This is a genomic window from Kitasatospora sp. NPDC092948, from assembly GCF_044754805.1.
Lineage (GTDB): Bacteria > Actinomycetota > Actinomycetes > Streptomycetales > Streptomycetaceae > Kitasatospora.
In genome coordinates this window covers 336,039-447,127 of record NZ_JBIVPU010000006.1, presented here as the reverse complement: position 1 = coordinate 447,127, position 111,089 = coordinate 336,039, and the positions used below count along the sequence as shown (strand labels likewise).

General features: G+C 73.4%; 106 protein-coding genes, 1 pseudogene and 1 riboswitch (2 of these 108 cut by a window edge). Of the genes and pseudogenes, 55 read left to right on the top strand and 52 right to left on the bottom strand.

Going from position 1 to position 111,089, the window contains the following annotated elements; all coding sequences use genetic code 11:
- The 5 genes from ACIQF6_RS21390 to ACIQF6_RS21370 form a co-directional block, all read left to right on the top strand.
- Positions 1 to 812, top strand: the 3' portion of a protein-coding gene (locus ACIQF6_RS21390) for a cytochrome P450 (RefSeq protein WP_400897242.1). Its footprint begins 379 nt before the window's first position; the window shows 812 of its 1,191 coding nt (coding positions 380-1,191); its start codon lies off the left edge, out of view; it ends in the stop codon at positions 810 to 812.
- The gene (locus ACIQF6_RS21385) at positions 809 to 1,027 is read left to right on the top strand and encodes a ferredoxin (RefSeq protein ID WP_400897240.1); all 219 of its coding nucleotides are present in this window, start codon (positions 809 to 811) and stop codon (positions 1,025 to 1,027) included. Before ACIQF6_RS21390 ends, ACIQF6_RS21385 begins: the two co-directional genes overlap by 4 nt.
- A 118-nt stretch (positions 1,028 to 1,145) precedes the next feature.
- Entirely contained in the window at positions 1,146 to 2,303 is a 1,158-nt protein-coding gene (locus ACIQF6_RS21380; protein WP_400897238.1) for an acyltransferase family protein, read from the top strand.
- Positions 2,284 to 3,519, top strand: coding sequence for a cytochrome P450 (locus ACIQF6_RS21375; RefSeq protein WP_400897236.1), 1,236 nt, complete (start codon positions 2,284 to 2,286; stop codon positions 3,517 to 3,519). The genes ACIQF6_RS21380 and ACIQF6_RS21375 overlap by 20 nt, the downstream gene beginning before the upstream one ends.
- 8 nt (positions 3,520 to 3,527) lie before the next feature.
- The gene (locus tag ACIQF6_RS21370) at positions 3,528 to 3,722 is read left to right on the top strand and encodes a ferredoxin (RefSeq protein ID WP_400897234.1); all 195 of its coding nucleotides are present in this window, start codon (positions 3,528 to 3,530) and stop codon (positions 3,720 to 3,722) included.
- Between the two features lie 36 nt (positions 3,723 to 3,758).
- On the opposite strand, the gene ACIQF6_RS21365 is transcribed toward ACIQF6_RS21370, so the two are convergent.
- The 3 genes from ACIQF6_RS21365 to ACIQF6_RS21355 form a co-directional block, all read right to left on the bottom strand.
- Complete coding sequence (locus ACIQF6_RS21365; protein WP_400897232.1) at positions 3,759 to 4,781, bottom strand: aldo/keto reductase; 1,023 nt, start codon at positions 4,779 to 4,781, stop codon at positions 3,759 to 3,761.
- Positions 4,778 to 5,314 (bottom strand): hypothetical protein, encoded by a 537-nt coding sequence (locus ACIQF6_RS21360; protein WP_400897230.1) that lies wholly within the window; start codon positions 5,312 to 5,314, stop codon positions 4,778 to 4,780. The genes ACIQF6_RS21365 and ACIQF6_RS21360 overlap by 4 nt, the downstream gene beginning before the upstream one ends.
- Positions 5,315 to 5,399: 85 nt before the next feature.
- Positions 5,400 to 5,966: a TetR/AcrR family transcriptional regulator gene (locus ACIQF6_RS21355; RefSeq protein ID WP_400897279.1), complete on the bottom strand. Its 567-nt coding sequence runs from the start codon at positions 5,964 to 5,966 to the stop codon at positions 5,400 to 5,402.
- A gap of 189 nt (positions 5,967 to 6,155) precedes the next feature.
- On the opposite strand from ACIQF6_RS21355, the gene ACIQF6_RS21350 reads away from it, so the two are divergent.
- Both ACIQF6_RS21350 and ACIQF6_RS21345 read left to right on the top strand, forming a co-directional pair.
- Positions 6,156 to 7,583, top strand: coding sequence for an MFS transporter (locus ACIQF6_RS21350; RefSeq protein WP_400897228.1), 1,428 nt, complete (start codon positions 6,156 to 6,158; stop codon positions 7,581 to 7,583).
- 156 nt (positions 7,584 to 7,739) lie between these two features.
- The gene (locus ACIQF6_RS21345; RefSeq protein WP_400897226.1) at positions 7,740 to 10,454 is read left to right on the top strand and encodes an AAA family ATPase; all 2,715 of its coding nucleotides are present in this window, start codon (positions 7,740 to 7,742) and stop codon (positions 10,452 to 10,454) included.
- Here the strand turns inward: ACIQF6_RS21345 and ACIQF6_RS21340 are convergent.
- Together ACIQF6_RS21340 and ACIQF6_RS21335 are read right to left on the bottom strand one after the other, a co-directional pair.
- Entirely contained in the window at positions 10,447 to 11,226 is a 780-nt protein-coding gene (locus ACIQF6_RS21340) for a BTAD domain-containing putative transcriptional regulator (protein ID WP_400897224.1), read from the bottom strand. The genes ACIQF6_RS21345 and ACIQF6_RS21340 overlap by 8 nt on opposite strands.
- A gap of 1,327 nt (positions 11,227 to 12,553) precedes the next feature.
- Complete coding sequence (locus ACIQF6_RS21335; RefSeq protein WP_400897222.1) at positions 12,554 to 13,549, bottom strand: aldo/keto reductase; 996 nt, start codon at positions 13,547 to 13,549, stop codon at positions 12,554 to 12,556.
- Between the two features lie 91 nt (positions 13,550 to 13,640).
- Here ACIQF6_RS21335 and ACIQF6_RS21330 point away from each other — a divergent pair, with 91 nt between their 5' ends.
- A complete protein-coding gene (locus tag ACIQF6_RS21330; RefSeq protein WP_400897220.1) occupies positions 13,641 to 14,336 on the top strand; it encodes a TetR/AcrR family transcriptional regulator in 696 nt (231 codons plus the stop codon).
- Here the strand turns inward: ACIQF6_RS21330 and ACIQF6_RS21325 are convergent.
- The 12 genes from ACIQF6_RS21325 to ACIQF6_RS21270 form a co-directional block, all read right to left on the bottom strand.
- Entirely contained in the window at positions 14,333 to 15,433 is a 1,101-nt protein-coding gene (locus ACIQF6_RS21325) for a LuxR C-terminal-related transcriptional regulator (RefSeq protein ID WP_400897218.1), read from the bottom strand. The genes ACIQF6_RS21330 and ACIQF6_RS21325 overlap by 4 nt on opposite strands.
- A gap of 54 nt (positions 15,434 to 15,487) precedes the next feature.
- Complete coding sequence (locus tag ACIQF6_RS21320; protein ID WP_400897216.1) at positions 15,488 to 16,762, bottom strand: MFS transporter; 1,275 nt, start codon at positions 16,760 to 16,762, stop codon at positions 15,488 to 15,490.
- Positions 16,763 to 16,766: 4 nt separating this feature from the next.
- A complete protein-coding gene (lanKC, locus tag ACIQF6_RS21315) occupies positions 16,767 to 19,358 on the bottom strand; it encodes a class III lanthionine synthetase LanKC (RefSeq protein ID WP_400897214.1) in 2,592 nt (863 codons plus the stop codon).
- Between the two features lie 170 nt (positions 19,359 to 19,528).
- Positions 19,529 to 19,693: a hypothetical protein gene (locus tag ACIQF6_RS21310; RefSeq protein ID WP_400897212.1), complete on the bottom strand. Its 165-nt coding sequence runs from the start codon at positions 19,691 to 19,693 to the stop codon at positions 19,529 to 19,531.
- Between the two features lie 118 nt (positions 19,694 to 19,811).
- Entirely contained in the window at positions 19,812 to 20,666 is an 855-nt protein-coding gene (locus ACIQF6_RS21305; RefSeq protein WP_400897210.1) for a S8 family peptidase, read from the bottom strand.
- A complete protein-coding gene (locus ACIQF6_RS21300) occupies positions 20,663 to 23,173 on the bottom strand; it encodes an AAA family ATPase (protein ID WP_400897208.1) in 2,511 nt (836 codons plus the stop codon). The genes ACIQF6_RS21305 and ACIQF6_RS21300 overlap by 4 nt, the downstream gene beginning before the upstream one ends.
- A gap of 99 nt (positions 23,174 to 23,272) precedes the next feature.
- Complete coding sequence (locus tag ACIQF6_RS21295; RefSeq protein ID WP_400897206.1) at positions 23,273 to 23,941, bottom strand: iron-containing redox enzyme family protein; 669 nt, start codon at positions 23,939 to 23,941, stop codon at positions 23,273 to 23,275.
- Positions 23,938 to 24,231, bottom strand: coding sequence for a hypothetical protein (locus ACIQF6_RS21290; protein ID WP_400897204.1), 294 nt, complete (start codon positions 24,229 to 24,231; stop codon positions 23,938 to 23,940). Before ACIQF6_RS21290 ends, ACIQF6_RS21295 begins: the two co-directional genes overlap by 4 nt.
- Before the next feature lie 357 nt (positions 24,232 to 24,588).
- On the bottom strand, positions 24,589 to 26,388 hold the full coding sequence (locus tag ACIQF6_RS21285) for a BTAD domain-containing putative transcriptional regulator (RefSeq protein ID WP_400897202.1): 1,800 nt from the start codon (positions 26,386 to 26,388) through the stop codon (positions 24,589 to 24,591).
- 61 nt (positions 26,389 to 26,449) lie between these two features.
- A complete protein-coding gene (locus tag ACIQF6_RS21280; RefSeq protein WP_400897200.1) occupies positions 26,450 to 27,607 on the bottom strand; it encodes a PP2C family protein-serine/threonine phosphatase in 1,158 nt (385 codons plus the stop codon).
- A gap of 179 nt (positions 27,608 to 27,786) precedes the next feature.
- Entirely contained in the window at positions 27,787 to 28,785 is a 999-nt protein-coding gene (locus tag ACIQF6_RS21275; protein WP_400897198.1) for a sensor histidine kinase, read from the bottom strand.
- Positions 28,775 to 29,440, bottom strand: coding sequence for a response regulator transcription factor (locus tag ACIQF6_RS21270; protein WP_400897196.1), 666 nt, complete (start codon positions 29,438 to 29,440; stop codon positions 28,775 to 28,777). The genes ACIQF6_RS21275 and ACIQF6_RS21270 overlap by 11 nt, the downstream gene beginning before the upstream one ends.
- Before the next feature lie 301 nt (positions 29,441 to 29,741).
- Here ACIQF6_RS21270 and ACIQF6_RS21265 point away from each other — a divergent pair, with 301 nt between their 5' ends.
- Positions 29,742 to 34,451, top strand: coding sequence for a multicopper oxidase domain-containing protein (locus tag ACIQF6_RS21265; protein WP_400897194.1), 4,710 nt, complete (start codon positions 29,742 to 29,744; stop codon positions 34,449 to 34,451).
- Positions 34,452 to 34,663: 212 nt separating this feature from the next.
- A complete protein-coding gene (locus tag ACIQF6_RS21260; protein WP_400897192.1) occupies positions 34,664 to 34,969 on the top strand; it encodes a hypothetical protein in 306 nt (101 codons plus the stop codon).
- A gap of 36 nt (positions 34,970 to 35,005) precedes the next feature.
- Here the strand turns inward: ACIQF6_RS21260 and ACIQF6_RS21255 are convergent, their stop codons facing one another.
- Positions 35,006 to 35,275, bottom strand: a complete 270-nt coding sequence (locus ACIQF6_RS21255) for a GlsB/YeaQ/YmgE family stress response membrane protein (RefSeq protein WP_400897190.1) — start codon at positions 35,273 to 35,275, stop codon at positions 35,006 to 35,008.
- A 272-nt stretch (positions 35,276 to 35,547) separates the two neighbouring features.
- On the opposite strand from ACIQF6_RS21255, the gene ACIQF6_RS21250 reads away from it, so the two are divergent.
- The 5 genes from ACIQF6_RS21250 to ACIQF6_RS21230 all read left to right on the top strand — a co-directional run bounded on the left by ACIQF6_RS21250 (position 35,548) and on the right by ACIQF6_RS21230 (position 39,743).
- Positions 35,548 to 36,570, top strand: coding sequence for a transglycosylase SLT domain-containing protein (locus tag ACIQF6_RS21250; protein ID WP_400897188.1), 1,023 nt, complete (start codon positions 35,548 to 35,550; stop codon positions 36,568 to 36,570).
- A gap of 103 nt (positions 36,571 to 36,673) precedes the next feature.
- Positions 36,674 to 37,489, top strand: a complete 816-nt coding sequence (locus ACIQF6_RS21245; protein ID WP_400897186.1) for a hypothetical protein — start codon at positions 36,674 to 36,676, stop codon at positions 37,487 to 37,489.
- 124 nt (positions 37,490 to 37,613) lie between these two features.
- Positions 37,614 to 38,054, top strand: coding sequence for a MarR family winged helix-turn-helix transcriptional regulator (locus ACIQF6_RS21240; RefSeq protein WP_400897184.1), 441 nt, complete (start codon positions 37,614 to 37,616; stop codon positions 38,052 to 38,054).
- The gene (locus tag ACIQF6_RS21235) at positions 38,051 to 38,899 is read left to right on the top strand and encodes an ABC transporter ATP-binding protein (RefSeq protein ID WP_400897182.1); all 849 of its coding nucleotides are present in this window, start codon (positions 38,051 to 38,053) and stop codon (positions 38,897 to 38,899) included. The genes ACIQF6_RS21240 and ACIQF6_RS21235 overlap by 4 nt, the downstream gene beginning before the upstream one ends.
- Positions 38,859 to 39,743, top strand: coding sequence for an ABC transporter permease (locus ACIQF6_RS21230; protein WP_400897180.1), 885 nt, complete (start codon positions 38,859 to 38,861; stop codon positions 39,741 to 39,743). The genes ACIQF6_RS21235 and ACIQF6_RS21230 overlap by 41 nt, the downstream gene beginning before the upstream one ends.
- 74 nt (positions 39,744 to 39,817) lie before the next feature.
- Here the strand turns inward: ACIQF6_RS21230 and ACIQF6_RS21225 are convergent, their stop codons facing one another.
- From ACIQF6_RS21225 to ACIQF6_RS21215, 3 genes are all read right to left on the bottom strand, one after another.
- Positions 39,818 to 40,426 (bottom strand): hypothetical protein, encoded by a 609-nt coding sequence (locus tag ACIQF6_RS21225; protein ID WP_400897178.1) that lies wholly within the window; start codon positions 40,424 to 40,426, stop codon positions 39,818 to 39,820.
- A gap of 31 nt (positions 40,427 to 40,457) precedes the next feature.
- Positions 40,458 to 41,729: an RICIN domain-containing protein gene (locus ACIQF6_RS21220; RefSeq protein WP_400897176.1), complete on the bottom strand. Its 1,272-nt coding sequence runs from the start codon at positions 41,727 to 41,729 to the stop codon at positions 40,458 to 40,460.
- 239 nt (positions 41,730 to 41,968) lie between these two features.
- Positions 41,969 to 42,475: a hypothetical protein gene (locus ACIQF6_RS21215; protein WP_400897174.1), complete on the bottom strand. Its 507-nt coding sequence runs from the start codon at positions 42,473 to 42,475 to the stop codon at positions 41,969 to 41,971.
- 235 nt (positions 42,476 to 42,710) lie between these two features.
- Here ACIQF6_RS21215 and ACIQF6_RS21210 point away from each other — a divergent pair, with 235 nt between their 5' ends.
- Complete coding sequence (locus tag ACIQF6_RS21210; protein ID WP_400897172.1) at positions 42,711 to 43,505, top strand: helical backbone metal receptor; 795 nt, start codon at positions 42,711 to 42,713, stop codon at positions 43,503 to 43,505.
- Positions 43,506 to 43,944: 439 nt separating this feature from the next.
- Here the strand turns inward: ACIQF6_RS21210 and ACIQF6_RS21205 are convergent, their stop codons facing one another.
- Positions 43,945 to 44,628, bottom strand: a complete 684-nt coding sequence (locus tag ACIQF6_RS21205) for a (2Fe-2S)-binding protein (protein ID WP_400897170.1) — start codon at positions 44,626 to 44,628, stop codon at positions 43,945 to 43,947.
- Positions 44,629 to 44,741: 113 nt separating this feature from the next.
- Between ACIQF6_RS21205 and ACIQF6_RS21200 the strand changes: the two genes are divergently transcribed.
- Positions 44,742 to 45,713, top strand: coding sequence for an aldo/keto reductase (locus tag ACIQF6_RS21200; RefSeq protein WP_400897168.1), 972 nt, complete (start codon positions 44,742 to 44,744; stop codon positions 45,711 to 45,713).
- A 60-nt stretch (positions 45,714 to 45,773) separates the two neighbouring features.
- Positions 45,774 to 46,520 carry an SOS response-associated peptidase gene (locus tag ACIQF6_RS21195; protein WP_400897166.1) on the top strand — a complete coding sequence of 249 codons (747 nt, stop codon included), beginning with the start codon at positions 45,774 to 45,776 and terminating at the stop codon, positions 46,518 to 46,520.
- Positions 46,521 to 46,524: 4 nt separating this feature from the next.
- Here the strand turns inward: ACIQF6_RS21195 and ACIQF6_RS21190 are convergent, their stop codons facing one another.
- Together ACIQF6_RS21190 and ACIQF6_RS21185 are read right to left on the bottom strand one after the other, a co-directional pair.
- A complete protein-coding gene (locus ACIQF6_RS21190) occupies positions 46,525 to 46,731 on the bottom strand; it encodes a hypothetical protein (protein ID WP_400897164.1) in 207 nt (68 codons plus the stop codon).
- Between the two features lie 117 nt (positions 46,732 to 46,848).
- Entirely contained in the window at positions 46,849 to 47,640 is a 792-nt protein-coding gene (locus ACIQF6_RS21185; RefSeq protein ID WP_400897162.1) for a phytanoyl-CoA dioxygenase family protein, read from the bottom strand.
- 759 nt (positions 47,641 to 48,399) lie between these two features.
- On the opposite strand from ACIQF6_RS21185, the pseudogene ACIQF6_RS21180 reads away from it, so the two are divergent.
- From ACIQF6_RS21180 to ACIQF6_RS21170, 3 genes and pseudogenes are all read left to right on the top strand, one after another.
- Positions 48,400 to 49,305: pseudogene (locus ACIQF6_RS21180) on the top strand (ADP-ribosylglycohydrolase family protein); the annotation flags it as partial.
- Between the two features lie 430 nt (positions 49,306 to 49,735).
- The gene (locus ACIQF6_RS21175) at positions 49,736 to 50,428 is read left to right on the top strand and encodes an HAD family hydrolase (RefSeq protein ID WP_400897160.1); all 693 of its coding nucleotides are present in this window, start codon (positions 49,736 to 49,738) and stop codon (positions 50,426 to 50,428) included.
- A gap of 175 nt (positions 50,429 to 50,603) precedes the next feature.
- Positions 50,604 to 51,272: an endonuclease gene (locus tag ACIQF6_RS21170; protein WP_400897158.1), complete on the top strand. Its 669-nt coding sequence runs from the start codon at positions 50,604 to 50,606 to the stop codon at positions 51,270 to 51,272.
- A 786-nt stretch (positions 51,273 to 52,058) separates the two neighbouring features.
- Here the strand turns inward: ACIQF6_RS21170 and ACIQF6_RS21165 are convergent.
- From ACIQF6_RS21165 to ACIQF6_RS21150, 4 genes are all read right to left on the bottom strand, one after another.
- Entirely contained in the window at positions 52,059 to 52,226 is a 168-nt protein-coding gene (locus tag ACIQF6_RS21165; protein ID WP_198953479.1) for a hypothetical protein, read from the bottom strand.
- Between the two features lie 29 nt (positions 52,227 to 52,255).
- Complete coding sequence (locus tag ACIQF6_RS21160; RefSeq protein ID WP_400897155.1) at positions 52,256 to 54,424, bottom strand: MMPL family transporter; 2,169 nt, start codon at positions 54,422 to 54,424, stop codon at positions 52,256 to 52,258.
- Positions 54,425 to 54,564: 140 nt separating this feature from the next.
- Complete coding sequence (locus ACIQF6_RS21155; RefSeq protein WP_400897153.1) at positions 54,565 to 54,957, bottom strand: DUF302 domain-containing protein; 393 nt, start codon at positions 54,955 to 54,957, stop codon at positions 54,565 to 54,567.
- A gap of 263 nt (positions 54,958 to 55,220) precedes the next feature.
- Positions 55,221 to 56,195 (bottom strand): cytochrome c oxidase assembly protein, encoded by a 975-nt coding sequence (locus tag ACIQF6_RS21150; protein ID WP_400897151.1) that lies wholly within the window; start codon positions 56,193 to 56,195, stop codon positions 55,221 to 55,223.
- A 219-nt stretch (positions 56,196 to 56,414) separates the two neighbouring features.
- Here ACIQF6_RS21150 and ACIQF6_RS21145 point away from each other — a divergent pair, with 219 nt between their 5' ends.
- Positions 56,415 to 57,776 carry an FtsW/RodA/SpoVE family cell cycle protein gene (locus tag ACIQF6_RS21145; protein ID WP_400897149.1) on the top strand — a complete coding sequence of 454 codons (1,362 nt, stop codon included), beginning with the start codon at positions 56,415 to 56,417 and terminating at the stop codon, positions 57,774 to 57,776.
- A 7-nt stretch (positions 57,777 to 57,783) separates the two neighbouring features.
- Here ACIQF6_RS21145 and ACIQF6_RS21140 read toward each other — a convergent pair whose 3' ends face one another.
- Entirely contained in the window at positions 57,784 to 60,192 is a 2,409-nt protein-coding gene (locus ACIQF6_RS21140) for a hypothetical protein (RefSeq protein WP_400897147.1), read from the bottom strand.
- A gap of 279 nt (positions 60,193 to 60,471) precedes the next feature.
- Entirely contained in the window at positions 60,472 to 61,065 is a 594-nt protein-coding gene (locus tag ACIQF6_RS21135) for a TetR/AcrR family transcriptional regulator (protein ID WP_400897145.1), read from the bottom strand.
- A 96-nt stretch (positions 61,066 to 61,161) separates the two neighbouring features.
- On the opposite strand from ACIQF6_RS21135, the gene ACIQF6_RS21130 reads away from it, so the two are divergent.
- Both ACIQF6_RS21130 and ACIQF6_RS21125 read left to right on the top strand, forming a co-directional pair.
- On the top strand, positions 61,162 to 62,271 hold the full coding sequence (locus ACIQF6_RS21130) for an ABC transporter permease (RefSeq protein ID WP_400897143.1): 1,110 nt from the start codon (positions 61,162 to 61,164) through the stop codon (positions 62,269 to 62,271).
- Entirely contained in the window at positions 62,268 to 62,918 is a 651-nt protein-coding gene (locus tag ACIQF6_RS21125) for an ABC transporter ATP-binding protein (RefSeq protein ID WP_400897141.1), read from the top strand. The genes ACIQF6_RS21130 and ACIQF6_RS21125 overlap by 4 nt, the downstream gene beginning before the upstream one ends.
- A gap of 173 nt (positions 62,919 to 63,091) precedes the next feature.
- Here the strand turns inward: ACIQF6_RS21125 and ACIQF6_RS21120 are convergent, their stop codons facing one another.
- On the bottom strand, positions 63,092 to 64,480 hold the full coding sequence (locus tag ACIQF6_RS21120) for an FAD-dependent oxidoreductase (protein WP_400897139.1): 1,389 nt from the start codon (positions 64,478 to 64,480) through the stop codon (positions 63,092 to 63,094).
- Between the two features lie 199 nt (positions 64,481 to 64,679).
- A complete protein-coding gene (locus tag ACIQF6_RS21115; protein WP_400897137.1) occupies positions 64,680 to 65,330 on the bottom strand; it encodes an MSMEG_1061 family FMN-dependent PPOX-type flavoprotein in 651 nt (216 codons plus the stop codon).
- 171 nt (positions 65,331 to 65,501) lie between these two features.
- A riboswitch (FMN riboswitch) is annotated at positions 65,502 to 65,629 on the top strand.
- 187 nt (positions 65,630 to 65,816) lie between these two features.
- On the opposite strand from ACIQF6_RS21115, the gene ACIQF6_RS21110 reads away from it, so the two are divergent.
- The 9 genes from ACIQF6_RS21110 to ACIQF6_RS21070 all read left to right on the top strand — a co-directional run bounded on the left by ACIQF6_RS21110 (position 65,817) and on the right by ACIQF6_RS21070 (position 73,272).
- The gene (locus ACIQF6_RS21110; RefSeq protein WP_400897135.1) at positions 65,817 to 66,476 is read left to right on the top strand and encodes a riboflavin synthase; all 660 of its coding nucleotides are present in this window, start codon (positions 65,817 to 65,819) and stop codon (positions 66,474 to 66,476) included.
- Positions 66,473 to 67,114, top strand: a complete 642-nt coding sequence (locus ACIQF6_RS21105; protein WP_400897133.1) for a nicotinamide riboside transporter PnuC — start codon at positions 66,473 to 66,475, stop codon at positions 67,112 to 67,114. The genes ACIQF6_RS21110 and ACIQF6_RS21105 overlap by 4 nt, the downstream gene beginning before the upstream one ends.
- Positions 67,111 to 68,406: a bifunctional 3,4-dihydroxy-2-butanone-4-phosphate synthase/GTP cyclohydrolase II gene (locus ACIQF6_RS21100; protein WP_400897131.1), complete on the top strand. Its 1,296-nt coding sequence runs from the start codon at positions 67,111 to 67,113 to the stop codon at positions 68,404 to 68,406. The genes ACIQF6_RS21105 and ACIQF6_RS21100 overlap by 4 nt, the downstream gene beginning before the upstream one ends.
- A 45-nt stretch (positions 68,407 to 68,451) precedes the next feature.
- Positions 68,452 to 68,937, top strand: coding sequence for a 6,7-dimethyl-8-ribityllumazine synthase (gene ribH, locus ACIQF6_RS21095; protein ID WP_400897129.1), 486 nt, complete (start codon positions 68,452 to 68,454; stop codon positions 68,935 to 68,937).
- 105 nt (positions 68,938 to 69,042) lie between these two features.
- On the top strand, positions 69,043 to 69,315 hold the full coding sequence (locus ACIQF6_RS21090) for a phosphoribosyl-ATP diphosphatase (RefSeq protein WP_073816433.1): 273 nt from the start codon (positions 69,043 to 69,045) through the stop codon (positions 69,313 to 69,315).
- 43 nt (positions 69,316 to 69,358) lie between these two features.
- Positions 69,359 to 70,207 (top strand): ATP phosphoribosyltransferase, encoded by an 849-nt coding sequence (gene hisG, locus ACIQF6_RS21085; protein WP_400897126.1) that lies wholly within the window; start codon positions 69,359 to 69,361, stop codon positions 70,205 to 70,207.
- Positions 70,208 to 70,266: 59 nt separating this feature from the next.
- Positions 70,267 to 70,710 carry a PH domain-containing protein gene (locus tag ACIQF6_RS21080; RefSeq protein WP_400897124.1) on the top strand — a complete coding sequence of 148 codons (444 nt, stop codon included), beginning with the start codon at positions 70,267 to 70,269 and terminating at the stop codon, positions 70,708 to 70,710.
- Positions 70,711 to 70,903: 193 nt separating this feature from the next.
- Positions 70,904 to 72,244, top strand: coding sequence for a hemolysin family protein (locus ACIQF6_RS21075; RefSeq protein WP_400897122.1), 1,341 nt, complete (start codon positions 70,904 to 70,906; stop codon positions 72,242 to 72,244).
- Positions 72,241 to 73,272 (top strand): hemolysin family protein, encoded by a 1,032-nt coding sequence (locus ACIQF6_RS21070; RefSeq protein ID WP_400897120.1) that lies wholly within the window; start codon positions 72,241 to 72,243, stop codon positions 73,270 to 73,272. The genes ACIQF6_RS21075 and ACIQF6_RS21070 overlap by 4 nt, the downstream gene beginning before the upstream one ends.
- A gap of 49 nt (positions 73,273 to 73,321) precedes the next feature.
- On the opposite strand, the gene ACIQF6_RS21065 is transcribed toward ACIQF6_RS21070, so the two are convergent.
- Positions 73,322 to 74,209: an SDR family NAD(P)-dependent oxidoreductase gene (locus tag ACIQF6_RS21065; RefSeq protein ID WP_400897118.1), complete on the bottom strand. Its 888-nt coding sequence runs from the start codon at positions 74,207 to 74,209 to the stop codon at positions 73,322 to 73,324.
- A 68-nt stretch (positions 74,210 to 74,277) separates the two neighbouring features.
- Between ACIQF6_RS21065 and ACIQF6_RS21060 the strand changes: the two genes are divergently transcribed.
- The gene (locus ACIQF6_RS21060; RefSeq protein ID WP_400897116.1) at positions 74,278 to 74,952 is read left to right on the top strand and encodes a TetR family transcriptional regulator; all 675 of its coding nucleotides are present in this window, start codon (positions 74,278 to 74,280) and stop codon (positions 74,950 to 74,952) included.
- 43 nt (positions 74,953 to 74,995) lie between these two features.
- Positions 74,996 to 75,406: a hypothetical protein gene (locus tag ACIQF6_RS21055; protein ID WP_400897114.1), complete on the top strand. Its 411-nt coding sequence runs from the start codon at positions 74,996 to 74,998 to the stop codon at positions 75,404 to 75,406.
- A gap of 3 nt (positions 75,407 to 75,409) precedes the next feature.
- On the opposite strand, the gene ACIQF6_RS21050 is transcribed toward ACIQF6_RS21055, so the two are convergent.
- The 3 genes from ACIQF6_RS21050 to ACIQF6_RS21040 form a co-directional block, all read right to left on the bottom strand.
- Positions 75,410 to 77,209 carry an AAA family ATPase gene (locus tag ACIQF6_RS21050; protein ID WP_400897112.1) on the bottom strand — a complete coding sequence of 600 codons (1,800 nt, stop codon included), beginning with the start codon at positions 77,207 to 77,209 and terminating at the stop codon, positions 75,410 to 75,412.
- A 316-nt stretch (positions 77,210 to 77,525) separates the two neighbouring features.
- Positions 77,526 to 78,149, bottom strand: coding sequence for a uridine kinase (locus tag ACIQF6_RS21045; RefSeq protein WP_400897110.1), 624 nt, complete (start codon positions 78,147 to 78,149; stop codon positions 77,526 to 77,528).
- 75 nt (positions 78,150 to 78,224) lie between these two features.
- The gene (locus ACIQF6_RS21040) at positions 78,225 to 78,626 is read right to left on the bottom strand and encodes a hypothetical protein (protein WP_400897108.1); all 402 of its coding nucleotides are present in this window, start codon (positions 78,624 to 78,626) and stop codon (positions 78,225 to 78,227) included.
- Positions 78,627 to 78,833: 207 nt separating this feature from the next.
- Here ACIQF6_RS21040 and ACIQF6_RS21035 point away from each other — a divergent pair, with 207 nt between their 5' ends.
- The 4 genes from ACIQF6_RS21035 (at position 78,834) to fxsA (ending at position 83,331) form a co-directional block, all read left to right on the top strand.
- The gene (locus ACIQF6_RS21035) at positions 78,834 to 79,274 is read left to right on the top strand and encodes an Lrp/AsnC family transcriptional regulator (protein ID WP_400897106.1); all 441 of its coding nucleotides are present in this window, start codon (positions 78,834 to 78,836) and stop codon (positions 79,272 to 79,274) included.
- A gap of 42 nt (positions 79,275 to 79,316) precedes the next feature.
- Positions 79,317 to 80,930 carry an amidohydrolase gene (locus ACIQF6_RS21030; RefSeq protein ID WP_400897104.1) on the top strand — a complete coding sequence of 538 codons (1,614 nt, stop codon included), beginning with the start codon at positions 79,317 to 79,319 and terminating at the stop codon, positions 80,928 to 80,930.
- 63 nt (positions 80,931 to 80,993) lie between these two features.
- Entirely contained in the window at positions 80,994 to 82,598 is a 1,605-nt protein-coding gene (gene lnt / locus ACIQF6_RS21025; RefSeq protein WP_400897102.1) for an apolipoprotein N-acyltransferase, read from the top strand.
- A 148-nt stretch (positions 82,599 to 82,746) separates the two neighbouring features.
- Entirely contained in the window at positions 82,747 to 83,331 is a 585-nt protein-coding gene (gene fxsA / locus ACIQF6_RS21020; protein ID WP_400897100.1) for an FxsA family membrane protein, read from the top strand.
- A 219-nt stretch (positions 83,332 to 83,550) separates the two neighbouring features.
- Here the strand turns inward: fxsA and ACIQF6_RS21015 are convergent, their stop codons facing one another.
- From ACIQF6_RS21015 to ACIQF6_RS21005, 3 genes are all read right to left on the bottom strand, one after another.
- The gene (locus ACIQF6_RS21015; RefSeq protein WP_073816413.1) at positions 83,551 to 83,925 is read right to left on the bottom strand and encodes an RNA polymerase-binding protein RbpA; all 375 of its coding nucleotides are present in this window, start codon (positions 83,923 to 83,925) and stop codon (positions 83,551 to 83,553) included.
- A gap of 248 nt (positions 83,926 to 84,173) precedes the next feature.
- Positions 84,174 to 85,727, bottom strand: coding sequence for a hypothetical protein (locus ACIQF6_RS21010; RefSeq protein WP_400897098.1), 1,554 nt, complete (start codon positions 85,725 to 85,727; stop codon positions 84,174 to 84,176).
- A gap of 127 nt (positions 85,728 to 85,854) precedes the next feature.
- Positions 85,855 to 86,049 (bottom strand): hypothetical protein, encoded by a 195-nt coding sequence (locus ACIQF6_RS21005; protein ID WP_014134294.1) that lies wholly within the window; start codon positions 86,047 to 86,049, stop codon positions 85,855 to 85,857.
- Positions 86,050 to 86,243: 194 nt separating this feature from the next.
- Here ACIQF6_RS21005 and ACIQF6_RS21000 point away from each other — a divergent pair, with 194 nt between their 5' ends.
- From ACIQF6_RS21000 to ACIQF6_RS20980, 5 genes are all read left to right on the top strand, one after another.
- Positions 86,244 to 86,645, top strand: a complete 402-nt coding sequence (locus ACIQF6_RS21000) for an ankyrin repeat domain-containing protein (protein ID WP_400897095.1) — start codon at positions 86,244 to 86,246, stop codon at positions 86,643 to 86,645.
- Between the two features lie 21 nt (positions 86,646 to 86,666).
- Complete coding sequence (locus ACIQF6_RS20995; RefSeq protein WP_400897093.1) at positions 86,667 to 87,146, top strand: GNAT family N-acetyltransferase; 480 nt, start codon at positions 86,667 to 86,669, stop codon at positions 87,144 to 87,146.
- A gap of 237 nt (positions 87,147 to 87,383) precedes the next feature.
- Entirely contained in the window at positions 87,384 to 88,838 is a 1,455-nt protein-coding gene (locus ACIQF6_RS20990; RefSeq protein WP_400897091.1) for an endo-1,4-beta-xylanase, read from the top strand.
- A 94-nt stretch (positions 88,839 to 88,932) separates the two neighbouring features.
- A complete protein-coding gene (locus tag ACIQF6_RS20985; protein WP_400897089.1) occupies positions 88,933 to 89,793 on the top strand; it encodes a DNA polymerase subunit beta in 861 nt (286 codons plus the stop codon).
- The gene (locus ACIQF6_RS20980; protein ID WP_400897087.1) at positions 89,786 to 90,334 is read left to right on the top strand and encodes a GNAT family N-acetyltransferase; all 549 of its coding nucleotides are present in this window, start codon (positions 89,786 to 89,788) and stop codon (positions 90,332 to 90,334) included. Before ACIQF6_RS20985 ends, ACIQF6_RS20980 begins: the two co-directional genes overlap by 8 nt.
- Positions 90,335 to 90,426: 92 nt before the next feature.
- On the opposite strand, the gene ACIQF6_RS20975 is transcribed toward ACIQF6_RS20980, so the two are convergent.
- From ACIQF6_RS20975 to ACIQF6_RS20960, 4 genes are all read right to left on the bottom strand, one after another.
- A complete protein-coding gene (locus ACIQF6_RS20975) occupies positions 90,427 to 91,491 on the bottom strand; it encodes a 2,3-butanediol dehydrogenase (RefSeq protein WP_400897085.1) in 1,065 nt (354 codons plus the stop codon).
- 180 nt (positions 91,492 to 91,671) lie between these two features.
- On the bottom strand, positions 91,672 to 92,322 hold the full coding sequence (locus ACIQF6_RS20970; RefSeq protein WP_400897083.1) for a transcriptional regulator: 651 nt from the start codon (positions 92,320 to 92,322) through the stop codon (positions 91,672 to 91,674).
- A gap of 132 nt (positions 92,323 to 92,454) precedes the next feature.
- Positions 92,455 to 93,081 carry a YbhB/YbcL family Raf kinase inhibitor-like protein gene (locus ACIQF6_RS20965; RefSeq protein WP_400897081.1) on the bottom strand — a complete coding sequence of 209 codons (627 nt, stop codon included), beginning with the start codon at positions 93,079 to 93,081 and terminating at the stop codon, positions 92,455 to 92,457.
- Positions 93,082 to 93,200: 119 nt separating this feature from the next.
- Positions 93,201 to 93,701: an SRPBCC family protein gene (locus tag ACIQF6_RS20960; RefSeq protein ID WP_400897079.1), complete on the bottom strand. Its 501-nt coding sequence runs from the start codon at positions 93,699 to 93,701 to the stop codon at positions 93,201 to 93,203.
- A 238-nt stretch (positions 93,702 to 93,939) separates the two neighbouring features.
- On the opposite strand from ACIQF6_RS20960, the gene ACIQF6_RS20955 reads away from it, so the two are divergent.
- On the top strand, positions 93,940 to 94,791 hold the full coding sequence (locus ACIQF6_RS20955) for an alpha/beta fold hydrolase (RefSeq protein ID WP_400897077.1): 852 nt from the start codon (positions 93,940 to 93,942) through the stop codon (positions 94,789 to 94,791).
- Between the two features lie 3 nt (positions 94,792 to 94,794).
- A complete protein-coding gene (locus ACIQF6_RS20950; protein WP_400897075.1) occupies positions 94,795 to 95,406 on the top strand; it encodes a TetR/AcrR family transcriptional regulator in 612 nt (203 codons plus the stop codon).
- A 130-nt stretch (positions 95,407 to 95,536) separates the two neighbouring features.
- Here the strand turns inward: ACIQF6_RS20950 and ACIQF6_RS20945 are convergent, their stop codons facing one another.
- The 4 genes from ACIQF6_RS20945 to thrS form a co-directional block, all read right to left on the bottom strand.
- A complete protein-coding gene (locus ACIQF6_RS20945) occupies positions 95,537 to 96,142 on the bottom strand; it encodes a vitamin K epoxide reductase family protein (protein WP_400897073.1) in 606 nt (201 codons plus the stop codon).
- Positions 96,143 to 96,146: 4 nt separating this feature from the next.
- Positions 96,147 to 96,941: a DsbA family protein gene (locus ACIQF6_RS20940; protein WP_400897071.1), complete on the bottom strand. Its 795-nt coding sequence runs from the start codon at positions 96,939 to 96,941 to the stop codon at positions 96,147 to 96,149.
- 193 nt (positions 96,942 to 97,134) lie between these two features.
- Complete coding sequence (locus tag ACIQF6_RS20935; protein WP_400897069.1) at positions 97,135 to 97,773, bottom strand: hypothetical protein; 639 nt, start codon at positions 97,771 to 97,773, stop codon at positions 97,135 to 97,137.
- A gap of 368 nt (positions 97,774 to 98,141) precedes the next feature.
- Positions 98,142 to 99,356, bottom strand: coding sequence for a threonine--tRNA ligase (thrS, locus tag ACIQF6_RS20930; RefSeq protein ID WP_400897067.1), 1,215 nt, complete (start codon positions 99,354 to 99,356; stop codon positions 98,142 to 98,144).
- A 220-nt stretch (positions 99,357 to 99,576) separates the two neighbouring features.
- Between thrS and ACIQF6_RS20925 the strand changes: the two genes are divergently transcribed.
- The 3 genes from ACIQF6_RS20925 to ACIQF6_RS20915 all read left to right on the top strand — a co-directional run bounded on the left by ACIQF6_RS20925 (position 99,577) and on the right by ACIQF6_RS20915 (position 103,290).
- Positions 99,577 to 101,067, top strand: coding sequence for a hypothetical protein (locus ACIQF6_RS20925; RefSeq protein ID WP_400897065.1), 1,491 nt, complete (start codon positions 99,577 to 99,579; stop codon positions 101,065 to 101,067).
- A 169-nt stretch (positions 101,068 to 101,236) separates the two neighbouring features.
- Entirely contained in the window at positions 101,237 to 102,520 is a 1,284-nt protein-coding gene (locus ACIQF6_RS20920) for a cytochrome P450 (RefSeq protein ID WP_400897063.1), read from the top strand.
- The gene (locus ACIQF6_RS20915; protein ID WP_400897061.1) at positions 102,517 to 103,290 is read left to right on the top strand and encodes an SDR family oxidoreductase; all 774 of its coding nucleotides are present in this window, start codon (positions 102,517 to 102,519) and stop codon (positions 103,288 to 103,290) included. The genes ACIQF6_RS20920 and ACIQF6_RS20915 overlap by 4 nt, the downstream gene beginning before the upstream one ends.
- Before the next feature lie 85 nt (positions 103,291 to 103,375).
- On the opposite strand, the gene ACIQF6_RS20910 is transcribed toward ACIQF6_RS20915, so the two are convergent.
- From ACIQF6_RS20910 to ACIQF6_RS20895, 4 genes are all read right to left on the bottom strand, one after another.
- Positions 103,376 to 104,068 (bottom strand): hypothetical protein, encoded by a 693-nt coding sequence (locus ACIQF6_RS20910; protein WP_400897059.1) that lies wholly within the window; start codon positions 104,066 to 104,068, stop codon positions 103,376 to 103,378.
- Positions 104,069 to 104,163: 95 nt separating this feature from the next.
- Entirely contained in the window at positions 104,164 to 104,322 is a 159-nt protein-coding gene (locus tag ACIQF6_RS20905) for a hypothetical protein (protein ID WP_400897057.1), read from the bottom strand.
- A complete protein-coding gene (locus ACIQF6_RS20900; protein ID WP_400897055.1) occupies positions 104,319 to 104,789 on the bottom strand; it encodes a GNAT family N-acetyltransferase in 471 nt (156 codons plus the stop codon). Before ACIQF6_RS20900 ends, ACIQF6_RS20905 begins: the two co-directional genes overlap by 4 nt.
- A gap of 99 nt (positions 104,790 to 104,888) precedes the next feature.
- Positions 104,889 to 105,287: a DUF1992 domain-containing protein gene (locus tag ACIQF6_RS20895; RefSeq protein ID WP_400897053.1), complete on the bottom strand. Its 399-nt coding sequence runs from the start codon at positions 105,285 to 105,287 to the stop codon at positions 104,889 to 104,891.
- 139 nt (positions 105,288 to 105,426) lie between these two features.
- Between ACIQF6_RS20895 and ACIQF6_RS20890 the strand changes: the two genes are divergently transcribed.
- From ACIQF6_RS20890 to ACIQF6_RS20870, 5 genes are all read left to right on the top strand, one after another.
- Positions 105,427 to 106,167, top strand: a complete 741-nt coding sequence (locus tag ACIQF6_RS20890; protein ID WP_400897051.1) for a hypothetical protein — start codon at positions 105,427 to 105,429, stop codon at positions 106,165 to 106,167.
- Positions 106,164 to 106,493, top strand: a complete 330-nt coding sequence (locus ACIQF6_RS20885) for a winged helix-turn-helix domain-containing protein (protein ID WP_400897049.1) — start codon at positions 106,164 to 106,166, stop codon at positions 106,491 to 106,493. Before ACIQF6_RS20890 ends, ACIQF6_RS20885 begins: the two co-directional genes overlap by 4 nt.
- Positions 106,494 to 106,649: 156 nt before the next feature.
- Positions 106,650 to 107,180: a GNAT family N-acetyltransferase gene (locus ACIQF6_RS20880; RefSeq protein WP_400897047.1), complete on the top strand. Its 531-nt coding sequence runs from the start codon at positions 106,650 to 106,652 to the stop codon at positions 107,178 to 107,180.
- A 108-nt stretch (positions 107,181 to 107,288) separates the two neighbouring features.
- Positions 107,289 to 108,155 carry a methyltransferase domain-containing protein gene (locus ACIQF6_RS20875; protein ID WP_400897045.1) on the top strand — a complete coding sequence of 289 codons (867 nt, stop codon included), beginning with the start codon at positions 107,289 to 107,291 and terminating at the stop codon, positions 108,153 to 108,155.
- A gap of 96 nt (positions 108,156 to 108,251) precedes the next feature.
- Complete coding sequence (locus tag ACIQF6_RS20870) at positions 108,252 to 108,914, top strand: SDR family oxidoreductase (protein ID WP_400897043.1); 663 nt, start codon at positions 108,252 to 108,254, stop codon at positions 108,912 to 108,914.
- A 391-nt stretch (positions 108,915 to 109,305) separates the two neighbouring features.
- On the opposite strand, the gene ACIQF6_RS20865 is transcribed toward ACIQF6_RS20870, so the two are convergent.
- Positions 109,306 to 110,286, bottom strand: coding sequence for an ROK family protein (locus tag ACIQF6_RS20865; protein WP_400897041.1), 981 nt, complete (start codon positions 110,284 to 110,286; stop codon positions 109,306 to 109,308).
- A gap of 179 nt (positions 110,287 to 110,465) precedes the next feature.
- Here ACIQF6_RS20865 and ACIQF6_RS20860 point away from each other — a divergent pair, with 179 nt between their 5' ends.
- Positions 110,466 to 111,089 carry the 5' portion of a LacI family DNA-binding transcriptional regulator gene (locus ACIQF6_RS20860; protein WP_400897039.1) on the top strand. Its footprint extends 408 nt past the window's final position, so the window shows 624 of its 1,032 coding nt (coding positions 1-624); the start codon lies at positions 110,466 to 110,468; its stop codon lies off the right edge, out of view.

Here is a 111,089-nt window from a genome sequence, read left to right as displayed (position 1 = left end):
GGATCATCGACAACGGTCCGCCTGCCGACCTCATCCCGTTGCTCGCCGTGCCACTGCCCTCGCTGGTGATCTGCCGCCACCTAGGTGTGCCGTACGAGGATCACGAATTCTTCCAGGACGCCAGCGGCAAGGTGATGCTCGGCACCGAGGAGGAATCCGGCGGCGCGGCCAACGACCTGGTGGACTACATCGACCAGTTGGTCACCGCGCAGATCAAGCAGCCCACAGACGGCCTGCTCGGGCAGCTGGTCAGGGAGCGGGTGCTGACCGGTGACATCGGCCACGCCGAACTGGTTTCGATAGCGCTGGTGCTGCTGATCGCGGCCCATGAGACCACGTCCTCGTCGCTCGCCCTCGGTGTCATCACCCTGCTCGAACATCCTGATCAGCTGGCCCTGTTGCACGAGGACCCGACTCGTTTCGGCAGCGCTGTGGAGGAACTGCTGCGCTACATCGCCACCACCGATCTGGTCGCCACCCGGATTGCCAAGGGCGACATCGAACTGGCCGGCCGGACCATCCGGGAGGGCGAGGGCGTGCTGGTCTCCGGCACCCTGGCCAACCGGGACCCGCGCACCCATCGGCGGCCCGATGAGCTCGACCTGCTGCGCTCCGACAGCCACCACGTGACCTTCGGATTCGGCATCCACCAGTGCCTCGGCCAGAACCTCGCCCGGCTCGAACTGGAGGTCGCGTTCCGCGAGCTGTTCACCCGGCTCCCCGGCCTGCGACTGGCGGCCGAGGTCAGCGAGCTGCCGATTCTCGGGGCCGGTACGGTCCAGCGGGTGCTCTCCCTGCCGGTGACGTGGTGAGCGCCGCCCGGGTGGAGGCCGACCGCGGGCGCTGCATCAGTGGCGGGCGCTGCATGGCGAGTGCTGAGGAGGTATTCGACCAGGACGAGGACGGCATCGTTGTCGTCCGCATCCCTGAGCCCGGCCTTGAACTGCTGGAGGCGGTTCGCCGCGCCGAGTTCCTCTGCCCCGCCCAGGCGATCCGGCTCACCGAACCCGCAGAGACGGTCAGATGACCCGCCGTCCCATTCGGCCTGAGGAGCGATCGCCATGCCGGCGCCCGAACTGAAGAGCACTGCGAGAACCGGCTGCAGACCCACCCCGGGGCTGGATCGCCTGCCCTCGCTGACCGGCATGCGCTTTGGTGCGGCCTTCCTGGTGTTTCTCTGCCACTCCTTCGTGCTCGGCTACTTCGATGCCCGTACGCAAGCCCGGCTGGCGCCCACCGCCTTCGCGATCGGCTGGCTCGGCGTGGAGTTCTTCTTCATCCTCAGCGGCTTCGTGCTCACCTGGTCGATGTGCCGGGGACAGCCGGTGCGGCGGTTCTGGCGCCGGCGCCTGACCAAGATCTACCCGAACCACGTAGTCATGTGGGGCGCGGCCGTCCTGCTCGCGTTCTGGGCCGGCCGACCGGTCCACCTGGGTGACCTGCTGCCCGACCTGTTCCTGGTGCACACCTGGTTGCCGAAGGACCGGTTCATCCTCACCATCAACGTGGTCACCTGGTCGCTGTCCTGCGAGTTGCTCTTCTACCTGGCGTTCCCGCTGCTGTACGCAGTGGTCAGGCGGATCCCGGCGGCGCGGCTGTGGTGGGCCGTCGCCGCGGTGTCCGCGGTGATCCTGCTGCTGCCCGCCCTGGGCCGGGCCGCGTTGCCCGACACGCCCCGGCTGCCCGGGTTGCACATGTCACTCACCCAGAACTGGTTCCTGGTGTCCTTCCCGCCGATCCGGGCCTTGGACTTCACGCTCGGCATCCTGATGGCCCGGATCGTCCGGGAGGGCCGCTGGCCCCGGATAGGCCCGCTGCTGCCGGCCGGCCTGTTGGTTGTGGGGTTCGCCGCACAACTGGCCTCCTACCCCGGTGTGTACAGCTTGAGCGCACCGGTCGCGGTGCCGCTGGCGCTGCTGGTGCCGGCCGTTGCCGCGGTGGACCTGCGCGCCGGAGGCTCGGTCTTCCGCAGTCGGCTACTGGTCTGGCTGGGAACCGTCTCCTACGCCTTCTACCTGGCCCACTTCCTGGTGCTGGAGTTCGGGCATGACGCGCTCGGTGCCACTCGCAGCTGGAGCGCGCCGACCGCTGCCGCCCTGCTGGCAGGGGCGTTCGCGGTTGCCACCTTGGTGGCCTGGGCCCTGCACTCCTTGGTGGAGAGCCCCGCGATCCGGCTGCTGGCAGTACCGCGAGCAGCGCGTGCGCGCAAGCAGCCACCGCAGGCCGAGGCTCCTGCCGTGACGGCCGATGACCAGGGGCAGAGCCCCGGACAGAGCCGGCCCGATGCCCTTGTCACCCGTTGAAACCCGCCCGAGCGAGGACATGATGACTCCTTTCGCTTATCCGCAGGACCGTACCTGCCCGTACCAACCGTCACCGGGATACCAGGAGCTGGGACGCCGAGGAGCGATGCACCGCGTATCGCTGTGGAACGGCAGTAGCATCTGGATGGTGACGGGCCACGCCCAAGGCCGTGCCCTGCTGGCCGACTCGCGGCTCTCGGCCGACCGGTCGCGCAGCGACTTCCCGGTGGTGCTGCCCAGGTTCGAGGCACCGATCTTCAAGCCGATCGCGATCATCGGTTTCGACCCGCCCGTTCACGACATCCACCGACGGCTGCTGGCACCCGACTTCAGTCTCAAGCGGGTGCGCGAGATGCGTGGCCGTGTCGAGCAGTTGACGAACCGTCTGGTGGACCAGATGGCGGAGATCGGTCCGCCCGCCGACCTGTTGGCGGACTACGCGCTGCCGATTCCGTCCACTGTCACCTCGGAACTGCTCGGTGTTCCCTATGCGGACCACGAGTTCTTCGAGGCGAAGACGATTGGGCTGCTCCAGGCCAAGGACGCCGCGGATGCCGAGGCCGCAGGACAGGAACTCTGGGACTATCTGGATGAGTTGATCACTGCCAAGGAGCGCCGGCCAGGCGGTCCGGGGCTGTTGGACCGGCTGACCGGGGAGCTCCACAGTCCGGACCTCAGCCGTGAGGACCTCCTGCGGATCGCTCTCGCGCTGTTGATCGGAGGCCATGACACGACCTCGCAGATGATCGCGCTCGGCGTGGTCACCCTGCTGGAGCACCCCGACCAGTTGGCCGCCTTCATGGCCGATCCGGCCGGGCGCGGAGCAGCCGTCGACGAGCTACTGCGGATGGTGTCGGTGACAGATGTGTCCGGTGTCCGGGTGGCCACCGAGGACCTGGAGATCGACGGGCAGCTGATACGCGCCGGCGAGGGAGTGCTGGTCTCCTCCTCGATGGCCAACCGGGATCCGGCGGTCTACCCGGATCCGTACACCTTCGACGTGCGTCGCTCCGGCCCGGGCCGTCAGCACCTGGCCTTCGGGTTCGGCATCCACCAGTGCCTGGGCCAGAACCTGGCCAGGATGGAACTCGAGGTCGCCTTCGCCACGCTCTTCGAGCGGTTGCCCGGGTTGCGGCTCACCACCGCGGTGGATCAGCTGTCGGCCCGTCGCGGTGGCACCATGCAGGGCGTGCAGGAATTGCGGGTGGAATGGTGAGTGCGACCATGCCGAAGGTGACAGTGGACCGGAGCCGCTGCATGGCGGCGGGGCACTGCGTGGTCAGTGTGCCGGAGGTGTTCGACCAGGGTGACGACGGACTGGTGGTGTTGCTGGACGGTGCCCCGGTGGAGGAGCGGTGGCAGGCGGTGCGCCTGGCCGTCTCGCTCTGTCCCTCCCGAGCGCTGTCGTTGAACGAGTGATCGATGGTGGGGTGGGCCCGGAGGCCCACCCCACCATCAGCCGTTCAGGTAGGCGGTGCTCGCCGGATTCCACCGATCGCCGTGCACCTGGTCAGCGGGGACCGCGGCGGCGATCGCCTCGAGCTCGGCCGGCCCGAGCAGCAGCCGCGCGGCAACAGCGTTCTCGGTCAGGTGGCCGAGTCGGCCCGTGCCCGGGATCGGGATGACGTCCGGGCCCTGATGGTGCAGCCAGGCCAGCGACAACTGGGCGCTGGTGAAGCCGAGTCTGCGAGCCAGAACGATCAGGCGGTCGGCCAGCGGGAGGTTGCCGGCCAGGTTTTCCGGCTCGAACCTGGGCAGTCCGATCCGCCGGAAGTCCTCGGTGCCCAGCTGCTCGACGCTGCGCACCGTGCCGGTGAGGAAGCCACGGCCGAGCGGGGCGTACGCGATCACTGTTATCCCCAGCTCGCGGCAGACTGCCAGGGCCCCCCGCTCCACATCGCGCGACCAGAGGGACCATTCACTCTGCAGCGCGGCGACCGGTGCCACGGCGTGGGCCCGCCGCAGCGTTTCCGGGGACACCTCGCACAGCCCGTAGGCCCGGATCTTGCCGGCCTCGATCAAGTCGGCCAAGGCACCGGCGGTTTCCTCGATGGGTATGGTGCGGTCGGCGCGGGTGAGCTGGAAGAGGTCGATGTGGTCCACACCCAGCCGGCGCAGCGAGGCGTCGCAACTCTCCCGTACGTACGCGGGATCGGCCCGGATGCCGGTGCCGACGCCGGGACCCGGGCGGACCACGCCGAACTTGGTGGCGATCACCGCCCGGTCCCGGTATCCGGCGACTGCGCGCCCGACCAACCGCTCGTTGTCGCCGTGGCCGTACACGTCGGCAGTGTCGAGCAGAGTCACGCCGAGGTCGAGCGCCCGCCGGATCACGGTCACCGCGTCATGTTCGGTCACCGGCCCGTAGAACTCGGACAGGCCCAGACAACCGAGACCCTGGAGGCCGACCGTCAGCGGTCCGATCCTTCGCTCGGGAAGGCCGAGGTGATTGGCTGTCGTCATCTGATGAGCCGTCATTTCAGGAAGAGGACCAGGGCGGACTCGTACTCGCTGTGCGAGTCCTTGACCAGAGGCCGGAAGGTGCGGTACCCGATCGCGCCGCGCAGCGGTCCGGCCACCACGACGGCGGGGAAGCTCGCGAACTCGCCCGCAGTCAGCCTGGCGTCGTCCACCAGGCCGCCCGCGCGGATGACATGGCCGTCGTCAAGGGTGATTTGCTCACCGAAGTACGCGACGAAGTGTCCGTCCGTCGGGTCGCGGTAGAGCATCTGGCCGGCACCCTGAGTGTGGCCGATCTGCTTGCCGTCCGGCCCGAAGATTTCCAGGCGAACGGTGGCGAAGTCGTTCTCGGTGGGCGTGCGGCCCGTCGGATCGGAGTTGGTGGAGGAGTACGCCACGACTTTCTCGCGCAGGTCGCGCAGGATCAGTGAGCGGCCGGGTCGGGCAAGCCGGCCGACCGAATCGGAGATGGTCGGCGGTGGCGCGGCCAGCCGGGCACGCAGCCGGGACACGGCCTGGTCGAGTAGGAGGGGCAAGGGGCGGGAAGCCATCGGAGTCCTCCGCGAGAGGGGGTGCGCCAAGTCGCCCGAAGCTACTCGTGCCGACTGAATCCGCCCTTAACCGCCTGGGTCGCAGTCAGTGGGGGAGGACGACCCCGGTCAGGAAGTGGTCCAGCAACTGGGCGCTGCCATCCCGGTCGGCGGTGGCGTTCTCACGGACCCAGGCGACGGCGCTGAGCAGATCGAAGAGCTCGTCAGGCGTCAGCTCGGGGCGTACCAGGCCTGCTTCTTGGGCCCGGGCCAGCAACTGTGCGCCGCTGTCGTGCATGGCGGAGCAGGCGGCGTGCGACGGGGTGCCCTCGTCGTACATGCTCTGGGCAAGGATGCCGACCAGTCCGCGGAACGTGCTGAAGTGGCGCACCGCGCGGTGCATCCATTCGGTCAGTGCCCCCAGCGTGTCCGCCGAGGTGTCCGTCTGTTCGGCGTGCTCCACCAGTTCGGCCAAGCCGTCCCGGGTGGCGGCCTCGACCAGGGCGGCTCGGGTCGGGAAGTGGCGATAGAGCGTGCCGATGGCCACGCCGGCCTGGCTGGCGACATCCTCCAGGGCGGCTTCCGCTCCGTGGCTCTCGAAGGCCCGGCGGGCGGCGGCGAGGATCGCGTCGTAGTTCCGGGCGCCGTCGGCCCGCTTCGGGCGCTGCGCGATGTACGGCGCCGGGGCGGTGGGCTCGGCGCGGTCGGTACCGACCTGGTCGGAACGGCCGGTGACGGTCTTCGGGGTGGGCACGATGCTCCTTTGCTTGACTACCGGAGGGTCCCTCAGGTTAACTGCTCGGCATAACCTGAGGCTGTCTCAGTATGCCACTTGCCCATGTGACGCACCGTGGAGGAATCCTTGACCGCCGAAACCGTCTCCGATCAGGGCTCCGCGCCCACGGCCTCCAGGGAGCCATGGGCACTCGCGCTCGTGGCCATTGTGGGCGCCGAGTTCATGCTGCAGCTTGACGGAACCGTGGTGAACGTGGCACTGCCCACGCTCCAGCACGACCTCGGCATCTCGGTCAGCAGCGGCACCTGGGTGCCGAACGCCTTCTTCCTGGCGTTCGGCGGCTTACTGCTGCTTGCCGGACGGCTCGGCGACGTGCTCGGCCACCGCCGGGTGTTCGTCAGCGGCATCGCCTTGGTGGTGGCCGCCTCCCTGGTGGCCGGGCTGGCGCCCGACGTGCCGATGCTGCTGGTCGGTCGAGCACTCCAAGGTGCCGGCGCCGCCATTGCCGGACCCACCGGACTCGCCTTGCTGGCCATCGTCTTCGAAGGCGAGCGGCAGCAGCGCGCCTTCGGTCTCTACTCCACGGTCACCGGCCTCGGGGCCTCGGCCGGCATGCTGCTCGGCGGCCTGCTCACCTGGGCGGGGGACTGGCGTTGGAGCCTGCTGGTCAATGTGCCGGTCGGATTGGCGATCATCGCTGTGGCGTTGCGCGCGCTCGGCACCGAGCGGGGCACTACCCGGGCCCGCTCGCTGGCCCTGCCCAGTGCCATCCTGGTCACCCTCGCGGTGGGCGCCGCCGTCTACGGCGTCGTGCACGCCGCCGAGAAGGGCTGGGGTGCCACCGAGACCTGGCTGCCGCTGGTGGTTTCAGCCATTCTGTGGGTCGTGCTCGCCGGTGTGGACTCCCGTGCGGCCGACCCGCTGCTGCCCCGGCAGATCTTCGCCAGCCGGGAGCGGGCCGGCGCTTTCGTCAATCTGCTGCTGCTGGCGGCCGTACTCACCAGCTTCCTGATCTACCTGGTGCAGTACCTCCAGACCGTCCTCGGCTTCACCGCCCTGCAGGCCGGTCTGGCGATCCTGCCGTTCGGCGGTGCGCTGCTGGTCACCACTCAGCTGCTCACCAAGCACCTGTCCCGGTTCGGCCTGGTCACCCGGGCGGTGGCCGGACTGGTGCTGATCCTGGCCGCCGTGGCCTGGTTGAGTCGACTGGACGGCTCCAGTTCCTACGCGAGTGGTGTGCTGCCGCAGATCGTGCTGATCGGCGTCGGTGTCGGGGTGGCCATCATCCCGATCAATATGATCATCTTTACTACGGCGCCGCCGGAGTACGCGGGTGTCACCGCCGGTGTCCTGCAGACCGCTTTGACCGTCGGCGGCTCGTTCGGACTTGCCGTGCTGCTGATCCCGGCCACCTCGGGGCGCCGCGGCCTGGCGGCCAACGTTTCCGACGTCTTCGGCTGGGCGACTGCCATCACCGCGTTGGCGGTGCTCGTGTCGTTCGCCTTCTGGGTGCGGCCCAAGCGGACATCTGCCGCCGGTGGCGAGAGCCGCTGACGACGGGGCCGTCGGCGGCGTCGTTGGCCGAAGATAAACCTTCTGTTACAGGACAGGAGCTCGATGCGATCGGGCTCCTATCCTGTAGGGGCCGTCCGCATACGAGATGTTCTTTGGGGGAAGCGGTGCGGCTCATCCGGAGGGAGGCGTCGAAAGATGGTCGTCAGTGTCACCACGGCAGGGGCAGCCGTTGAGGTCCGCCAGAGCGAACTCGCTGCGCTGGCAAGGGCGATAACGGCAGCCCGCGAGGGGCGGTCCGCGACGGTCTGGCTCAGCGGAGAACCCGGTGCGGGCAAGACCAGGCTGCTCGGTCTGCTGGCCGGTCAGGCCCGACGGCACGGGGTGATCGTCGGGCGCGGCCTCGGAGTCGAACGCAAGCCGGCTCCTTACCATGCGTTCTGCCAAGCCCTTACCGCCGCGCACGAACTGCTGGCCGGGGCGACCGGAGGTGTCCTGCCCGACCTGCGTGCTGAACTGCAACGGCTGGGCAGTGAACCGGAGTTGATCAGCCCGGTGGCTGCCCGACGGTTGCTGGCCGGTTTTGCGAGCGCCGCCCCGGGCGGCCTGTTGCTGCTCCTCGACGACTTCCACGGCGCTGACCGGGCTTCGGTCGATCTGATGAACCTGATGGCGCATCAACCCGTGGTGGGCGGACTTGTCCTGGTGATCTCCTATCGTCCGCGGCAGGCCCGAGCAGCCCTGCGCGCCGCCGCGCGGCTCGGCCTCGAGCTCGGAACGGCCGATGAACTCCCGCTCGCCCCCATGACGCTGGAGCAGAGCTCTGCCCTGCTCGGTGAGTCGGCCACCGACTCCCGCGCCATCCGGCTCCATGAACTCGCCCATGGCAACCCGCTCTACCTCGCCGCACTGGCAAACAGGCCCGCCACCGATTCCTACGGCGCAGCGGCGCCCGCCCCGTACGAAGGTCTGCGGAACTGCGTGCTCGCCGAGATCGCGCCGCTGAGCCGGCAGGCACAGCGGGCCGCTTGGGCCGCCTCGGTGTTGGGCGAGGTCTTCGACGTCGACTCGGTGGCGGCTGTCGCCGAGCTGCCGCGGTCCGAGGCCTGCCGGGCGCTGGGCGAGTTACGCCGTTGTGACCTGGTCCGCCCCGCGGTACAAACCGGGCAGCTGGTCTTTCGGCATCCTCTACTGCGCGACTACCTCTATGTCGACGCCGACGGCTGCTCACGCACCGACGCGCACCGCCGGGCGCTGGTCCACCTCGGCGCGGTGGGTGCCGGCCCGATGGAGTTGGCCGCGCACGTCATGGGCTCCGGGCCGCTGATGACGCCTGCCGACCGGCCGGTCCTGGTGGCCGGGATCCGCGCTGCGCTCGCCGCCGGAAGGTCCGCACAAGCCGGTTGGTGGACCGTTGCCGCCCTCCGGCTGGGTCGGGCGGCGGCCGGCAGCGCGGACCACGAGCGCTGTGCCCTGTGGCAACCCGTGGTCCAGGCCCTGGCAGCGGACGGTCGGGTGGCCCAACTGACCGACATGACCGCTGAGATCCTGTCCGCGCTGGCGGCCGCCCCGGTCGCCGACCGGGTTTCCGCGACAGTCTGGTTGGCCACCGTGCAGGCAGCGCTCGGCCGGATCGAGGACGGCCGCGTCCTGCTCGCCGGAGCGCTGGCGGAGACAGCGGGCCATCCCGAGCTGCGTGCGTTGATCCAGGTTCAGATCCAGCTCTGCCGGGTGCTCGGCGGCCAGCTGCCGTCCAGCACCGAGGTTGAAGCGCTGGTCCGTGAGACAGCCGGAGCCGACCTGGTGACGGTCGGCGGCTGCCTCTGCCTGCGAGGGCTGTGTAGCGTGTTCGCAGGTGACCTGCAGGCGGCTGCTGAGGCCCTGGAAGCGGGCAGGCGGCTGCTCGACACGGCCGAGCCGCACGGGCTGACAGGGGTTGGCTACGCCTCTTTCCTCACCGTGCTGGCCAGCGCCGAGTCCGCACTCGGCCGGTACACCGCTGCTGCCGCTCACGCCGGCCGAGCGCTGGCCGAGGTCCAACTCCGCGGTGACCGACACCTGTTGCCGGTGCTGCTCAACGTGCAGGCCTACGTGGCATACCAGCAGGGCCGGATGGTCGAGGCACTGGCTGCGGCCAAGGCGGCCGGCGACGGCGCCGGGACAGTGGCCCGCACCGACCAGGTTCTGCTGGCCAATGCTTTGACCGCTGCCGCCTGGGGCTGGCTCAACACCTCGTCGGACACGATGGAATCCCAGCTGGCCGACGAGGCCTTGGCCTATCGATCGGACGTCGCGACGCCGCGTGCCACCGTGGCGGCCATGCTCTTCGCCGAGGCCGCGCTGGCCGCGGGCGATGGAGCCACGGCCCTCACCCTGCTGCTGCCCACCCCCGGGCGGCGGGTGCAGAAACCCAATGCCGTGCTTGCCGCGCGGGTCTACGAACTGCTCACGTCCGCCGCACTGGCGGTGGGGGAACCGGCCGAGGGATGGGTGCGGCGCGCCGAGGCGGCTGCAGAAGTGGTAGGCCTGGCCGAGCAGACCGGCTACGCCTTACTGGCCCGCGGCCATCTCCAGGCTGCCCGCGGCCGGTCGGACGACGCCGCCCGCAGCTACGGCGAGGCGCAGCGCCTGCTCGGTGGCAGCGCCGCCGGAGTCCGTGCCGAGGAACTGGCACTCGCTGCCGACGGCGCCGGTCGGTACGGGCAGCCCGCCGAGCTGCGCAGCCTGACCTGCCGAGAACGAGAGGTCGCCGAACTGGCCGGAGAGGGCCTGAGGACCCGTGACATCGCCCACATGCTTGATCTCAGTCCACGCACCGTCGACGTGCACCTCGCTCGGATCTACCGCAAGATCGGCGTCAGCTCCAGGGCCGGACTGGTCCGGCTGATGGCAGTGCTACGAGCCGTCAGCTAGCCAACGGGTGCAGATCGAGTATTCCGTCTGCGCGGAGGATCGCCTGGTGCAGTTGCCGCAGCGAGCGGTGCGGCTCCAAGCCCAACTCCGCCCGAAGCACCCGCCGTGCCGAGCGGTAGACCTCCAGGGCCTCGGCCCGCCGCTCGGCGCGGTAGAGCACCAGCATCAGCTGGCGGTAGAACGCCTCACGCAACGGGTACTCCGCGGACAGGCCGTTCAGCAGCCCGATGACCTCGCGGTGCTGCCCCAACACGGTGCGCGCCTCGATGGCCAGCTCCAGGCAGGTGAGGCGCTCCTCCTCGACCCAGCTGCTGAACGCGGAGACCACCGGGCCGTCACCATGGCCGTCCAGCACTGGGCCGCGCACCAGCGTCAGCGCCGTTTCCAGCGCCTCCAACGCCGCCTCCGGGCGCCCGGCCGCCAGCCTGGCACGGCCGACTCTCGCCGCAGCCGTGAACTCCTCGGCGTCGTAGCCGGCCGACCGGCGCTGGAACCGGTAGCCGGAGGCGGCCGTGATGATGGCCTTGCCGTCCGATTCGCCGGCCCGGGCCAGGAACTTGCGCAACTGAGATATGTAGACGTGGATCGCGGCCGGGGAGCTACGGGGTGGATGATCGCCCCACAACTCAGTGGTGAGCTGCTCCTTGGTCACCACACGCCCCTCGGAGAGCATCAGTAGCGCCAGGGTGGCCTCGGCTTTCGGGGCTGACAGCGTGAACGCCTCACCGTTCGGCGCGCAGACGCGAAGGGGGCCCAGCAGTTCGTAGCGCATTTGCACCTCTGACTTGAGGAGTTGCGGGAACATGTGCCTGACAGGTCCCAATCCTTGGCCCATTGGGGCAGCGCGCACATCGTGGAAAGTACGTACGTAGCGTTAGATTGGCTGAAAACTATCTCCTTCCTCGGTGGCTGTCCGGCCGCTTCGGGCCCGTCGGCTCCGACAGCCGCAACCGCGGTTCCCTGCACGCCGACATCTGGAGCGGCACCGTCGTCGCCGAGCTTGCCGACTGCGGAGCCTTGGCGGCCTACCCGGCCGGGGGCTGGTGGAGATTCCAGGCAGGTCCGACCGCGTTGGCCGGCCGGTCGCCTACGCTCTGCTCGGGTCCCTCACGACACCCGAGGTCGAGACCGACCTCTACACGCCCACCGCGGTACGGCTTGGTGTACTTATCTCCGCCAGTCTTGTCGCGCAAGTCGAGACGACCTCCGGAATCCCTGTGCAGTTGCCCCTGACGCGGTGGATCGCGGGTAGGAGTCCGGGGCTTCGGGAGGGCGGCCAACCATGCAGCCTGAACGTTGCCTACTCAGGCCAGCCGGGTCAGGTGCAACTTTGCCCGGGCGGGCGAGGGGCTTCGGGCCCGAGTACTTCTCGTCGCAGAAGACGAGGTCGGAGGGCCCCACCGGGCGACCTCCAGCAGCCCGGTGGGGTCCTCCAGCCACTCGGGGCGGTGCGGGGATGGTTCCGACCCGCACAGGGACGGTGACGCCGTCGCGCTCTGCGCGGGAATGGTCCCACGCTGGTGGAGGCCAGATTCGGGCTGACGAATTGCTCCCTGCGCCCGCAGGTTCGCAATGTCGTCGCACCTGACCCGATCTGTGTCAAGTGCCTGGTCATCATAAGCCCCGGGGCTCGCAATTGATCGGGGGCCGCATTGGGAGCCTCGTTCGCCGACGTCTACTTCACCGACAGCCTTCTCGACCCTGCCCGCGCCACCGCCCTCGCGTGGCCGTGGAATCGCGCGGCCGGCCGCGAACGGGCCGCGACGCCGTCGGTCGGTAAGGCGGGCGACGGGTGTGCGGCGTTCGTCGCCCACACCGGACTCGCCAGCCCCTGCCGGAGCGTCATGGGCTCCGCAGGGGGAGCGCCCCGGGGCTCCCGCCGAGGCCTTTCCGCCGTTGCGCGGAGGGCGTTTCCCGGGGCGGAGGGTTCCTTCGCGGGTGAGCCGGCGGTGGTGGTCGCGGTGAGCATCGGGGCGTTGACCGCAGGGGTTTCGGCCGGCGGGCAATGGAAGCCGCGGACGGTGCAGCCGTGTTCGCGGGGCGTCGACGGCGAGGCCGAGGCAGGCCGGGGCCGGCTGTGAGCCGGTCCCGGGTGGCGGTCAGTGTTCGCTGTCGAGGTGGGTCATCTGGGCGGCGGCGTAGCGGGTGCCGGCGGCGGAGTCGGCGGGGACGGCCCGTTCGATGGCGGCGAGGTCGGCGGGAGAGAGGGCGAGGGTCTCGGCGGCGAGGGCCTCGGTGAGGCGGTCGCGGCGGCGGGCGCCGACGAGGGGGACGATGTCCTTTCCCTGGGCGGCGACCCAGGCGATGGCGACCTGGGCGACGGTGGCGCCCCTGGCGTCGGCGACGGTGCGCAGGGCGTCGACGAGGGCCAGGTTGTGGTCGAGGTTCTCGCCCTGGAAGCGGGGGCTGTGGCGGCGGAAGTCCCGGCCGCCGAGCTCCCGTTCGCGGCTCCAGTGGCCGGAGAGCAGGCCGCGGGAGAGCACGCCGTAGGCGGTGATGCCGATGCCCAACTCGCGGGCGGTGGGCAGGATTTCGGCTTCGAGGCTGCGGGAGAGCAGGGAGTACTCGATCTGCAGGTCGACGATCGGGTGGACGGCGTGGGCGCGGCGCAGCGTCTGCGCGCCGACCTCGGACAGGCCGATGCGGCGGACCAGGCCGGCCTGCACCATCTCGGCGATCGCGCCGACGGTCTCCTCGATCGGGACGGCCGGGTCGAGGCGGGCCGGCCGGTAGATGTCGATGTGGTCGGTGCCGAGGCGGCGCAGCGAGTAGGCGAGCGAGGTCTTGACGGCGGAGGGGCGGGCGTCGACGCCGAGCATGGCGCCGAAGGCGTCGCGCTGGGCGCCGAACTTGACGCTGATCACGGCCTTGTCGCGGTCGCGGCCGCGCAGGGCGTCGCGCAGCAGCATCTCGTTGTGGCCCATGCCGTAGAAGTCGCCGGTGTCCAGCAGGGTGATGCCAGCGTCGAGTGCGGCGTGCACGGTGGCGATCGATTCGGTGTCGTCGGCCGTGCCGTACGCGTCCGACATGCCCATCAGGCCGAGGCCGAGGGCGGAGACGGCAGGTCCGTCGGTGCCGAGGATGCGGGTGTCCATCAGGGTGCCCCGTTCGCTGTTAGCGGCGTTATTGGTGAAACCGTAGCACCGATAATCCACTGCTAGCAAGGATCCGGTAACGTTGCTCCGCATGAATGCAGACGCCGTCTCCGACGCCCGCGAGCGCATCCTCGCCGCCGCCGCCGAACTCCTCGCCCAGGGCGGCAGCGAGGCCATGTCGACCCGCGCCGTCGGAGCCGCCGCCGGCGTCCAGGCCCCCACCCTCTACCGGCTGTTCGGCGACAAGCAGGGCCTGATCGACGCCGTGGTCGACTACGGCTACCGGCGCTACCTCGCCGAGAAGACCTCCCGCGCGCCCGGCCCGGATCCGGTCGACGACCTGCGCCGCGGCTGGGACCTGCACGTCGAGTTCGGCCTGACCCACCCTTCCTTCTACACGTTGATGTACAGCGCCGCCCGCCCCGGCGAGGCGGTCGAGGCCGCCGAGCAGGCCGGCCGGATACTCACCGCGATGCTGGAGCGCACCGCCCGGGAGGGCCGACTGCGCCTGCCGGTGGCGCTGGCCGCGCAGATGATCCGCGCCGCCGCCCTCGGCGTCACCCTGACCCTGATCGCCGAACCGCCCGCGACCCGCGACCTCACCCTGTCCGGCTGCCTCCGCGAGACCGTCCTCGCCGCGATCACCGGCACCGCCCCCGCCCCCGAGGCCCTCACTCCGGCCGCCCTCGCCATCTCCCTGGACGCCGCCCTGCCCGAGCGGCCGGACGGCTTCACCGCCGCCGAGACGGCGCTGCTGCGGGAGTGGCTGAACCGGTTGGCGGGCTAGCCGGGCGGGGCGGGGCTGAGGGCGAGCATGATCAGGGCGGTGAGTTCCTGGCGGCGGCTGACGCCCGTCTTGGTGAAGACGGACTTGAGGTGGTCCTGGACGGTGTAGGGGGTGAGGGCCAGCCGCTGGGCGACCTCGCGGGTGTCGGCGCCGCGGATCAGCAGCAGGGCGACCTCCTGTTCGCGGGCGGTGAGGCCGTACGCGGCCAGGTGCAGGGGGATGACGTGCGCGGGGGAGGCGGGGGTGGCGACCACGGTGACCTCGTCGGCGGCCGGGTCGGCGGGGAGGGTGTCGCGCAGCGTCGCCGCGTGCAGCAGGTACCAGTGGCCGTCGTGGGTGCGGATCCGGACCGGTACGTGCGGGGTGGGCAGTCCGTGGGCGGCGCGGCGGGCGTGTTCGGCGGCCATCGCGATCGCGGTCGGGACGCCCAGCGAGGTCGGTGACGGGTCGGCGAGCCGGGAGAGCAACTCCTCGGCCGGGCCGGACAGCGCCCGCGGCCGGTTGTGCCGGTCGAGCAGGACGACCGCCGGGGTGGGGTCGGGCGCGGTCGACGCGGTCGGCGGAATGTGGCTGGCGCGCAGCGCCTGGCCGAGCAACCGGGCTGCGGTGTCCGCGAGTTCACGCTGCTGCGCCGGAAAGGGCCCCCGGTCGGTGGCCCGCATGAACGCCGCGCAGCCCCACATGCCGCCGGCCGCGTCGAACACCGCGCGCAGCTCGTCGCCGAACCCGTACCGGGAGATCTGCTCGCGGAACCGGATGCTGGTGTGCGGCGCGCCCCGGCTGGCCCGGCTGAGGGTCTCCGCCTGCACCCCGCTGTGCCGGATCTTCGGGAAGGTCGCGAGGTCGTCCGCCCACACCTCCAGGTGCACCGCGTCCTGGAACTGGCCGAGGTTGAGGTCGTCGCTCTGCACCGAGTTGACCAGCCCGGTGGCCGGGTCGCTGGTGTGCCAGCAGACCGCGTCGAACTCCAGCGCGGGGCGCAGGAGTTCGTCGGCGTGGCGGAAGATCTGACTACTCGTCAGTCGGCGGGTGGAGAGCTCCCGCAGGCCGTCGATCGCTGCCCGTGCGGCGGTGCGCTGCGGTCCGCGTAGTCCCATGGGGGGACGCTAGCACCTGTGTTCGGGATGTGGCGACGGTGCGTGCACGGGTGATCACTGGGCGCCGACGGCGGCCGGTTCGGCGGGGCCGGCGTCCGGCTCGGGGCGGAACGGCGCGTCGCGGATCGCGCGCAGGGCGAGCGGCGCGGTCAGCAGGACGGCAAGCACGTCGGCCGCGGACAGGGTCCAGATGGCGGGGCGGATGCCGAGCAGGTCACCGAGCAGGCCGCCGGCGAGCGCGCCGAGCAGGCCGAGTCCGCCGGAGTACACGTGCAGGGTCGCGCTGACCCGGCCGAGGGCCTCCTCGCTGGTCTCGGCGACCAGGACCGGGCTGAGCGCGATGTTGGCGACGGCGCCGAACAGCGACGGGATGCCCATGCCCAGGCCGGCCACCACCATGGCGAGCGGGAGCGGGCCGCCGGCGGCGGGGTACAGCAGCGCGAAGCACGAAGTCGCCACGTAGCACAGGACGATGATGCGCCGGGCGTCGCGGTGCGGGGCGAGGATCCGGCCGGCCAGCGTCGAGCCGAGCAGGCCGAGCAGTCCGGTCGCCATGCCGACCAGGCCGTACACGCCGGTCGGGACGTGCAGGGTGTGCAGCAGGTAGATGCCGCCGAGCGCGCCGGTGCCCGCGCCGGCGACGACCGGGACGGCCAGCAGGATCAGCAGGGCGCGGTAGAAGCGGTTGTCGAAGAGGATCCGGCCGCCGGCCAGCGCGTCCCGCAGGAAGCTCGACGGCCCGCCCGCCGGGGTGCGGTCCAGCGGCGGGACGGGCCGCATGGCGAGCAGCGCGGCGGCGCTGAGCAGGTAGCTGACGGCGTCGATCGCCAGCGCGGTCGCGGTGCCGAAGGCGACGATCGCGGGGCCGGCCACCAGCCGGCCGACCAGGCCCGCGCCGAGCTGACCGCTCTGCAACCGGGCCCGGGCCCTGGTGAGTTCGCCGCTCTCCACGACCTGGTTGAGGTGCAGGAAGTACACCACCTCGGTGACCACCGACACCGAGCCGGACACCAGGGCGAGGGCGATCAGCCAGGGGATCGACACCAGGCCGGCCGCCACCCCGGCGGCCACCACGGCGATCGCCAGCGCGGAGAGGGCGTCGAGCAGGACCAGGGCGCGGCGGGGCCGGGCGATCCGGTCGGCCAGCACGCCGGCGGGCAGCCCGAACAGCAGGGCCGGCAGCGTGGACGCCGCGCTGATCAGCGAGATCTGGCCGGGGGAGGCGTCGAGGTGGACGACGGCGACCACGGGCAGCGCGATGGCGGTGAACAGGGAGCCGACGGTGGAGGCGGTCTGCCCCCACCAGTACAGCCGCAGATCGCGGGCCATGGGCTCACTCCGCCGGTGCGTCGAGCGTGAACAGCAGGTCGGCGCGGGGCGCGAGGACCTGGTCGAGCGCGAGCAGGACGCCGGCCGAGCCGCTCCACAGCTCGGTGCTGAACCGCATCAGGCCGGCGCCGAGGAAACGCACCGTGTCGCCGTTCGGCACCGCGTGCTTGTACAGCGCGCGGGCGGCCCGGACGGCGGCCGTGCGCGAGGCCTCGTCCCCGGCGAGGAGGCCGTGCTCGGCGAGCGCGAACGCGTACCCGGCGGTGCCGGCGAACAGCGAGGGCATCGCCGTGAACGTGCCGTGCAGCGGCGCCAGCAGCCGCGGCATCGCCTCGCTCAGCCGCTCGTCGTCGACGGTGCGCAGGTAGCGGGCGGCGACGTGGACCAGGCCCGCCGAACCGCAGAACAGGTAGGGCATGGCGCGCCGGTCCTTGGTGGAGACCGGGAACAGCAGGCCGGCGGCGTCGGGGTCGGTGGCCCGGTCGAGTTCGGCGTGCAGCAGCCGCACGCCCCGGGCGAGCAGCGAGGTGTCGCCGGTGGCCAGCGCGAACTGCTGCTGGGCGAGGGCCAGTCCGGCGCGCCCGCGCAGCAGGCCGGTGGCGTCGTCGCTGCCGAGGCGGGGCACCAGGTCGTCGCCGTGGGGCTGGGCGGTCAGCAGCGCGTGGGCGCGTTCGGCGTGGTGCGCGTCGCCGGTGCGGCGGTGCAGCGCGAGGTGGCCCATGGCGAGGCCGGCGGCGCCGCCCTGCAGGGTGGCGCTCTGTTCGACCAGCGGGTGCCGGTCGGCGGCGTCCAGCAGGGTGCGGGCCTCCTCCGTCAGGCCGTGGTCGGCCAGCACCCAGGCGATCCCGGCCAGGCCGACGTGCAGGCCCGGGGCGAGCGTTCCGGCGGACGCGGCGGCGAGGGCGTCCCGGCGCAGCCGCTCCAGCGCGCCCTCCGGCGCGGGGACGCCGCAGCGGTTCAGCACGTGCAGCACGCCGGCCGCGCCGAAGGCCACGCACAGCGTGTTGGTGGCGTGTCCCTCCGGGACGGTCGGGAAGGTCCGCAGCGGGTTCTCGGGGTCGGCCGCGGCCAGGATCCCGGCGGCGACGGCCTCCCGCAGGTCGGCGAGGTGCCGCAGCGGGTCGGCGGCGACCTCCTCGGGCGAGGGCAGGACCGGGCTGTCGCTCGGCGGGTGGTACCGGGTGCCGCGCTTCCACAGGGCGTCGGGGACGGGAGCCAGCTCGGTCAGGTCGTGGCGGAAGTGGGTGAGCGCGTCGGCGGTGTGGCCGACGGTGTGGACGACGGAGCCCAGCAGGCTCTGGACCAGCGCGCTGAGGGCGTAGTCGTCGTACGCCGCCGCGCCGTCCCGCTCCACGATCTCCGGCGGCGGGAAGTAGCCCGGCGTGCCCATCAGGACCGGGTCCTCGTCCGGGCCGGAGGCGGTCTCGAAGTCGATCAGCCGGATGCCGTCGCCGGGCGTGATGATCACGTTCGCCGGGCTGACGTCCATGAACGTCCAGCCGAGCGCGTGCAGGCGGTCCAGGGCTTCCTCGACGGCGGCGACCACGCGCTCGCAGCGGGCGTAGTACGCCGCGTACTGCTCCGGGCCGCTGCCCGCCAGCAGCACGGGGTGGCTGGTCGGGGCGAGCCGGCTCAGCGCCTCGCCCTCGATGAACTCGGTCACCATGAACTCGTGTCCGCCCGCGCGGAACCGGGCGATCGGCTCCGGGGCCAGCCCCGGGTCGAGCTCGTGGAGGGTGGTGAGCGTCTTCCACTCGGTGTTCAGGCGGTCGACCGCATCCGTGTCGCGGCTGCCCAGCCCGTGGTGCGGGCGGGCCTCCTTGATGAAGACGCGGCGCCCCGTGGCGGTCTCCAGCGCCTGGTAGGTGCCGCCGCCGCTGGAGTGGACGATGGCCGTCTCGATGGCGAAGCCGTGCAGGACGACCGGGCCCGCGGGGGCCCCGGCGGGGGCGACGGGCCGGGGCGCCGCCTCGACGAACGGGTCGGTGATGCCCTCCGGGAGCCGGAAGGACACGCCCCGCCGGTCGGGGGCCGGCGCACCGTTGCCGTCCCGGGTCAGCATCGTGTACGTGCCTTCGGCCTCCACCCGGTCGAGACCGTGGTACGCCCCGTACCGGTAGTGGACGGTCTCGCTGTCCCGGTACCGGCGGTCGGAGAGGATCAGCGGGCCCTGCTCGCCGTCGAGCGCCTCCCGGAGCGCCTCCATCAGCCGGCGCGCGGCCTCGACGTCGGTCGGGTACGCGGCGATGAACTTGCCGCTCTGCGGCCGGGAGGCGTGCTTGCGGTGCAGCGACCAGTACAGCTGGTCGGTGGCGGTGTGCTTGAACGCCACGTCCTGGGCGAAGCAGATGTCCGCGACGGTGTCGAGCACCGCGCCGAGGCGGGGCAGGCGTGCCGAGACGTGCACCTTCCACCCGTCGTCGGGAAGGGCCGGCATGCCCTCCCGGCGCCACATGGTCCAGATCCCGCCGGCGGTTCCCCGCCAGCCGTCGGCGGGACGACTCGGAGCGAGCACGGCACCGTCCCTGGCCGCGCTCTCCAGCGGGGCGTAGTAGTCCGGGTCCGCGGCGGTGAAATTCGCCAGCACGTCGGCCATGAACATCTCCTGTCGGGTGGAGGCGGCACGGCGCCCCGATGGTGGAGTGCCCGCACCGCGGAGCGGTGCGGGCACACGCGGTGCGGTACCCGGAGCGGCCCGGGCCCGGGCCGCTCGGGCAGCGGCCGGTCGGGCCCGCACAGGGATCGGCGGGCCCGACCGGCCGTGGGTCAGGCCGCCTGGGTCTTGGTGGGGGTGACGGTCTTGTTGGTGCAGTTGGCGATGCTCAGGGTGCTGATGGCAGCCATCGTGTCGTCCGGGCCATCGGCGGTGGGCACCTCCTGGAGGGAGAGCACGGCCTCGAACTCGGTGATCTCAAGGGAGTTGATACGCACGACGATCTCCTGTCTGTTGATTTCCGCGGCCTCGACTGCCGCTGAGAAAAAGCTAGTTGGCGACGCTTCAGGAGCGGTATGAAGCCGGTTCAGCGCCGGTACAGAGCCGCGCCGGCCCTCACCGGTCGCCGCCCAGGTGGACGTTCCCGGCGGACAGGTACAGGGCGTGCTTCAGCTGGAACGGCGTCAGCCGCGGCCGCTCCGACAGGATCCGCGCGCACAGGCCGGTGACGAACGGCGTCGCGAAGCTGTTGCCGCTGTTGCGCCGGGTGGCGCCGTCGAGCCAGGCCATCTCGACGTCGACGCCCGGGCCGAAGAACTCCACCGGCGGCTCCGGGTTGTACAGGTGCAGATCGGGGTCGGCCACCGGGTGGCTGCCCACCGAGACCACCGAGGAGAACCGCCACGGGAAGCTCTCCACCTGGGCGTTGTGCGCGGACGCGACGATCGTGCTGCGCCCGAAGTACGCCTCGTCGACCAGTTCGTGCAGGTCGTCGAGGTACCGGGCGCGGGTGGTGGACAGACTGAGGTTGATCACCTCGAAGCCCTGCCGGACCGCCCACCGCAGCCCGGCCAGCAGCACGTCGCCGCGGCCGGTGAACCGTTCGCCGAGCACCCGGACGCTGTGGATCTCGCAGTCCGGCGCGACCCGGCGGACGATGCTCGCGCAGGCCGTGCCGTGGCCCGACAGGTCGCCCGGGTCGTCGTCGTCCAGCTCCTCGATCCGGATCGTCCCGTTCTCGCCCCGGCGCGCCACCCGCGCGCTCACCACCCCGCCCACCAGCGGATGCGTCGCCTCCACCCCGGAATCGACCAGACAGACCCGGATCCCCCGCCCGGAGCCCCCGACGAGCGTGCCCGGCGCGGGCCGCTCCGGCAGCGCGTCCGCCTCCGTCCAGACGTCCTCGGGGGTCCTGTCGATCAGGCGCCAGGTCAGGCCGCGCCGGGGCGTGGCGTCGGGCACGGTCGTCATCGGGAGATCGCCTCTCTACGGGGACGGTGGCCGGCCAGGGACTCGGCGAGCCGCACGCCCGGACCGTGTCCCTTGGCCGTGAAACGGACGCCGGCCGCGGCGGCCGCCAGGGAGCGCTCCCGGTCCAGGCCGAGCAGCGCGGCGGTGCGGGCCAGGTCGGCGGCGGCCAGGCCCTGAAGGACCGGGGAGTCCGTCCGTCCGGCCGCCGCGACCGCGCCGCGGGCCAGCGCCAGCGCGGCCTCCCGGCCCCGACCCCGGCCACCGGCCGCCAGCCGGGCCAGCAGGCTGTCGCGTTCCACCAGCGCCGCGAGCGACAGCCGGCCGCCGGCCCGGGTCCGCTCCGCCTCCAGCGCGGCCAGCGCGGACCGGGCCGCGGCCCGCTCGCCCAGGTCCAGGCGCAGCCGCGCACTGTCGAGCAGCGCCGCGCCCAGCACGGTGCGGTCGCCCGACTCCCGCGCCGCGAGGCCGGCCCGGGCCAGCAGCCGGAGCGCGTCCCGGGGGCGGCCGTCGAGCGCCGCCACCGTCGCCCCGAACAGCGGCAGGAGCGCCGCCGCCTCCGCCCGGCCCGGCCGCTCGGCCCGGTGTCCCGCCTCGTCCAGGCAGGCCGCCGCCCCGGCGTGGTCGTCGCCGAGCGCCAGCAGCACCGCCAGCGGACCGTTCAACGCCGCCCGGGCGGCCGGACGACCGCGGCCGTGCGCGGCCAGCAGCTCCCGGCAGCGCTCCACCGCGGTCGCCGCCGGAACCGGTCCGCGCCACAGCGACACGCCGAGCGCGCCCAGCGTCGCCACCCGCTCCGGCTCGCCCTTGGAGCGCGCGGCGTGCCGCAGCGCCCGGGCCAGCAGCCGGGCGGCCGCGGCGTGCCGCCCGTCGGCCTGCTCCTGCCGGGCGAGGTACAGGCAGGCCCGGGCCTGGCCCAGCTGGTCGCCCGCCCGCTGGAACACCGGCAGGGTCTCGCGGGCCACCGGCGCGGGCGCCTGCTGCCGGCCGGCGCCCGCCAGGCCGAGCCGGGCGTGCGCCGCCTCCACCGGGTCGTCGGCGCTCGCCCCGACCTCGGCGAGCAGCTCCCGGCCGGGCCCGGTCCGGCCCAGCGCCAGCAGCGCCTCGCCGAGCCGCCGGGCCGCCGGAAGCCGGCCGTCCTCGCCCGGGCGCAGCAGACCGGTGGCCCGGGTCAGCAGGTCGACCGCCCAGCCGGCGTCGGCCCGGGCCGCCGCCCGGGCGCCCGCCTCGGCCAGCGCCGCGGCGGCGGCCAGTCGCAACTCGTCGGCGGGCAGGCCCAGTTCGGACCGGCAGCGGTGGGCGCGCTCCAGGTGGCCGCCGATCGCGGCCGGGCCGGCGGCGCGCACCGAGCGCAGCGCCGCGGCCCGCTCGTGCCGCTCGGCCCGGCCCTGCGGGGACAGCCGCTCGTACGCCACCTCCTGCACCAGGCCGTCGGCGAACCGGAACCCGGTGTCGTCCGGCACCACCAGCCGCCGCCGGACGAGGCGCCGCAGCGCCGCCGACAGGTCCGGCCCGGCGCCGTCCAGCGCGGACAGCTCCTCGGCGGCGAACTCCCGGCCCAGCACGCACGCCAGGTCGACGGCCCGCCGCTCGGCCGGGTCCAGGGTGTCCAGCCGGGCCCCGACCAGCGCCCGCAGGGTCGGCGGCACCCCGTCGCCGGGCGCGCCGGCGAGCAGCTGCGCCAGGTGCAGCGGGTTGCCGCCGGCGCGTTCCAGCAGGCGGGCGGGCGGCGCGTCGGACAGCGACCGGGCCAGGCGCAGCGCCTGCGCGTCGGTCAGCCCGCCGAGGGTCAGGACGCGGTGCGCGCCGGCCGGGCGGGCGTTCAGCAGCTCGGGGCGGCCCAGCACGGCGACCAGCACGGGCGCGTCGACGAGGGCGGCGGTCACCCGGTCCAGCAGGTCGAGCAGCACCGGGGCCGCCCAGTGCGCGTCGTCGACCACCAGCACCACCGGCGACCCGTCGGCCTGCGCGCCCAGCACCTCGGCCAGGGCCGCGCCGGTGTCCTGCAACGACGGCGCGGGCGTGCCGTCGGCCAGCAGGCCCTGCGCCAGCACCTCCAGGCCGGGCGGGTGCGGACGGTCGGGCGGGTGCGGACGGTCGGGCGGCCCGGCGAGCAGCGCGGCGACGGCGTCGGCCAGCGGCTGAAGCCCGGCCTGCTCGCCGGGCGGGCGGCAGCGGCCCGCGCCGAACCGCTTCGCACCGGAGCGCCCCAGCCAGTGCCGCAGCAGCCGGCTCTTGCCCTGCCCCGGCTCGCCCCCCAGCACCAGCAGCCGGGCCGAGCGGCGCTCCCTGACCTTCGCGAACTCCCGTTCCAGCACGGCGAGTTCGGCCTCCCGCCCGACGAACGGCAGGTCGTGGCGGCCGTCCTCGCCGGTGCCGCGGGCCGGGCCGGGCAACCCGGGCGCGGCGGCGGCCTGCGCCCTGCCCCTGCGGCGCGGCGGACCGGCCTCGCCGGCCCGTGCGCGCGGGCCGGCGGTCGCGCCCGGGCCGAACGCGTCAGAGGAGCGCACCGCCCGCCACCTCCGCATGCCCCCGGACCTCGGTGGGACCGCCCGGGCCGGACCCGGCGGCGGCCGGGGCCTCCGGGGCGGGGTGGGCATCGGGGCCGGTCATCGCTGTCCTCCGGAGTCCGCGGCGAGCTGATGGAAGAGCCGGGCGAGGATGCCCGCGGTGTGCAGGGCGCTGTCGGCGACCTCGGCCTGCTGGGCCGCCGTCAACGACAGCCGGTCGAGCTGCCGTTCGACCTCGGCCAGGTGCTCGGCGTCCAGATCCGCGTGCTCGCGCACGGTCCGGAACGCGGCCGTCGGCAGCCCCGTCCGCGCGGCCAGCGCCCCCGCCAGCACGGGCGACGGCGCCTGGCCCTCCAGCACGGCCAGATACCCCAGCAGCGCGGCCGGATGGCGGTGCTCGATCCGGTAGTACTGCGCCCCCGCCAGCTCCACCACCAACGGCGGCGGCAACGGCCGCCCGGCCGGCTCCCCGGCGGTTGCCAGATCCTCCAACAGTCTTGCGTCGTGGCCCCGTTCCTCCGCCGCGTGCCCCGCGAAGTACGCGGCCAGCGCCGGCGCCCAGTCGTCGTCCAGCCGGGCGCACGCCGCCGCGGCCCGCTCCAGCAGCGGAACGGACGCGGTGGTCAGCGCGTGCATCGCCCGCAGATACCGCCGGTAGCGCCCCGCCAGATCACCGTCCGGCCGCCACAGCCGGGCACTCGCCCGGTGCAGGGCGGGGGCGGCCGGAGCGAGGCTGGCGTTCAACGCCCGGGAGAACGGGATGCTCACGGCGCGCTCCCGGGGCGGGTCAGGGGCGGGGCGGGCGGGTGCGGGGCGTGTTCGGGCCGGGCGCCGGGCCGGGCGCGCAGCTGAATCGGGCGCACGTTCGGGGCGCGGCCGTGGCGGCGCGGCGGGGCGGCCGGGCGCCCGACGTCCGGGCGGTCGGCGGAGTCCGTCGGCGAGTCCAGCGGCGAGTCCGTCGGGCCGTGCGCGCACGCGGGCGGCCGCCGCCGGGGCGACGCCACCGACGGCCCCCCGGCCGGTCGGGGCCACGGGCCGAGGATCTGCGACAGTTCCACGTCCGTCCCTCCCGTCCGCGCGGCTGCCGTCAGCACTGTGGGGGGCGGTGGTTGCGGGCCGGTACAGGGGCGCATAAGGGATGCATAAGGGGCGGTACAACGGGCGGTACAACGGGCGACGGGGGCCCGGTCGGGCGTTCGCGGCGCCCGGGCGGGTCGGCCGACGGCCAGGATCAGGACTGCGCGCATCAAGGGGTCGTCCTCGGCGTCGAAACGGGTGTGCAGGGCGGACCGCGATCCGGCTGCGGGCGCGGGCCGCCCCGGTGGTGCGGCGCGGCGGCGGGGTCGAGCATCCCCGGGCGGGCGCGCTGTTGCTCCTGACTCCGTGGCCGCCCGGCCGGTGCCGGCGCCGCGTCGTCAGGCGGGTTGTTGGAGGCGGGCGTGGAGGTGGGTGAGGCGCGGGAGGGCGTAGTGCGCGGCGTGGGCGGAGACCTCCTCGGTGGGGCAGAGGAGGACGCCGGCCAGGATGAGGCGTTCGAGGGCGGCGAGGGCGGGCGCGGGGTCGAGGTCGAGGGCCCGGCCGGCGTGGGTGAGGTCGAAGGCGGGGGTCCAGGGCAGGCGGGCGAGGTGGGTGAGGGTGGCGCGCTGGTCGGGGGCGAGGGTGTGCCACTGGGTGTCGAGGTGGTCGCGGAGGCGGGTCTCGCCGACGGCGAGTTCGTCCAGGGCGCGGTGCGGGTCGGCGAGGCGGTCGGCGAACTCGTCGAGGGGCAGGTGGCGCAGGGCGGCCAGTTTGCCGCCGGCCAGGCGGACCGCGGAGGGCAGCAGGCCGCAGTCGGTGACGATGCGTTCGGCGGCGGCGGGGGCGGCGTCGACCCGGTGGGCGCCGATCAGCAGCGACAGCAGGGCGAGCGCCTCGGGGACGGTGAACGGGGCGAGGTCGAGGCGGTGGGCGGCGCCGAGGCCGACGAGCGGGGTGCGGCCGGTGACCAGGACGGTCGCGGGGCCGTCGGGCGGGAGCAGGGCGTGCGCGGTGCGTTCGTCGGCGACGCCGTCCAGGACCACCAGCGCCCGGTGTTCGGCCAGCCACTCGCGCCAGCGGGCCGCCAGCTGGGTCGGATCGGCGGTGTCGACGGCCAGCAGGCGGGCCAGGTCGGCGGCGACGGCCTGCCGGCCGCGCGGGCGGCCGGCCGCGTCGCCGAGGCGGATCAGCAGTCGGCCGTCGGGGAAGGCGTCGCGCAGCGTGTGGGCGGCGCGGACCGCCAGTGCGGTCTTTCCGACGCCGACCGGTCCGATCAACGCGACCGGCCGTTCGGCGTGCCGCAGGGCGTGGACCAGTTCGGCGGTCTCCGCCTCCCGGCCGGTGAACGCGGTGGTGTCCGGGGGCAGTTCGGTGCGCGCGGGGCGGCGGGCGGCTCGCGGCGTCGGGCGGTCGGCGAGCAACTCCCGGTGACAGGCCTCCAGTTCGGGGCCGGGCGGCAGGCCCAGCTCCCGGGAGAGCTGCTGGCGCAGCTGGGCGAACGCGGCCAGCGCCTCGGCGCGCCGCCCGGCCCGGTGCAGGGCCAGCAGGTGGACGGCCTGGAGGCGTTCGCGCAGCGGGTGGCGGTCCGCCAGGTCGGCGAGGGCGCCCGCGACCCGGCCGGCGTGGCCGAGCCGCAGCTCCACCTCCCCCCAGTCCTCGACCGCGCCGAGGTAGCGGCCCGTCAGCCGCTCGGCGACCGCCCGCAGCGGGGACGAGTGGCGCAGTTCGGGCAGCGGCGGGCCGTCCCACAGCCGCAGGGCCTCGCCGAGCAGCAGGGCGGCCCGGCCGTCGTCCTGCCGGGTCGCGGCGTCCCGGCCGGCCCGCACCAGGGCGTCGAACCGGAGGGTGTCCAACTCCTGTTCGGTGACGTGCAGTTCGTAGCCGCCGGGCCGGTGCACCAGGCGGGCCGCGCCGATCGCCGCGCGCAGGCCGGAGACGTACACCTGGAGGTTCTTGTGGGCGGAGCGCGGCGGTTCGTCCTCCCAGACCGCCTCGGTCAGCAGATCGGTGGAGAGCAGGGTGTTGGGGTGGCCGAGCAGCGCGGCCAGGACGGCGCGCTGTTTGACCGAGCCGAGGTTGAGCGGGCCGTGGTCGGTTTCGGCGGAGAGCTGCCCGAGGAGTCTGAGCCGCAGCCCGGGACGGGTGCCGTCCGCGGGGGTGGGGACAGTGACGGAGCGGCCGTTCAGCCCGGCGACCACGAAGCCTCCTGATACGCACGGCGCACCGATTCAGCGTGCGCGTCCATGACAGATCACCCTGTCAGAGGCGTCGGGGCCCGGGGTATCCCAGGTTTCTGGGATGCGCGGGGTCGGCCGGTGCGGGCGGCCAGGCCAGGGCGAGCAGGGCGGCGTCGTCGTCGGCGGCGCCGGTTGCGAAGGCCCGGGAGTCGCGGTGCAGCCAGTCCAGCAGCGGGGCGGGTTCGGACCAGCCGGGGTGCGACTTCAGGCGGGCGGTCAGGCGGGGGAGCAGCGGGTAGAAGGAGCCGTCGGCGGCGCGGGCCTCGGTGAGGCCGTCGGTGTACAGCAGCAGGGTGTCCCCGGGGCGCAGCCGGACGCGCGGCGCGGGCTCGTCGGCGGGCGGGTCGGGGGCCAGGCCGTTCAGCCCGAGCGGCGGCCGCGGCGAGACCGGGAGTTCGGTGGCGCCGGTGCCGCGCAGGAGCAGCGGCGGCGGGTGCCCGCAGGACAGGCCGTGGGCCGTCCCGTCGGCGGAGATCTCGACCAGGAAGGCGGTGCCGAACGCCTCGGCGTCGTTCAGGTGGCGGCGCAGGCTGATGTCCATCCGGTCCGCGAGGTCGTCGAGGCGGGCGTGGTCCTGCGCGGCCTCGTGGAACGAGCCGAGGATCACCGCGGCCGTGGCGACGGCGTCCAGGCCCTTGCCGCGGACGTCGCCGATCAGGGCGCGGACGCCGAACGCGGTGTCGGCCACCGCGTACAGGTCTCCGCCGACGCGGGCGTACTGGGCGGCGGCGCGGTAGGCCGCGGCGGTGCGGAACGGTCCGACGACGGGCGGGGGCGGCCGCAGGATCGCGCGCTGGGCGGCCTCGGCGACCGTGCTGATCTCCACCAGGTGCGCGGCGGCCTGCTCGCGGCGGTGCACCAGGTAGACGCCGAGTGCGGCGATGACGGCGATCACCGCGGTGGTGCCGATCGCGGCGCCGATCCGCCCGGGCTCGTCCGGCACGAACGCCCAGCGGGTGCCGATCGCGAGCACCGCCGACGCCACGATCAGCGGCGCCCGGAACGCCATCGAGATCAGGGCCGGCACCGCGACCACCACCGACGGGGTCTGCCAGCCGTCCGGCGCGAACTGCAGCCCCACCATGACGCCGTACATCAGGGCGGCGGTCCCCAGCGACACCAGCCGCCCCGCCCGGCCGACGCCGTACCCCGCGCCGTCCGCACCGCGGTCGCTCCGCACCCCGCACTCCTCCCGCCCCGCCCGCGCACCGCTGCGCGCGGCCGGCCAATCCTCCCGCGCCGGGGGCCCGGTGGGGTGCGCGCCACACCGCTGCGCGGCCCGCGGCCTCGCCGGCCCGGCCCGCACTCGCGGACCGCCCTCGCCGGCCCGGCCCGGCCCGGGCGCGGGGCGCCGCGCCGTCAGCCGGGGTGCGGGGCCGGGAAGCGCAGGCGGAGCAGGGAACCGCCGTGCGGGGCCGGGGAGATGGTGAGGTCGCCGGCGTGGGCGTCGAGGACGGCGCGGACGATGGCCAGGCCGAGACCGGTGCCGGACAGGCCGGTGGCGGGGGAGTGGGCGAAGCCGACGCCGGTGTCCTCGACGTCGAGTTCGGCGCCGTGGCGGCCGGTGCGGCAGCGCAGCGTGATGGCGTCGCCGGGGGAGGTGTACTTGACGGCGTTCTCCACCAGCGCGTCCAGGGCGGCCTCCAGCCGGGACTCGTCGCCCTCGATGCGGACGGCGGGCGCGTCCAGGTGCCAGCGGCGGTCGGTGGCGGGCCGCCAGCGCTGGACGGTGCGGTGCATCAGCGCGTCGAGGTCGACCGGGCCGAGTTCGGGCGCGGCGGGGTGGTAGGCGTCGGCCAGCACCAGCAGCCGGCCGGACAGGCGGGCGAGCCGGTCGAGTTCGTCGAGGACCACGTCGAGGTCCTCCCGCCCGGCGCCGGCCGGCAGGTCGCCCCGGACCAGCTCCGCGTAGCAGCGGGCGACGGTGATCGGGGTGCGCATCTCGTGGGAGCAGGTGCGGACGAACAGCTCCTTGTCCTGCTGGGCGCGGCGCTCCCGCTCGGCGGCGGCCCGGACCTCGGCGAGGGCGGCGGCCCGGCGGCGCACGTGCCAGGCCATGGCGAGGAACACCAGGGCCATCAGCGGCACTTCGGCGAGCTCGTCCCAGCCGAGGCGGCCGCGCGCGGCGTACGCGGCCATGGTGCCGCCGGTGACGAGGGTGACGGCGGTGAGCACCACGGCCGTCCGGCGGGTGGACCAGGCGTCGAAGCCGTAGGCGATGGACATGCTGATCCACACCAGGTGGAACGCCACCGTCTCCAGCGCGGGCGCGACGAACCGCACCAGCTGGGTGCAGGCGACGAACAGCACCCAGCCCGCGAACAGGGCGCGCTCGGGTGCGGAGCGGTCAGCGGGCACTGAAGGCGTACCCGACGTTGCGGACCGTCTCGATGATCGGCCGCGGGGCCTTGCCGCGGATCCGACGGACCGTCACGTCGACCACGTTGCTGGCCAGGTCGTCGCTGTAGCCCCAGACGCCGGCCAGCAGTTCGTGCCGGCTGCACACCTGCCCGGCCTGTCGCATCAGGTGGCCGAGCAGCATGAACTCCCGGTGGGAGAGCGGGATCTGCTGTCCGTCCATGCCGAGCGACTGCCGTTCGAGGTCGAGCGCGACGTCCCCGACGCGCAGCCACCGCTGCGGCGCGCCGACGGGGGCGGTGCGCAGCCGGGAGCGGACGCGTTCGACCAGTTCGGCGGTGGCGAACGGCTTGCCGAGGAAGTCGACGGCGCCGGTCCGCAGACAGCGCACCCGGGTGGCGACGTCCACCACGGCGGACAGCACCAGGACCCGCTGTTCGGGGCGGAGTTCGAAGGCCTGGCGCATCACCTCGAAGCCGTCGAAGCCGGGCAGCATCAGGTCGAGCACGACCAGGTCGTACGGGTCTTCGCGCAGGCGCTGGACGGCCTCGGGGCCGGTGCCGGCGCCCTGGACGAGGTGGCCGTCCGCGCCCAGGGTGCGGACCAGGTAGGCCCGCAGGCGTGCCTCGTCCTCGACGACCAGCAGTCGCGCCATGCTCGGTGCTGCCTCCCCGCGCCCCGGAGGTGCCGGCGGGGCCATCGCCTCAACGTGCGGATGATTATCGCACTTTGTGTGCGCCCTGCGGAGCTGATGTGCCGTCATGACGGCCTCATGACAAGACTGTCATCTTTCCCTGCCCGCCGCCCCGCCGTCCGCACACTGGGGCCGCATCCGCCGCAGCTCGTCACCGGTCGACGGCACGGCCCCGCCCACCCTGTTGCGGGGCGTACCCGCAGCGCCGGAAGGGACGGACCCGCGCGACGGCGGCCGGGTGCCGACAGGGAGGAGGGACGGCGTGTTCACGCGCCACACCACGAGCAGGCGACGGCCCCTCGTCGCCATGGCCGGCGTCTGGGCGGTGGTGGCGGCGGCCCTGCTCGGGCTGCCGCCGACGCAGCCCCAGCAGGCGGCCGCCGCCGCACCGGCCGGGCCGACCGACCAGAGCAAGGTCCCGCACTACTTCGGCCCCTGGCCGAACTGGGCGAACAGCCCGCTGACGGTCTCCCGGGCCAAGGTGTCGATCAGCAGCAGCGCCACCACCGTCCAGGTCGGCAACCCGCTGACCGGCCGGGCCTTCGCCACCGACTACGCCACCCCGAAGGGGCAACTCGGGCCGGTGTTCGTCATTCTGACGAGCACTCCGCTGCCCGCCGGCACCCTCAAGGGCTTCCGCACCTGGAACCAGACCACCCCCGGCGGCAGCCCCAGCACCTCCGAGGGCGGCCGGTTCCACGGCTACGTGCTGCGCCCGACCGGCGCCCCCGACCAGTACACGGTCGTCGCCGACAGCGGACTGCGCACCGTGCCCGCCCCGGGCGCCGCCGGCGGCGAAGTCACCGCCTACGACATGCCGGACACGCCCGTCCGGGCCGGCGACCTGCTCGCCTTCTACGGCCAGGGCGTCCCCGTCGACACCGGCGTGGTCCACCCGACCGACACCCTGGTCCATCCGGCCGGGGCGGACGACAGCACCAGTCCGCCCACCGGGGTCGCGCCCGCCGAGGACGCCACCGTCACCGTCGGCGCCCCCGGCTGGGAGCGGTTCGCCACCCAGGACCGGACGTACTCCTTCGCCGCCCAGGTCGCCCTGGCCGGCGGCGGCAGCGGCGCGGAGGCCACCGCCACCGTCGACCCGCGCACCGGCGGCATCGCGAGCATCGAGGTGACCACGCCCGGCCACGGCTACGCCGAGGGCGCGACCACCGTCACCGTCGACGGCGGCACCACGGCGGCCACCGCCACCGCCGCCGTCCAGCAGACCCGCAGCGTGGTCGACTACCGGATCGGCGCGGGCGGCAGCGGCTACGGCGGCTTCGCGGTCGCCGTCACCGGCGGCGGCGGGAGCGGCGCCACGGCCACCGCCTCCGGCGGGGTGGCGGCCGTGCACCTCACCGACCCCGGCGCGGGCTACACCATGCCGACCGTCGACTTCGACCTGCCCGCGCAGCCGGACGGCACGGTCGCCAAGGGCCACGTCGAGCCGGCCGACCTCACTCCGGGCGGCGGCATCGCCAAGGTGACGGTCGACGACCCCGGCAGCGGGTACACCGCCGCGCCCGGCGTCACCGTCCGCAACGGCACGCTCGCCGACCCGATCCCCGGCGCCACCCCGGCCGCCGCCGCCAGCGGCCTGAAGCTCCTGGCGCTCACCGTCGACACGCCCGGCTCCGGCTACGCCTCGACACCCGACGTCACCGTCACCGACCCCACCGGCAACGGCGGTTCGGGCGCCGAGGCGAGCGCCGTGACCAACCTCGGCGCGATCAGCTCGATCACCGTCACCAGCCCCGGCGCCGGCTACCTGACGCCCGGCCTCAAGAAGTTCCAGGACAACCTGCCGACCACCTGCAACCCCGGCGCGAACGGCGCCGGCTGCCCGGACGTCCGGCAGCTCGCCGACCCGACCACCGACCCGGCGGCGAAGTTCGTCCCCGAGGCCGTGCCGGAGACCGTCACCACCGGCGGCACGCAGGCCGACCAGTACGTCATCGGCCTGGTGCAGTACCGCACCCGGTTCTCCTCCGACCTGCCGCCCACCCTGGTGCGCGGCTACGTCCAGCTCTCCACCGACGCGGTGCCCGGCCGCAGAGTCCCGCTGTACAACGAGCTGATGGACGGCACCCGGCAGCAACTGCCGTACACCGGCGTGGCCGCACCGCAGTGGATGGGCCCGCTGATCGCCGCCACCAAGGACCGGCCGGTGCGGATCGTGTTCCGCAACCTGCTGCCGACCGGCGCCGCCGGAGACCTGTTCCTGCCGGTGGACTCCACCGGCATGGGCGCCGGCATGGGGCCGATGACGATGCCCGCGCCCGGCAACAGCTCCAGCGTCACCGACGAGGTCCGCAACCCGGCCTGCACCAACGCCAAGTCCGGCTGCTACAAGGACAATCGGGCCACCCTGCACCTGCACGGCGGCATCACCCCGTGGATCAGCGACGGCACCCCGCACCAGTGGATCACCCCCGCGGGCGAGCAGACCGACTGGCCGCAGGGCGTCGGCGTGCAGAACGTGCCCGACATGGTGGACCCCGACGGCGCGACCCTGTGCGCCGCTGCCGACGACGGCTGCTCGACGTTCTACTACACGAACCAGCAGAGCGCGCGGCTGATGTTCTACCACGACCACTCCTACGGCATCACCCGGCTGAACGTGTACGCGGGCGAGGCCGCCGGCTACACCATCACCGACGACACCGAGAAGGCGCTGATCAACAGCGGCACCATCCCCGACGCCGCCTCGACCCTGCCCCTGCTGGTCCAGGACCGCACCTTCGTGCCCGACGACGCCCAGCTCAAGGACCAGATCGACGCGGGCGGCGACCGGGTGTCCTACGGCCAGGACCCGACCTGGGACGCCCGACGCTGGGGCGGAAAGGGCAGCTTCTGGTACCACCACGTCTACATGCCCGCACAGAACCCCGGCGACCCGAGCGGCATGAGCTCCTACGGCCGCTGGATGTACGGGCCGTGGTTCTGGCCGCCGGCCGGCGACACCACCTACGGGCCGATCCCCAACCCCTACCACGACCCGCACTGCAAGCTCGACGACCCGACCACCTGGCAGTACCGGGCCGCGCCCTACTGCGAGCCCGAGCAGATCCCCGGCACGCCCAACATCTCCATGGGCATGGAGCAGTTCAACGACACGCCGATCGTCAACGGCGTCGCCTACCCGAGGACCACCGTCCAGCCGAAGACCTACCGGCTGCGGCTGCTCAACGGCGCCAACGACCGGTTCTTCAACTTCCAGTGGTACACCGCCGACCCGAAGCAGGGCGACGGCACCACCGAAGTCGCCCTGAAACCGGACGAGTTGAAGGCCGCACAGACCGACCCCAACGTGTCGCCCACCCCCGTGGACGCCAACAACCCAGCCGCCGGGCCCAGTTGGATCCAGATCGCCAACGAGGGCGGCTTCCTGCCCGCCCCCGCCGTCATCGACGGACAGCAGCCCACCACCTGGATCACCGACCCGACCCGCTTCGACGTCGGCAACGTGGACAAGCACTCGCTGACCCTCGCCCCCGCCGAACGCGCCGATGTGCTGGTCGACTTCTCCAAGTTCGCCGGCAGGACACTGATCCTCTACAACGACGCGCCCGCCGCCTTCCCCGCCCGGATCGCCTCCTACGACTACTACACCGGCGCCCCCGACCTGGCCCCCGCCGGCGCACCCGGAATCATGCCCGGCTACGGCCCCAACACCCGCACCGTCATGCAGGTCACCGTCGCCGACACCGCCCCGGCCCCCGCGTTCAACCTGGCGAAACTCCAGGCCGCGTTCCGCCACCACGCGGACGGCTCCGGCGTCTTCGAATCCGGCCAGAACCCGGTGATCGTCGGGCAGGCCGCCTACAACTCGGCCTACGGCACCGGCTTCGCGAACGGCAGCAACTGCAACACCCCGGGTTCCACCGTCACCACCTGCGACGGACTGGTCCGGGTCAACGACACCACTGCGTTCAACTTCAACACCCTCAAGTCCCCGACCACCAGGAGCACCCTGACCCTGCAACCCAAGGCCATCCACGACGAGATGAACGCCACCAGCTTCGACGCCTACGGCCGGATGCAGGCCAACCTCGGCGTCGAAGCCCAACCACCCACCCCCGGAGCCCAGAACGTCACCCTCTACCCGTACATCAACCCGCAGACCGAACTGATCGACGGCACCGCACTGCCGAGAGCGGACACCAGAGTCACCCCGATCGGCTCCACCGCCGACGGCACCCAGATCTGGCGGTTCACCCACAACGGCGTGGACACCCACCCGATGCACTTCCACCTCTACGACGTCCAAGTGCTCAACCGGGTCACCTGGGACAACATCGTCCTGCGACCGGACGCCAACGAACTGGGCTGGAAGGACACCGTACGGATGAGCCCACTGGAGGACACCATCGTTGCGCTGCGCCCGGTGGTGCCCACCACGCCTTTCGAAGTGCCCAACTCGGTGCGGCTGTTGGACCCGACGATGCCGGCCGGCGACACCTCGATGTTCCACAACGTCGACCCGCAGGGAAACGGGACGGCGCCGATCACCAACCAACTGGTCAACTTCGGCTGGGAGTACGTCATCCACTGCCACATCCTCAGCCACGAGGAGATGGACATGATGCGGCCCGAATCGCTCGCCCTGCCCCCGGCGAAGGCCGACGGGCTGAGCGCCTCCGTGGTCGGCCAGGGCGCCAACGCCCGGGTGCAACTCCGGTGGCACGACAACTCGATCAACGAGACCGGCTTCACCGTCCAACGCTCCACGGACGGCGCGACCTGGACCGACGTCGGAACGATCGCCTCGCCGCTGGACCAGCCCAACGTCCACCAGGACCGCACCTTCGTCGACATGACCTCCTCGCCGGCGACCGCGTACGCCTACCGGGTGGTCGCGCTCAACACCGTCGGCTACGGCGGGCAGTTCCCGAGCACGACCGCGAAATCCGTCTCCGACCCACTACAGGTTCCGGCGACGGGCGGCGCGCTCCGGCGGACCGCCGGCTGACCGACCTCGCCTGCGCGAAACCAGGGGCGCGGAGAACTGCGCGAAGGGGCACGGGACTTCGGCGAGATCCGGAGTCTCGCGGGACGCGAATCCTGGTCCCGGCCCACCCGGAAGGGCACACGCCCCGGGTGGGCCGCCCACGCGCAACCGGCGGTCGGAGGACGGATCTCGCGGACGCGTTCGTTCCCCTTCGCGCCACCCCGCGCCCCTGGTTGTGCACTGCTCGGAAGAAGACGGAGTCGGCCCGCGAGGTGTTCGACGCGCCGGCGGTGCCGGACGACGACACCTGGGAGCCCGCCGCGGACCGGATCCGCCGTACGCCGGCCCGCGCCGCGGCCGTCCCGCCCACCGGGCCGAAGGGCCTGCGCGGCCGGCCCTGCACGCCGACCGGCCACGCCGCCGGAATGACCGGCCGCTGGGCGTACCTGGGCGACACGTACTCCCAGCGGCCGGTACGGCCTGGAGCCGGACGGACGCGCCGCCGCCCGCCGGGCGGGGGGCTCGGCGGGCGGCGGTGACGGTGACGGTGGGTGGTGACGGCCGTGCGGGCGCCGTCATCTGCTGGGGTGGGACTTGCTCCATGCGGGGGAGACGAAGGCGATCAGGACGATCGCGAAGCCGAGCTGGAGCAGGTGGCGGATCCAGTCGATGCCGGAGGTGTGGCGGACGCCGATCCAGCCGGACACCGCGTTGCCCAGCCAGGCGCCGGCCGCGCCGAGCAGCATGGTCAGCCACCACGGGATGGCCTGCGGTCCGCGCAGGATCAGCTTGGCCAGCACACCCAGCACGAAGCCGATCAGCAGAATCCAGAGGAGTTGGAACATCGAATCCCAGCCTTTCCGGTAGGGCGCCGGCCGATCGGCAGCGAGTCCCGGCAGTGCGTTCGGAGGCGGGCCGCCGGCGGGCGGTCCACGGCTGCCATCGTCGCGCGCCGGGCGCGCTCCGGCATCTCGGCGAACACCTGGGCCGGGCAGTTTGCGGGCGCCGCCGTGCGGGTAGCCGCGCCCTCGGCGGGGGCCGGTGATTGCCGCAGGACGCTCTGTGGTGGGATAAACGACTGAACGGGCGTCAGGTTCTACGGGGGAGCAGACACGACATGGCAGGTTTCGGCGTCACGCTGAGCGAACTCGCGAAGATCCAGCGGGACTTCCAGACGATCCAGCAGCGAATGAACCAAATGACCCAGCAGACCGGCCGGATCAAGAGTGAGATCACCAAGGCGGCGGCCACCGACCTGGCCGCCGGCGCGCTCGGCAACGTCATCGGATTCGGCGCGGTGGTGGCGCAGGTCCGCCAGCAGGTGACCGCGATCAAGGAGCAGGTCGCGGCGCTGGAGGCGACCAAGGAGAAGCTCACCAAGGAGCTCGCCCAGGACGCCCAGAAGCTCGGCACCGTGATCAAGCAGTACCAGGAGGCCGAGAAGCACGCCCACGACATCGTCACCAAGCCCGCTCCGACCAAGCCGCTGCCGAAGAGCCCGGGGCAGGGCGGCGGCGAGCACACGCCGACCGACAAGCCCGCCCCGAAGAAGCCCTCCGCGCCGATGCCGAAGAGCCCGAAGAAGAGCAGCGGCGGCGGCGACCACGGTGGCGGCGACCACAGCGGCGGCGGCGGCCACAGCGGCGGCAACGACCCGACGCCGGTGATCTCGCACGCCGGAGCGATCAAGACCGGCGACGTCACCTACGGCGGCAAGGGCCAGTACAAGAGCGGCGAGGCCGCCTGCCGCGAGTACATCGCGCAGGCGCTGGACGCGATGGGCATCACCGACCCGGCGGCCCGCGAGGCGTGGACCAAGGGCATGCTGACCATCGCCAACCGCGAGTCCTCGTACAACGCGGCCGGCTCGCAGGTGAACCTGTGGGACTCCAACGCGCACGGCGCGAAGCAGGCCGACGGCGCGCCGCTGAACAGCTCGCGCGGCGGCTGGCAGACCATTCCGTCCACCTTCGCGGCGTACCACGTGAAGGGCACCTCCACCGACATCTACGACCCGGTGGCGAACGTGGCGGCGTCGATGAACTACATCCAGGAGCGGTACCACGTCTCGGCGGACGGCCACGACCTGGCGTCCAAGGTGCAGCAGGCGGACCCGCACCGTCCGGCCCGCGGCTACTGATCCCGCGTCAACCCGCCCGCCGCCGCCGCACGTTCGCCGGGCGGCGGCCGGCGGGACCGGCCGACCTCATCGTCCACCGACCTTCTCGAATCCGGGGATCCACGTGCGTTCGCTCCGCTCCGTCGCCGCCACCGCGGCCTGCCTGACCGCCATCGCCGTCCTGACCGCCTGCGACCCCTCCGGGACGGACGGCGGCGACACCGCCCGGACCACCGCCGCGGCGCCCGCCGCCGGCACGACGCAGCCGTCCGGCAGCGCCGAGTCCGGCACCGAGTCCGGCGCCCCGACGGCCGCCCCGAGCACCGGCGCGCCGGCCGGCGGCGGGAAGGCCTCGACGGTGCCGTCGGCGGCCTGGATCAACCCCCAGCAGGTGCCGCTGAACACGGCGCTGCACTGGACCGCCCCGGCCCAGGGGGCGAAGAGCCTGGGCGCCAAGGGCCAGTTCAAGATCGAGCAGCTCTGCCACGGCAAGCGCTCCGACGACTGGGCGGACGTCGTGACCGACCTCGACACCGCCTCGCTGGGCGGGGCCGCGGGCGACTGGCAGGCCGACCAGAGCATCGTCGACCTCGGCGACGCGGCGAAGAGCAGCGCCGTCGCGCAGACCGCGTTCGGCGTGCTCGGCGCGGTCAAGGACGAGGTGAAGGGCTGCGCCGCCACCGCCCCCGGGGCCAAGGTCGAGATCGTCGGGGACGACAGCGAGTACCTGGTGGCGACCGTGACCGTGCCGCAGTCCGACGGCGGCGCCGTGCAGGTGCACGAGTACCTGACCACCTCCGGCGGCGCGCTGGTCGAACTCACCCTGCACGCGCAGGTCGCCAAGGGCGGACACCCGAAGACCGCCTGGTCCGCGCCCGCCGACAGCGCCGTGCTGAGCGCGCTCGCCAAGCCGGTCTGCACGGCCTTCAAGGACTGCTGACCGGCGCCGCAGCCCGCGTCGAGGGCCGGTCGCCGTCGGGCGACCGGCCCTTGGCCTGTTCGCGACCAGGTCTTTGCCCGCCGCCGCCTCCCGATAGCTCTTATTCAGAGCTAACCTCGAAAGTGTGAACGACACCGAGGAGTTCTCCGCACTCCTGGTCGGCATCCAGCGGCTGATCCGCCGCCGCCTGCGCTCCGGCCTGGACGGCCCGCCGCTGCGCGGCGCCCAGGTCGAACTGCTGCGGCTGGTCCACGACAGCCCGGGCCTGCGGGTCTCGGACGCCGCCGAGGAACTGTTCCTGGCCGGAAACTCGGTCTCCACCCTGGTCAACCAATTGGTCGGCCAGGGAATGCTGCGCCGGGAGACCGACCCGGCCGACCGCCGCGCCGCGCTGCTGTACGCCACCGACGAGGCCGCCCGCAGGCTGGCCGACTGGCGGGCCCGGCGCACCGCCCTGGTCGGCGAGGTGCTGGCCGAGCTGCCCGCCGACCAGCGGGCCGCGCTGACCCAGGCGATGCCCGCGCTGCGCACGATCGCCGCCGGCCTCCGAAGGAGTGCGCCATGAACGAGCAAGTGGCCGTCGAATGCCGCGAGTTGACGTACACCTTCGAGCGCGGCCGGAAGAAGAAGAGCGGCACCAGGGCGGTGGACGCCGTCGACCTGACGGTGCAGGCCGGCGAGGTGTTCGGGCTGCTCGGGCCGAACGGCGCGGGCAAGACCACCACCATCCGGTCCATCACCACCCTGCTGCCCACCGAGCGCGGCATGGTCGCCGTGTTCGGCCACGACTGCGCCACCGACCCCATCGCGGTGCGCCGCCTGCTCGGCTACGTGCCCCAGCAGCTGTCCGCCGACGCCGGCCTGACCGGCCGGGAGAACGTCGCACTGTTCGCCCGGGTCTTCGACGTCTCCCGCGCCGAACGGGCCGAACGGGTCGCCCAGGCGCTGGCCGCCGTCGACCTGACCGACGCCGCCGACCGGATGGTCTCCACCTACTCCGGCGGCATGGTGCGCCGCCTCGAACTCGCCCAGGCGCTGGTCAGCGCCCCCCGGCTGCTGGTATTGGACGAGCCGACCATCGGCCTCGACCCGATCGCCCGGGCGGGCGTCTGGGACCGGGTGGACGCGGTGCGCCGCGCCACCGGCATGACGGTCCTCGTCACCACCCACTACATGGACGAGGCGGACCGGCACTGCGACCGGGTCGCCCTGATGGACCGCGGCCGGATTCGCGCCCTCGGCACCCCCGACGAGCTGAAGGCCCGGGTCCGCACCGAGGACCCGGCGCAGACCGAACCCACCCTGGACGACGTGTTCCGACACTTCTCGGGCCGCACGCTGACCGACGCCAAGGAAGGAGACTTCGGAGATGTCCGCCGTACCCGCCGTACCGCAAGCCGCGTCGGCTGAACCGCCGGCCGGACCGTCGACCGAATCCTCGGCCGCACCGGACTTCGGGCTGCTGCTGGTGCCCCCGCGGGCCCGCTCCGGCTGGCGGGTGGTGCCCGCCCGGGTGCTCGCGATGTGCACCGTCGAGCTCCAGAAGCTCCGGCACGACCAGACGGAGCTGTACACCCGGGCCGTCCAGCCGGCGCTCTGGCTGCTGATCTTCGGCGAGACCTTCACCCGGCTGAAGGCCATCCCGACCGGCGGCATCCCGTACCTGGACTACCTGGCGCCCGGGATCATCGCCCAGTCCGCGATGTTCATCGCGATCTTCTACGGCATCATGATCATCTGGGAGCGGGACTCCGGGGTGCTCACCAAACTGCTGGTCACCCCCACCCCGCGGGCCGCACTGGTCACCGGGAAGGCGTTCGCCGCCGGGGTCAAGGCGGTCATCCAGGCCGCCGTGGTGGTGGTGCTGGCCGCCGTGCTCGGCGTCGGCATGACCGCGAATCCGCTGCGGCTGCTGGGCGTCGTCGTGGTGGTGATCCTCGGCTCGGCGTTCTTCTCCTGCCTGTCGATGACCATCGCCGGGATCGTGCTCACCCGGGACCGGCTGATGGGCATCGGCCAGGCCATCACCATGCCGCTGTTCTTCGGCTCCAACGCGCTCTACCCCGTCGACCTGATGCCGGGCTGGCTGCAGGCCGTCAGCAAGGCCAACCCGCTGAGCTACCAGGTCGACGCGCTGCGCGGCCTGCTCATCGGCACCCCGTCCCACCTGCCGCTGGACTTCGGCGTCCTGGCGCTGGCCACCGTCGCCGGCATCGCCGCCGCGTCCGGCCTGCTCGGCCGACTGGCCCGCTGACGCCCGTCGGAACCCGTCGGCACCCGCCGCTGCGCATGCGCGGCGGGCCGGAGCGGGCGGAACGGGCCGGGGCGTCAGCCGATGGTGAACTGGCTGGCGTTGCCGAACACCTCGGTCCGGTCCTGGTTGCAGCCGGAGCCGACCGGGTCGAACAGGGTGCTGCGGGTGACGGCCTTGCCGACGCCGCTGCCGGCCGTGACCTTGCCCGTGCTGTCGGTCCGGAACCGGATCACGTTGCCGCCGGCGTCCTTGCTCGTCCTCACCTTGTCGAACACGACGGTGGTGGTGTCGCCGGAGTCCCAGACGTAGGTGATGGTCTCGGTGGTCGACGTCGGGAACGGGTCCGTGCAACTCGCCGTCCACTGGACGGGCGTGTTCTGGTTCACGGTGCTGTGCGCGCTGCCGGCGCAACCGCGGTAGCTGGTCCGGTGGGTGGCCGTGACGGTTCGGCCCGCCGTGGAGGGTGCGGGGACGAACACCCAGCTCTCGGCCTGCTGGATACCGGCCGTGGTGGTGAAGCACCGGACGGTGAAGTCCGGGTTCGGCGCGGCGGCGGGCTGCGCCGCCGGACGTCCGGAAGTCGTGGTGGCGGCGGTCGTGGTGGCGGCGGTCGCGGCCGCCGGGAGGAGGGCGGCCGCGGTGGCGGCGAGGGCGGTGACGGCGATGCCGATCCGACGTTCCATCAGGTGGCTCCGTTCGTGACGAGGTTCGGGATCACGGGTTGGCTCCCCGGACCCAGGTCTGGCTGGTGCTGCCGTTGCAGGACTGCTGGACGAGCAGGCTGCCGCTGCCGGTCGATTTGTCGGCGACGTCGATGCACAGGCCCGACGTCGTGCTGCGGATGCTGCCGTCGGACTGGAGCAGCCACTGCTGGTTGGCGTTGTCGGAGGCGCAGTCCCAGACGATCACCTTGCCGCCCGGGTCGGTCTGGGAGTTGTCGTCCAGGCACAGGTGGTTGCCGGAGCTGTCCGTCAGCCCCGACTGAAGGAAGCCCCGGATCACGTTCTCGGGGCTGAGCGGGGTGGTCGGCACCGGGGGGCCGGCGACAGTCGGCGAGTCCGGCTGGAACGTCCAGGTCTGCTTGGCCGAGCCGTCACAGGCCGCGATGTCCAGCTGCGTGCCCTGGCCGTTGCCGGGGGCGTCCAGGCAGAGACCGGAGGCTGCGCCCTTGAAAGGGCTGGTGGTGGTGAAGCCGCGAACGATGTGCTGGCCCGAACCCATGGGCGCACTGGCGTAGTTGGAATGTCCCTCGCAGACGCCGTACTCGTGGACATTCTTGACGATGCCGGACAGACCGCCCGCGTCCGTGCTGCTGGGGCCGCCGAAGTAGACGTCGGAGACCGTGTTCTGTGTGCAGGGCGCGCTCTGGTCGGCTCGGAAGTACTCGACGAACCCGCCCTGCGAGGGGTTGAGCAGGCCGCTCGGCAGCGTCCATCTGCCGATGTGGGCCAGGACGTGCTGGGTGTCGGCGGAGTCGTAGAGGTCGCCGGACCAGGTGTCCTTGTCGGAGGTGCTCTGGGTCCGCTTCACCGTGAGGTTGTAGGTGTGTCCGTACTTGGCGTCGAAGAAGACGGCGCAGGACTGCCCGGCACCGGCGTCGGCGCCCGGCTTGCAGTTGGGGTCGTCGCTGGACGTGGGCCCCGGGGTACCCCCCTTGCCGGGGGCGAACACGGAGAAGAGGGCCCGGAACGGCTGCCGGTCTCCTTCGGTCGGCTGGGGCTGCAGGCCCGTGTAGCCGCCCAGCTTGTTGGCGAAGTCGAACTGCTGGGCGAAGTAGAGCCCGACCTGCTCGCTCGCCGGATTGACGGCCATCGGGAAGGTGACGTTGGTCAGCCCGCCGGAGGGAGCGTTCGGGAGCGACCAGTCGAGGCCCACGTTCCCGCCGGGGCCGAAGGCGACAGCCGATGCCGGCGTCGGGGTGAGCAGCAGCAGCGCCGAAGCCGCCACGGCAGCGCCGCAGCGCCGCGCCGTCGATGAGAGAGACACTCGAAGTTCCTTTCTGTAGCTGTGATGTGAGGGGTCGTCGGCGAGCCGAGTGGGGAGGGTGGTGGGAACCGGCCGGAGGGGTGCGGGCCCGGGCATCGGGCCGGGCGCGCGAATTCCATGCCGCGCCCGATCCGCCCAGTGACATGACGTGACGTCAACTTCCGTGCGGGGAGCGGGCGCAAGGATCAGGCCGCCGACCCCGATGGACAGGGTCGGCGGCCTGGTTCACCGCGCGGTGCTTACGACAGGTCGTAGGCGCCGCCGCGCCACGCGTCGCCGACCGGGCAGGTCAGGCGTACGCGGAACAGGCCGGAGAAGTCGACCGTGGACACGTAGCGGTTGCCGTCGGTGCAGTCGACGAAGGGCCGCCAGAGCGGGCCGTTACAGGTTTCGGTGAAGCTCGGCCCGTTGAACGAGAAGTTCCCGCACACCAGGTCGAGCGGTGCGATGCCCTGGGCCGTCCCGTCCGAGTGCACGGACGGGAGGTTGGTCGGCTGCGCCATCGCCAGTGCCGGGGTCTGGACCTCGTTGGCGGCCGCCGGGTTCTCCGCCGCGGAGACCACCGGGGTGGTCGTGGTCGCGGGGGCGGCCTGGTTCGCCGGCTGGGCAGCCGGCTGGGCGGCGGTCTGGGCCGCGGGCTTGGCCGCCGTGTCCGCCGCGAACGCGGTGGAACCGACCGAACCGAAGGCGGTGACGGCGAGGGCCGAGGCGACACCGATGGCGCTGAGCATCTTTCCGAATGCCATGTCTATCCACTTTCACTGAATGTGACTGAGAGTGATTGGCTGACAGGGGGCGCCCACCTGCAGAAACCCCGTCCGACCGGGGCGAGACCCACGCTAGGTCAGCTGTCCAGGAGCCGCGCGGCGAGAGCGGAGGCAGAAATACGTGTACGTCTGATTGGCTCTGGCAGGGGCGTGCGACGGGGCCGCCGCGCCCCGACCGGGTGACCCTCGGACGGCGGCGGGTACCGTGGTGTTCATGCGTGCGACACGGCAGTTGACGGACGACGAGGGGTTCCCGGTGCGGCTCGGGGAGGTTCGCCGAGTGGTCTCGCTGGTCCCCTCGCTCACCGAAGCGGTGGCTGCCTCCGCACCCGGCCTGCTGGTCGGCGCCACCGACTGGTGCACCCACCCCGCCGACCTGGACGCACCCCGGATCGGCGGCACCAAGAACCCGGACGTGGAACGGATTGTCACGCTCCGTCCCGACCTGGTGATCGTCAACGAGGAGGAGAACCGTGCCCCCGACCTCGACGCCCTGCGAGCGGCCGGTGCGGCGGTGTGGACGACCCGGATCCGGAACCTCGACCAGGCGCTCGACTCGCTGCGCCGGCTGCTGGTCGACGCGTGCCAACTGACGGAGCCCGATTGGCTGTTGTCGGCGCGAGCGGCATGGGGGAGGGTGCCGGCCCCGGCGGCGCAGGTGCGGGCGGTGGCGCCGATCTGGCGGCGGCCGTGGATGGTGCTCGGCGCGGACACCTTCGCCGCCGACCTGCTGCGGCGGCTCGGCGTCACCGTCGTCACGGCCGGTCACCCGGGCCGGTACCCCCGTGTCCCGCTCCCCGAACTGCTGGCCGCGGACGCCGAGTTGCTGGCACTCCCCGACGAGCCGTACCGCTTCACCGCCGCCGACGGCCCGGAGGCGTTCCCCGGCCTCCCGTACGCCCTGCTCAGCGGCCGCCACCTCACCTGGTACGGGCCCTCGCTGGCCGAGGCGCCCGCCGTCCTCGCCGGACAGCTCGGCGAGCGGAGGAGCGGCGGGCCGGTGATGTAGAGATCCGGCCGGCTGTGCCGACTGTCGGACGAACGGTGCCGATGAGCACCGCAGCCGAGCGCCGAGCGGATCGGCACGCTCGTCGCGGAGGCAGCTGCGGGCCGTGCCCCTCGGCCCGAGGCCGGCCGCGGCCATGCGCGGGTGGGTTGGTGAGGGATCGGGGCCGGCGGTGGTTCGGGTGGGTTGGTGAGGGATCGGGGCCGGCGGTGATTCGGGCGGCTGGCGGTCCCGGTGAGCAGGCCGGTTCCGAGCGCCCCGTCGGTGGGCCGAACTCGGCTCGCTGCCCCCGACGTTCCTGGTCGGTGGCGGGGCTTCGGTGGCGGGGTTTCGGTGGCGGGGCTTCGGTGGCGGGGTTTCGGGGGCGGGGTGGCTGCGTGCTCGCCGCGTAAGTCGCCCGATGGGGTGTCGAACCCGGCTCGCTGCCCCCCGATGCTCCTGGTCAGTGGCGGGGCTTCGGCGGCCGGGTGAACACGCAGTCGCCGCACAGGCCGCCCGAGGGGGTGCGGTAGTAGAGGCAGCAGGAGGTGCGGCGGAAGGCGAGGGGGTGGCCCGGAGGGGTGGGGGTGCCGGTGGGGGCCAGGTCGGGGAAGGCGAGGAGGGCGCGGGCCAGGGTGGCGGCGGGCGTGCGCAGTGGGGGGACGGCGGCGAGCTGGCGGGCGGCGCCGATCAGCGCGGATGCGGCGTTGCCCGCCAACAGGCCGGTGGCGAGGGGGGTGAGGGCGCGGACGGCGTCGCCCAGGGGGTGCAGGTGGCGGTCCATCACGAGCGTGTGCAGTGCGGCCGGTGACGCCTCCGGGCCGGGGGCCTCGGTGGGCAGCCACAGGTCGAACGGGCCCTGCGGCGGGAGGGCGAACCGGGCGCCGTCCAGGTCGGGCAGCCGGCCGGTGGTGACGGCCGTGCCGAGGGCCACCGACCAGAGGCGTGCGGCCAGGCCCAGGTGGGCGGTGGAGGCGGCGACCCGGGCCTCGTCCGTGCCCAGCACCCGTGCCACCTCGGCGATCCGGCCTGCCAACGGGCCGTCCGGGGCGGACAGTTCGCGCAGCGGCCGGAACCCGGCGGGCGGGTCGCCGGCAAGGGTCGCGAAGTACGGGCCCAGGGCGGACAGCGGAGGAAGGACGGTCATGGCGCGGAGTGTAGCCGCGACCCCCGGGCTATCGGATTTCGCTGGCTTCCGGCGGCCCGGCCGCCTATCGTCGCCAGCTGACGGATCACCGGCACTGCGAGGAGGAACGGCGAATGCGGAACCGGCAGTTGGGGCGCAGCGGGGTCGAGGTGTCGGAGGTCGGCTTCGGGGCGTGGGGGATCGGTGCGTCGGGCTGGATCGGGGCGCAGGAGGACGAGTCGCTGGCGGCGCTGCACCGGGCGATCGACCTGGGAGTGAACTTCATCGACACCGCCCGCGGGTACGGCGAGAGCGAGCGGCTGGTGGGTCGGGTGGTGCGGGAGCGCGCCGCGGCCGGCCAGCAGGTGCGGGTGGCCACCAAGGTGCCGCCGTTGAACCGGCAGTGGCCGGCCCGTCCGGGGGTGGACCCGGCCGAGACGTTTCCGGGCGCGCACATCCGGGAGAGCGTGCAGACCTCGCTGCGGGCGAGCGGGCTGGAGCGGTTCGACCTGGTGCAGTTCCACGTCTGGCACGACGAGTGGCTGGGTCGCGGCGACTGGCTGGAGACCGTCACCGAGCTGAAGGAGGAGGGCCTGATCGGCCTGTTCGGCGTCTCGATCAACGACCACGAACCGCACAGTGCCGTCGAGTTGGTGCGCAGCGGCGCGGTGGATGCGGTGCAGGTGATCTTCAACGTCTTCGACCAGTCGCCGCTGGACGAGCTGTTCCCGGCCTGCCGGGAGCACGGCGTCGGGGTGATCGTCCGGGTCGCCCTGGACGAGGGCGGACTGACCGGCCGGCTGACCGCCGACACGGTGTTCCCGGACGGCGACTTCCGGCAGCGCTACTTCCGCGGTGACCGGCTGGCCGAGGTGGAGCGCCGGGCCGCGGCGATCACCGCCGACCTGGGCATCGAGGCGGACGGGCTGGCTGAGGCGGCGCTGCGGTTCGTGCTGAGCGAGCCCGCCGTGTCCACCGTGATCCCCGGCATGCGCTCGGTGCGCAACGTCGAGCGCAACGCCGCCGTCGGTGACGGAGTGCCGCTCGGCGAGCGCGAGTTGAAGGTGCTGGCCGGACACCGCTGGGACCGGAACTTCTACTCCTGAGGCTCCCGGGCCCTGCGTCGGTGCGTGCGGTTGTCGGGGTTCGGTGGCAGGGTGGGGCGCATGTGCGGTCGCTTCGTCTCCACCACCGAGCCCGGTGACCTGGTCGCCCTGCTCGACGTCGCGCGCTGGAACCCCACCGAGGCGCTCGCGCCCAGCTGGAACGTCGCGCCGACCGACCCGATCCACGCAGTCTTGGAACGGGTCGACCACGACACCGGCGAGGTGGTCCGCCAACTGCGCACCCTGCGCTGGGGCCTGGTGCCGTCCTGGGCGAAGGACCGGTCCGGCGCGGCCCGGCTGATCAACGCCCGCTCGGAGACCGTCGACCAGAAGCCGTCCTTCCGCAAGGCGTTCGCCGCCCGGCGCTGCGTGATCCCCGCCGACGGCTACTACGAGTGGCGGCCCGTCCCGGCCGGCGACGGCCGCAAGGCGTACAAGCAGCCGTACTTCCTGAGCACCGGCGAACTGATGCTGATGGCCGGGCTGTACGAGTTCTGGCGGGACGCGAGCCTGCCCGAGGACGATCCGGCGGCGTGGCTGGCGACGGCGACCATCCTGACCACCGACGCCACCGACAGCGCGGGGCGGGTGCACGACCGGATGCCGCTCACCATCCCCCGCCAGGACCTGGACAGTTGGCTCGATCCGGCGCACAGCGACCGGGCCGACCTGCACCACCTGCTGCACCGCCCCGCGGACGGCGACATCCTGGTCCGCGCGGTGCCGACCGCCGTCAACCGGGTCGCCGAGAACGGCCCCCGGCTGCTCGCCGACGCCCCCGATCCGCTGGGCATCGCCGACCGGTGACGCGTCAGTCGCCGCCCGTGTCGCCCGAGCCGGTGAGGCGACGTTCCTGGATCCGGCGACGGCGCGCGGCCCGCCGAACCGCCCCGCCGAGGCCGACCGTCGCCCGCGCCACCACCCGGGCCCAGCCCGGCCCGCCGCGCTCCGACCACACCACGCAGCCGCAGCCGCCGACCGTGAGCAGCAGCAGGACCACCAGCACCGCGCCGATCATGGGCTCCACCTTCCCCGAACACGCCTGAACGGCCCGATCATCGCAGGCGGGGGGCAGCGGCGGGCGATGCGGGGGCAGTTTGCGGTGGCAGGGCGGGATTTCAGCCGATGAGGAGGCTCACGCACGCCCCAGGCCGAGTCGGACGGCGCGCTCCACCGGCGAGTACGCCCCGTCGGCGCGCTCCAGCACCAGATCGCCGGTCGGCAGCAGCGGCGGCTGGGCGAGGAAGCGCGGCACGGTGCCGTGGTGCGGCTGGGCGGAGTGGATCAGGAACGGGTGGCACAGGTACACGTCGCCCGCCCGGCCGGTGGCCAGTGCGGTCTCCCGCTCGGGGCGGTCCAGCAGCCCGGCCCGGTCGAGCTCGGCGCAGAACGAGAAGAACTCCGCGCCCGGCTCGCCGGACGGCTCCAACTGCCGTGGCACGTCCAGGTGCGAGCCGACCTTGATCCGGGTCGGCGCGTTCGCCTCGTCCACGTCGGAGAACAGGAACAGCATCAGCAGCGCCCGCCCGCGCGAGGCCAGGTTGAGCCACAGACCCTGCTCGCCCTCCTGGGTGAAGCTCGCGTCCAGGTGCCAGCCGACGTCACCCGGGTCGTCCGGATGCGGGAAGCGGATCGCGAAACTGGACAGCCACGGCTGCGGCCGCCAGCGGCCCTCGCCGACCAACTGGTCGAACGCCCCGTGCAGCCGCCCGGAGGTCGCGGCCCGCCGGAACGGCTCCTGCCCGTACCCGCCCAGCCGCACCACCGGCCGCGTCCAGCCCGCCGGGTCGTCCGGGTCGAGCCCCATCTCCTTCCAGAGGAACTCCCGGCACTCGGCCGCCAGTTCGGGCGAGAACGCGCCCTCCACCCGGACGAAGCCGTCCGTGACAAAACCCTCGACCTGCTGCGGGGACAGAACAGTACTCATGGGGACGGATTCTTGGCGCAGCTCCGCGACACCGGCAAGCGAATTTCCGTCCACCGGAGGGGACTTGACGGCCCGAGACCGGCTCGAAGGAGTCGCCAGAAGGCCGCCCGGCCGGGGGTGGGGTGGGTTCGCTGGCTTGCCCTGCGGGCTTGCCTCGGCGGAGAGGGGTCAGTGGGTTGCCCTGCGGGCTTGCTGGGGCGGCGCGGGCTCAGTGGATTGCCCTGCCGCCCGGCCGGAGTGTGGTGGGCCGACGGATCGGTCTGCTGATCGGTCGGGGTGGGGTGGGTTCGGTGGATTGCCCTGCGGGCTTGCCTCGGCGGGGAGGGGTCAGTGGGTTGCCCTGCGGGCTTGCTGGGGCGGCGCGGGCTCAGTGGATTGCCCTGCCGCCCGGCCGGAGTGTCGTGGGCCGACGGATCGGTTGCTGACCGGCCGGGCCGGGCCGGCGCGGGGCTCAGTGGATTGCCCTGCGGGCTTGCCTGGGTGGCGCGGGCTCAGCGGATCGCTCTGCCGACCGGCCGGAGTGTCGTGGGCCTGACGGATTAGTCTGCCGACCGGCCGGGCCGGCGCGGGTTCGGCGGATCGCTCTGCGGGCTTGCCTGGGCGGCGCGGGGCCAGTGGATTGCCCTGCGGGCTTGCTGGAGTGGCGCGGGGTCAGCGGATTGCCTTGCGGGCTTGCCGGGACCGGCGTGGGGTGGGTTCGGCGGATCGTGGCCTGCGGGCTTGACGGAGTTGCAGGCCGCGCGCTTCGGTGGGGCCCATATGACCACGCCCACCACGCCCGCTCCGCCTGCTCTGCACTCAGGAGCCGCGTTCGATGCCCTTCAGGGTCTGTCCGTCGGTGACGCCCTCGGTGCTCAGTTCTTCGTCCCTGCCACCGCCCGCGCCCACCTCGGCGCCGGCACCGTCCCGCCCGGCCCCTGGGCGTGGACCGACGACACCGAGATGGCCTGCTCGGTGTACGCCGCACAGACCGAACGCGGTGCCATCGACAGCTACGACCTCACCCACGCCTTCGCGTACCGCCACGACTTCGACCGGGGCTACGGGCCCGCCGCGAATCGCCTGCTGCGGCTGATCCGGGAGGGTGGCGACGCCCGCCGGCTGGCCGCCGAACTCTTCGACGGCCAGGGCTCGTTCGGCAATGGCGCGGCCATGCGGGTGGCCCCGCTTGGTGCCGCGTACGCCGACGACCCGGCCGCCGTGGTCCGTCCGGCCGCCGACACCGCCGTGATCACCCACACGCACCCGTACGCGGTGGACGGCGCGATCGCGGTGGCCGTCGCCGCTGCCCTGGCGGCGCGTTGCCGTACCGAGCCGCGTACGCCGCACCGCTTCCTCGCCGACGTCGCCGATCTCACCCCGTTCGGCCGGGTCCGCGAAGCCCTGCACCGGGCCCGGCAGCTGCTCGACCGCTCCGACGCCCGCGAGGCCGCGGCGGTGCTCGGCAACGGCAGTCGCACCAGCGCCGTCGACACCGTCCCGTTCGCGCTCTGGTGCGCCGCCCGTTGGCTCGACGACTACCCGACGGCCGTCCGGGCGGCGATCGGCGCCGGTGGTGACATGGACACCGTCGCCGCGATCACCGGTGGCGTGGTGGCCGCCCGCACCGGCACCGTGGGCATCCCCGCAGCCTGGCTGGACGCCCGTGAACCGCTGCCCGCCTGGGCGTTCCCCGTCCCCGGCAGTGTCCCCGCGCTGCTGCCGCACCTCAACCGGATGCGACTGCCCCGGCCCTTCGGCGTCCCGCAGGGCCTGCACTTCACCGAGGAGCAGTGGAACCGCTACCGGGCCGGCCACCGGGCCGCACGCTGGGGCGCCCGCGCCGAGGAGGGCGTTCTGCACCTGTACCGGGCCGTCTCCGGGGAGGAGGTCGCCGCCATCGGCGTCGTCCCGGCCGGCAGCGGCCAACGGGCCGTCACCGTCGAGGTCGAGACGCACCCGGCCCACTGGAACGGCGCGGGCTGGTCCGCCGCCCTGCTCGGCATCGTCATGGAGTTGGAAGGCCGCCCCGGGGGCTGACAGCAGAGCCCTGGTGACGGTCCGTCGTCGCGCCGGATAGGGTGACGGTGCAGGCAGAACGGCTGAGGAGGGGCGGATGCGCATCGAGGTGGTGCTGTTCGACCTCGACGGAACCCTGCTGGACCACGACGGGGCCGCCGAGGCCGCCGTGCTGGCCGGCGCGGCGGCCGAACTCCCCGGACGGTCGCTGGACCGCGACGGGCTGCTGCACTTCTGGCGGGACTTGGAGCGCCGCGAGTACGACCGCTACCTGGCCGGCGAGCTGACGGTGCAGCAGCAGCGCCGGGCCCGCGCGCTCGGCCTGGCCCGGCACCTCGGGCTGGGGGAGTGGTCCGACGAACGGGCCGACGCGTGGTTCGCCGGCTACCTGCGCAGGTACCGGCGCTCCTGGCGGGCGTTCCCCGAAGTGCCGCGCGCCATCCGCGAGTTGGGGGCCGGGTGGCAGCTGGGCGTGATCACCAACGGCGAGGGCGACATACAGCGCGACAAGCTGCGCACCGTCGGCCTCGGCGAGTTGGCCGCGCACACCACCGCCTCCGGCGAGGCGGGCTGCGCCAAGCCCGACCCGGCGATCTTCCACCTGGCCTGCCGCACCCTCGGCGTCGCCCCCGGACGTGCCGCGTACGTCGGCGACCGGTTGGACGTGGACGCGCAGGCCGCCACCGAGGCCGGACTGCTCGGCATCTGGCTGGAGCGCGAGCCCACCGACGTCGCCGCCGAGGTGCCCCGGGTGCGCACGCTCGCCGAGGTCGCCCCGCTCCTCGGCTGAACCCTCCTCGGCTGAACCCTGCGCGGCTGAACCGTGCGCGGCTGAACGCCGCGCGGCTGAACCCTCCTCGGCTGAACCCTGCGCGGCGTGCCTCCGGGCCGCCCGGGCCCCCCTCCGCGTACCGTCGGGCCGGAGGGCTGACGGTTCGTCAGCGAAGGGACCCAGGAAGGCCGGTATGGACGCGCGACAACGAGTGGCGGTGCTGGTGGCGGACGCGGGAACCACCTACGCCGAACAGGCCGGCATCGACATTGCCGACCGCCCCGCCGAACTGTGGCAACTGCTGATGCTCAGCAATCTGGTCTCGGCCCGCATCCAGGCCGAGATCGCCGTCACCGGTACGGCCTCCCTGGTCGCCGCCGGTGCCGGCACCCCCGCAGGCACCCTCGAACTCGACTGGCAGCAGCGCAAGGACGCGCTGATCGCCGGCCGCTACCAGCACTTCGCCGACGGCACCGCCACCAGGCTCGGCGAATGCGCCCGGCTCGCCCAGGGCGAATACGGCGGCGACCTGCGCAGACTCGCCGCCGCATCCCAGGGCCGTCCCGAACGCACCCGCGCCCTGCTGCAACGCTTCCCCGGCATCGGCCCGGCCGGCGCCGCCGCGTTCTGCCGCGAGGCCCAGGCGGTCTGGCCCCACCTGCGTCCCGCCCTCGACCCCCGCGCCACCGTCGGCGCCGAACGCCTCGGCCTCCCCACCGATCCCACCGAACTCGCCGGCCTGATCGCCCCGGCCGACCTCCACCGGCTCGCCGACGCCCTGGTCCGCGTCGCCCTCGACCCCGCCATGGCCGACCGCGTCCTGGCCGCCACCCCCGGCAGTACGGAGGCCGCGCCCGTGTAGGCCCTCCGCTGCGGATCTCGCCGGACGCGACCCGGCGGGAGCCGCAGCCGGGGCGCCGAGCCGGTCCATGGCCTCCAGGTGGGCCTCGCACTCCTCGTCGCGGCCGACGGCCGCTCACCGCCGGCCGTGACCCGGCCCGGGGCCGCCGGCCGTTCGTCCGGGGCGGGCAGTGGCATGACGGTCCGTCAACAGGAGTCGCGGGCACTCTCCGGGGGCGCCACAGCACCGACCTCGGTCGAACTCCGGGCTCTGCCGTCCCAGTTGGGAGTGGCCCGCCGGTCGTCAGGCCGGCCCGTACGCCCGCTCGGCCATCGTGGCGACCGTCAGCGGGAAGTCGTGCGCCGGTACGGCGGGCGCGGCGGGGTTCCAACGGGGCGCGGCCGTGGCGGTCTCGGTCACCGGCGGCGGGGGCGGCGGGGCCACCTCGAGCGCGGGTGGATCACCCTCGTACGCCTGGCGCGCTCGGAGAGTGCTGCCTGTCTCCCCGCACTGCGGACACTTCTCGGACCCGGCCGTTCGTTCCTCTCCGACGGTCCACCCCGGCCGGCCACGACGTCCCCCTCGTCGCGCCTGCGCACACGTAGCAGCGGACTCTGGCCAACCGCTGGGGCGCCGGTGGGAACTAGGGTGGCGGGTCGTCGTCGACCCGGTGGTCCTCTCGGAGGCTGCGGGCAGCGCCGGGGTGAGACCGGCGAGCCCGACGCGGGTTCGGAGAAACGCCTAGCGCCCCCGCCCTGACGGTGGGCGGGGGCGCGGTCCGGCCGGCTCAGTGGCCGGGGATGCGGCTCAGCGGCCGAAGATGCGGCTGAGCCAGGAGCCGGAGGCGGCCTTGTCGGCGGCGGTGCAGGAGCAGCGCTGGGACTTGGGGATTCCGGCGAGGACCTGCTCGACGTGCATGCCGCAGCCGGCGTAGGAGGGCTTGTTGCAGGTCTTGCAGGTGGTGCGACGGCACATGGGGGTGGGTCCTTTCGGGGGAGGGGGTGTCAGGAGTGGGAGAAGGGGATGTTCGGGAGGACGCGGTCGAGCCAGCGGGGGGTGTGCCAGGCGGCGCGGCCGGTCAGGCGGAGCAGGACGGGGAGCAGCACCAGGCGGACCAGCGCGGCGTCCAGCAGGACGGCGACGCCGAGGACGATGCCCATCTCCTTGGGCGGCAGCGGGCCGGAGATGGCGAAGGTGAAGAACACCGCGACCATCACGGCGGCGGCCGCGAAGATCACCCGGCCGGAGTGGGCGAGGGCGCCGACCATCGCCTTGCGGGGGTCGCCGGTGCGCTCGTACTGCTCCTTCGCGGAGGCCAGCAGGAAGACGGTGTAGTCCATCGCGATCGCGAAGATCATCGCGAAGAAGAACACCGGCGCCCAGCCGTCCAGGAAGCCCTGCGGGGTGAAGCCGAGGAGCCCGGAGCCGTGGCCGTCCTGGAAGACCAGTCGGGCGACGCCGAACGCCGCGCCGGTGGACAGCAGGCTGGCCGCGGTGCCGAGCGCCGCGATCAGCGGGGCGCGCAGCGCGAACAGCAGCAGGACGAAGCCGAGTGCCATGACGACGCCGATCACCAGCGGGGTCTTCTCGGTCAGCAGGTGCTGGAGGTCGAGGTTCTCCACCGACGCGCCGCCGACCAGGGTGTGGTCGGGCAGTTCGGCGCGCAGCGTGTTCACGGTGTGGCCGAGCTGCGGGTCGGACGGGTCGACGGACGGGACGGCCTGGATCATCGACCAGTTCGCGCCGTCGGCGGCGGGCATCGCGGGCATCACGCCGGCGATCCCGGGGGCGGCGGCGACGGTCTGCGCGGTGGCCGCGGCCTGGTCGGTGGGGGTGAGGATCTGCAGGGTGCCGGGGGCGCCGTCGCCGAACGCCTGCTGGACGGCGGTGTAGCCGGCCCGGGCGCTGGCGTCGTCGGGCAGCACGTTGATGGACGGCATCGCGGTGCGCAGGCCGATCACCGGCGCGGCCAGCGCCAGCAGCGCGACCAGGGCGAGCGCGCCCCAGCGCAGCGGCTGCTTCCACAGGCGCTCGCCCCAGGCCTGGAACCGCGGCGAGGTCTGCGCCTCGCGCTTGGCCCAGGGCAGCGACACGGAGTCGATGCGGTGGCCGAGCCTGCCGAGGACGGCGGGCAGCAGGGTCAGGGTGGCGCCCAGCACGAACAGCACGGCCAGCATGATGCCGCCGGCCATCGAGCGGAACGCGGGGGACGGGACCAGCATCACGGCGGACAGGCTGACCAGCACGGTGGCGCCGGAGAGCAGCACGGCCTTGCCGGCGGTGTCCATGGTCTCGGCGACCGCCCGTGAACTGTCGCCGGGCTGCTTGGCCGCGGCGCGGGCGGCGCGGAACCGGACGACCAGGAACAGCGCGTAGTCGATGCCGAGGGCGAGGGCGAACATCATGGCGAAGTTCATCGCCCAGATGGAGACCGGGAACAGGTGGCTGATCAGCACCAGCGAGCCGGCCGAGGCGGCGAGGCCCGCCATGGTGAGCAGCAGCGGCAGCCCGGCGGCGACCAGCGAGCCGAACGCCAGCACCAGGATGGCCAGGGTGACCGGCCAGGACATGATCTCGGACTTCATCATCGCGTCGTGGTTGGCGGTGTTGAAGTCGCTCCACAGCACGGACGCGCCGGTCGCGGTGACGTCGACGCCGTCGCCGGAGAGCTCGCGCAGCGGCTCCTTCAGGTCGTCGGCGGCGCGCACCATGTCGTCGGGGGAGGCGTTGGCGCCGGCCAGCAGCACGGCGGTGCGGCCGTCGGGGCTGACGGTCGCGCCGGGCTGCGGCGGGACGACGGTGGAGATCCGGGAGTCGGCGGCGGCCAGTGCGGTGGCGCGGTCGACCACCTGCTGCACGCCGGGGTCGGTGACCGGGCGGTCGGCGTGCACCACGATCTGGATGGCGGAGGAGGCGTTGCCCGCGAAGTGCTCCTCGGCGAGGGTGCGGACCTTCACCGAGTCCGAGCCGTTGGCCTGCCAGCCCGCGCCGGAGAGCGCGGAGGTGACCTGCGGGGCGAAGGCGCCGAGGCCGATCACCACGACCAGCCAGCCGAGCAGGACGGTCTTGAAGTGGGCGACGGACCAGACGCCGAGGCGGCCGAGCAGCCCGTCCCGGGGCGGGGCGACGGCCGGGGGCGCGGAGGCGGCCGGCGCGGGGGCGGAGCGGTTCACAGGTTCTCTCTCCAAGCGGGCGGGGGTCCGCCGACCCAAGGGTAATACCTAGGGGGGTATATGCGGAGGCAGGCGGGGGCCAGGGTGCGAATGCGAGGGAGGCAGGGGGCGTGGGGGTGCCCCCTGCCGCGAGGCGAAGGTCAGGCCTTCAGCGCGGCCAGTGCGGCGCGCAGTCGGGCGGCGGCGTCGTCGGCCGCCCCGCCGAGCTCGGGACGGCCGGTGACCTGCACCATCAGCTGCGGGTCCATGGCCTCGACCAGGATGCCGCCGTCCACCGCGCGCAGCACCACGTTGCACGGCAGCAGCAGGCCGACCCGGCGGTCCACCTCCAGCGCGCGGTACGCGATCGGCGGGTTGCAGGCGCCGAGGACCAGGTAGTCCTCCACCTCGACGCCGAGCTTGGCGCGCAGGGTGGCCGCCATGTCGATCTCGGTGAGGATGCCGAAGCCCTGCTCGGCGAGGGCGGCGCGGACCCGGCCGGCCGCGTCCGCGAACGGGATGCCGGTCAGGGTGGCGGTGTAGTCGTCGGTCATGTCGCCGAGCCTCTCTGGTCGATGCCGCGGTTTGTCCGTGTTGTGGCGCTTCGATACCCCCATGGGTATTTCAGCGTACGTCGGATGCAACCTGGCCGGTGGGAGGCGCATTCCCGGGCGCGCCGGGTGACGTGCGTCTCAGCGGCCTCGCGGCCGTCGTCGTACCGGCACGCCGGGCGCCTCCGCCTCCGGTCCGACGCCGTGACCGCCGCCGGACCCTTCACCCGCGCGCCGCCGGCCCCGCACCGTCGCCGGCGTCCCGCTCAGCCGCCGTAGCGGTGGCGCAGGTTGGGGTCGTCCAGCCACCACGGCCGGTCGCCCGCAGGGTCCTCGTCGGGGTCCGCGTCCGCGGTCCGGGTCGCCGCCCGGGCCTCCACCCGGGCCTGCTCGGCGGCGTCGAGGGCGGCGTCCACGGCGGCGGTCTCGGCCCGGCCGGTGACGATCAGGCGGCGGATCAGGGCGACCAGGAACGGCAGGCCGACCACGTCGCCGAGGATCCAGATCGCGTTGCCGCCGATGAACTGGTCCCGGGCGAGCGACGGGCCCCAGTCGCGGGCCAGCGAGGCGTAGTACGGCTCGGCGATCACGTGGCCGCCGTACAGCAGGACGAGCGCCAGCGCCGCGTCGAACACCACCTCGACGAAGCTGATCACCACGCCGATCATCAGCGGGTACTCGTGCGCCACCGGGTCCAGCTGCAGGCGCGGCCAGAAGTACAGCAGGCCGAGCAGCACCAGCACCAGGTGGAAGCCGATGTTCCCGGCGGTGCCGGTCAGCGTCGCGGTGTACCAGGGCGTGAAGTACAGCAGCCACGGCGGGACGACCAGCAGCACGGTCGACACCAGCGGGAACATCAGCACCCGGGAGACCCGGCCGGAGAGCGCCGCGTTCAGCCGCGCCCGGCCGGCCTGCGGCAGGGTCTCGGCCAGCAGCGAGACCGGCGCGCCGAGCGCCAGCAGCAGCGGGACCAGCATCAGCAGCAGCACCAGCTGCACGGCCCGGTCGGCGAACAGCACCCGCTCGTACACGCCGAGGCCGGAGCAGGTGGTCCACACCCACACCGCCAGCCCGCCGAGGAACGCCGCCGTGCGGTACCAGGGCCAGCCGCTTCTGCGGCGGACGCCGACCAGATAGCCTCCCGCCAGCAGGACGGTGAGGGCGGCGACCGCCGGTTCCAGGGTCCAGGTGTCGGCCAGCGCCGACCAGTGCCAGGGCGCGACGGCCGCGGGGTGGGACATGGCGACGGCTCTCCTTCTCTCGCTTTCCGGCCGCGCCGCCCAGCGGGTGGAACCGGAACGGGATGCCCGGCGTCGTCGCAGCGCCGGATCCGTGCAAGGATCCGGCATTGAAGTTCTACACGCCTGTAGAAAACAACTGAGAGGGGGGCCCGGGTGGGACGCGCGAATCGCAGCGTCGGCAGTCGACGCGCCGCACGCCGCCGGAACATCGAACTCGGCATGCTGGCAGTCGCCGTGACGGTGTGTCTGACCGGCTGGTGCACCGCGAATCTGGCCCTCCGCGGCACCCTCCCGCCCGGCCTGCTGCCCTACGGCGTCGGGTTGACCGCCCTCGCCGCCGTCCTGCACCTCGTGGTGCGGCGCTTCGCCCCCTACGCGGACCCGCTGATCCTGGCGCTGGCGGTCCTGCTCACCGGCTTCGGCCTGGTGCTGCTCGACCGCCTCGACTTCTCGTACGCCATCTGGCACGCGGCCAAGGGCGACTGGCAGAAGATCCCCGCGGCGCCCAGCCAGGTGCAGTGGACGGTGATCGCCATGGTGGCGGCCGGCGTGCTGCTGGCCGTGGTCAAGCACCACCGGCTGTTCCAGAAGTACGTCTACGTGATCATGGCGGGGGCGCTGGTCCTGCTGGCCGCGCCCGCGTTCTTCCCGGGCGACAGCTTCGGCGCCAAGCGCTGGATCCGGCTCGGCGGCCTCTCCTTCGAACCCGACGAGTTCGTCAAGGTCGCCATCGCGGTGTTCTTCGCCGGCTACCTGACCGCCAACCGGGACGCCCTCGCACTGACCGGCCGCAAGGTGTGGGGCGTGAGCCTGCCGCGCGGTCGCAACCTCGGGCCGGTGCTGGCGATCTGGGTGGTCAGCCTGCTGGTGCTGATCTTCGAGCGCGACCTCGGCACCTCGCTGATCTTCTTCGGGGTGTTCGTGGTGATGCTCTACACCGCGACCGAGCGCACCGGGTGGGTGCTGATCGGCCTGCTGATGGCCGCCGGCGGCGCGTCCGTGGTCGGCGACCTGGAACCGCACGTGCACGGCCGGGTCGAGGCCTGGCTGCACCCGCTCGACTACTACAAGGAGCACCACGACCCCGCCCTGATCTCCGACCAGCCCGCGCAGGCGATGTTCAGCCTCGGCAGCGGCCACGTGCTCGGCGCCGGACTCGGCCAGGGCAAGCCGTTCCTGATCGGCTTCGCCGGGCGCAGCGACTTCATCTTCACCACCATCGGCGAGGAACTCGGCCTGGCCGGCGGCATGGCCGTCCTGCTGCTCTACGGCCTGTTCGTGCAGCGCGCCCTGCGCACCGCCGTCGCCGTCACCGACCCGTTCGGGAAGCTCCTCGCCACCGGCCTGGCCGCCGCCGTGGCGCTCCAGGTGTTCGTGGTGGTCGGCGGCGTCACCGGGTTGATACCGCTCACCGGCAAGGCCCTGCCGTTCCTCGCCGCGGGCGGCTCCTCGCTGACCGCGAACTGGCTGCTCACCGCCGTGTTGATCAAACTCTCCGATGCGGCGGGCCGGGCCGAACTGGAACCTGCCCCGGAGCCGCTCGAAGCGGATCCGGGGCAGGCGGTGGCGGCGGCGGCCTGACGGCTCGTCAGCTCCGTCGGCGGCGGGCGGCGGCGAACAGGGAGCCGCCGGCGGCCAGCAGGACGGCGGCCGAGACCGAGAACAGCAGCGGCAGCGGCGAGGAACCGGTGTCGGGGAGCGCGTGGTGCTCCCGGCGCCCCTCCCGTGCCTCCTGCTCCTCGCCGGACTCCGGGCCGCCCTCGGCGGCCGGCGGCGGGCCGCCCGCGGCGCCGGTGGACGGCGGCGGGGTGACGGGCGGGGTGGCCGGCGGGGTCGGGCCGGACGGCCGGCGGGTCAGGTGGTTGGTCGCGGTGACCACCGAGGAGTGCTCGGCGGGGACGGTGAACACCTGGCCCAGGGTGATCGGCTCGGAGCTGCCGTCGTCGCCGGTGAGCACCGCCTCGGTGGTCACCAGCACGTCGTCCGCGGCGCCGGTGGCGGGCTCGGTGAGGGTGCAGGTGACCGGGGCGTCGAAGCTCCGCTCGGCGAAGGCGCCGCGCTCCTCGCCCGGCGCGACGTCCAGGCCGACCGGCGAGGGGTCGCCGGTGCAGTCCAGGTCGAGGTGGGCGGCGCCCGGGCGCAGTCCGGTGTCGTCGCTGGTCAGCTTGACCACGTCCAGCACCGTGAAGTGGTGGAACCGGTTGGTGAACCGGCAGGTCGGCGTCGGGTCGTCGGCGGTCAGGTTCACCGCGATCACGGCCTTCGGCAGATCCGCGGCGCCCAGGGCGGCCCCGCAGTCCGCCGACTCCAGCGTCCACCAGCCGTCGGCGCTCGGCGCGGGCAGCAACTCCTGTACGGAGTACCGCAGTTGCGGGCCGACGGGGAGGAGGTTCGCGGCCGGGCCGGCGGAGCCGTCGGCGGGGTGCGCGGTGGTCGGGGTGTCCTCGGCGGTGGTGGTGACGACCGCCGACTGCGGGGTCGGGACGGGCTCGTCGGCGGCGGCGCGCGGCGCGGGCAGGGCGCTGATCAGGTAGCGGAACGTGCCGGTGCCGCCCTCGGTGACCTTCTCGATGTCGATCTGCCCGCCGGGCACGAATCGGTTGGTGATCAGGCACTTCGCCTCGACGTCGGGAACCAGGTCGTACCCGGCCTGCCAGGTGCCGTTTGGCGCGGAGGGCGTCGCCGGTCCGACCGTGACGGGCAGCTCCGTGCCGTTGCAGAACGCCGTCGGCGTCGCCCAGTGGCCGGTGCCGTCGGACGCCGGGATCGCCTCGCTCATCTGGTAGTGGCCGGGCACCGGGTGGGCGGCGTACGCGACCGTGACGGGCACGCCGGGCTGCGCGGTGGTGACGTTGTTCTCGACGGTGAGGTCCGCCTCCGGCGGCGCGGCGACGGTGATGTCGAAGCTGCCCGTCCCGCCGAGCGTCTCCTTCTCCAGCAGCGCCGGGCCGGCCGCGCGTTCGTTGCTGTACACGCAGGTGACGTGGTCGCCGGCGGCCAGCGTCACCGCGGACCGGCCGCTGTGGTCGGTGGCCGAGGTGCTGGTGCCGGGCCCGCCGGACTCGTTCACCGCGGTGCACACCGGCGCCCCGGCCGGCACCCAGCCGGTGGCCGGGTCGATGTACTCCGTGAAGGTCCACGGATCGTCGCCCGGCCGGGTCTCGCCGCGGACGAAGTCCATCGACGCGGACTTGGTCGAACTCGCCGTCAGGACGAAGTCGTTGATGCCGTCGCCGTTGGTGTCCGCGTACGACAGGTTGCCGTCGTAGCGGAACGAGCCGACGCCGTTGGAGCCGTCCACGATCTGCTTGACCACCGTGATGGTGCCCGCGCCGGGCGGCGGGGTGACGGCGTAGTAGTAGCAGAACACGTGGGTGGTCCCGGACGGGAAGTTCACGTACTCGGCGTTGTCGCCGTTCTGGTTGTCCTGCGAGCAGCGCAGCGCGGCGAAGCCGTAGGTGTCCTGCAACCCGTTCAGCGGGGCGGACTTGGAGCCGCCCTGGGCGATCAGCGAGGACTTGCGGGCAGCCGCGAGCTCATCGGCGGTCAGTTGCACCGTGACCGCGCCGTCCAGCGTCCGGCCGGTCGGGTTGCCCTGCGCGTCCAGCTCCGGGGTGCTGTCCTGGGTGGTGATGCCCGTCCGCAACTGCGAAGTCACGGTGGTCAGTTGGAGCGTCGCCGCGGACTTGGCGGTGAACCCCGTCCCGGTGCTGAAGGTCCATCCGGGCAGCGGGCGGCACGGCGGGACGGGCGTGCCCTCCGCCTCGTTGGTCGGATTGACCGCGACCCCCGGGGCGTAGTTGGAGTTCGGGCCGAGATCGCGCAACGACTCCTGGAGGTTGTTGCGGGCCTTGTTGGCCATCACCTCGTCGTACCGGTCGCACACCCGCGCGACATAGGTGACCAGCAAGGTGTCGGAAACCTCGGGCGCGGCGGCGGCCGCACCGGGGAGCGCCGCGAGGAGGGCGACGAGGAGCAGGAGCCGCAGAATGCGCATGACGGTCCGTAGGGTCGGCGACAGGGCACGCCGAGCTGATCATGCGATCGCGAATTGTAGGTGCGACTTCCGGTTCTGACACACCGTCGGTCGCCCGAACGGGCGCGAGGCCCTGCGGGGCGAAACGGCGTAGACCGCATCCGCAAGGTCGCCATCACGTGCAGGTCGTTGTCCTGCGTCGCGATCCTGCCGTGGGGTGTCTTCCGCTTCGCGCGGTTCCCCGCACCCCTGGATTCGCGCCCGCTCGCTCGCGCGCGTCTCCCCGGGCCCGTGGTGGTGCTACCGCTGGGCGTGCAGTGCATTGAGGGCGGCGACCGCCATCGCGGTGGTGCGGTCGGTGGTGGTGTCGTACGGGGCGCCGGACTCGAGTGCGGTGACTGCGGCGTTCACCAGGCCCTGGAGCAGTTGGGCGGTGAACTCCGGTTCGTGGTCGCCGAGTTCGGCGAGCGCGGCGGTCAGCGGGGTGAGCAGCTCGCGGTGCGCGTGGCCGGCGGCCTCGCGCAGGGCGGCGGCGTCCCGGTCGCCGGCCAGGGCGCGGGCGATCCGGTGCTCGCCGTCGCGCACCAGCTCGCACTGGGCGCGGACGTATGCGGCGACCCGTTGCTCGGGAGTCTCGGCGGCGGCCATCGCGGCGGTGATCCGCTCCGTCCAGCGGGGCGCGGACTCCCGCACCACGGCGGCCAGCAGTTCGGCGCGGTCGGCGAAGTACTTGTAGACGCTGTTGCGGGCCAGCCCGGTGCTGCGGGCGACCGCGGCGAAGGTCACCGCGGCGGCGTCCCCCTCGGACTCCAGCAGTGCGCGGGCAGCGTCGACCAGCGCCCGGCGCTGCTGGGCGCGGTGGTCGGCGACCGTGGCGGCGCTGATCTTCGGCACCCCGACAGTCTAGGAGCCCGCACCCCCCGTGTTGGGGACGCCGTGTCGCCATGTTCTATCTTGGGGACGCACTGTCCCCATCTCGGAAGGAGCACGGTGTACCTCGCCCTGCTCGAACTCAAGGCCGCCCGCGGCCGCTTCCTGCTCATGGGCTGCGTCGTCCTGCTGGTCGCCGCCCTGGTCGGGATCGTCTCCGGGTTCACCACCGGACTCGGCGACGACACCGTCTCCGCCCTGCGCCGCCTGCCCGCCACCCACCTGGCGTTCTCCCCGGACGCCAGGACCGACCAGTTCGCCCGCAGCCTCGTCCCCGCCGAGACCCTGGCCGGCTGGCAGCAGCGCCCCGGCGTCCAGGCCACCCCGCTCGGCGTCACCATCACCCGCGGCACCACCGACCGGCACGCCGAGGTCGACCTCGCCGCGTTCGGCGTCGAACCCGGCTCGTTCCTCGACCCCGGCGCGGAGGACGGCCAACGCCTCGGCGGCGACGGCCAGTTGGTGATCTCCCGGAAGCTCGCCGAGGAAGGCGTCGCGATCGGCGACACCCTCACCGTCGACCGGCTCGGCATCGCCCTCAAGGTCACCGGCATCACCGGCCGCGCCTCCTACGGACACGTCCCGGCCGGCTACGTCACCACCGCCACCTGGCAGGCGATCCGCTTCACCACCCCCGGCGCGAGCGGGCCCGCCGCCGGGCTCCCGACCCAGTACAGCGCGATAGCCCTGCGGGCGGCGCCGTCCGCACTGGCCGGCGCGGACGACCAACTCGGGACCCGGACCGTCCCGGTGGCCGACGCGTACGCCGCCGCGCCCGGCTACACCGGCGAACGCGTCACCATGACGTCCATCCAGTTCTTCCTGTACCTGATCGCCCCGCTGGTGGTCGGCGCGTTCTTCGGCGTCTGGACCGTCCAGCGGCAACCCGAACTCGCCCTGCTGCGCGCGATGGGCGCCTCCCGGCGCCGACTCCTCGGACACACCCTCGTCCAGGCCGCGACCGTCGTCCTCGGCGGCACCCTGGCCGGCGCGGCGCTCGCCTCCGCCGTCGGACTCCTGGTCGGCACCGAAGTCCCGTTCAGCCTCCCCGGGCTGGCGCTCACCGCCACCATGGCCACGGTCGCCCTCGCCGCCCTCGCCGGCGCCGCCCTCACCCTCCGCCGGGTCGCCACCGCCGACCCGATGACCATGCTGGGAGCCGGACGATGACGACTCTGACCCTGCGCGACATCACCGTCTCCCTCGGCCACGGCGACGCCCGCACCCCCGTCCTGCGCGGCCTCTCCGCGAGCTGCCGCCCCGGGATGCTGACCGCGCTGGTCGGCCCGTCGGGCTCCGGGAAGTCGACCCTGCTCGCCGTGGCCGGGGCGCTGCTGCGGCCCGACGGCGGTCAAGTCCTGCTCGGAGACACCGACTTGGCGCTGCTCGGGGACGGCGAACGGGCGAAGGTCCGGCGCGAACGGATCGGCTACATGTTCCAGAGCGGCAACCTGCTGGGCGGCCTCACCGCCGTCGAACAGCTGCTGGCCGCGGCCTCCGTCGCGGGTCGCCCCGCCAGGCGGCAGCGCGCCGCGGCGGAAACGGCCCTCGCCGAGGTCGGCCTCGGACACCGCCTGAAGCACCGCGCGGACCAGCTCTCCGGCGGCGAGAGGCAGCGCGTCGCGCTGGCCCGCGCCCTCTTCCTCGAACCCGACCTCCTGCTCATCGACGAACCCACCGCCGCCGTCGACCGCGAACAGGCCGGAGCCCTCACGGAGTTGATCGCCCGCAGGGCAGCCGAACGCGGCTGCGTGGCACTGGTGGCCACGCACGATCCGGTGGTCGTCGACGCGGCGGCGGAGGTGATGGAGATGTAGGGAGGGTGCGAAGCCAGGGAGCGCACAACCAGGGGCGCGGGGAACTGCGCGACAAGCGCACATCACATCCGCAAGGTTGCGATCACGTCCAGGTCATTGTCCTGCGTCGCGATCTTGCGGATGTGGTGCGTTCCCCCTCGCGAAGTTCCCCGCGCCCCGGTCGGTGCGCTCCTTTATTCCGGCTTGCGGTCCGCAACCCTGTCGCTGCGCGAGGCGTCGAGCATCGCCACCCGGTCCACGACCTTCACCCGTTCGCGGCCCTGCGCTTCGCCGAGGGCCTTCTCGTGGGCGTCGAGCTGGTGCCACCCCTCCCAGGTGGTGAAGTCGACGCCGCGGGAGCGCAGGAAGTCGATCACCGACTCCTCGGCGGGCTCGGCGGCGGGCCGCAGGCGGCCCGCGGTGTGGTCGGCGACCAGGCAGGCGACGGTCTCGTTGGCGTCGCCCTTGGTGTGGCCGATCAGGCCGACGGGGCCGCGCTTGACCCAGCCGGTGACGTAGACGGACGGGAGGTGGGCGCCGTTCTCGTGGACCCGGCCCGCCTCGTGCGGAACCGTCGCGGAGAGGGCGTCGAACGGGAGCTTGGCCAGCTCGTCGGAGCGGTAGCCGACCGCGCGGTAGACCGCCTGGACGGGCCATTCGCGGAAGGCGCCGGTGCCGACGGTGTTGCCGGTGCCGTCGAGCTCGGTGCGCTCGGTGCGCAGGGCGACGACCCGGCCGTCCTCGCCGAGGACCTCGACCGGGTTCTCGAAGAAGTGCAGGTGGATGCGGTGCGGGCGGTCGCCGATGTCGCGGATCGCCCAGTTCTCCAGCGTCGAGGCGACCATGTCGGCCTGCTTGTTGGCGCGCCGGGTGGCGATCGAGGCATCGTCGTAGTCGATGTCCTCGGGGTCGACGATCACCTCGATGGTGGGGGAGTGGTCGAGCTCGCGGAGCTCCATCGGCGAGAACTTCGCCTGCGCGGGGCCGCGGCGGCCGAACACGTGGACCTCGACGGCGCGGTTGGCGGCGAGGCCGTCGTACACGTTCGGCGGGATCTCGGTGGGGAGCAGTTCGTCCGCGGTCTTGGCGAGCACCCGGGCGACGTCCAGGGCGACGTTGCCGACGCCGAGGACGGCGACCTGCTCGGCCTCCAGCGGCCACTCGCGCGGGACCTCGGGGTGGCCGTCGTACCAGGAGACGAAGTCGGCGGCGCCGTACGAGCCGTCGAGGTCGATGCCGGGTATCGACAGGTCGCGGTCGGCCTCGGCGCCGGTGGCGAAGACCAGGGCGTCGTAGAAGCGGTGGAGCTCGTCCAGGGAGAGGTCGCCGGGGTAGTCGACGTTGCCGAGCAGGCGGACCTGCGGCTTGTCGAGGACCTGGTGCAGGGCGGTGACGATGCCCTTGATCCGCGGGTGGTCGGGGGCTACGCCGTAGCGGATCAGGCCGAAGGGGGCGGGCAGCCGCTCGATCAGGTCGATGGAGACACCGGGGGCGGTGGCCAGCTCGGACTTCAGCAGTGCGTCGGCGGCGTAGATCCCGGCGGGGCCGGCACCGACGATGGCCACCCGGACGGGGCGGGACATGGGCAGGTACTCCTGTTCGGCTCTGGGCGCGTGCCGCCAGCCTTCCGGCGGGCGGGCGTGCCCGGTACGGTGCTTCGACTTATGGCTCCATAAGTCGAAGCTATGGCCCCCCAAAGTTCCACCTATGCGGCGTCCCTGTGCCCTCCAGCATGCACGAGTCGCCGCCCTCCTCCGGCCCCCGCTCCGGACGCCCCGGCGGTCACTCGTAGCGCAGGCGCAGCGACTCCTCCTCGGCGGCCAGGACGTGATCCAGCGTCAGTGCCGGATCGCCCAGGTGGGACAGCGTGATCTCGGCGGAGCTGGGCGCCGCGTCGGCGGGCAGCCACTGCTCGGGCTGCCAGGCGGCGCTGCGCAGGAGCGCCTTCGGGCAGTGCCCGTAGACCTCGTCCGCCGACACCACGATCGCGGTGCGCGGCGGCTTGCCGACCGCGGTGAGCTGCTCCAGCAGCCGCGGGTCCGCGCTGACGCAGGCCCGGCCGTTGACCCGCAGGGTGGCCGCCCGGCCGGGGACGACGAAGATCAGCCCGGCCTTTCCGGTGGCGGCGATGTTGTGCAGGCTGTCGAGCCGGCGGTTGCCGGTGGCATCCGGGATGGCGAGGGTGCGTTCGTCCAGCACCGAGACGAACCCGGGCGGGCCGCCGCGCGGAGTGGCGTCGCAGTTGCCGTCCGCGTCGGCGGTCGCGACGAACACCAGCGAGGAGCAGCCGATGAGCCGCCGCGCCGCGTCGTGCAGGTGGTCGACCTGCTTGCGCTGCACCATCGCGCTCGGCTGCTCGTACAACTCCCGCAGCCGGGCCGGGTCGTGGATCGCCTCAGCGGCGAGGGCGTCGAAGATCACGCCGTCCGACATTACATCCGCCCCTCGCGGCGGCCGGACCAGGGCCCCGGATGCAACACGCGCCACCCCGCAGGTTGTTCCGCGCTACCTCGCGCCCGGGGCGTGAACCAGGCCACAGGGCACGTTCCTTGCCTTCGGTGTGCATGCGCGTGCAAGAATGCTGAAGAAGTAGCAGTGACGTTCAGCGCACTCCGGGGTCGGTGAAATTCCGAGCCGGCGGTTAAAGTCCGCGACCCGTCCGCAGCCAGCGGGCGGTTGACCAGGTGAAACTCCTGGACCGACGGTTAAAGTCCGGATGGGAGGCGTGCGCGGCGGACAGGTGTGTCCGCAACCCGGTCCCCTTCGGGGGCGGGGTGCGGAAGCACGGCGTTTTCGGCAGCGGACCCGTGCCACGACCAGCCGGTCGGGGCCTCGCGGGGCCGTCCCGGCGCGTCACGTCCGCAGTCAACTCCCGATCGCCGCCCCGGAGTCCGCGCCCCAAGCGCGAGGAGAACCCGGGTGTTCACCGGCATCATCGAAGAGCTCGGCGAGGTCGTCTCCATCGAGGAGATCGGCGAATCCTCGCGAATCCGCCTGCGCGGCCCGCTGGTCACCGCGGACGCCCGCCACGGCGACTCCATCGCGGTCAACGGCGTGTGTCTCACCGTCGTCGACGACAGTGAACAACTGGCGGAGCACAACGGCGAGTTCAGCGCCGACGTGATGCGCGAGACGCTCCGCCGCTCCAGCCTCGGCGCGCTGCGCCCCGGCTCCCGGGTCAACCTGGAGCGGGCGATGGCACTCGGCGCCCGGCTCGGCGGCCACCTGGTGCAGGGCCACGTCGACGGCACCGGCACGGTGCTCTCCCGCGAGCCCGGCGACCTGGACGCGGACGGGAATCCCCGCTGGGAGGTGCTGCGTTTCTCCCTGCCACAGCCGATCTCGCGCTACCTGGTGGAGAAGGGGTCGATCACCGTGGACGGAGTGAGCCTCACCGTCGTCGAGGCGGCCCTGGACAGCTTCACCGTCTCGCTGATCCCCGCCACGCTCGCCCTGACCACGCTCGGGGTGAAGGCGGTGGGCGACCCCGTCAACCTGGAGGTGGACGTGCTCGCCAAGTACGTGGAACGACTGCTCGACACCCGTGCACTGCCCGAAAACCTGGGGGAAACCAAGTGAGCGCGATCGCAGACCTGTCCTTCACCGCCTTCGGCCAGCAGGTGAAGGTCGCCGACATGGTCGGCAACCTGATAGGCCTCGCCGGCCTGGCCTACGGCTGGCGCCGCTCGGTGCTCACCTGGCCCGCCCAGCTGCTGGCCGGCGCGGTGCTGATCGGCGCGTTCCTGGGGGCGCAGATGCCGGGGCTGATCGGCAAGCAGGTGATCGTCATCGTCACCGCCGTCTGGGGCTGGACCCAGTGGAACCGCGGCCGCCGCGACACCGGCGAGATCGAGGTCCGGTTCGCCGGCTGGAAGCAGCGCGCGGTGCTGATCCTGGCCACCGCGGTCGGCACCGCCGCCGTCGCCGCGCTGTTCAACGCCTTCCCGCAGCTGTCCTGGAACCCGCTGCTGGACGCGTACATCTTCGTCGGCACGCTGGCCGCGATGTACGCCCAGGCCCGTGGCTGGGTGGAGTTCTGGTTCGCCTGGATCGCCGTCGACGTGATCAGCGTCCCGTACAGCTACGCGCACGGCTACGTGTTCTCCGCGCTCACCTACACCATCTACTTCGTCCTGGTGCTGGCCGGTCTGACCAGCTGGTGGACGAAGGCCCGCACCGTCCGAACCACCCTTCCCGCCGAGGGAGTTGCCGCATGAGCGCCGACCTGCCCGAAGAACCGTCCGACCCCGACCCGGCCGGCCTCGAACCGCTCGCCCTCGACCCGGTGGAGCGCGCCGTCTCCGACATCGCGCTCGGCCGCATGGTGATCGTGGTCGACGACGAGAACCGCGAGAACGAGGGCGACCTGGTGTTCGCCGCGTCCGCCGCCACCCCCGAGCTGATGGCCTTCACCATCCGCTACAGCTCCGGCGTGATCTGCGTCCCGATGACCGGCGCCGAGCTCGACCGGCTCAGGCTGCCTCCGATGACCCCGATCAACGAGGACCGCAAGGGCACCGCCTACACCGTCTCGGTGGACGCCCGCGAAGGCGTCGACACCGGCATCTCCGCCGCCGACCGGGCCCGCACCGTCCGCCTGCTGGCCTCGCCCGGCACCGAGCCCGGCGACCTCAGCCGGCCCGGCCACGTCTTCCCGCTGCGCGCCGTGGACGGCGGCGTGCTGGCCCGCCCCGGGCACACCGAGGCCGCCGTCGACCTGGCCCGGCTGGCCGGCCTCGCCCCCGCCGGGGCGATCGCCGAAGTGGTCAACGACGACGGCACCATGGCCCGGCTGCCCGAACTGCACGCCTTCGCCCGCCAGCACGGCCTGGCGATCATCTCCATCGCGGACCTGATCGCCTACCGCCGCCGCACCGAACTGCACGTCGACCGCGCCGCCGTCACCGGGCTGCCCACCGACCACGGCGACTTCACCGCCGTCGGCTACCGCGGCACCATCGACGGCGTCGAGCACCTGGCCCTGGTGGCCGGCGGCCTGGACGCCGACGGGAAGCTCCCCGACGGCGAGGACGTGCTGGTGCGGGTGCACTCCGAATGCCTGACCGGCGACGTGTTCAGCTCGCTGCGCTGCGACTGCGGCCCGCAGCTGCACGCCTCGCTGCGCGCCGTCGCCGAGGCCGGCCGCGGCGTGGTGCTGTACCTGCGCGGGCACGAGGGCCGCGGCATCGGCCTGACCCACAAGCTGCGCGCCTACCAGCTCCAGGAGCAGGGCCGGGACACCGTGGACGCCAACCTCGACCAGGGGCTGCCCGTCGACGCCCGCGACTACTCGATCGGCGCACAGATGCTCGCCGATCTCGGCGTGCGCTCGCTCACCCTGCTGACCAACAATCCTGCCAAGCAGACCGCGCTCACCGAGCACGGCCTGAAGGTCGCCGCCCGCCGGTCGCTGCCCACCGCCGCGGGCGCGCACAACCTGCGCTATCTGCGCACCAAGCGGGACCGGATGGGCCACGACCTCCCGTGGCTCGAGGACGACAACAAGTAGCCGTCGAAGTACGCGTTCTGACGCACTGTCGAAAGAGGAACCGAAATGGCCGGACACGGAGCCCCCGTGCTGTCCCCGCAGAACTGCGCCGACCTGCGGATCGCGATCGTCGCGGCGCAGTGGCACGACCAGGTGATGAACGGGCTGGTGGAGGGCGCGCAGCGCGCGCTGAAGGAGTTCGGGATCGAGGAGCCGACGCTGGTCCGCGTCCCCGGCGCCTTCGAGCTGCCGGTCGCGGCCAAGCAGATGGCCGTGCGCGGCTACGACGCGGTGGTGGCGCTGGGCGTGGTGCTGCGCGGCGGCACCCCGCACTTCGACTACGTCTGTCAGGGGGCCACGCAGGGTCTGACCCAGGTTGCGGTGGAGACCGGCGTCCCGGTCGGCTTCGGCGTGCTGACCTGCGACACCGAGCAGCAGGCACTGGACCGGGCCGGGCTGCCGGACTCGGTCGAGGACAAGGGCCACGAGGCGGCCACCGCCGCCGTCGCCACCGCGGCCGTGCTGCGCGAGGTGGTCGAGCCCTGGCGTTGATCGGGTGATCGCACCGGGGACGGTCCGTCTCGATGTCCAGCGGACTGTCCACGGTGCGGAACCGTTTACCGCCCGTCAGCCCGCACCCCGTAAGGTGAGGTCATCATGGCTTCCAAGACATTCGAGGAGCTCTTCGCCGAGCTCCAGCAGAAGGCCGCCACCGGCGACCCCGCGACCTCCCGCACGGCCCAGCTCGTACAGCAGGGCGTCCATGCGATCGGCAAGAAGGTCGTCGAGGAGGCCGCCGAAGTCTGGATGGCCGCCGAGTACCAGTCGCCCGAGGAGACGGCGGAGGAGATGTCCCAGCTCCTCTACCACGTCCAGGTGATGATGATCGCCCGCGGGCTGACGCTCGAAGACGTCTACAAGTACCTGTAAATCCCCACCGCACCGCACGCAGTCGACGAAGGGTTCGCCTCTCATGCTCCGCATCGCCGTCCCCAACAAGGGTTCGCTCTCGGGTCCCGCGGCGGAGATGCTCCATGAGGCCGGCTACCGGCAGCGCAAGGACCCCAAGGAACTCGTCCTGGTCGACCCGGACAACCAGGTCGAGTTCTTCTTCCTGCGCCCGCGCGACATCGCCGTCTACGTCGGCTCCGGCCGGCTCGACATCGGCATCACCGGCCGCGACCTGCTGCTGGACTCCGCCTCGGACGCCGAGGAGGTGCTCGCGCTCGGCTTCGCCGCCTCGACCTTCCGGTTCGCCAAGCCGGTAGGCGCCGAGATCGCCACCGTGCAGGACCTGGACGGGCTGCGGATCGCCACCTCCTACACCGGGCTGGTCGAGCAGCACCTCGCCGAGCACGGCGTGAAGGCCACCGTCACCAAGCTGGACGGCGCCGTGGAGACCGCCGTGCACCTGGGCGTCGCCGAGGTGATCGCGGACGTGGTGGAGACCGGCACCAGCCTGCGCAACGCCGGCCTGGAGGTCTTCGGCGACCCGATCCTGGTGTCCGACGCGGTGGTGATCCGGCCCAAGGGCGCCGGCGAGGACCCCGGCGTCGACCAGTTCCTGCGCCGCCTGCAGGGCGTGCTGGTGGCCCGCCGCTACGTGCTGATGGACTACGACATCCGGGCCGAGAACGTCAGCGCGGCCGTCGCGCTCACCCCCGGCCTGGAGTCGCCGACCGTTTCGCCGCTGCACACCGCCGGCTGGGTCGCGGTCCGCTCCATGGTGCTCCGCAAGGAGGCCCAGCGGATCATGGACGACCTGTGGGCGATCGGCGCCCGCGCCATCCTGGTCACCAACATCCACGCCTGCCGCATCTGATCCGTCACCGGAACGGGGGTCGCCCGCCCGGCGGCCCCCGCTTCTCCTTGGAGCCACCCGTGTCGACCCCTGTCGCCCTGCCCCTGACGTGGGCCCCCCGCCGCAACCGCGCCGTGCTGCTCACGCTGTGCGCCGTGATGGTGGTGCTGTTCACCGTGCTGGCCTTCGCGCTTCCGGAGAACTGGCAGCTCCGGGACCGGGTGATGATGGTGGTCAGCGGCCTGCTGTTCGCCGCGGTCGGCCTGATGCTGGCCCGGCCCAAGGTGGTCGCCGACGCCGACGGGCTGACCGTGGTCAACTTCGTCCGCAGCCGCCGGCTGTCCTGGACCGAGGTGGTCCGGGTCAACCTCAAGCATGGCGACCCGTGGGTGATGCTCGACCTCGCCGACGGCACCGCGCTGGCCGCGGTCGGCATCCAGCCCGCCGGCGGCCGCGAGCAGGCCGTCACGGCCGCCCGCACCCTGCGCGACCTGGTCGAGGAGCGCGCCGCCGCCCGGCGCTGAAGCGCGGGACCGGCAGGCCCCGAGAACCGTTCGGGTATCGTCTACGCTGGTAAAAACGCGGCAAAGCCCACCAGTGTCGGGCTTTCCGCCCAGACCCGCGACCTGAGGAGTGACACCTCCCCTCGATGGACGATCCGTCCGGTTATACCCGCGCCGCCATGCACCTTCCGAGCCAGGGAAAGCGGGCGGCCCGATGACCACCGCCTGGCTCATGCTGCTCGGGGCCTTCCTGCTCATCCTCGCCAACGGCCTGTTCGTGGCCGCCGAGTTCGCGTTCGTGACCGCCGACCGCGGCACCGTGGAACGCGCCGCGGCCACCGGTGACGGTCGGGCGAAGAACCTGGCCAAGGCTCTGCACCAGCTGTCCTTCCAGCTCTCCGGCGCCCAGCTCGGCATCACCATCACCTCGCTGGTGGTCGGCATGCTCGCCGAGCCCGCGCTGTCCACCCTGCTCTCCCCGGTGTTCACCGGCATCGGCCTGCCCGATGCGGCGGCCCGCGGCACCGCGCTGATCGTCGGCCTGGTGCTGGCCACCGTGCTGCAGATGGTGATCGGCGAGCTCGTCCCGAAGAACTGGGCGATCTCCCACCCGATACAGGTCGCCTACGCCGTGGTCGGCCCGCAGCGGGTGTTCTCCGCCGCGTGCCGCCCGCTGATCGCGTTCCTGAACGGCTCCGCCGACCGGATCGTCCGGGCTTTCGGCGTCGAGCCGCAGGAGGAACTCGGCCACGCCCGAACCGCCGACGAACTCGTCGCGCTCGCCCGGCACTCGTACCAGGCCGGCGCGATGGACGAGGAGTCGGCGACGCTGTTCGTGCGCACCCTGGGCCTGCGCGAGCTGACCGCCGAATCCGTGATGACGCCCCGGATCGACGTCGCCGCGCTCCAGCAGGACGCCACCGCCGTCGACGTGCTCAACCTCACCCGGGCCACCGGGCTGAGCCGCTTCCCGGTGTACAGCGACAGCCTGGACAACGTCACCGGCACCGTCACCCTCAAGGACGCCCTCGCCGTCCCCGCCGAGCGCCGCGACCACACCAAGGTCCGGCACCTGGCGTCCCCGCCGCTGCTGGTCCCCGAGACGCTGCCCGTCGAACGGCTGCTCGACCTGCTGCGCGGACGCGAACCGATGGCCGTGGTGGTCGACGAGTACGGCGGCACCGCCGGCGTCGCCACCATCGAGGACATCGTCGAAGAGGTGGTCGGCGAGGTCCAGGACGAGCACGACCCCGCCGACACCCCCGACCTGCGCCCGCTCCCCGCGAGTGACGGACTGCCGGTCTGGGACGCCGACGGCCGGGCCCGGCTCGACCAGCTCGCCGCCATCGGCCTGCACGCCCCCGACGGCCCCTACGAGACCCTCGGCGGACTGCTCGCCGACCTGCTCGGCAAGCTGCCCGCCGTCGGCGAGAGCGCCGAACTGCCCGGGTGGGAGCTGACCGTGACCGCCGTCGACCGGCACCGCACCAGCCGGGTCGAGGTGCGCCGCACCCGCCCCGAGGACGACCACGAGGACCAGGACAGTCACCGATGAGCGCCCTGCAACTCGCCTTCTCACTGCTCCTGCTGCTCGGCAACGCGTTCTTCGTCGGCGCCGAGTTCGCCGTCATCTCGGTGCGCCGCAGCCAGATCGAACCGCTCGCCGAGGCCGGCGACAGGCGCGCCCGCACCGTGCTGCACGCGCTGTCCAACGTCTCCGCGATGCTGGCCGCCGCCCAACTCGGCATCACCGTCTGCTCGCTGCTGCTCGGCGCGCTCGCCGAGCCGACCATCGCGCACCTGCTGGAGCCGGCCTTCCACGCGCTCGGCGTGCCCGCCTCGGCGATGCACCTGCTCAGCTACGCCATCGCGCTCAGCCTGGTGGTGTTCCTGCACATGGTGATCGGCGAGATGGTGCCGAAGAACCTGGCGCTGGCCGGACCGGAGAAGGCCGCGCTCTGGCTCGGCCCGCCGCTGGACCGCCTCGCCCGCTGGCTGGCCCCGGTGATCACCTTCCTGAACGCCTTCGCCAACGGCGTGCTGCGGCTGTTCCGGGTCGAACCCAAGGACGAGGTCAACTCGGTGTTCACCAGCGAGCAGCTGCTGCACCTGCTGGCCGACTCCGGCGAGGCCGGCCTGCTGGACGACACCCGCCGCGAACGCCTGGAGGACGCCCTGGAGATGGGCAGCCGCCCGGTCACCGAGATACTGCTGCCCGCCGACCAGCTGGTCACCGTCGGCCGCGGCGTCACCGGCGAACAGGTCCAGCAGCTCGCGGTGCGCACCGGCTTCTCGCGCTTCCCGGTCACCGACGAGCAGGGCACCGTGCTCGGCTACCTGCACGTCAAGGACACGCTGGAGGTCGACGACCTGGCCGCGCCCGTCCCGGACCGGCTGTGGCGGCCGATCACCGTGGTCCGCGCCACCCTCCGGCTGGACGACGCGCTCGCCGCGATGCGCCGCGCCGCCGCCCACCTGGCGGCTGTGGTGGACGCGGACGGCCGCCAGCTCGGCCTGGTCGCCCTGGAGGACGTCCTGGAGGAGCTGGTCGGCGAGGTCCACGACCCGGATCACCGCCACTGACCTGCTGTTCTCCGGCCCCGTCGCACTCGCTGCGGCGGGGCCGGCTCCGTTACGGCAGCTCCACCGGGTACGGCTCGGCGAAGTCGGCGGAGCGGCTGACCTGCTCCCAGGCGGTGGCCTCGGCGAGCTGGCGGCGGGAGTAGTCGAGCGCCATCGTCACGGCGTTCACGCCGAGCAGCAGGTGGCTGGGGAGCTCGCCGCCGCGGACCGTGCGGACGATGATCTCGGCGGCGCGCCGCGGGTCGCCGGCGGCGCCGGCCTCGCCCTGGCGCATCCGGCGGTTCATCGCGCCGACCGTCCGGTCGTAGGCCTCCGGGACGGGGTGGGCGGTCATCGAGGCGCCCGCCCAGTCGGTGGCGAAGCCGCTCGGCTCGACCACCAGGTAGCGGATGCCGAACGGCGCCGTCTCGGTGGCGAGCGTGCGGGTGAAGCCGTCGACGGCGAACTTGGCGGCCTGGTAGGAGGCGATGCCGGGGGAGCCGCCGACCCGCCCGCCGATCGAGGAGAACTGCACGACGGTGCCCGACTGCTGGCGCCGCAGGGTGGGCAGCGCGGCCTTGGTGACGTGGTAGACGCCCCAGAAGTTGGTCTCGAACTGGGTGCGGAAGTCGGCGTCGTCCGAGGTCTCGACGGGGGAGACGTTGGCGTAGCCGGCGTTGTTCACCAGCACGTCGATCCGGCCGAAGCGGGCGACCGCGGCGTCGATCGCCGCCTCTGCCGCGGCGGGGTCGGTGACGTCCAGCGGAACGGTGAGGACGCGGTCGCCGTACGCGGCGAGCTCCTCGGCGAGGGGCTCGGGGCGGCGGGCGGTGGCGACGACCAGGTCGCCCGCCGCCAGGACGGCGTCGACCAGGGCGCGGCCGAAGCCGCGGGACGAGCCGGTGATGAACCAGACCTGCTGCTGGGTGGTGCGCGCTTCTTCGCTCATGGCGTTCATGGGTTTAGTACAACACCGTTCTCTTATTAGCGCAACACCGTTGCGTTAGCTGCTCCTAGAATGGTCCCATGACTCAGCCGGCATTCCGACGGGCCCGCAGCGCCGAGGCCAAGCAGGCGCGCGAAGGGGCGATCCTGGACGCGGCCCGGACGCTCGGCGAGCAGGGCGGCATCCGGGACGTCACGCTCACCGACATCGCGGCCGAGGTGGGCATGCACAAGTCGGCGCTGCTGCGGTACTTCGAGACCAGGGAGCAGATCTTCCTCGAACTCACCGCCCAGGGCTGGCGCGAGTGGTCCGCCGCCCTGCGCGCCGACCTCGCCGCCCGCGAACAGGCCGGCCCCGCCGAGGTCGCCGGGGCGCTCGCCGCCACCCTCGCGGCCCGCCCGATGTTCTGCGACCTGCTCGCCCAGGCCCCGCTCAACCTCGAACGCAACGTCTCACTGGAGGCGGTGCGCGCCTTCAAGCTCGTCACGCTGGAAGAAGTCGCGCTGATAGGCGCGGAGTTGAACCGCCTGCTCGGCCTGACGGAACAGCAGATGCTCGACCTCGCCGCCACCGCCACCGGCATGGCCGGCGCCCTGTGGCAGATGGCCACCCCCGGCCCCCGGCTGAAGGCCCTCTACGCCTCCGACCCCCGCCTCGGCCACGCGATCGTCGAGGTCGAACCGCGGCTGCGACGCATCCTCACCGCCTTCCTGACCGGAACGGACGCGCAGGTGACGGGGCCTGACGGCGGCTAGAGTGGGCGGCGATTCGTACACCGCTGCGGGAGGGCCGGCAACCATGGCACTGATCGACTCGCCTCCGATACCCCTCGTGCTGTGCCTGCTGGTGGCCGGATACCTGCTGAACACGGCGGCGGTGCTGTATGTCTACGCCGAGCCGAAGAACCGGCGGAAGGCCTTTCTCGGCCTCGCGACGGCAATCCCGGCGGCGTTGGTGCTCGGCGGCGCGCGGGGCAACAGCGTGCCGACGGCGCTGCTGCTGGCGGCCGACGTGCTGCTCGTCCTTCCGGTGCTGTTCCTGATGCTCCGGAAGGGCATCGCGCGGTTCGAGCAGGCCGGGAGCCCGTACGTCGCGCCGCGCGACCGGAGCCCCGAAGAGCGGCGTCAGGGAGCGTGGGCCGCGGCGGCCGTGACCGGCGTCGGTGCGGTCCTGCTGCTGCTGGAGTCCCTGCCGATCTGGCCCTTCTGACCGTCACGGCCTGCCGTCGATCAGCTCCCCGTACGCCTGGAGCAGATCCGGCAGCCGCAGCGTGGCGAGGTCCTCGCGGGACGGCACGCCGCGCAGCGCGGAGAGGCGCAAGTCCCGGTAGGCGCAGGACTTCTCGTACAGGGTGCGGACGAAGCGGCCGTTGCCGAGCTGGTCGATCCAGCCCTCGGCGACCACGTGCGCGCAGATCGAGGTGAGCTCGTCGGCCGCGTCCACGTCCCACTCGTCGCCGTCGACCCGGGCCAACTGGGCGCCGATCTCGGCGAGTTCGACCGGGCGGTAGGACGGGAAGTCGACCCGGGTGGTGAACCGCGAGTTCAGGCCCGGGTTGGTCGCCAGCAGGCGGTTCATGCCCTCGGGGTAGCCGGCCAGGATCACCACCAGCCGGTCCCGGTTGTCCTCGGCCCGCTTCAGCAGCACCTGCAACGCCTCGTCGCCGAACGCGTCGCCCTTGCTGTAGCCGGAGTTGGCCAGCGAGTACGCCTCGTCGATGAACAGCACGCCGTCCAGCGCCGAGTCGATCAGCTCGTTCGCCTTCACCGCCGTCTGCCCGAGGAACTCGCCCACCAGGTCCGCCCGCTGGGCCTCCACCAGGTGGTCCCCGGAGAGCAGCCCGAGGGCGTGGAAGACCCGGCCGAGGATCCGCGCCACCGTGGTCTTGCCGGTGCCCGACGGGCCGGAGAACACGAAGTGCCGCTTCGGCGGCTGCACCGGCAGCCCCCGGTCCGCGCGCAGCCGCGCCATCCGCAACTGCGCCGACAGCGCCCGCACCTGACGCTTCACCGGATCCAGGCCGACCATCGCCTCCAGCTCCGCGAGCGCCTGGTCCAGCTCCAGCCGGGCCGCCGGGCCCGGGTTCGGGCCGGCCGGCGGAATCGCCGCCGCCGCCGGCCAGTTGCCCAGCCGCAGGGGTAACGGCGAAGCGCCGGACGCCCGTTCGGTCAGCTGCCCGCCGCGCGGCTCGCCGGCCGGCGGCTGCGCCCGCTCCGGCTCGACGTCCTCCAGCACGTCGACCGCGGCCTCCACCGCCGCGCCCCGGTACTCGCCGTACTCGCCGGCCGCGGCGCCGTCCAGCAGCCCGTCCTCGGCGGCGATCGCCGCGAGCCGCTGCTCGGTGTCCATGAACGCCGGATCGGCCCGGTGCACCGCCCGGTACAGCGGCAGCGCCGCCGCACTGCGCCCCGCGCCCTCGTACGCCCGGCCCAGCCAGTAGCGCAACTCCTTGCGCTGCGGCTGCTCGGAGCGGCACCGGGCCAGCGAGGCCGCCAGCGGGCGCTGCGCCTGCGCGCACATGTCGAGCCGGACCCGGGCCATGCCGGCGAACAGGCCGGCCTCGATGCCCAGCACCGGATCGTCGAGCAGCCGGTCGGTGTCCCGGATCAGCTGCTCCCAGTCCTTCAACAGGTAGGAGCGGCAGGCGTGCAGGAACCGGACCGCCGGCTCCTGCTCCGGCTCCGGGCAGGCCGCCAACGCCTGGTCCAGCTCGGTGAGATGACGCCCGTCCAGCCAGTGCGAGGCGTGCGCCAGCGCGAGGTCCTGGGCGCTCTCCAGCACCGGCTGCACCCACCAGCCCAGCCAGTACCAGGAACTGAGCGGACGGCGGTGCCGCTCGCGCTGCTCGCCGAACCTGTCCCGGTGCCGCTGCATCGCCAGCAGCGCACCCGCGGTGTCGCTGCGCAGCGCGTGCAGGCCCAACCAGGCGTCCGCCATGCCCGGGTCGACGCGCACCGCGGCCCGGAACTCCTCCTCGGCCCGGGCGTACGAACCGGCCGTATAGGCATCCATGGCACGCGACCAGGAGCGGTCGGCCTCCGGATCAGGCCCCGCCGCGGCGGGCCCTTTGCCGCCGGAACTCTCCACCGTCACTGACGCCCCCCGCCAGACCTCGGGCCGCTACTTACGCGCCTGCGTGGGCATGGTACCGGCGCGGAGCTGATCCGTAAGGGTGCCGCGCGGGTCAATTGGCGCGAGACGATCGGGTGTTGGGGCGCGAAGCGCTGCCCCGGCGCAAAGGGAACGGCGTCTCCGGCTCACGGGGGAACAAGTCGGAGACGCCGTGTCTGTGGTTGCGGATTCAACTGATTTCCGCGACAAGCAGAACTTAAATCCTGGCGATGCCGCAGGTCAAGAGAGGTTCAATCGGTTCACTCAGGGTGTCCCCGACGATCCGCCCGGTGATCCCGTCGACCCGCAGCGAAGCGAACGGACGGCTCGGGTCCGCGGCGAAGTGCGCCCGCTCCGCGACCGCCCAACCCGCCCAGAACTCGGCCAGTTCCGGCCCGTCCCGCAGCTCCCCGCGGGCGCGCGCCGCCACCGCGTCCAGCTCCATCCACAGCAGCGCCGCCAGCGCCGGGCGCACCGCCCGCCGGCCCGCGCCCACCCCCTCCAGCAGCACCACGGGGGCCGGCGGCACCGTCACGACGCTGTTGAACTCCCGCGCCGTCCAGTCGTACACGCCGTGCCGGGCGGGCCTGCCGTGCCCCAGCGGCTCCAGCACCTGGGCGCGCAGCCGCGCCACCCAGTCGAACGGCTCCCGGTGCGTCGCCAGATCGTCCAGGTGCACCACGGGCGCACCGCCGAGTGCCGCGGCCAGCCGGCCCGCGAAGGTGGTCTTTCCCGAACCGGCGTGCCCGTCCACCGCGACCAGCCGCACCGGGCCCAGTGACGGGGGCAGCGCGAGCAGGCCCGCGGCCAGCGCGGACAGGTCGGGGGAGGCATCGGTCATCCGGCCAGCCTACGTGGCCGGGCAGGGTGTTCCCGGAGGGCACCGGGCGGCGGCGCCCCCGGCGGGAACGGGCGGTCAGGCCGCCCGGCGGTCGCGCTGCGCGGGCACCAGGGCCCGGACGGCACGGTGGCTGCCCGCGTGCGAGAACGGCTGGGTGCGCCAGTCCAGCTTCGTCGGCAGCGCCACCAGGTTCTCGACGCCGTCCTGCTCGGGCTGGTCGACGCTCTCCGGCAGGTCGGCCGTCGGCGTGCCGGTGCCCCGGCAGATCGCCGACTGGAAGGGGTTCCACGCGGAGGGCAGCACCGCGTGCTGCGGCAGGCTCTCCTCGTCCCCGATCAGCGCGATCGGGCGGTCGCAGGCCGGGCAGTCCACCCGGACGACGTCCCAGTTGTCGGCCGCGCCCGGGTCCGCCCCGAAGGACGGCGCGGACGCGCCGGGTTCGTTCTCGACGTCGGGACGCTGGTCGGTGGAAGGCATCTGATCCCCCTCGGATCGGGCCGGAGTCTCTCGTTGTCCGGGCCACCAGCAGCACTTCCCGCTGACAGGGCGTCATAACCCTGCGCTCCGGCGCACGGTGATGCACCATATGTGTTCCTCGCCACATTCCGTTGGCATGTGCCCCCCGAATGCGCCCCCGGTGAGCTGTCTGCACAGCCCCGCCGTCATCGAGTAGGTTGACGCCTTGTGGAGGAACTCGACCAGCGCATCGTCCATCTGCTGCTCCAGGACGGACGGATGAGCTACACCGACCTGGGCAAGGCCACCGGCCTGTCCACCTCGGCCGTGCACCAGCGGGTGCGCCGCCTCGAACAGCGCGGCGTCATCCGCGGCTACACCGCGATCGTCGACCCCGAGGCGGTGAACCTGGCGCTCACCGCGTTCATCTCCGTCAAGCCGTTCGACCCCAGCGCCCCCGACGACACCCCCGACCGCCTGATCGGCCTCCCCGAGATCGAGGCCTGCCACAGCGTCGCCGGCGACGAGAACTACATCCTCAAGGTCCGCGTCCCCGGCCCCGGCGACCTGGAGGACCTGCTCGCCCGGATCCGCTCCGCCGCCGGCGTCTCCACCCGCACCACCGTCGTGCTCTCCACGCCGTACGAGGCCCGCCCGCCGAAGCTGTAGCCCCGCGACCCGGAAAATGTCCAAGGTGCGAGACTGGTCGCCATGACCGAACGCACCGACCGGACCGTCCTGCTGCGCGGCGGCAACGTCTACAGCCCCGCCGACCCCTTCGCCACCGCCATGCTGGTCGAGGGCGAACACATCGCCTGGGTCGGCAGTGACGGAGCCGCCGAGGCGTACGCCGACGTCGCCGACGAGATCGTCGACCTGAACGGCGCCCTGGTCACCCCCGCGTTCGTCGACGCCCACGTGCACGCCACCTCCACCGGCCTCGCCCTCACCGGCCTCGACCTCACCGACTGCGCCTCGCTCGCCGACGCGCTCGCCGCGACCACCGCCTTCACCACCGGCTTCGACGACGGCATCCTGCTCGGCCACGGCTGGGACGAGACCCGCTGGCCCGAGCACCGCGCCCCCGCGCTCGCCGAACTCGACGCCGCCGCGGGCGGAGCCGCGCTCTACCTCTCCCGCACCGACGTCCACTCCGGCCTCGCCACCAGCGCCCTGCGCGCCCTCGTCCCCGACCTGGCCGCCCGCGCCGGGTACTCCGCCGACGGCCCGCTCACCCAGGACGCCCACCACGCCGTCCGCCGCGCCGCGCTCGCCCACCTCACCCCCGCCCAGCGCCGCGCCGCCCAACTCGCCACGCTGCGCCGCGCCGCCGAACTCGGCATCGGCGCGCTGCACGAGTGCGCCGGCCCCGACATCTCCTCCGCCGAGGACCTCGCCGCGCTGCTCGCCCTCGCCGCCGAGACCGACGGCCCCGAGGTGTTCGGCTACTGGGGCGAACTCGGCGCCGAGGGCGTCGAGACCGCCCTGCGGCTCGGCGCGGTCGGCGCCGGCGGCGACCTGTTCGTCGACGGCGCACTCGGCTCGCACACCGCCTGCCTGCACGACGCCTACGCCGACACCGACCACACCGGCGTCGCCTACCTGACCGCCGAGCAGATCGCCGAGCACGTCGTCGCCTGCACCGAGGCCGGCCTCCAGGCCGGGTTCCACGCCATCGGCGATGCCGCGATCACCGCCGTCGTCGACGGCGTCCGCGCCGCCGCCGACAAGCTCGGCGCCGAACGCGTCAAGGCGGTGCGGCACCGGGTCGAACACGCCGAGGCGCTCACCCCCGAGACCCTCGCCGCGTTCGCCGACCTCGGCCTCACCGCCTCCGTCCAGCCCGCCTTCGACGCCACCTGGGGCGGCCCCGACGGCATGTACGTCGAACGCCTCGGCGCCGAACGCGCCGCGCAGCTCAACCCGTTCGCCGCGATGCTGCGCTCCGGCGTCCCGCTGGCCTTCGGCTCCGACGCGCCCGTCACCCCGCTCGACCCGTGGGGCACCGTCCGCGCCGCCGCGTTCCACCGCACCCCCGAGCACCGGATCTCGGTGCGCGCCGCGTTCACCGCCCACACCCGCGGCGGCCACCGCGCCCTCGGCCACGACGCCGACGGCGTCCTGGTGCCCGGCGCAATCGCCTCCTACGCGATCTGGGCCACCACCGACCTGGTCGTCCAGGCCCCCGACAACCGCATCGCCGGCTGGTCCACCGACCCCCGCTCCGGCACCCCCGGCCTCCCCGACCTCACCCCCGGCGAGCCCCTCCCCACCTGCCTGCGCACCGTCGTCCGCGGCCGGACCGTCCACACCCGCCAGGGCTGAGCCGTTCGGGGAGTGCTGTACCTTTCGGGGGACGTCGTACGAGGTAGAGAGAGTGGTGCGCAGGTGGCACTGCCCATTTCGCAGGAGCGCCCGGTGGCCGAGGGGAAGACGGACGCGGTGCCGCAGCGCCGCGGCCGCGGGGGATGGTGGGCCCGGACGGGGCTGGCCGCGGTGTGCGGGACGGCGATGGCGTTCGCGTTCCCGCCGTACGACGTGTGGCCGCTGTCGATCCTCGGGGTGGCGGCGCTGACGCTGCTCACCCGGGGCCGGCGGGCCCGGCACGGGGCCTGGCTGGGCTTCGTGTTCGGGCTGCCGTTCTTCGTGGTGCTGCTGTCCTGGCTGCGGGTGGTGGGCTGGGACGGCGTGGTCGGCCTGTCCGCGATCGAGGCGCTGTTCCTCGCCCTGATGGGCGCGGGCCTGGCGCTCACCTCGAAGCTGCGCGGCTGGCCGCTGTGGGCCGCGATGCTCTGGGTCACCCAGGAGTGGGCCCGCGACCGGCTGCCGTTCGGCGGCTTCCCGTGGGGCCGCCTCGCGTTCGCCAACACCGCCAGCCCGTTCACGCCGCTCGCCGCGCTCGGCGGCGCCCCGCTGGTGACCTTCGCCGTGGCGTCCTGCGGCGCCCTGCTGGCCTGGGCGGCGCTGAGCGTGCTGCGGGCCCGCCGGTCCGGCGCCGCCGTGCTGCCGTGGCGCACCGTCGCGGGCGGCCTGGCCGCCGTCGCGCTGGTGCTGGTCGGCTACGCGGTGCCGGTGCCGACCGCGGCCGCCGAAACCGTGAAGGTGGCGATCGTCCAGGGCAACGTGGACCGTCCCGGCATGGACTTCCTGGGCCGGCCGATGCTGGTCCTCAACAACCACGCGAAGACCACCGAGCAGCTCGCCGAGGACGTCGCGGCCGGCCGGGTGCCCAAGCCCGACGTGGTGATCTGGCCGGAGAACGCCTCCGACCTCGACCCGTTCAGCGACCCCGCCGCGTACGCCCGGATCGACCAGGCCGTGAAGACCATCGGCGTGCCCACCCTGGTGGGCGCGCTGGTCGACGGCCCGGACGAGCAGCACGTGCGCAACGAGGGCATCGTGTGGGACCCGCAGGCCGGCCCGGGGGAGTCGTACACCAAGCAGCACCCGGTGCCGTTCGGCGAGTACGTGCCGTTCCGCGCCGAACTCTCCAAGGTGATCACCCGCCTCCAGCGGGTCGCCCGCGACTTCTACCCCGGCACCGGCAGCGGCGTCATGCACCTCGGCCCGGCCCGGATCGGCGACGTGATCTGCTTCGAGGTGGCGTACGACGAGATCGTCCGCGACACCGTCAACCAGGGCGGCCGGGTGCTGGTCGTGCAGACCAACAACGCCACCTACAACCGCACCGGGCAGACCGAGCAGCAGCTGGCGATGTCCCGCCTGCGCGCCGTCGAGCACGGCCGCGCCGTCCTGATCGCCGCCACCAGCGGCGTCAGCGCGGTGATCACCCCGGACGGCGAGGTCCAGCAGCGCACCAAGGAGCTCGACCAGGAGGTGCTCAGCGCCGTGGTGCCGCTCCGCGACGGCCAGACGGTCGCCGACAAGGTCGGCGCCGGCCCGGAGTGGGTGCTCGCCCTCGGCGGCCTCCTCGCCTGCGGCTACGCGGCCGTCGCCGGGTGGCAGCGGCGGCGGGCGGCCAAGCAGGCCTGAGCGGGGCCGCAGGCAGGGTTTTCGGCCGGTCGGGGCCCGGGTGGCGGAACACCCGGGCCCGCCGGGCCGTTGTCCAGGGTGGTGCCGCTGAACGCGGCCGGAGTCGCCGGCTGCCGCTGAGAGCACCGCGATGGAGTGGATCCGTACCGTGTCCCAGCAAGCGACTCCCACCCGCCCGACCCGGCGCGGGCGTCTGAGGTTCGTCCCGCTGCTGATCGCCGCCTGGCTGGTGCTGGAGATCTGGCTGGTCACGGTGGTGGCCGGCTGGGTGGGCTGGTTCCTGACGTTGATGCTGCTGCTGGCCGGGGTGTTCCTGGGCGCCACGGTGATCAAGCGGGCCGGGGTACGGGCGTTCCGCGCCGCCGTCGAGCTGTCCAAGGACCCGCAGTCCGCGCAGCCGCAGACCGGCACCTCGATGACGGTGCTGGCCGGTGTGCTGCTGATCCTGCCGGGCTTCCTCTCCGACCTGCTGGCCGTCACCCTGCTGCTGCCGCCGACCCGCCTGCTGTGGCGCGTCGTCGCCCGCCGGCTGACCGGCAGCGTGCTGCGCTCCACCGCGCCCGTCGGCGCGGACCGGTTCGCCGACGCCATGCGCCTCCAGGAGCAGCTGCGCATCCACCGCCCCGACGGCAAGGTCGTCCAGGGCGAGGTCGTCGACCCGCCGACCGGCCCGAAGGGCCCGTCCGGCCCGTCCGGCCCGGACACCGAGTACCGGCCGCCGATCGCCCCCTGAGCGGCCGTCCACGGGGCGTCTGCCGCTGTTGAAGCTCCCCCGTTCCACGGAGCGGGGGAGCTTTCCCGTCCGCTCTGCCGCGTCCGCTCCGCCCCGAGCGGCTTCGGTGCGGGCAAGCGGGGCGGCTGCGCGGCTGTGCGCGGGCAACGCTGTGCGGGCAACGCCGAAGGGCCCCGGAACTTCCGGGGCCCTTCGGCAGTGGTACGGGGATTCGGTCCGTCAGGCGGACTTGCGGGAATCCCGCGGGTGGACCGCCAGGTTCATTCCGCCGGAGCGGAGCACGGCCAGGCGCTCGGCCAGGACCTCCTCCAGTTCCTCGCGGGTCCGGCGCTCCATCAGCATGTCCCAGTGGGTGCGGGTGGGCTTGGTCTTCTTCTCCTCGGGCTCCTCGCCGTCGAGGAGTGCGGCCTCCTGGCCACAGAAGCGGCATTCCCACACCACGGGAATCTCCGCCTCGACCGAGAACGGCACCTCGAAGCGGTGTCCGTTCTGACATGCGTACTCGACGGTCTGGCGCGGTGCCAGGTCAATGCCGCGGTCGGTCTCGTAGCTGGTCGCCCCGAGTCGCGTGCCGCGGAGAGCTCGCTCGCTCATGAATCGTGCCTCCCGGGCTTCTTGCCCACAGGACTAGTGGTCGCTGTTCTTCGTCGATGGGTCCAACGCCCGACCTCCGACGAAGATTCCCGTCCGGGGACATGCGTCGCCTGTCGTGCCGCCCCTGTTTGTACCCATGGTCGCCCGATTTGTCACATCTGAGCGGTGATATCACCCGGCGTGTCACATTTTGTGCACTTCTGGTCGGCGGCAGCGGGGGCCCGGAGTGGCGTCCGTCACCACACCGGTCACCGGGCCGGACGCGGCTCGGCCGGCGCGGCGTCCTTGGTGAGTTTCACCTCGGCCCGCTCCCCGGCCTCCGCGCCGGTGTCACGGTGCGGGAGCAGGGCGATCACCGCCTCGCGCAGCGCCTGCGGGGCCTCGTCGTCGAGCGGGTCCACCGTCACCGGCACCTGCACCCGGACCGGGGCGGCGGTGCCGATCCGGGCGTAGCCGCGGCCGGGCGGGGTGTGCGCGGCGGGGGCGATGTCCAGCGGGACGCCGAGTCCGGCCGAGCCGGACTCGGAGGTGATCGGGCCGAGCACCACCCGGGCCCGGGTGCAGGTGTGCACGGTGGCGGCGATCCGGTGGCGGGCCTCCAGGTCGTCCACGAACACCACCGTGACGCGCGCCGCCCGGCCGTGCCGCAGCGGCATCTCCAGCAGCTCCTGCGGGTCGGTGCGGCCCTCGGCGTGGGCGAGCTCGGACAGCTCGGTGAGGTGGTCGAGCAGGATCCACAGCGGCCGGGTGACGTCCGCCGGCGCGGCCACCCCGTGGTGGCGGGCCGCGTTCAGCGCGATCAGCCGCCGCTCGGTCTCCTTCGCCACCCACTCCAGCGCGGCCAGTGCGCCGTGCAGGCTGGTCTCCACGGTGTGCACGCCCGGGCGGTTCACCAGACAGGCGTGCTCGCCGCTGCCGGCCCCGTCCACCACCACCAGGTCGCCGTACGGCAGCGCCTGGAGCGCGATCGAGCGCAGCAGCGTCGAGGTGCCGTACCCGGCGGTGCCCAGCGCCAGCAGGTGCGGCTCGGCCGAGCGCGGGCCGACCCGCCAGACCACCGGCGGCTGCTGCTCGGTCGCCCCGCCCTGCTCGACCGGGATGGTGCGGTGGCTGCCCGCGCCGTCGGTGAAGCCGAGCACGATCTCGCCCGGCGCGGTGACGAACCGCTGCGCCACGATGTCGGCCGGCAGCGGGGCGAGCGCGTGCACCCGCAGCCGGTTGATCTCCTCGTCCCAGTCGAACCGGTACTCCCGGGAGCGGCCGGCCTTGCCCTGCACCACCTGCTCGATCCGGGCCCGGGCGGCGGGCTCGGTGTCGGTGAAGTACGCCGGGTAGGAGATCTCCAGCGCGGAGAGCCGCCCGTCCGGGTCGAACTCCCAGCCGGAGAACGCCGCCCGCCACTCGCCGTCCAGCCGGTACAGCGCGAACGGCTCGTCGATCCCGCCGAGGTACGGGGTGAGGGCGGCGTACAGCGCGGTCAGCTTGGTCTCGGCGAGGTCCGGCTCCGGCTCGGGCGCGGACTTGGGGCGGCGGCCCACCCAGGCGGCCGAGGCGACCAGGGCGACGAGCGCCGTCAGCGGGCCGTGCGGCAGCAGGAAGACGCCGAGCGTGGCGGCCGCGCCGACCAGCAGCGTCGGGCCGCGGCGCTCCTTCGGGGTGGCCGCCCAGCGGGCCTTGGCCCAGTCGGCGTGGCGGCGCAGGCCGCGGCCGATCAGCGTCAGCGGCGCGAACACGTCGGCGGCGTGGTCGCCGGCCGTGCGGGCGAGGTCGCGGCCCCGGTGGAAGTGGCGGGTGAAGGACATGCGGGCTCCGGTGGCGGGGTGGGGTGGTGACGGTGGGTCGGGCTGCGGACTCGACGAAAGGCCCGGGGCGGTGGGACCTCCGCGCCCGGGCCGCTGGGGGCGGGGACCGTTCAGAACTCGAGGCCGCTCAGAACTTGAGGCCGCCGATCAGGCTGGCCAGGCTCGCACCGCCCGCCTGGATGCTCGGGGCGATCGAGGAGCCCGCAACGTAGAAGCCGAACAGCGCGCACACCAGGGCGTGCGAGATCTTCAGCCCGTCCCGGCGGAAGAACAGGAAGGCGATGACGCCGAACAGCACGATGCCGGAGATGGAGAGAATCACGGGTCGCTCCTCACAAGGGCGGGGACAGTGTGACAGAAAGTGCCTTTATGGTGACAAAAAGTAATAGATGATGGTGTGCGGCAAACGGGTGGATCTCACCGGGCCGCCGGGCCCGGCCGAGAACAGCAAGCTCGGAGATCGCCCGAACGGCCGTTTGCCGCCGCGCCCCGGGTGGCGTCGGCTACGGTTCGCGCATGACCGAACACACCGCGCCCGACGCCGACGTCATCGCCCTCGCCGGCCGCCTGTTCGAGGCCGCCCGCACCGGCGACACCGCCCAGCTGGCCGCCCACCTCGACGCCGGCGTCCCCGTCGACCTCACCAACGACCGCGGCGACACCCTGCTGATGCTCGCCGCCTACCACGCCCACGCCGACACCGTCACCGCACTGCTGGAACGCGGCGCCGAACCCGATCGGGCCAACGACCGCGCCCAGACCCCGCTGGCCGGCGCCGTCTTCAAGGGCGCCGTCGACGTCATCGACGCCCTGCTCGCCCACGGCGCCGACCCGACCGCCGGAGCGCCCTCCGCGCTGGAGGCCGCGCAGATCTTCGGAAAGCACGAGCTGGTCGCCCGCCTCACCGCCCCCCGCTAGCGGCCCGTACCCTTGACCGACATGGAGATCCGCACCACCGGCTTCGGGCACCCCGACGCCCAGAAGCTCGCCGCCGAAGTCCAGCAGGAGTACGTCCAGCGCTACGGCGACGGCGACCTGACCGTCATGCACGCCGACCACTTCGACCCGCCCGCCGGGCTGTTCGTGATCGGCTACCAGGACGGCCTGCCGGTGGCCTGCGGCGGATGGCGGGCCAAGGAGCAGGACGCCGACGGCCTGCGCGACGGGGACGCCGAACTCAAGCGGATGTACGTCGTCCCCGCCGCCCGCGGCAAGGGCCACGCCCGCACCCTGCTGCGCCACCTCGAAGCCACCGCGATCGCCGCCGGCCGCACCCGGCTGGTGCTGGAGACCGGCACGCTGCAGCCCGAGGCGGTCGGCCTGTACACCTCCGAGGGCTACGCGGACATCCGCAAGTTCGGCTACTACAAGGACCACGAGCTCAGCATCTGCATGGGCAAGGAACTCACCGCGCTGTAACTTTCGCACCCGCCGGGCGAGTCGGAGCGGCCGTCGACCCGTGATCAGCGGGCGGCGGCCGCTCCGCCGTTCCCCCGACCCGCCGCAGGTCGGGGCACCGGCAGGCCCGCGCACCGCCGAACACCCTTGAGAGCAGAGCCCGTTGACGCCACCGTCCGCCGCCGCGGCGGTCCGTTGCCCGGGGAGCGCACCCGACCGTACGGTCCGTGCACCCACCCACCCCCGGAAGGACGAACCATGGCTGCACAGTTGCGCGCAGCACGCCGCGGGCGCGCCCTCGCGGCGCTCGCCGTCGCCGCCGCCGGCGGACTGCTGGCCGCCGCCACCCTCGGCAGCGGGCCCGCCGGAGCCGCCGGCGGCACCCTGCACGACCTCGCCGAGGCCAAGGGCCGCTACTTCGGCACCGCCCTCACCCAGTCCAACCTGAACAACTCCACGCTCACCGCCGTCGCCGGCGCCCAGTTCGACATGGTCACCCCCGGCAACGAGATGAAGTGGGACACCACCCAGCCCTCCGCCACCACCTTCAACTTCGGCCCCGGCGACCAGATCGTCTCCTTCGCCAAGGCCCACAGCATGCGGGTGCGCGGCCACACCCTGGTCTGGCACAGCCAACTGCCGTCCTGGGTCGGCAGCCTGCCCACCGCGCAGGTACAGGCCGCGATGGAGAACCACGTCACCACCGAGGCCACCCACTACAAGGGCCAGGTCTACTCCTGGGACGTCGTCAACGAGCCGTTCAACGAGGACGGTTCGCTGCGCACCAGCGTCTTCTACAACGCCATGGGCAGCGGCTACATCGCGGACGCGCTGCGCACCGCCCGCGCCGCCGACCCGAACGCCAAGCTGTACCTGAACGACTACAACATCGAAGGCGTCAACGCGAAGAGCGACGCCATGTACCAACTGGTCTCCCAGCTCAAGTCGCAGGGCGTGCCGATCGACGGCGTCGGCCTGGAGAGCCACTTCATCGTCGGCCAGGTCCCCAGCACCATGAAGGCCAACATCCAGCGCTTCGCCGCGCTCGGCCTGGACGTCGCCGTCACCGAACTCGACGACCGGATGCAGGTGCCCGCCAGCGCCGCCAACCTGTCCCAGCAGGCTGCCGACTACTCCACCGTGATCGCCAACTGCCTGGCCGTCAGCGGCTGCGTGGGCATCTCCCAGTGGGGCGTCGGCGACGCCGACTCGTGGATTCCCGGCGCGTTCAGCGGCTACGGCGCGGCCACCATGTACGACAACAACTACCAGCCGAAGGCCTCCTTCAACGCGGCCGTCACCGCGCTCGGCGGCACCGCGGGCTCGCCGTCGCCGTCCTCCTCGCCCTCCTCGTCGCCGTCGCCCTCGTCCTCGCCGTCCGCGCCGCCGACCGGGGCGGGGTGCAAGGTCAGCACCCAGATCAACGCCTGGAACACCGGCCTGACCGAGAACGTCACCGTCACCAACACCGGTGGCAGCGCCGTCAACGGGTGGGCCGTCAAGTTCACGCTGCCCGGCGGGCAGACCGTCACCAGCGCCTGGAACGCCGCCATCAGCCCCGCGAGCGGGCAGGTCACCGCCACCGACCTGTCCTACAACGCGGCCGTCCCGGCCGGCGGCTCCACCAGCTTCGGGTTCAACGCCGATCACACCGGCAACACGGCCGCCGCGACCGGGTTCTCCCTCAACGGGGTGGCCTGCACCGCCGGTTGACCGATCCGTCGGCCGCCGGTCGGCCGGCCGCACCGCGCCCGTCCGGGCGAAACCGCCTCGCGCAGGCGGGCGCGGTGCGGCATCCTGACGGACGATGAAAGAGCACAGTGGAGACAGCGAGTTGACCGAGGCCGAGCTCGGGCGGATCGCCGCGCGGCTGGCCGGGATCGGCGGCATCGTCGGCGTCTGCCTCGGGGGCAGCCGGGCGCGTGGGGCACACGTCGACGGATCCGACTACGACCTCGGCCTGTACTACCGGGCCGGCGAACTGGACACCGCCGCGCTGCGCGCCCTGGCCGCCGAACTCTGCGGCCACCCCGTCGAGGTGACCGAGCCCGGCGGCTGGGGCCCCTGGGTGGACGGCGGCGCCTGGCTGGACGTCGGCGGCGCCCGGGTCGACTGGATCTACCGGGACGTCGACCGGGTCCGCCAGTACGCCGGCGAGGCCCGGGCCGGCCGCTACCTGTCCGGCCAGCAGGCCGGGCACCCGTACGGTGTGCCGTCCTACGCCTACGTCGGCGAGCTGGCGCTGGGGCCGGTGCTCGCCGACCGGGACGGCACACTGACCCGCCTCCAGGCCGAAGTCCGGCCGTTCCCGGCCGAGTTGGCGCAGCGCCTGGAGGCGGACGCCCGTTGGGAGGCGCCGTTCACGCTCACCGTCGCCCGCAAGGGCGCGCGGCGCGGCGACGCCGGGCATGTGCAGGGCTGCCTGTTCCGGGCGGTCGGCCTGCTGGTGCACGCCCTGCATGCGCGGGCCGGGCAGTGGCTGGTCAACGAGAAGGGCGCGATCGCCTCGGCCGGCCGACTCGCCTGTGCGCCACCCGACTTCGAACGCCGGGCCCAGGCCCTGTTCGCGCCCGCCGGGACCGACCCGGCCGCGCTCGGCGCGGTGCTGGACGCCGCGGAGGAACTGGCGGCCGAGGTGCTCGCCGGGGCGGCGGTCCGGCATGGCTGAGTTCGTCGAACTGACCACCCCCCGCCTGCTGTTGCGCCAGTGGCAGGACGGCGACCTGGACCGCTGGGCGGAACTGAACGCCGACCCCGAGGTGCGCCGCCACTTCGGCAGCCTGATGACCCGTGCCGACTCGGCCGCCTCCCTGGACGCCTTCCGGACGGAGCTCGCCGAACGCGGCTGGGGCTGGTGGGCCGTCCAACTCCGCGACGGGGGGCGGTTCCTGGGCTTCGCCGGGCTCGACCCCGTGGACCAGGAGGCACCTCTGGAGGGCGTCGAGGCCGGCTGGCGCCTGCACCGCGACGCGTGGGGCCACGGCTACGCGACCGAGGCGGCGCGGGCCGTACTCCGCTTCGGCTTCGAGGAGTTGGCGCTGCCGGAGATCCTCGCCCTGATCGCGGAGGCCAACGCGCCGTCGCGGGCGGTGGCGGAACGCCTCGGCATGACGTACGACCCGTCCGCGGACTTCGACGACCCGACCCTCCCGCCGGGCCCGCAGCGGCGAACGGTGGTGTACCGGCTCCGGGCGCACCGCAGCCGGTAGCACGGCGACGGCGCCGGTCGTGACGGGGCTGCGGGGAGCCGAAGCCGCGTCACGACAGGCGCCGTCACCCTGCCGGCCAGGGGCGGGCCGGGTCAGAGGCGGGGGTCCACCAGAATCTTGACGGCCGTCTCGTTGTGGTGGATCAGGGTCTCGAAGCCCTCGCTGACGAGGCCGTCCAGCCCGATGGTCCTGGTGATGAACGGCGCCAGGTCGACGCGCCCCTCCTGCACGAGCTTGATGGTCTGCGGGTGGGAGTTGACGTAGGCGATGGTGCCGCGCAGGTCGACCTCCTTGAGGACGAGCTTCTGCATGTCGATCGACGCGGGCTTGCCCCAGATCGAGATGACGGTGATGACCCCGCCCGGCTTGACGGCGTCGAACAGCGTGTCGAGGACGGCGTTGACGGACGTGGCCTCGAACGCGACGTCCGCGCCCTTGCCGTCGGTGAGGCGGCGGACCTCCTCGGCGACATCGGTGACGGCGGGGTCGATGACGTGGTCGGCGACCTTGGTGTCCAGCGCCTTCTGCCGTCGCAGCGAGCTGAGTTCGCTGACCGCGACCTCGACGCCCATCGCCTTGAGCACCGCGCAGGTGAGCAGCCCGATGGGGCCGGCGCCGCCGACGACGGCGAAGTCGCCCGCCTTCGCGCCCGAGCGCTGGAACGCGTGGTACCCGACCGACAGCGGCTCGATCAGGGCCGCCTGGTCCAGCGGGACGTCCCCGACCGGGTGGACCCACCGGCGCCCGACGACGACCTTCTCCGCGAGCCCGCCGCCGCAGCCGCCCAGCCCGATGAAGTTCATGTCGGGCGAGAGGTGGTAGACCGGGTTGTTCTCACTGGTGTCGACGTCGGGGCGCAGGATGTACGGCTCGACCACGACGCGGTCGCCCGGCTTCAGGTCCTCGACGCCGTCGCCCACCGCGTACACGACGCCGGACATCTCGTGGCCGAGCGTCACGGGAGCGGACTCGCCGGAGATCGGGTGCGGGTGGCCGGCCGGCGGGACGAAGATCGGCCCGTCGAGGTACTCGTGCAGGTCGGTGCCGCAGATGCCGCAGTACGCGATGTCGATGCCCACCGTGCCCGGTCGGACCGTGGGCTCCGGGATGTCCTCGATCCGGATGTCGCCGCGGTCGTAGTAGCGTGCAGCCTTCATTCCGAGCTGCCCCCTTCGCCTGTTCTCTGCTCACAGCCTGTGCCGAGCCGTACCGTGCGGGGTACGCCTCGGGCCTTGACGTTGACGATTTAACGAGATGCCCGGGCGCTCGCACCGAATTCCTGGACCACGGGCGTGTCGGCCGGCGTCGTGCGGCAGGCGCGGGTTTGCGGGCAGACCCTAGAGGACGGCCTGCCAGAAGGACGCCTCGTACGCCTGCATCAGCTCCGCGGCGTGCCGGGCGTCCTCGGGGGACTCGCCGTTGTCGAGGGCGCGCTGGAGGAGGGCGAGGGCGGTCGGCTCGAAGTCCGGCGGCAGGGTGGCGAAGTAGCGGAAGAAGGCGGTCGCCTCGGCAGAGAGCCCGTAGTGGCGGGGGAGGGCGGCGGCGAGTCGGCCGCAGTAGCCGCCCCAGAAGCCGAAGTTGGCGAGCAGGGCGAGGACGGTCTGGCTGATCGCGCCGAACTGGGCCAGCCAGGCGAGGTGGTGCGGGTAGGTCTGGGCGGCCGGGCGGGTGCGATAGGCGGCCAGCTCGGCGGGGGAGAGGCCGACGGCGGCGGCGAACGGCGGCAGCAGGTCGAGCGCCTGGCCCTCGCCCTCGGAGAGCCCGAGGAAGAACGCGGCCGCGGTCGGGCCGGACTCCGCGAAGCGGGCGGCGAGCAGGGCGAACGAGCGCCGGTCGCTGCGGATGATCCGGTCCTCCTCGCCGGCGATCCGCTGCAACGCCTCGACCGGCGCGGTGCCCGCCTCCACCAGTTCGACCAGGCGGTTGTGGGCGGCGGCCGGGGCCAGCTCGGCGACGGTGCGCTCGTACAACTCCCGTGCGCTGGTCAAGGGGCACCTCCGGCGGCGCGAACGGCACGGCCGTTGCGGGACCGGCCGTTGCGGGACGGCCGCGGACACCGCCATGCTACGGGCGGTGTCCGCGGCCGCCGGAGCGCCACACCGGCGCCGCCAGACGGTGCGTCAGGCGGGCAGCCGGAAGGTGCCGACGATGCTGGTGGCCCCGACGACGTACGGCTCGATGGCGGCGGTGACCTGCTCGTACGTCAGGCCCGCGGTCGGGAGGGTGGGCGTGGAGAGCGCGTACAGCGTGAACACGTAGTGGTGGGGCTGGCCGGTGGCGGGCGGGCACGGGCCGCCCCAGCCGGACACGGGCCTGCCGTAGATCTCGTAGCTGTTGGTGCCCGGGGTGAACTGGCGGACGCCGTGGCCGTCGATGCGGTGCGTCGCGCCCGGGATGTCGTACAGCACCCAGTGGTGCCAGCCGCCGGCCATCGGTGCGTCGACGTCGTTCACCAGCAGCGCGTAACCCGCCGTGCCGGCCGGGGAGTTGCGCCAGTCCAACCGGGGCGCGAGGTTCTTGCCCTGGCAGGACGAGCCCTCGGAACCCGGCCCGCCGAACTCCGTCCAGGCCGGCAGTTGGCCGCCGTCGCGGAAGTCCGGGCTGGTCAGGGTGAACGGCGTGAGGCGGTCCTTCGCGGAGGCGTCCGCGGTGGTCGCCGGGGCGGCGGCGGTGAGTGTGCAGCTGACGGCCAGCGCGGCGGCGGCGACGGCCGCCGCACGGAATGCGGGCAGGCGGAAATTGATCAACTTGACCCCCGTGTCGTTGATGTGACGCCCAGTCAGTGGCACGGGCGACGGCCGCCAGCTAAGCCGCCATCCGGCGGAGGGTCAAGAGTTTGCACACCGAACAGGCCGCCGGGCGACCGTCAGCCGCGGGCGGCCTGCGTCGACTCGACGGCGGTGCGGAGCCGTCCGAGGGTGGCGCGCATGCCGGCCCGGTTGACGCCCGCCCGGTCGGCGGGGCGGGTGCCGCTGAAGACCCGGCCGAGCAGGTCGGTCAGGCGGGAGCCGCGGCCGGTGCGCAGGTCCTCCCAGTACTCGGTGACGCGGACGGCGTCCGGCCCGTCCGGTTCGATCAGGTAGCCCCAACTGGCCACCGGGAGGCCGAAGGCGCCGACGTGGAAGGCGAATTCCTGCGACGCCCGGGCGACGGTGACCCGGCAGTCGGTGAACCAGACGAACGGGCCCTTGCGGTTGAAGCCCAGGAAGCGGGCGCCCTCGGCGACCGGCCCGCCGCCGAGCCGCCGGATCCCGATGCACTCCGGGCTCCAGCGGGCCATGTTCCGCAGATCCGTGACCGCGGCGTACACCGCCTCGGCCGACGCGTGCACCGTCACGCTCTCCCGGAGGGTCCACAGGCGGGTCACGGATGCCTCCACAGCTGGAAGTGACTGGCGAGTAGGGTCTGGCGTCCCGGACTGTAATCGGTGCGCGGAGAGCGTCGCAAGAGCCCGAAATCGCTTGTCGGAACGGCACTTGACGGGCCGCGAACGCGCTCACTAGCGTGGAACGGGACGACTCGTTCCGACCTCCTGCGGCTCCTGAGCTCGGGCGGCGACGGAAGCGGGGAATCGTGCAAGCGCAGAAGCGGGGAGCGGGGAGCGGATGGAACCGGAGAACGTGCGGATCCCGGTGCCGGGCGCCGAGGCGCTGGCCGCGACGGTGACGGTGCCGGACGGCCCGCCGTCGGCGGTGCTGGTGCTGTGGCCCGCGCTCGGGGTGCCGGCCGGCTACTACACGCCGTTCTGCGCCGAGTTGGCCGCGCGCGGCGTGGCCGTGCTCGCGGTGGACCTGCGCGGGCAGGGGCAGAGCGGGCCGCCCGCCGGCCGCCGGTCGACGCACGGCTACCACGCGCTGGCGGCCCGGGACTTCCCGGCGGCGACCGCGGCGGCCCGCGACCGGTTCGGGCGGGACGTGCCGCTGTACCTGCTCGGCCACAGCATCGGCGGCCAGGCCGCGGTGCTGGCCGCCGCACGCGAACCCGAGGCGGCGGACGGCCTGGTGCTGGTCGCCTCCGGCACGGTGGACCACCGCGGATTCACCGGAGCCGCCCGGTGGCGGGTGCTGGCCAACACCCAACTCGTCGCGCTGATCGCCACGTTGTGGGGCTACTGGCCCGGCCACCGGCTGGGCTTCGGCGGCCGGCAGCCCGCCCGCCTGATGCGTGACTGGGCCCGCCTCGGCCGCACCGGCCGCTTCGCGCCCACCGGCGCCGACCTGGACTACGAGCAGGCCCTCGCCGCGCTCGCCCTGCCCGTCCTCGCGGTCTCCCTCCCCGGCGACCACCTCGCCCCCGCCAGTGCGGTCGACCGCCTGGTCGCCAAGCTCCCCGCCTCCGACGTGCAGCGGCGCCACCACACCCCCGCGTCCGGCGAAGCCGCCGACCACATCCGCTGGGCCCGCTCCGGCGGCAGTGTCGCGGAGCTGATCACCGGCTGGCTGCCGGCCGGGGGCTGAGCCGTGGGGGAGAAGCGGAACCTGCACCCGCTGTTCGACGAACAGGGCGCGCCCGTACGGGACTTGGCGGCCCGGGAGCGAATCCTCACGACCACGCTGCGGGTGCTGGAACGGGTCGGCTACCCGAAGGCGACGGTCGGCGGCATCGCGCAGGAGGCCGGCGTCGGCAAGGCCACCGTCTACCGTTCCTGGCCGCACAAGGCCGCCCTGACCCTGGACGCCGTCCGCACCCGGCTGCCGGACGTCCCGGTGGACGACCTCGGCGACAGCCCGCGCGAAATCCTCGCCGTGGCCCGCGCCCTGGCCGGCCTCTACGGCGCCCCGCAGATCCGGGCGGTCCTGCCCGCCCTGATCGCCGACGCCGCCACCGACCCCGAACTCGCGCACCGCCTGCGCACCGAACTCGTCGAACCCCGCCGCGAACGCTCCGCCACCGTCCTGCGCCGCGCCGTCGCCCGCGGCGTCCTCCCCGCCGACACCGACGTCCTCACCCTGCTCGACATGTGGGCCGGCCTGATGCTCTTCCGCGGCGTCGTGCTGTCCGGCGACGTCGACGACCGCGCCGTCCACGCCCTGGTGGCCGCCGCGCTGGCCTCCCCGCCGAGAATGCCCTGACACCCCTGATACCCGTGACGTCCCTGATGCCCCTGACGTCCCTGGTGTCCCTGATACCCCTGGTGTCCGTGCTGCCCGGAGATGCCGAAAGGGCCGACTCCGAGGGGACGGAGTCGGCCCTGACGACCGGTCAGATCAGCGTCGACCAGTAGTACCAGAAGCGGGTCAGGATCAGCAGGGCGACCACCAGGAAACCGGCGACCGGGCCCAGCCACTGGTGGCGGAGGGCGGCGAAGCGGCGCAGGGCGGCCGGGGCGGGGAGGGCTCCGGTGCGCAGGTTGTGGATGGTGGTGGACCAGAAGAGGGTGATGACCACGGCCCAGACCACCATGCAGTACGGGCACAGGGCGCCGATCTCGTACAGCGCCTCGTGGATCAGCCAGGCGACGAATCCGAGGCCGGCGAGGGCGCCGCCCTGGAGGGCGAGCCAGAACCAGCGCCGGTACGAGGCCCCCGCTATCAGGCCCGCGCCTATCGCGGCGAGGGCTCCGAAGGCGGCCAGACCGATGATCGGGTTGGGGAACCCGAAGACCTCGGCCTGCTCGGTGCGCATGACCGATCCGCAACTGATGATCGGGTTGATGTTGCAGTTCGGCTGGAAGGCCGGGTTCTCGATCAGCCGGATCTTGTCCAGGGTGAGCTGGGCGGACGCGGCCAGGCCGATCAGCCCGCTCAGCAGGATCAGCCAGGAGAAGCGGCGACTCGCCCCGACCGGGGCGTCATGGGCCGTGGTCATCGCGTCACCCGCCGATGTTCTGCTTGATCAACGCGCTGAACTGGTCGCCGGTGAGCGCCTTGCCGTCCTTGCCGATCACGTCCAGGGTCTTGCCGTCGAGCTTGACGGTCGGGGTGCCGGAGACGCCGCTCTTGTTGAACGCGCTCGCGACCTTGGAGGCCCAGCCCTTGTAGGTGCCGTCGGTGACGGCCTTGGTGAACGCCTCGGTCTTCAGGCCGGGGACCTGGTCGGCGAGGGCCAGGATGTGGTTGACGTCGCCGAAGCCGTCCTCGCTCTCGGCGGGCTGGTTGGCGTACAGCACGTCGTGGAAGGCCTTGAACTTGTCGACGCCCTCGTTCAGCGCGGCGCCGGCCGCGGCCAGCGCGGTCTTCGAGCCCTTGCCGCCGAGGTTGTTGTCGAGGAACGCGGCCAGGTGGAACTCGATCTTGTACTGGCCCTCGTCGGCGAGCTGCTGAACGGTCTTGCCGGCCGAGGTCTCGAACGCCTCGCAGACCGGGCAACGGAAGTCCTCGTACACCGAGAGGGTGTGCGGGGCGTCCGCCTTGCCGTAGACGATCACCGTGTTGTCCGGGCCCGAGGTGTTGGCGGGGACGGCGGCCGTGCTGCTGCCGGAGTCGGAGTTCTTGCCGGCCTTCACGGCGAGGGCGGTGCCGCCCGCGATCACGGCGACGGCCGCGACCACCGAGACACCGATGGTGACGGCGCGGCGGCGCTTGGCGCGCAGCGCCTCCGCCTGCTGGGCCTGCTTCAGGCGCTCGCGGGCGGTGACGGTCTTGGCGGACTTGTGGGTGCTGGGCATGGTGATCCGTCTCCTCTGCGCCCCGGGGCGCGCGACCAGGCCCGGCTCCGGCAGGCGGTGTCACCTCGGTAGGTGTCTCACCTGGGACGGGAGCAGGGGCGGGCGGCCCGGCGGGGTGCGGGTCGAAAAAGAAAGGGGCAGTGCGCAGTGCCCGGAGACGGCCGCGGTACGCGACGTGCGAGGTGGCGGGCCGTCAGCAGGCGAAGGCCGGCCGAGGGGGTCCGCGACGCGGGGCGGGGGAGTGGGCGGCGTCCTGCGGACGGCGCGGGGCGGGCTCGACGCCGGCCCGGGGCAGCAGCGCGGCCGGGCAGGCCGGGCAGGCCGACAGCAGCAGCGAACCCCAGCGGTGCGGCAGCATCCGGGCCACCGTGCGCACCGCCTCGCCGACCCCTTCCAGGGCGGCGTCGGCCAGCCGCAGCCAGGCCGCGGCGGCCAGTGCGACCGCCAGGTGCACGCCCAGGACCAGCAGGCGCAGCTGGTCCGCAGAGTTGTGCGTCCACTGCGCGAAGAGTTCGGAGCCGCTGACCCGGTCGCCGCCGCAGACCAGCAGGTCCACGCCGTGGACGGACCGCGAACAGGCGTCCTGACCGAGGTTGAAGGCGGTGTTCAGCAGCAGTTCCACCGGCACCAGCACCGCGGACAGCAGCAGGAAGCGGCGACGCGCGCCGTCCAGCAGGACCGCGAGCAGGAAGACCGCGACGCACGCCGCCGCGACCAGAGTGAGCGGCAGGGCACGGCCGGTGATCACCACCTGGCCGAACGCGGCCAGCGGCACGGCGAGCGCGGTGAACACCGCGCCCCGCAGGGCCCTGGTCGCGTGAATGCCGGTCATGGCTCCGGAGTATGCCACGCCGAAGGCCCCCCGCACGAGGGGCCGTTCGGCCCTCCTACCTGCGGATAAGCGCCGAATAAAGGGGACTTAGACGGTCGATGGGGCGGATGCCGGGACGATCGGCACCCGCCCCGGCCGCAGTGTGACGTGGGACTTGTCACGTCCCGGCGGTGGCCCGTGCTGTTCCGGCGGGTGTTGCCGCGAGGTGGGTTGTGGCGCGTGCCGGCAGGGGCCTGTGCTGCCCTGGCGGGCGTTGCCGCGAGGTGGGTTTGGCTCGTTCTGGTCGTGGCCCGCGATGCCCTGGCGGGTGTTGGCGTGAGGTGGGTTGTGGCACGTCCCGGCAGTGGCCCGCGCTGCCCCGGTCGGCGTCACCAGAGCTCGACGGAGTGTGCCCGGACCTGCTTTCCGATCCGTGCGAGCACCTCCCCGGCGGGCTGTGGGTCGAGTCGGCGGCCGTCGCGCAGCCGTACGGCGAGGGTGTCGTCGGCGATCTCGCGTGGCCCGAGCACCAGCTGGTAGGGGACGAGCCGGGCGTCCCGGATCCGTGCGCCCAGGGAGCCGCGGTCCGCCGCCAGTACCTCGGCCCGCAGGTCCAGCTCCAGGCAGCGGGCGGCCAGCTCGTGCGCCGCGCCGTCCTGGTCCGACCCGAGCGGGAGCAGTGCCAGCTGGACCGGCGCCAGCCAGGCCGGGAACGCCCCGCCGTGCTGCTCGATCAGTTGGGCCACCGCCCGTTCCACGCTGCCGATGATCGCCCGGTGCACCATCACCGGCCGGTGCCGCGCCCCGTCCGGGCCGATGTAGTGCAGGTCGAACTGCTCGGGCTGGTGGAAGTCGACCTGCACGGTGGACAGGGTCGACTCGCGGCCCGCGGCGTCCACCACCTGTACGTCGATCTTCGGCCCGTAGAACGCCGCCTCGCCGACCCCCTCCTCGTACGGCACGCCGAGCTCCTCCAGCACCTGTTCCAGCAGCGCGGTCGCCCGCTCCCACAGCTCCGGCCGGGCCACGTACTTGCCGCCCGGGCCGGGCAGCGAGAGCCGGTAGCGGGACGGGACGAGGCCCATCGCCCGGTACGCCACCGCGATCAGCTCCAGTGCGCCGCGCGCCTCCTCGGCGACCTGGTCGAGGGTGCAGAAGATGTGCGCGTCGTTCAGCTGAATCGCCCGTACCCTGCTGAGCCCGCCCAGCACGCCCGACCGCTCGGATCGGTACATGCCGCCCAACTCGGCCATCCGGAGTGGAAGTTCACGGTAGCTGTGCGGGCGGGAACGGAACATCACCGCATGGTGCGGACAGAGGCTCGGGCGCAGCACCAACTGGTCGTCCTCGCCCATCGACAGCGGCGGGAACATGTCGTCCCGGTAGTGCGCCCAGTGCCCGGAGAGCTCGTACAGCTCGCGTTTGCCCAGCACCGGCGAGTACACGTGCCGGTAGCCCGCACGCCGCTCCAGGGTGCGGACGAAATCCTCCAGGCTCTGGCGCACCACGGCGCCGTCCGGCAGCCAGAACGGCAGGCCCGCGCCGATCAGCGGGTCGGTGTCGAACAGGTCCAGCTCGCGGCCCAGCCTGCGATGGTCGAACACGGCGGTCTCCTCACCGGAAAGGGGGACGAGCCGCCACGGCCGCACATGCGAAAGCCCCGGGCGCTCGGCCCCGGGGCTTGATCAGAACAGCAGTCAGCGCGCCGGGACACTCTCCGGCGTCGTCGTCAGCATCGCAGCACGCTTCATACCACCCACGGTAACAGGCCGGGCCCGCGCAGCGGCGGATTTGTTGCGTCAACCGGCCTGCCAGGATGGGCCGGTGATCGCATCCGAGCCCGTCCTGCGCGGCATCGCCGCCAACCCCGGCGCACCGCTGGCCGTCCTGCTGCGCCTGCTCGCCCCCGAGGCGGCGGCCGCCTGGCCGGTCTTCGTCCGGCGCCGGTTTCCGGACGAATTCGTCGAGGCGGTGCTGGGCAGCCCCGGGGCGGGCGTGCGGAAGGCGATCGCCGGCAACCCCTGGCTCGGCGACGACCACTGTCTGCGCCTGGCCGGCGACCGCAACGAGCTGGTGGCGCTGAGGCTGGCCTCCGGCAGGTACGCCGAGCGGCGGCCCCGGCCGCTGTCGGACGCGGTGCTCGAACTGATCCACCTCGGGCCCGCAGGGGGGACCGAGGGGTACCTCACCCGCAGCGAGATCGCCGGCGAGCTGTACTCCAGGGGCGCTCTCACCGGCTCGTTCCGCCGCCGCATGGCCACCCACCCGTCGTTCGAACTGCGCCGCCAGGCCTGCTACTTCATCGACGAGCTCGGCGAGGCGCAGCGCTCGGCACTGCTCGACGACCCCGACCCGGAGGTCCGCGCCACCGCCCGGCGGAACCACCTCCCCGAGGTGCCGACCGCCGAGGAACTCGCCGGTGCCCAGGCCGACCGCGAACGCGTCTACTGGTACTCCGGCCGCCCCGTCCCGCCCGAACTGTTCGAAGCCGCCGTCGCGGACGGCCACGCCGACAGCCTCTCCCGGAACCGGCACCTCGCCCCCGACCAGGTCCGCCGCCTGGCCGCCCACCCCGACCCGCAGGTGCGCCGCAGCGTCGCCGGGCGCAGCGACCTCACCGCCGAGTCGGCCGCGCTGCTCGCCGCCGACCCCGACCCGGACGTGCGCCTGCGCGCGGAGGTCGAACCCGTCCCGCGCCGCCGCGCCCAGACCCTGGTCCTGAACCGGGTCGACGGCTTCGCCGTCCCGATCGACCACCCCTGGATGTTCGTCCGCCCCGTCGACCCTCCCGCGCTCGACTGGTACCTCGCCTGCGCCCGCTCCCCGTACCCGCTGCTGCGCCGTGCCGCCGCCACCTGCCCGGACCTCGACGCCGAGACGGTCCGCCTGCTCGCGGCGGACGAGGACCGCGAGGTGCGCCTGCTGCTGGCCCTGTACCACCCCGACGCACCGCCCGGGCTGCTGCTGGAGGCGTACCTCGCCCTCCCGGAGCACCGGCTGCGGCTGCGCCTGCGGCCGGCCTTCCCGAGCCGCCGACTGCCGGCCGAACTGGTCCGGCACGACGACCCCGAGGTGCGTGAACTCGCCGCCGCCGACCCGGAGTTCGACGGCGACCCGGCCGCCCTGCTGGCCGACCCCGCTGCGGACGTCCGCCGCGCCGCTGCCGCGAACCCCCGCACCCCGGCCGCCACCGTCGAAGCCCTGCTCGCCGACCCGGACACCGCGCCCGAACTGCTCGAAGGCGCGGCGGCCGGCCCGCATCTGACGGAGCGTCGACTTCATGAGCTGCTGGACCGGGCGGGCGTCCCGCGCTGAGGACGGCCCCGACCGACTCCGCCGCCCGAGCGGCGACGCCGAGGAGGAGGGCCGCGACCCCGTGGACGGGGAACGGCTGTTGAACGCCCGTCGGTCGCGGACCGGCGTGGCGTGCCCACGCTCCGTTAAGGTGGGCAGCGTCCGGACGGGCCAGTAGGGGAGAGACGTGATGGTGACGGCAGCGGACAGCATCCTTCCGGAACTCGACGCCGAGGAGGTGGTCCGCTGGCGGGCGGACGGCGGGCGGCTGGTCGATCTGCTGACGGCCGCTCAGCGGCTCGGCCCGGTCGCCGGGTTCCGGATCGGCGAGCGGCAGGTGGTGCTGGTCACCGGGCCCGAGGAGGTCCAGCAGGTGCTGGCCCGCGAGCCCGACACCTACGTCAAGCACGGGCACCGGGCCAAGGTGCTGCTCGGCGACGGCATGCTGTGCGCCGCCGGCGAACCCTGGCGGCGTCAACGCAAGCTGCTGCAACCGCAGTTCACCGTGCGCGGGATCCGCGCCTACGAGCCGCAGCTGCGCGCCGCGGTGGCGGCCGTCGCCGACCGCTGGCGGGCCGCGGCGGAGACCGGCGAACTGCGCGAACTCGACGCCGACCTGCGGTACTTCTCGCTGGACGTGATCTGGCGCTCGCTCACCGCCCAGGCGCTGGACGAGCCCACCTACCGGCAGCTGGTCGCCGCCGGGGACAGCCTCGCCGCCATCCCCGCGTTCGCCCCCGCCACCGGCGAAACGAGCGCCGACTTCAGCCGGGCCGTCGCCGACGCGGACCTCGCCGCCGAGCACGCCATCGGGCTGGCCCGGCAGGCCGAGGAACCCACGCTGATCGGAGTGCTGCTCCAGGCCGTCCGCGAACTGCCCGGGTACGACGAGAAGTTGGTCCGTGACGAACTGCTCACCCTGATGGTGGCCGGCTACGAGACCACCGCCACCACCCTCGGCTGGCTGTTCCTGCTGCTCGACGCCCACCCCGAGGAGCGCGATCGGGCCCTGTCCGCCGGTCCGGCCGGCTCCGCCGGGCGGGCGGCCGCGATCCGCGCGCTGATCGACGAGACGCTGCGGCTGTACCCCGTCGCCTGGCTGATGCCCCGGCACGCCGCCGAGACCGGCAGCGTCGGCGGCGTGCCCGTCCCCGCCGGGGCGACCGTGCTGCTCTGTCCGTACCTGACGCACCGTGACCCCGAGCTGTGGCCCGACCCGGAGACCTTCCGCCCGCAGCGCTTCCTGGCCGCCGAGCGCCGCTCCGCGCCCGGCACGTACTTCCCGTTCGGCCTCGGCCCGCGCGCCTGCATCGGCGCACAGTTCGCGCTGCGGGAGATGACCCTGCTGCTGGAGGAAGTGCTCCCCGCGTTCCGGCCGGAGATCCGCGAACGGCCCGACGAGGTCGGCTACCGGCTGACCGTCCACCCCGACGGGCCGGTGCGGGCCGTGCTGCACCCGGAGCCGATCCGTTGAAGGCCTCCACGCCCGGCGCCGCCCGCCCCGTCGCGCTGGTGACGGGAGTCGGCCGGACGGTCGGCATCGGCGCCGCCGTAGCCGAGCAACTCGCCGCCTCCGGCTGGGACATCGCGCACACCCACTGGACGCCGTACGACACCCGGATGCCCTGGGGCGTGGAGCGGGACGCCGTCGAGACCGTCGGCGCGGCGATCCGCGCGCACGGCGCCCGGCAGCTCGCGGTGCCCGCCGACCTCGCCGACCCCGGAACGCCCGCCCGGCTGTTCGACCGGGTGGCCGCCGAACTCGGCCCCGTCACCGCGCTGGTGCTGAGCCACGCCGAATCCGTCGACTCCGGGCTGCTCGACACCACCCTGGACAGCTTCGACCGGCACTTCGCCGTCAACACCCGCGCCTCCTGGCTGCTGATCCGCGAGTTCGGCCTGCGCTTCGCCGGCCCGTTCGGCACCGGCCGGATCGTCGCCCTCACCAGCGGCCACACCGTCGGCAACCTGCCCTACGGCGCCAGCAAGGGCGCCCTCGACCGGATCACCCTCGCCGCCGCCCGCGAACTCGCCCACCTCGGCATCACCGCCAACGCGGTCGACCCCGGCCCCACCGACACCGGTTGGATGGACGACACCGTCCGCGCCGACGTCCTCGCCCACACCCCCCTCGCCCGGCTCGGCACCCCGCAGGACGCGGCCCGCCTGATCGACTTCCTCTGCTCCCCGGCCGGCCAGTGGATCAACGGCCAACTCCTGCACAGCAGCGGCGGCTTCCAGTGACAGACGAGGCCGCGGCCCCCGTCGGCCCTCCGGCCGCCGGTGCAGCGCGCTCCGGCTGCCTCTTCTGTCGGTGCTGCCGGGGTGTTCAGGCCTTGTGTTCGGCGCGCTCGCGCAACTCGCGGGTGCGGTCGGCGAGTTCGTCCAGGGTGAGGTCGGCGGTGGTGTCCGTCAGGCTGCCCAGGGTGGTGCCGTCGGCCCAGGCGCAGACCGGGATGTCGCGGTCGGTGGCGTCGAGCAGCGCGCAGGCGATCGCGCCGCCGAGCGGGCCGGGCTCGAAGGTGCGCAGGCCCGCGACCTTCGTGCCGTCGCGGAGGGTGGTGGCGCCGCTGGGGGAGTAGCCGCCCAGCATCCAGGTGGCCGCCTGCGCGGCGTCCGGCACCGAGCCGCTCATCGCCACCACCAGCAGCTCCGCCTCCGCGAGGCCGGTCGCGCCCGCCTGCCCGTACGCCACCACCTCCAGGCTCCGGGGGATGTACCGCTTGGCGTTCTCCCCCTCGTACGCGGCCCGCACGCCGGCCAGCTCCTGATCCTCCGTCACCCGGGACAGCCCCGCGAACTCGGCCGGCAGGGCGACCCTGCGCTGTTCCACCTCGGAGTCGATCGCGTCGACGGCCAGCACGGCGACCGTGAGCGCGGCCACCGTGCCGACGGCCAGCCCGACCTGCTTGCCCGTCAGCCGCCGGTACCACGGCACCGGCGGCTGCTCCGGGCCGGCCGCCCAGATCGCCCGCAGGCTGTCGATCCCCGGCTGCGGCTGTTCGTCCTCGGTTTCGGGCACGGCTCCCCCTGGCTGAAGTGGAATCAGATCATCCGATCGGACGACGGCCAGCACTCTACAAGCACCCTGACCAGGGACGACGCGCAGCCCGGGGATCAGGCGACCGAGCGGGCCGGACGCCGTTCGCGCAGGGTCGGGCCGAGCAGCAGGGCCGTCGCGGTGAGAGCGGCGGCGGCGAGCAGCGGGCCGGTCGGGGAGGGGAGGGTGACGGCGGGGCCGCGCGCTGCCGGGACCGGGCGGATCTCAGGGCTCAAGTGAGGTCGAGTTCGCCGACTCGCTGATCGCCGCTCGTCTCCCCGGTCGGCCGGAACCCGAGCCCCAGGTAGAAGGCTTCTGGGCCGTCTCCACCCGGGTGCCAGGTGGTGGTCAGGCGGGTGCCGCCGCGGCGCCGGATCTCGACGGCTACGGATTGCACCGCGAAGCGGCCGTATCCACGTCCTTGTTCCCCGGCGGCGATGTTGAGGCGCCAGAGGCCGGAGCGAAGGTCGGCGCCCCGACCGTCACCCGCGAAGTCGATGTCGAAGAACGCCATGAGGAAACCAACGGGCCGGTCGCCGTCAAGGATGAGCCGGGGCCAAGCCGAGTCGGGGTGCACATACGCTTCTGCAAGCGACTTCACGACCGGAGCGACCAGGTGCTCCTGGTCCGGACGCACCTTCAGGCCGATCGCGGCGTCGAAGTTGTCGGGGGTGATGGGCTCCAAGCGGGGCACGGCTTTCATACGGGAACCATAAGCCGGTGGATCAAGCGGGTTTCGGCGTCCCGGAAGTCGCCTGCACCGTCCGGTCGGCTCCGGGCGCGGCTCGATGTCGGGCGGGGCTCAACTCCGGGTGCGGTGCCACTCGGCGACGGCGGCCTCGATGTCGACCGGCGCGACACCGAGCGGTGGTCCTTCGATCGGGCGGCGCAGGGCCGCGTCGATCCGGGAGTTGACCTCGGCGAGCCGGGTGCGCAGCAGTGCCTCGGTGGGGGCGAGGCGGGCGGCGTCGAGTGCCTCGTGCAGTTCGTTGCGCAGGACCAGGGAGGGCGGCAGGGAGCTCAGTCCCTCGCGTTCGAGCTTCTCCCGGAGCCACCACATCTCGTGGTACGGCCGGTTCTCGTGCGCCAGCGGCTTGCCCGCGCCCGGCAGGTCGTCGAACTCGCCGCGCTCGGTGGCCTCCCGGATCTGCCGGTCGACCCAGCTCTCGAACGTGACGCCCGGGGGTTTGCGGTCGGTCATGGCGTGCTCCTCCCGTCCTGGTGGCGCCCGGACGGGCTCCACCGACCAGCTTACGTCGGCGCCCAACTCGTCCCTCGGCGGCGGGAGATGCCGCACCCGGTCTCTTGCGGCAACTGGTTTGCTGTGCAAACCTGACGGCATGACAGACGCATCGGTGCCCGCGAACGGCACCCCGCACGAAGTCCTCGCCCAACTCGGCGAGTTGACCCGCAAGGTGCGCGCCGCGCAGCGCGGCACCTGGTTCCCGCTGCTGCTGCTCGGCGGGCTCACCCTGGGCGGAGTCCTGGTCGGCCGGCTCACCCACCAGGTGCTGGCCGTGCCCTGCCCCGACCCGGCGGCGGGCACCGGCTGCACCCTGGTCAAGCAGGGCTCGGCGCTCTACTGGCCGATCGGACTGGCCCTCGCCTACCTCGCCACCGCCGTCTTCTACCTCCGCCGGGCCCGCAGCCGGGGCGTCGGCACGGCGGTCCGGCCCTACGTCCTCACCGGCGTCGCCTTGCTCGCCGTGGTCACCGCCACCTCGCTGTGGGTCGGCCGGAACGGGATGCCGCAGCCCGGCGCGTCGTTCGACTTCTGGGGCCTGCACCTCGACCCCGCCTCCCCGGCGACCCGCTTCCTCGAACGGCTGATGGGCGGCGCGCTGGCCGTCGGACTGCCGCTGCTGGTGCTGGCGTGGGTGGAACGCAGCCGCGTCCTGCTGCTGCTCGCCGTGGTATATCTGGCCATCGAGCTGATCCCGCTCACCACCGGCTGGTCGGGCATCCCGATCACCTCGCCGTGGTCCGCCCTGCCGCGGTACGCCGTCCCCGGCGCACTCCTGCTGCTCGGCGCCCTCGGCTTCGCCCTCGCCGAACGACCCCGGGAACGCACCGCGCCATGACCGAACAGCACCCTGCCGTCGGCCTGGACGACGTCGTCCACCAGCGCGTCCGCCTCGGCATCCTCACCGTCGCCCACCAGGCCCGCCGGGTCGAGTTCGGCTTCCTGCGCACCGCGCTCGGCCTCACCGCCGGCAACCTCAGCCAGCACCTGACCGTCCTCGAAAAGGCCGGCCTGATCGCCGTCGAGAAGGGCTACGAGGGCCGCCGCGCCCGCACCTGGCTGACGCTCACGCCCGCCGGGACCCAGGCCCTCCAGGACGAGGTCGCCCAGCTCAAACGCCTCATCCAGCAGATCGAGAACGGGCCTTCGGACACCGACTCCTGACGGCCGGAGAGTGCGGAGTCGACGCTCCGTCGGAAGCCCGCAGCCGCACACCGGCTGCGGGCCCTCCACCGTAGGCTGCCCGTCTGCCCGTCTGCCCGTCTGCCCGTCTGCCCGTCTGCCCCACCGCCCCACTCGCCCGCGACGAGGACGCCGCCCATGCCCAGCAGCACCCGCATCCGCCTGATAGAGCCCGCCGACGCGGCCCCGATCGCCGCCCACCGCGCCCGGGACGTCGACGCCTTCCGGCGCTGGGAACCGGCCCAGCCCCCCGAGTTCTTCACCCCGGAGGGCCAGGCGGCCCGGATCGACCGCATGCTGGCCGGCCACCGGAGCGGAACGCTCTGGCCCGGCGTCGTCCTCGCCGACGACCAGGTGGTCGGACAGGTCACCATCAGCGGCATCCTGCCCCAACCGCACCTGCGCCGCGCCTCGCTCGGCTACTGGATCGCCACCACCGCCCAGAACCGGGGACACGCCGGTCGCGCCGTCGGACTCGCCCTGGAACTGATGGCCGACGACCTGGGCCTGCACCGCGTCGAGGCGTTCACCAACCTGGAGAACCTGCCGTCCCAACGCGTGCTGCGCCGCAACGGATTCACCGCGTCCGGCGTCGCGCACTCCGCGATCCTGCTCGACGGCCGCTGGCACGACTCGCTGCTGTGGGAACGAATCCTCGACGAGCAGTAGCCGCCGCGCAGTTGGCCGGGCGAAGTCCGCCGGCTGTGCGGGAGATCACGCCCGCGCGCGACCCCGAAGCCGTGGCGTCGGCGGCCCGGACGGGTCGACCATGGAGCCATGACCTCCTCGCCCCGCCCGCCGCACGTCGACGGCCCACCGGACCCGACCGACCGCGCCACCGCGCCCGCCGGAGAAGCCGCCCGCGGCTACCTGCTGGACAACGCGCGCGCCGAGGCGGGCGAGCGATTCGTCCGGCTCGCCGAGCTGTTCGACGGCGTGACCCGCGGGCACTTCGACCGACTGGGCGTCGGGGCCGGCTCGCGCTGCTGGGAAGTGGGGGCCGGCGGCGCCAGCATCCCGGAGGCGCTCGCGGCGGCCGTCGGCCCGACCGGGTACGTACTGGCCACGGACATCAACCCGTCGTGGCTGAAGGAAGCCGACGGCTACGAGGTGCGCCGGCACGACGTCGCCGCCGACCCGCCGCCGGAGCCGGGGACGTTCGACCTGGTGCACGCCCGGCTGGTGCTGGTCCATGTCCCCGACCGGGCCCGCGCGTTGGCCACCATGGTGGCGGCGCTGCGCCCCGGCGGATGGCTGCTGATCGAGGACGCCGACACCGCACTGCAGCCGCTGGCCTGCCTGGACGACAGCGGCCCCGCCCAGCGGCGCGCCAACCGGCTGCGCGACGCCGTCCGGGAACTGCTGGCCCGCCGCGGCGCGGACCTCCGCTACGGCCGGACCCTCCCGCGCGTCCTGCGCGAAGCCGGCCTGGTGGACGTCGCCGCCGCAGGGGCCTTCCCGATCGGCGGCCCGGCCTGCAACCACCTGGAGGCGGCGACCGTCCGGCACGTCCGGGACGAACTGCTCGCCGCCGGCCTGACCGACGCCGCCGAGATCGACGCCCACCTCGCCGCGATCGACGCGGGCGAACTCGACCTGACCCTCGCCCCGCTGATCTCGGCCTGGGGCCGCCGCCCGGAGTAGCACCCTCCGCCTCGGCGGCGCGGCGGCTCGGCCGTACGGAGGGCGGATCGGTCGGGTTCCCGCGGAAGGCGATCGGCGGGGCGTACGGTCGTGGGCATGCGCATTGTCATCGCAGGTGGTCATGGTCAGATCGCGCTTCGGCTCGAACGGCTGCTCGGCGCAAGGGGGGACGAGGTCGTAGGGATCATCCGCAGGCCGGAGCAGGCGGGTGAGCTGCTGGCGGCCGGGGCCGAGCCGGTCGTGTGCGACCTGGAGTCGGCGTCGGTCGCCGACGTCGCCAAGCACCTGGAGGGCGCCGACGCCGCAGTGTTCGCGGCCGGGGCCGGGCCGGGCAGCGGGGCGGCACGCAAGGACACGGTCGATCGCGGGGCATGCGTGCTGTTCGCGGACGCGGCGGAGGCCGCCGGCGTGCGGCGGTTCGTCGTGGTGTCCAGCATGGGGGCGGACCGGGAGCCGCCGGAGGGAACCGACCCGGTGTTCGCCACTTATCTGCGTGCCAAGGCCGCGGCGGACGCCGACGTGCGATCCCGCCCCGGACTCGACTGGACGATCCTGCGCCCGGGCCGCCTGACCGACAAGCCGGGCACCGGCACCGTGACACTGGCTCCGTCGACGGGACGCGGTGAGGTCTCGCGCGACGACGTGGCGGCGGTGCTGGCCGCGCTGCTCGACCAACCCCGGGCGGCTGGGCTCACGTTGGAGCTGGTCGGTGGCAAGTCGCCTGTGGGTGAGGCGGTTTCGGTGGTCGCCGGTTCCTGACGGGCGTGGTGGGCGTGAGCCTTGCGCGGTTGTGTCAGGGTGCGGCTTGGTTGCCGTCCGGCAGGGCGCGGGGGTTCCAGGGCTGCGGCGCGGATGAGGTCGGCTGGGCTCATGGTGGAGCTGATCGGTGGCAAGTCGCCTGTGGGTGAGGCGGTTTCGGCGGTCGCCGGTTCCTGACGGCCGGTGGTGGGCGTGAGCCTTGCGCGGTTGTGTCAGGGTGCGGCTTGGTTGCCGTCCGGCAGGGCGCGGGGGTGCCAGGGCTGCGGCGCGGATGGGGTCGGCGGGGCTCATGTTGGAGCTGGTCGGTGGTAAGTCGCCTGTGGGTGAGGCGGCTTCGGTGCTCGCCGGTTCCTGACGGGCCGGTGGCGGGCGTGATTCTTGCGCGGCTGTGTCAGCGTGCGGTTCGGTTGCCGTCCGGCAGGGCGCGGCGGGCGAGGGCTGCGGCGCCGATGAGGCCGGCGGCGGTGCCGAGGCGGGCGGGGGTGACGACGAGCCGGCGGGTGAAGGGGAGGGCCGCGTAGCGGGTGAGGTGGTGGGCGAGGGGGGTGAAGAGGACGTCGCCCGCGCCCGCGACGCCGCCGCCGATCACGGCGACGTCGAGTTCGACCAGGGTGGCGGTGGCCGCGATGCCGGCCGCCAGGGCCTGCGCGGCGCGGTCGAAGGCGGCCAGGGCGAGTGGGTCGCCGGACGCCGCGGCGCGGGCGACGCCCGTCGCGGTGGTGTCGCCGTCGGGGCCGGGGCGCCAGCCGCTCTCGGCGGCGGTGCGGGCGATGGCCGTGCCGGAGGCGAGTCCTTCGAGGCAGCCGCGGGAGCCGCACGGGCAGGGCCGGCCCTCGAAGTCGACGCTGATGTGGCCGAGATGGCCGGCGTTGCCGGTGGTGCCGGTGTGCAGCCGGCCGTTCAGGACGAGCCCGGCGCCGACGCCGGTGGAGACCACCAGGCAGAGTGCGTTGCGGTAGGGGCGCGCCGCGCCGCGCCAGTGTTCGGCGGCGGTCATGGCGACCGCGTCCCCGCCGAGGACCACCGGCAGGTCGCCGACGGCGGGGTGCCGGGCGGCCTCGTCGCGCAGCGGGAACCCGCGCCAGCCGGGCAGGTTGACGGGGCTGACGGCGCCCGCGGCGATGTCGACCGGGCCGGCGCTGCCGATGCCCAGCGCCCGCACCCGGGTCCACCCGGGCTGCCGGGCCAGCTCGTTCAGTACGTCGGTCACGGCCGCCATCAAGCGGTGCCGGTCGCCGGTCGCGGGGGTGGGCACCTGGAGCCGGTGCAGCAGGGCGCCCTCGGTGTCCACCAGGCCGCCGGCGATCTTCGTACCGCCGATGTCGAGCGCTGCGAGAAGCGGTTCGTCGCTGCCTGCCCGGTGCTGGTTCATGCTGGCGTCTCCGCAGGTGGGAGGGGAGCGCCGTGGTGCGTGGCAGGGCGCCGTCTGATCGGTCCTGTGATTCTGACCCGCTTTGACAACGTTGTCCAGCAGACACTGCCGGGGTCGAGAAGGGTCGAGAAGCCCACTCGGGGGCCGAACCAGGGGGTACCCGCACTATTCTCCGTGCCATGACGAGCAGCCTCCGGGCCGGTGCCCGACCCCGCACCGGCGTCCGACCGACCATGAAGGACGTCGCCGCGACGGCCGGGGTCGGACTGAAGACCGTCTCCAGGGTCGTCAACGGCGAGTCCGGGGTGACGGCCGGGACGGCGGAGCGGGTGCGGGCGGCGATCGAGGCGCTCGGGTTCCGGCGCAACGACAGCGCGCGGCTGCTGCGGACCGGGCGCACCGCGAGCGTGGCGCTGGTGCTGGAGGACATCGCCGACCCGTTCTCCTCCGCGCTGTCCCGGGCCGTCGAGCAGGTCGCGGCGGCCGAGGGCTGCCTGCTCTTCGCCGGGTCCAGCGGTGAACGGGCGGAGCGGGAGCGGGAGTTGGCGCTGGCGTTCTGCGCCCGCCGGGTGGACGGGCTGATCGTGGTGCCGGCCGGGGACGACCACCGGTACCTGCTGCCGGAGATCGCGTCCGGCACGCCGGTGGTGTTCCTGGACCGGCCCGCCGGCGGCATCGACGCGGACGCGGTGCTCAGCGACAACGCGGGCGGCGCCCGGCGGGGCACCGCGCACCTGATCGCCCACGGCCACCGCCGGATCGGGTTCATCGGCGACCTGAGGGCCATTCACACCGCCGCCGAA

Coding starts and splice junctions, on each gene's coding strand:
- ACIQF6_RS21175 (WP_400897160.1), top strand. CDS start 49,736: ATGCGCATCGAGGTGGTGCTGTTCGACCTCGACGGAACCCTGCTGGAC.
- ACIQF6_RS21195 (WP_400897166.1), top strand. CDS start 45,774: ATGTGCGGTCGCTTCGTCTCCACCACCGAGCCCGGTGACCTGGTCGCC.
- ACIQF6_RS20885 (WP_400897049.1), top strand. CDS start 106,164: ATGACCGAACAGCACCCTGCCGTCGGCCTGGACGACGTCGTCCACCAG.
- ACIQF6_RS20945 (WP_400897073.1), bottom strand. CDS start 96,142: ATGACCACGGCCCATGACGCCCCGGTCGGGGCGAGTCGCCGCTTCTCC.
- ACIQF6_RS21055 (WP_400897114.1), top strand. CDS start 74,996: ATGGCACTGATCGACTCGCCTCCGATACCCCTCGTGCTGTGCCTGCTG.
- ACIQF6_RS20890 (WP_400897051.1), top strand. CDS start 105,427: ATGACAGACGCATCGGTGCCCGCGAACGGCACCCCGCACGAAGTCCTC.
- ACIQF6_RS21320 (WP_400897216.1), bottom strand. CDS start 16,762: ATGGCCCGCGATCTGCGGCTGTACTGGTGGGGGCAGACCGCCTCCACC.
- ACIQF6_RS20895 (WP_400897053.1), bottom strand. CDS start 105,287: ATGACCGACCGCAAACCCCCGGGCGTCACGTTCGAGAGCTGGGTCGAC.
- ACIQF6_RS20975 (WP_400897085.1), bottom strand. CDS start 91,491: ATGAAGGCTGCACGCTACTACGACCGCGGCGACATCCGGATCGAGGAC.
- ACIQF6_RS20880 (WP_400897047.1), top strand. CDS start 106,650: ATGCCCAGCAGCACCCGCATCCGCCTGATAGAGCCCGCCGACGCGGCC.
- ACIQF6_RS20980 (WP_400897087.1), top strand. CDS start 89,786: ATGGCTGAGTTCGTCGAACTGACCACCCCCCGCCTGCTGTTGCGCCAG.
- ACIQF6_RS20875 (WP_400897045.1), top strand. CDS start 107,289: ATGACCTCCTCGCCCCGCCCGCCGCACGTCGACGGCCCACCGGACCCG.
- ACIQF6_RS21335 (WP_400897222.1), bottom strand. CDS start 13,549: ATGGACACCCGCATCCTCGGCACCGACGGACCTGCCGTCTCCGCCCTC.
- ACIQF6_RS21185 (WP_400897162.1), bottom strand. CDS start 47,640: ATGAGTACTGTTCTGTCCCCGCAGCAGGTCGAGGGTTTTGTCACGGAC.
- ACIQF6_RS21330 (WP_400897220.1), top strand. CDS start 13,641: ATGAATGCAGACGCCGTCTCCGACGCCCGCGAGCGCATCCTCGCCGCC.
- ACIQF6_RS21305 (WP_400897210.1), bottom strand. CDS start 20,666: ATGACGACCGTGCCCGACGCCACGCCCCGGCGCGGCCTGACCTGGCGC.
- ACIQF6_RS21045 (WP_400897110.1), bottom strand. CDS start 78,149: ATGACCGATGCCTCCCCCGACCTGTCCGCGCTGGCCGCGGGCCTGCTC.
- ACIQF6_RS21050 (WP_400897112.1), bottom strand. CDS start 77,209: ATGGATGCCTATACGGCCGGTTCGTACGCCCGGGCCGAGGAGGAGTTC.
- ACIQF6_RS21075 (WP_400897122.1), top strand. CDS start 70,904: ATGACCACCGCCTGGCTCATGCTGCTCGGGGCCTTCCTGCTCATCCTC.
- ACIQF6_RS20870 (WP_400897043.1), top strand. CDS start 108,252: ATGCGCATTGTCATCGCAGGTGGTCATGGTCAGATCGCGCTTCGGCTC.
- hisG (WP_400897126.1), top strand. CDS start 69,359: ATGCTCCGCATCGCCGTCCCCAACAAGGGTTCGCTCTCGGGTCCCGCG.
- ACIQF6_RS21140 (WP_400897147.1), bottom strand. CDS start 60,192: ATGCGCATTCTGCGGCTCCTGCTCCTCGTCGCCCTCCTCGCGGCGCTC.
- ACIQF6_RS20940 (WP_400897071.1), bottom strand. CDS start 96,941: ATGCCCAGCACCCACAAGTCCGCCAAGACCGTCACCGCCCGCGAGCGC.
- ACIQF6_RS21070 (WP_400897120.1), top strand. CDS start 72,241: ATGAGCGCCCTGCAACTCGCCTTCTCACTGCTCCTGCTGCTCGGCAAC.
- ACIQF6_RS20935 (WP_400897069.1), bottom strand. CDS start 97,773: ATGACCGGCATTCACGCGACCAGGGCCCTGCGGGGCGCGGTGTTCACC.
- ACIQF6_RS21065 (WP_400897118.1), bottom strand. CDS start 74,209: ATGAACGCCATGAGCGAAGAAGCGCGCACCACCCAGCAGCAGGTCTGG.
- ACIQF6_RS21370 (WP_400897234.1), top strand. CDS start 3,528: ATGCCGAAGGTGACAGTGGACCGGAGCCGCTGCATGGCGGCGGGGCAC.
- ACIQF6_RS20990 (WP_400897091.1), top strand. CDS start 87,384: ATGGCTGCACAGTTGCGCGCAGCACGCCGCGGGCGCGCCCTCGCGGCG.
- ACIQF6_RS21155 (WP_400897153.1), bottom strand. CDS start 54,957: ATGACCGACGACTACACCGCCACCCTGACCGGCATCCCGTTCGCGGAC.
- ACIQF6_RS21010 (WP_400897098.1), bottom strand. CDS start 85,727: ATGTCCTTCACCCGCCACTTCCACCGGGGCCGCGACCTCGCCCGCACG.
- ACIQF6_RS21345 (WP_400897226.1), top strand. CDS start 7,740: ATGGTCGTCAGTGTCACCACGGCAGGGGCAGCCGTTGAGGTCCGCCAG.
- ACIQF6_RS21090 (WP_073816433.1), top strand. CDS start 69,043: ATGGCTTCCAAGACATTCGAGGAGCTCTTCGCCGAGCTCCAGCAGAAG.
- ACIQF6_RS20995 (WP_400897093.1), top strand. CDS start 86,667: ATGGAGATCCGCACCACCGGCTTCGGGCACCCCGACGCCCAGAAGCTC.
- ACIQF6_RS21235 (WP_400897182.1), top strand. CDS start 38,051: ATGAACGAGCAAGTGGCCGTCGAATGCCGCGAGTTGACGTACACCTTC.
- ACIQF6_RS21205 (WP_400897170.1), bottom strand. CDS start 44,628: ATGACCGTCCTTCCTCCGCTGTCCGCCCTGGGCCCGTACTTCGCGACC.
- ACIQF6_RS21255 (WP_400897190.1), bottom strand. CDS start 35,275: ATGTTCCAACTCCTCTGGATTCTGCTGATCGGCTTCGTGCTGGGTGTG.
- ACIQF6_RS21380 (WP_400897238.1), top strand. CDS start 1,146: ATGCGCTTTGGTGCGGCCTTCCTGGTGTTTCTCTGCCACTCCTTCGTG.
- ACIQF6_RS21120 (WP_400897139.1), bottom strand. CDS start 64,480: ATGTCCCGCCCCGTCCGGGTGGCCATCGTCGGTGCCGGCCCCGCCGGG.
- ACIQF6_RS21115 (WP_400897137.1), bottom strand. CDS start 65,330: ATGTCGGACGGCGTGATCTTCGACGCCCTCGCCGCTGAGGCGATCCAC.
- ACIQF6_RS21200 (WP_400897168.1), top strand. CDS start 44,742: ATGCGGAACCGGCAGTTGGGGCGCAGCGGGGTCGAGGTGTCGGAGGTC.
- ACIQF6_RS20985 (WP_400897089.1), top strand. CDS start 88,933: ATGAAAGAGCACAGTGGAGACAGCGAGTTGACCGAGGCCGAGCTCGGG.
- ACIQF6_RS21125 (WP_400897141.1), top strand. CDS start 62,268: ATGACGACTCTGACCCTGCGCGACATCACCGTCTCCCTCGGCCACGGC.
- ACIQF6_RS20900 (WP_400897055.1), bottom strand. CDS start 104,789: ATGAAAGCCGTGCCCCGCTTGGAGCCCATCACCCCCGACAACTTCGAC.
- ribH (WP_400897129.1), top strand. CDS start 68,452: ATGGCCGGACACGGAGCCCCCGTGCTGTCCCCGCAGAACTGCGCCGAC.
- ACIQF6_RS20955 (WP_400897077.1), top strand. CDS start 93,940: ATGGAACCGGAGAACGTGCGGATCCCGGTGCCGGGCGCCGAGGCGCTG.
- ACIQF6_RS21190 (WP_400897164.1), bottom strand. CDS start 46,731: ATGATCGGCGCGGTGCTGGTGGTCCTGCTGCTGCTCACGGTCGGCGGC.
- ACIQF6_RS21225 (WP_400897178.1), bottom strand. CDS start 40,426: ATGGAACGTCGGATCGGCATCGCCGTCACCGCCCTCGCCGCCACCGCG.
- ACIQF6_RS21325 (WP_400897218.1), bottom strand. CDS start 15,433: ATGGGACTACGCGGACCGCAGCGCACCGCCGCACGGGCAGCGATCGAC.
- ACIQF6_RS21060 (WP_400897116.1), top strand. CDS start 74,278: ATGACTCAGCCGGCATTCCGACGGGCCCGCAGCGCCGAGGCCAAGCAG.
- ACIQF6_RS21210 (WP_400897172.1), top strand. CDS start 42,711: ATGCGTGCGACACGGCAGTTGACGGACGACGAGGGGTTCCCGGTGCGG.
- ACIQF6_RS21230 (WP_400897180.1), top strand. CDS start 38,859: ATGTCCGCCGTACCCGCCGTACCGCAAGCCGCGTCGGCTGAACCGCCG.
- ACIQF6_RS21000 (WP_400897095.1), top strand. CDS start 86,244: ATGACCGAACACACCGCGCCCGACGCCGACGTCATCGCCCTCGCCGGC.
- ACIQF6_RS21030 (WP_400897104.1), top strand. CDS start 79,317: ATGACCGAACGCACCGACCGGACCGTCCTGCTGCGCGGCGGCAACGTC.
- lanKC (WP_400897214.1), bottom strand. CDS start 19,358: ATGGCCGACGTGCTGGCGAATTTCACCGCCGCGGACCCGGACTACTAC.
- ACIQF6_RS21150 (WP_400897151.1), bottom strand. CDS start 56,195: ATGTCCCACCCCGCGGCCGTCGCGCCCTGGCACTGGTCGGCGCTGGCC.
- ACIQF6_RS21340 (WP_400897224.1), bottom strand. CDS start 11,226: ATGCGCTACGAACTGCTGGGCCCCCTTCGCGTCTGCGCGCCGAACGGT.
- ACIQF6_RS21015 (WP_073816413.1), bottom strand. CDS start 83,925: ATGAGCGAGCGAGCTCTCCGCGGCACGCGACTCGGGGCGACCAGCTAC.
- ACIQF6_RS21100 (WP_400897131.1), top strand. CDS start 67,111: ATGAGCGCCGACCTGCCCGAAGAACCGTCCGACCCCGACCCGGCCGGC.
- ACIQF6_RS21360 (WP_400897230.1), bottom strand. CDS start 5,314: ATGGCTTCCCGCCCCTTGCCCCTCCTACTCGACCAGGCCGTGTCCCGG.
- ACIQF6_RS21375 (WP_400897236.1), top strand. CDS start 2,284: ATGCCCTTGTCACCCGTTGAAACCCGCCCGAGCGAGGACATGATGACT.
- ACIQF6_RS21170 (WP_400897158.1), top strand. CDS start 50,604: ATGGACGCGCGACAACGAGTGGCGGTGCTGGTGGCGGACGCGGGAACC.
- ACIQF6_RS21145 (WP_400897149.1), top strand. CDS start 56,415: ATGCTGGCAGTCGCCGTGACGGTGTGTCTGACCGGCTGGTGCACCGCG.
- ACIQF6_RS20865 (WP_400897041.1), bottom strand. CDS start 110,286: ATGAACCAGCACCGGGCAGGCAGCGACGAACCGCTTCTCGCAGCGCTC.
- ACIQF6_RS21365 (WP_400897232.1), bottom strand. CDS start 4,781: ATGACGGCTCATCAGATGACGACAGCCAATCACCTCGGCCTTCCCGAG.
- ACIQF6_RS21250 (WP_400897188.1), top strand. CDS start 35,548: ATGGCAGGTTTCGGCGTCACGCTGAGCGAACTCGCGAAGATCCAGCGG.
- ACIQF6_RS21215 (WP_400897174.1), bottom strand. CDS start 42,475: ATGGCATTCGGAAAGATGCTCAGCGCCATCGGTGTCGCCTCGGCCCTC.
- ACIQF6_RS21040 (WP_400897108.1), bottom strand. CDS start 78,626: ATGCCTTCCACCGACCAGCGTCCCGACGTCGAGAACGAACCCGGCGCG.
- ACIQF6_RS20920 (WP_400897063.1), top strand. CDS start 101,237: ATGGTGACGGCAGCGGACAGCATCCTTCCGGAACTCGACGCCGAGGAG.
- ACIQF6_RS21165 (WP_198953479.1), bottom strand. CDS start 52,226: ATGTGCCGTCGCACCACCTGCAAGACCTGCAACAAGCCCTCCTACGCC.
- ACIQF6_RS21270 (WP_400897196.1), bottom strand. CDS start 29,440: ATGGCGCGACTGCTGGTCGTCGAGGACGAGGCACGCCTGCGGGCCTAC.